General features: G+C 69.8%; 114 protein-coding genes and 6 tRNA genes (2 of these 120 cut by a window edge). 83 read left to right on the plus strand and 37 right to left on the minus strand.

Features of this window, described 5'->3' with window-relative positions; translation table 11 throughout:
• Positions 1–766, minus strand: partial view of a BTAD domain-containing putative transcriptional regulator gene (locus tag R8F63_18565; GenBank protein ID MDW3220615.1) — the beginning only. The gene continues 2,240 nt to the left of window position 1, outside the view; 766 of the gene's 3,006 nt are visible here — the first part of the coding sequence; it begins with the start codon at positions 764–766; the stop codon falls past the left edge of the window.
• 208 nt (positions 767–974) lie between these two features.
• On the opposite strand from R8F63_18565, the gene R8F63_18570 reads away from it, so the two are divergent.
• Entirely contained in the window at positions 975–1,229 is a 255-nt protein-coding gene (locus R8F63_18570; protein ID MDW3220616.1) for a WhiB family transcriptional regulator, read from the plus strand.
• Between the two features lie 3 nt (positions 1,230–1,232).
• Here the strand turns inward: R8F63_18570 and selB are convergent, their stop codons facing one another.
• From selB to R8F63_18585, 3 genes are read right to left on the minus strand one after another with little or no spacing between them, the layout of a single operon-like run.
• Positions 1,233–2,951 carry a selenocysteine-specific translation elongation factor gene (gene selB / locus R8F63_18575; protein ID MDW3220617.1) on the minus strand — a complete coding sequence of 573 codons (1,719 nt, stop codon included), beginning with the start codon at positions 2,949–2,951 and terminating at the stop codon, positions 1,233–1,235.
• Positions 2,952–2,958: 7 nt separating this feature from the next.
• Positions 2,959–4,224, minus strand: coding sequence for an L-seryl-tRNA(Sec) selenium transferase (gene selA, locus R8F63_18580; GenBank protein MDW3220618.1), 1,266 nt, complete (start codon positions 4,222–4,224; stop codon positions 2,959–2,961).
• Between the two features lie 7 nt (positions 4,225–4,231).
• A complete protein-coding gene (locus R8F63_18585; protein ID MDW3220619.1) occupies positions 4,232–5,278 on the minus strand; it encodes a hypothetical protein in 1,047 nt (348 codons plus the stop codon).
• Between the two features lie 23 nt (positions 5,279–5,301).
• Here R8F63_18585 and R8F63_18590 point away from each other — a divergent pair, with 23 nt between their 5' ends.
• A complete protein-coding gene (locus R8F63_18590; GenBank protein ID MDW3220620.1) occupies positions 5,302–5,811 on the plus strand; it encodes an FxsA family protein in 510 nt (169 codons plus the stop codon).
• Here the strand turns inward: R8F63_18590 and R8F63_18595 are convergent, their stop codons facing one another.
• Together R8F63_18595 and R8F63_18600 are read right to left on the minus strand one after the other, a co-directional pair.
• A complete protein-coding gene (locus R8F63_18595) occupies positions 5,812–7,368 on the minus strand; it encodes a bifunctional diguanylate cyclase/phosphodiesterase (protein MDW3220621.1) in 1,557 nt (518 codons plus the stop codon).
• A gap of 69 nt (positions 7,369–7,437) precedes the next feature.
• Positions 7,438–8,625, minus strand: a complete 1,188-nt coding sequence (locus R8F63_18600) for a P-loop NTPase (GenBank protein MDW3220622.1) — start codon at positions 8,623–8,625, stop codon at positions 7,438–7,440.
• Positions 8,626–8,744: 119 nt separating this feature from the next.
• Between R8F63_18600 and erpA the strand changes: the two genes are divergently transcribed.
• A complete protein-coding gene (erpA, locus tag R8F63_18605; protein ID MDW3220623.1) occupies positions 8,745–9,065 on the plus strand; it encodes an iron-sulfur cluster insertion protein ErpA in 321 nt (106 codons plus the stop codon).
• Positions 9,066–9,112: 47 nt separating this feature from the next.
• Positions 9,113–10,069 carry an alpha/beta hydrolase gene (locus R8F63_18610; GenBank protein ID MDW3220624.1) on the plus strand — a complete coding sequence of 319 codons (957 nt, stop codon included), beginning with the start codon at positions 9,113–9,115 and terminating at the stop codon, positions 10,067–10,069.
• A 15-nt stretch (positions 10,070–10,084) separates the two neighbouring features.
• On the opposite strand, the gene R8F63_18615 is transcribed toward R8F63_18610, so the two are convergent.
• A complete protein-coding gene (locus tag R8F63_18615) occupies positions 10,085–11,002 on the minus strand; it encodes a hypothetical protein (GenBank protein ID MDW3220625.1) in 918 nt (305 codons plus the stop codon).
• Between the two features lie 73 nt (positions 11,003–11,075).
• On the opposite strand from R8F63_18615, the gene R8F63_18620 reads away from it, so the two are divergent.
• Complete coding sequence (locus tag R8F63_18620) at positions 11,076–12,611, plus strand: 2Fe-2S iron-sulfur cluster-binding protein (GenBank protein ID MDW3220626.1); 1,536 nt, start codon at positions 11,076–11,078, stop codon at positions 12,609–12,611.
• A gap of 47 nt (positions 12,612–12,658) precedes the next feature.
• On the opposite strand, the gene R8F63_18625 is transcribed toward R8F63_18620, so the two are convergent.
• On the minus strand, positions 12,659–13,111 hold the full coding sequence (locus R8F63_18625; GenBank protein MDW3220627.1) for a DUF664 domain-containing protein: 453 nt from the start codon (positions 13,109–13,111) through the stop codon (positions 12,659–12,661).
• Between the two features lie 48 nt (positions 13,112–13,159).
• On the opposite strand from R8F63_18625, the gene R8F63_18630 reads away from it, so the two are divergent.
• Together R8F63_18630 and R8F63_18635 are read left to right on the plus strand one after the other, a co-directional pair.
• Positions 13,160–13,504, plus strand: a complete 345-nt coding sequence (locus R8F63_18630; GenBank protein ID MDW3220628.1) for a Rid family detoxifying hydrolase — start codon at positions 13,160–13,162, stop codon at positions 13,502–13,504.
• 46 nt (positions 13,505–13,550) lie between these two features.
• Complete coding sequence (locus R8F63_18635) at positions 13,551–13,742, plus strand: hypothetical protein (protein ID MDW3220629.1); 192 nt, start codon at positions 13,551–13,553, stop codon at positions 13,740–13,742.
• 95 nt (positions 13,743–13,837) lie between these two features.
• Here R8F63_18635 and R8F63_18640 read toward each other — a convergent pair whose 3' ends face one another.
• Complete coding sequence (locus R8F63_18640) at positions 13,838–14,266, minus strand: Hsp20/alpha crystallin family protein (GenBank protein ID MDW3220630.1); 429 nt, start codon at positions 14,264–14,266, stop codon at positions 13,838–13,840.
• Positions 14,267–14,379: 113 nt separating this feature from the next.
• On the opposite strand from R8F63_18640, the gene R8F63_18645 reads away from it, so the two are divergent.
• Positions 14,380–14,925 carry a TetR family transcriptional regulator gene (locus R8F63_18645; protein ID MDW3220631.1) on the plus strand — a complete coding sequence of 182 codons (546 nt, stop codon included), beginning with the start codon at positions 14,380–14,382 and terminating at the stop codon, positions 14,923–14,925.
• Between the two features lie 43 nt (positions 14,926–14,968).
• On the opposite strand, the gene R8F63_18650 is transcribed toward R8F63_18645, so the two are convergent.
• Positions 14,969–15,652, minus strand: a complete 684-nt coding sequence (locus R8F63_18650) for a response regulator transcription factor (GenBank protein MDW3220632.1) — start codon at positions 15,650–15,652, stop codon at positions 14,969–14,971.
• Complete coding sequence (locus R8F63_18655) at positions 15,652–16,989, minus strand: glutamine synthetase family protein (GenBank protein ID MDW3220633.1); 1,338 nt, start codon at positions 16,987–16,989, stop codon at positions 15,652–15,654. The genes R8F63_18650 and R8F63_18655 overlap by 1 nt, the downstream gene beginning before the upstream one ends.
• Before the next feature lie 251 nt (positions 16,990–17,240).
• On the opposite strand from R8F63_18655, the gene glnII reads away from it, so the two are divergent.
• Positions 17,241–18,254 (plus strand): glutamine synthetase GlnII, encoded by a 1,014-nt coding sequence (gene glnII / locus R8F63_18660; protein MDW3220634.1) that lies wholly within the window; start codon positions 17,241–17,243, stop codon positions 18,252–18,254.
• Positions 18,255–18,343: 89 nt separating this feature from the next.
• Here the strand turns inward: glnII and R8F63_18665 are convergent, their stop codons facing one another.
• Together R8F63_18665 and R8F63_18670 are read right to left on the minus strand one after the other, a co-directional pair.
• Positions 18,344–19,411, minus strand: a complete 1,068-nt coding sequence (locus R8F63_18665) for an NADP-dependent oxidoreductase (GenBank protein MDW3220635.1) — start codon at positions 19,409–19,411, stop codon at positions 18,344–18,346.
• 33 nt (positions 19,412–19,444) lie between these two features.
• Positions 19,445–20,806 (minus strand): pyridoxal-dependent decarboxylase, encoded by a 1,362-nt coding sequence (locus R8F63_18670; GenBank protein MDW3220636.1) that lies wholly within the window; start codon positions 20,804–20,806, stop codon positions 19,445–19,447.
• Between the two features lie 61 nt (positions 20,807–20,867).
• Between R8F63_18670 and R8F63_18675 the strand changes: the two genes are divergently transcribed.
• The 3 genes from R8F63_18675 to R8F63_18685 all read left to right on the plus strand — a co-directional run bounded on the left by R8F63_18675 (position 20,868) and on the right by R8F63_18685 (position 24,375).
• Complete coding sequence (locus tag R8F63_18675) at positions 20,868–22,658, plus strand: NAD+ synthase (GenBank protein MDW3220637.1); 1,791 nt, start codon at positions 20,868–20,870, stop codon at positions 22,656–22,658.
• Between the two features lie 77 nt (positions 22,659–22,735).
• On the plus strand, positions 22,736–23,275 hold the full coding sequence (locus R8F63_18680) for a hypothetical protein (GenBank protein ID MDW3220638.1): 540 nt from the start codon (positions 22,736–22,738) through the stop codon (positions 23,273–23,275).
• A 161-nt stretch (positions 23,276–23,436) separates the two neighbouring features.
• Positions 23,437–24,375, plus strand: a complete 939-nt coding sequence (locus R8F63_18685; protein ID MDW3220639.1) for a sigma-70 family RNA polymerase sigma factor — start codon at positions 23,437–23,439, stop codon at positions 24,373–24,375.
• A 21-nt stretch (positions 24,376–24,396) separates the two neighbouring features.
• Here the strand turns inward: R8F63_18685 and R8F63_18690 are convergent.
• From R8F63_18690 to R8F63_18700, 3 genes are all read right to left on the minus strand, one after another.
• Positions 24,397–24,492 (minus strand) — tRNA-Sec (locus tag R8F63_18690).
• Between the two features lie 156 nt (positions 24,493–24,648).
• On the minus strand, positions 24,649–25,470 hold the full coding sequence (locus tag R8F63_18695) for an HAD-IB family hydrolase (GenBank protein MDW3220640.1): 822 nt from the start codon (positions 25,468–25,470) through the stop codon (positions 24,649–24,651).
• 26 nt (positions 25,471–25,496) lie between these two features.
• A complete protein-coding gene (locus tag R8F63_18700) occupies positions 25,497–26,378 on the minus strand; it encodes a transglutaminase-like domain-containing protein (protein ID MDW3220641.1) in 882 nt (293 codons plus the stop codon).
• Between the two features lie 117 nt (positions 26,379–26,495).
• Between R8F63_18700 and R8F63_18705 the strand changes: the two genes are divergently transcribed.
• From R8F63_18705 to R8F63_18730, 6 genes are read left to right on the plus strand one after another with little or no spacing between them, the layout of a single operon-like run.
• A complete protein-coding gene (locus R8F63_18705) occupies positions 26,496–27,122 on the plus strand; it encodes a hypothetical protein (protein MDW3220642.1) in 627 nt (208 codons plus the stop codon).
• Positions 27,119–28,168: an ATPase, T2SS/T4P/T4SS family gene (locus R8F63_18710; GenBank protein ID MDW3220643.1), complete on the plus strand. Its 1,050-nt coding sequence runs from the start codon at positions 27,119–27,121 to the stop codon at positions 28,166–28,168. Before R8F63_18705 ends, R8F63_18710 begins: the two co-directional genes overlap by 4 nt.
• Positions 28,162–28,728 carry a type II secretion system F family protein gene (locus R8F63_18715; protein MDW3220644.1) on the plus strand — a complete coding sequence of 189 codons (567 nt, stop codon included), beginning with the start codon at positions 28,162–28,164 and terminating at the stop codon, positions 28,726–28,728. The genes R8F63_18710 and R8F63_18715 overlap by 7 nt, the downstream gene beginning before the upstream one ends.
• Positions 28,725–29,435 (plus strand): type II secretion system F family protein, encoded by a 711-nt coding sequence (locus R8F63_18720; GenBank protein MDW3220645.1) that lies wholly within the window; start codon positions 28,725–28,727, stop codon positions 29,433–29,435. The genes R8F63_18715 and R8F63_18720 overlap by 4 nt, the downstream gene beginning before the upstream one ends.
• A 41-nt stretch (positions 29,436–29,476) precedes the next feature.
• Positions 29,477–29,713, plus strand: coding sequence for a DUF4244 domain-containing protein (locus tag R8F63_18725; protein ID MDW3220646.1), 237 nt, complete (start codon positions 29,477–29,479; stop codon positions 29,711–29,713).
• Entirely contained in the window at positions 29,710–30,075 is a 366-nt protein-coding gene (locus R8F63_18730) for a pilus assembly protein (protein MDW3220647.1), read from the plus strand. Before R8F63_18725 ends, R8F63_18730 begins: the two co-directional genes overlap by 4 nt.
• A 15-nt stretch (positions 30,076–30,090) precedes the next feature.
• On the opposite strand, the gene R8F63_18735 is transcribed toward R8F63_18730, so the two are convergent.
• Both R8F63_18735 and R8F63_18740 read right to left on the minus strand, forming a co-directional pair.
• Entirely contained in the window at positions 30,091–32,001 is a 1,911-nt protein-coding gene (locus R8F63_18735) for an HD-GYP domain-containing protein (GenBank protein ID MDW3220648.1), read from the minus strand.
• Between the two features lie 63 nt (positions 32,002–32,064).
• Positions 32,065–34,428, minus strand: a complete 2,364-nt coding sequence (locus R8F63_18740; protein ID MDW3220649.1) for a DEAD/DEAH box helicase — start codon at positions 34,426–34,428, stop codon at positions 32,065–32,067.
• A 106-nt stretch (positions 34,429–34,534) separates the two neighbouring features.
• Between R8F63_18740 and R8F63_18745 the strand changes: the two genes are divergently transcribed.
• From R8F63_18745 to R8F63_18805, 13 genes are all read left to right on the plus strand, one after another.
• Positions 34,535–34,867, plus strand: a complete 333-nt coding sequence (locus R8F63_18745; GenBank protein ID MDW3220650.1) for an STAS domain-containing protein — start codon at positions 34,535–34,537, stop codon at positions 34,865–34,867.
• Positions 34,864–35,364 (plus strand): ATP-binding protein, encoded by a 501-nt coding sequence (locus R8F63_18750; GenBank protein MDW3220651.1) that lies wholly within the window; start codon positions 34,864–34,866, stop codon positions 35,362–35,364. The genes R8F63_18745 and R8F63_18750 overlap by 4 nt, the downstream gene beginning before the upstream one ends.
• Before the next feature lie 15 nt (positions 35,365–35,379).
• On the plus strand, positions 35,380–36,747 hold the full coding sequence (nhaA, locus tag R8F63_18755) for a Na+/H+ antiporter NhaA (GenBank protein ID MDW3220652.1): 1,368 nt from the start codon (positions 35,380–35,382) through the stop codon (positions 36,745–36,747).
• 37 nt (positions 36,748–36,784) lie between these two features.
• Positions 36,785–39,493 carry a type I DNA topoisomerase gene (gene topA / locus R8F63_18760; GenBank protein MDW3220653.1) on the plus strand — a complete coding sequence of 903 codons (2,709 nt, stop codon included), beginning with the start codon at positions 36,785–36,787 and terminating at the stop codon, positions 39,491–39,493.
• A 46-nt stretch (positions 39,494–39,539) separates the two neighbouring features.
• Positions 39,540–41,054, plus strand: coding sequence for an MFS transporter (locus tag R8F63_18765; protein ID MDW3220654.1), 1,515 nt, complete (start codon positions 39,540–39,542; stop codon positions 41,052–41,054).
• Complete coding sequence (gene tmk / locus R8F63_18770) at positions 41,051–41,659, plus strand: dTMP kinase (GenBank protein ID MDW3220655.1); 609 nt, start codon at positions 41,051–41,053, stop codon at positions 41,657–41,659. The genes R8F63_18765 and tmk overlap by 4 nt, the downstream gene beginning before the upstream one ends.
• Positions 41,656–42,750, plus strand: coding sequence for a hypothetical protein (locus R8F63_18775; protein ID MDW3220656.1), 1,095 nt, complete (start codon positions 41,656–41,658; stop codon positions 42,748–42,750). Before tmk ends, R8F63_18775 begins: the two co-directional genes overlap by 4 nt.
• A 62-nt stretch (positions 42,751–42,812) precedes the next feature.
• Positions 42,813–42,885: transfer RNA gene (locus tag R8F63_18780), tRNA-Thr, on the plus strand.
• A gap of 26 nt (positions 42,886–42,911) precedes the next feature.
• Complete coding sequence (locus tag R8F63_18785; GenBank protein ID MDW3220657.1) at positions 42,912–43,499, plus strand: sigma-70 family RNA polymerase sigma factor; 588 nt, start codon at positions 42,912–42,914, stop codon at positions 43,497–43,499.
• A complete protein-coding gene (gene rsrA, locus R8F63_18790) occupies positions 43,499–43,771 on the plus strand; it encodes a mycothiol system anti-sigma-R factor (protein MDW3220658.1) in 273 nt (90 codons plus the stop codon). Before R8F63_18785 ends, rsrA begins: the two co-directional genes overlap by 1 nt.
• Positions 43,772–43,828: 57 nt before the next feature.
• Positions 43,829–44,011 carry a hypothetical protein gene (locus R8F63_18795; GenBank protein MDW3220659.1) on the plus strand — a complete coding sequence of 61 codons (183 nt, stop codon included), beginning with the start codon at positions 43,829–43,831 and terminating at the stop codon, positions 44,009–44,011.
• A gap of 23 nt (positions 44,012–44,034) precedes the next feature.
• Complete coding sequence (locus R8F63_18800; protein ID MDW3220660.1) at positions 44,035–49,419, plus strand: hypothetical protein; 5,385 nt, start codon at positions 44,035–44,037, stop codon at positions 49,417–49,419.
• Positions 49,420–49,515: 96 nt separating this feature from the next.
• Positions 49,516–50,214, plus strand: coding sequence for a lysophospholipid acyltransferase family protein (locus R8F63_18805; protein ID MDW3220661.1), 699 nt, complete (start codon positions 49,516–49,518; stop codon positions 50,212–50,214).
• On the opposite strand, the gene R8F63_18810 is transcribed toward R8F63_18805, so the two are convergent.
• Together R8F63_18810 and R8F63_18815 are read right to left on the minus strand one after the other, a co-directional pair.
• On the minus strand, positions 50,211–50,831 hold the full coding sequence (locus tag R8F63_18810; protein MDW3220662.1) for a carboxymuconolactone decarboxylase family protein: 621 nt from the start codon (positions 50,829–50,831) through the stop codon (positions 50,211–50,213). The two genes, R8F63_18805 and R8F63_18810, sit on opposite strands and share 4 nt — an antisense overlap.
• Entirely contained in the window at positions 50,831–51,394 is a 564-nt protein-coding gene (locus tag R8F63_18815; protein ID MDW3220663.1) for a VOC family protein, read from the minus strand. Before R8F63_18815 ends, R8F63_18810 begins: the two co-directional genes overlap by 1 nt.
• A gap of 94 nt (positions 51,395–51,488) precedes the next feature.
• On the opposite strand from R8F63_18815, the gene R8F63_18820 reads away from it, so the two are divergent.
• From R8F63_18820 to lysS, 13 genes are all read left to right on the plus strand, one after another.
• Positions 51,489–51,614, plus strand: a complete 126-nt coding sequence (locus tag R8F63_18820) for a hypothetical protein (GenBank protein ID MDW3220664.1) — start codon at positions 51,489–51,491, stop codon at positions 51,612–51,614.
• 7 nt (positions 51,615–51,621) lie between these two features.
• Positions 51,622–52,710 carry a zinc-dependent metalloprotease gene (locus R8F63_18825; GenBank protein ID MDW3220665.1) on the plus strand — a complete coding sequence of 363 codons (1,089 nt, stop codon included), beginning with the start codon at positions 51,622–51,624 and terminating at the stop codon, positions 52,708–52,710.
• 3 nt (positions 52,711–52,713) lie between these two features.
• Positions 52,714–53,580 carry a tRNA lysidine(34) synthetase TilS gene (gene tilS, locus R8F63_18830; protein MDW3220666.1) on the plus strand — a complete coding sequence of 289 codons (867 nt, stop codon included), beginning with the start codon at positions 52,714–52,716 and terminating at the stop codon, positions 53,578–53,580.
• Positions 53,581–53,697: 117 nt separating this feature from the next.
• A complete protein-coding gene (gene hpt / locus R8F63_18835; GenBank protein ID MDW3220667.1) occupies positions 53,698–54,231 on the plus strand; it encodes a hypoxanthine phosphoribosyltransferase in 534 nt (177 codons plus the stop codon).
• A gap of 30 nt (positions 54,232–54,261) precedes the next feature.
• Positions 54,262–54,894 carry a GTP cyclohydrolase I FolE gene (folE, locus tag R8F63_18840; protein MDW3220668.1) on the plus strand — a complete coding sequence of 211 codons (633 nt, stop codon included), beginning with the start codon at positions 54,262–54,264 and terminating at the stop codon, positions 54,892–54,894.
• 10 nt (positions 54,895–54,904) lie between these two features.
• Positions 54,905–55,696, plus strand: a complete 792-nt coding sequence (gene folP, locus R8F63_18845; GenBank protein MDW3220669.1) for a dihydropteroate synthase — start codon at positions 54,905–54,907, stop codon at positions 55,694–55,696.
• Positions 55,693–56,316, plus strand: a complete 624-nt coding sequence (locus tag R8F63_18850; GenBank protein ID MDW3220670.1) for a hypothetical protein — start codon at positions 55,693–55,695, stop codon at positions 56,314–56,316. Before folP ends, R8F63_18850 begins: the two co-directional genes overlap by 4 nt.
• Before the next feature lie 8 nt (positions 56,317–56,324).
• Positions 56,325–56,687 carry a dihydroneopterin aldolase gene (gene folB / locus R8F63_18855; GenBank protein MDW3220671.1) on the plus strand — a complete coding sequence of 121 codons (363 nt, stop codon included), beginning with the start codon at positions 56,325–56,327 and terminating at the stop codon, positions 56,685–56,687.
• Positions 56,684–57,910 carry a 2-amino-4-hydroxy-6-hydroxymethyldihydropteridine diphosphokinase gene (gene folK / locus R8F63_18860; GenBank protein ID MDW3220672.1) on the plus strand — a complete coding sequence of 409 codons (1,227 nt, stop codon included), beginning with the start codon at positions 56,684–56,686 and terminating at the stop codon, positions 57,908–57,910. The genes folB and folK overlap by 4 nt, the downstream gene beginning before the upstream one ends.
• Positions 57,907–58,755, plus strand: coding sequence for a pantoate--beta-alanine ligase (gene panC, locus R8F63_18865; GenBank protein ID MDW3220673.1), 849 nt, complete (start codon positions 57,907–57,909; stop codon positions 58,753–58,755). The genes folK and panC overlap by 4 nt, the downstream gene beginning before the upstream one ends.
• Before the next feature lie 50 nt (positions 58,756–58,805).
• Entirely contained in the window at positions 58,806–59,630 is an 825-nt protein-coding gene (locus R8F63_18870) for a phospholipid scramblase-related protein (protein ID MDW3220674.1), read from the plus strand.
• Between the two features lie 17 nt (positions 59,631–59,647).
• On the plus strand, positions 59,648–60,442 hold the full coding sequence (locus R8F63_18875; protein MDW3220675.1) for a type III pantothenate kinase: 795 nt from the start codon (positions 59,648–59,650) through the stop codon (positions 60,440–60,442).
• A gap of 7 nt (positions 60,443–60,449) precedes the next feature.
• Complete coding sequence (gene lysS / locus R8F63_18880) at positions 60,450–61,910, plus strand: lysine--tRNA ligase (protein ID MDW3220676.1); 1,461 nt, start codon at positions 60,450–60,452, stop codon at positions 61,908–61,910.
• On the opposite strand, the gene R8F63_18885 is transcribed toward lysS, so the two are convergent.
• The 3 genes from R8F63_18885 to R8F63_18895 are packed head-to-tail and all read right to left on the minus strand — an operon-like array spanning position 61,855 to position 64,848.
• Positions 61,855–62,694, minus strand: coding sequence for a sulfotransferase (locus R8F63_18885; protein ID MDW3220677.1), 840 nt, complete (start codon positions 62,692–62,694; stop codon positions 61,855–61,857). The genes lysS and R8F63_18885 overlap by 56 nt on opposite strands.
• Entirely contained in the window at positions 62,691–63,803 is a 1,113-nt protein-coding gene (locus R8F63_18890; protein ID MDW3220678.1) for an alcohol dehydrogenase family protein, read from the minus strand. The genes R8F63_18885 and R8F63_18890 overlap by 4 nt, the downstream gene beginning before the upstream one ends.
• Positions 63,804–63,828: 25 nt before the next feature.
• Positions 63,829–64,848, minus strand: coding sequence for a polyprenyl synthetase family protein (locus R8F63_18895; GenBank protein ID MDW3220679.1), 1,020 nt, complete (start codon positions 64,846–64,848; stop codon positions 63,829–63,831).
• A 175-nt stretch (positions 64,849–65,023) separates the two neighbouring features.
• Here R8F63_18895 and R8F63_18900 point away from each other — a divergent pair, with 175 nt between their 5' ends.
• The 3 genes from R8F63_18900 (at position 65,024) to radA (ending at position 70,615) form a co-directional block, all read left to right on the plus strand.
• Complete coding sequence (locus tag R8F63_18900) at positions 65,024–67,585, plus strand: ATP-dependent Clp protease ATP-binding subunit (protein ID MDW3220680.1); 2,562 nt, start codon at positions 65,024–65,026, stop codon at positions 67,583–67,585.
• A 148-nt stretch (positions 67,586–67,733) separates the two neighbouring features.
• Entirely contained in the window at positions 67,734–69,209 is a 1,476-nt protein-coding gene (locus R8F63_18905; GenBank protein ID MDW3220681.1) for a hypothetical protein, read from the plus strand.
• Between the two features lie 50 nt (positions 69,210–69,259).
• Positions 69,260–70,615 carry a DNA repair protein RadA gene (radA, locus tag R8F63_18910; protein ID MDW3220682.1) on the plus strand — a complete coding sequence of 452 codons (1,356 nt, stop codon included), beginning with the start codon at positions 69,260–69,262 and terminating at the stop codon, positions 70,613–70,615.
• Between the two features lie 6 nt (positions 70,616–70,621).
• On the opposite strand, the gene R8F63_18915 is transcribed toward radA, so the two are convergent.
• Positions 70,622–71,281, minus strand: a complete 660-nt coding sequence (locus tag R8F63_18915) for a Crp/Fnr family transcriptional regulator (GenBank protein MDW3220683.1) — start codon at positions 71,279–71,281, stop codon at positions 70,622–70,624.
• Positions 71,282–71,335: 54 nt separating this feature from the next.
• Here R8F63_18915 and R8F63_18920 point away from each other — a divergent pair, with 54 nt between their 5' ends.
• Genes R8F63_18920 through rlmB form a run of 3 tightly spaced genes read left to right on the plus strand, consistent with a single transcriptional unit; the run spans position 71,336 to position 73,442 of the window.
• Entirely contained in the window at positions 71,336–72,019 is a 684-nt protein-coding gene (locus tag R8F63_18920; GenBank protein ID MDW3220684.1) for an IspD/TarI family cytidylyltransferase, read from the plus strand.
• The gene (gene ispF, locus R8F63_18925; protein MDW3220685.1) at positions 72,016–72,501 is read left to right on the plus strand and encodes a 2-C-methyl-D-erythritol 2,4-cyclodiphosphate synthase; all 486 of its coding nucleotides are present in this window, start codon (positions 72,016–72,018) and stop codon (positions 72,499–72,501) included. Before R8F63_18920 ends, ispF begins: the two co-directional genes overlap by 4 nt.
• A complete protein-coding gene (gene rlmB / locus R8F63_18930; protein MDW3220686.1) occupies positions 72,498–73,442 on the plus strand; it encodes a 23S rRNA (guanosine(2251)-2'-O)-methyltransferase RlmB in 945 nt (314 codons plus the stop codon). The genes ispF and rlmB overlap by 4 nt, the downstream gene beginning before the upstream one ends.
• A gap of 18 nt (positions 73,443–73,460) precedes the next feature.
• On the opposite strand, the gene R8F63_18935 is transcribed toward rlmB, so the two are convergent.
• Positions 73,461–73,533 (minus strand) — tRNA-Thr (locus R8F63_18935).
• Positions 73,534–73,596: 63 nt separating this feature from the next.
• Between R8F63_18935 and R8F63_18940 the strand changes: the two genes are divergently transcribed.
• From R8F63_18940 to otsB, 3 genes are read left to right on the plus strand one after another with little or no spacing between them, the layout of a single operon-like run.
• A complete protein-coding gene (locus tag R8F63_18940; GenBank protein MDW3220687.1) occupies positions 73,597–73,857 on the plus strand; it encodes a DUF3263 domain-containing protein in 261 nt (86 codons plus the stop codon).
• Positions 73,857–74,549, plus strand: a complete 693-nt coding sequence (locus R8F63_18945) for a LytR C-terminal domain-containing protein (protein ID MDW3220688.1) — start codon at positions 73,857–73,859, stop codon at positions 74,547–74,549. Before R8F63_18940 ends, R8F63_18945 begins: the two co-directional genes overlap by 1 nt.
• A 33-nt stretch (positions 74,550–74,582) precedes the next feature.
• A complete protein-coding gene (gene otsB, locus R8F63_18950) occupies positions 74,583–75,362 on the plus strand; it encodes a trehalose-phosphatase (protein MDW3220689.1) in 780 nt (259 codons plus the stop codon).
• 23 nt (positions 75,363–75,385) lie between these two features.
• On the opposite strand, the gene R8F63_18955 is transcribed toward otsB, so the two are convergent.
• Complete coding sequence (locus R8F63_18955) at positions 75,386–76,768, minus strand: trehalose-6-phosphate synthase (protein MDW3220690.1); 1,383 nt, start codon at positions 76,766–76,768, stop codon at positions 75,386–75,388.
• 72 nt (positions 76,769–76,840) lie between these two features.
• On the opposite strand from R8F63_18955, the gene R8F63_18960 reads away from it, so the two are divergent.
• Positions 76,841–77,821: a glycerate kinase gene (locus tag R8F63_18960; protein MDW3220691.1), complete on the plus strand. Its 981-nt coding sequence runs from the start codon at positions 76,841–76,843 to the stop codon at positions 77,819–77,821.
• Here the strand turns inward: R8F63_18960 and R8F63_18965 are convergent.
• Together R8F63_18965 and R8F63_18970 are read right to left on the minus strand one after the other, a co-directional pair.
• Positions 77,799–78,008 carry a hypothetical protein gene (locus R8F63_18965; protein ID MDW3220692.1) on the minus strand — a complete coding sequence of 70 codons (210 nt, stop codon included), beginning with the start codon at positions 78,006–78,008 and terminating at the stop codon, positions 77,799–77,801. The genes R8F63_18960 and R8F63_18965 overlap by 23 nt on opposite strands.
• Positions 78,009–78,022: 14 nt before the next feature.
• Positions 78,023–78,226, minus strand: a complete 204-nt coding sequence (locus tag R8F63_18970; GenBank protein ID MDW3220693.1) for a hypothetical protein — start codon at positions 78,224–78,226, stop codon at positions 78,023–78,025.
• A 143-nt stretch (positions 78,227–78,369) separates the two neighbouring features.
• Between R8F63_18970 and R8F63_18975 the strand changes: the two genes are divergently transcribed.
• Together R8F63_18975 and groL are read left to right on the plus strand one after the other, a co-directional pair.
• Positions 78,370–78,645 (plus strand): ubiquitin-like small modifier protein 1, encoded by a 276-nt coding sequence (locus R8F63_18975; GenBank protein ID MDW3220694.1) that lies wholly within the window; start codon positions 78,370–78,372, stop codon positions 78,643–78,645.
• Between the two features lie 122 nt (positions 78,646–78,767).
• Positions 78,768–80,390 carry a chaperonin GroEL gene (gene groL, locus R8F63_18980; GenBank protein ID MDW3220695.1) on the plus strand — a complete coding sequence of 541 codons (1,623 nt, stop codon included), beginning with the start codon at positions 78,768–78,770 and terminating at the stop codon, positions 80,388–80,390.
• Between the two features lie 169 nt (positions 80,391–80,559).
• On the opposite strand, the gene R8F63_18985 is transcribed toward groL, so the two are convergent.
• Entirely contained in the window at positions 80,560–80,955 is a 396-nt protein-coding gene (locus R8F63_18985; GenBank protein MDW3220696.1) for a nuclear transport factor 2 family protein, read from the minus strand.
• Positions 80,956–81,027: 72 nt separating this feature from the next.
• On the opposite strand from R8F63_18985, the gene R8F63_18990 reads away from it, so the two are divergent.
• On the plus strand, positions 81,028–81,516 hold the full coding sequence (locus R8F63_18990) for an FABP family protein (GenBank protein MDW3220697.1): 489 nt from the start codon (positions 81,028–81,030) through the stop codon (positions 81,514–81,516).
• A 1-nt stretch (position 81,517) separates the two neighbouring features.
• Here the strand turns inward: R8F63_18990 and R8F63_18995 are convergent, their stop codons facing one another.
• From R8F63_18995 to R8F63_19010, 4 genes are all read right to left on the minus strand, one after another.
• Entirely contained in the window at positions 81,518–82,621 is a 1,104-nt protein-coding gene (locus R8F63_18995; GenBank protein MDW3220698.1) for an acyl-CoA dehydrogenase family protein, read from the minus strand.
• A 13-nt stretch (positions 82,622–82,634) separates the two neighbouring features.
• A complete protein-coding gene (locus R8F63_19000; protein ID MDW3220699.1) occupies positions 82,635–83,819 on the minus strand; it encodes an acyl-CoA dehydrogenase family protein in 1,185 nt (394 codons plus the stop codon).
• A 68-nt stretch (positions 83,820–83,887) separates the two neighbouring features.
• On the minus strand, positions 83,888–84,733 hold the full coding sequence (gene aztB, locus R8F63_19005) for a zinc ABC transporter permease AztB (protein ID MDW3220700.1): 846 nt from the start codon (positions 84,731–84,733) through the stop codon (positions 83,888–83,890).
• A 10-nt stretch (positions 84,734–84,743) separates the two neighbouring features.
• Positions 84,744–85,709, minus strand: coding sequence for a metal ABC transporter substrate-binding protein (locus tag R8F63_19010; GenBank protein MDW3220701.1), 966 nt, complete (start codon positions 85,707–85,709; stop codon positions 84,744–84,746).
• A gap of 110 nt (positions 85,710–85,819) precedes the next feature.
• On the opposite strand from R8F63_19010, the gene R8F63_19015 reads away from it, so the two are divergent.
• From R8F63_19015 to R8F63_19035, 5 genes are read left to right on the plus strand one after another with little or no spacing between them, the layout of a single operon-like run.
• Positions 85,820–86,563 (plus strand): metal ABC transporter ATP-binding protein, encoded by a 744-nt coding sequence (locus R8F63_19015; GenBank protein MDW3220702.1) that lies wholly within the window; start codon positions 85,820–85,822, stop codon positions 86,561–86,563.
• Positions 86,564–86,582: 19 nt separating this feature from the next.
• Positions 86,583–87,020, plus strand: a complete 438-nt coding sequence (locus tag R8F63_19020; protein MDW3220703.1) for a Fur family transcriptional regulator — start codon at positions 86,583–86,585, stop codon at positions 87,018–87,020.
• Complete coding sequence (mftE, locus tag R8F63_19025; protein MDW3220704.1) at positions 87,021–87,686, plus strand: mycofactocin biosynthesis peptidyl-dipeptidase MftE; 666 nt, start codon at positions 87,021–87,023, stop codon at positions 87,684–87,686.
• A 36-nt stretch (positions 87,687–87,722) separates the two neighbouring features.
• Positions 87,723–88,514 (plus strand): mycofactocin-coupled SDR family oxidoreductase, encoded by a 792-nt coding sequence (locus R8F63_19030; protein MDW3220705.1) that lies wholly within the window; start codon positions 87,723–87,725, stop codon positions 88,512–88,514.
• A 44-nt stretch (positions 88,515–88,558) separates the two neighbouring features.
• Positions 88,559–89,692 (plus strand): NDMA-dependent alcohol dehydrogenase, encoded by a 1,134-nt coding sequence (locus tag R8F63_19035; protein MDW3220706.1) that lies wholly within the window; start codon positions 88,559–88,561, stop codon positions 89,690–89,692.
• A gap of 15 nt (positions 89,693–89,707) precedes the next feature.
• Here the strand turns inward: R8F63_19035 and R8F63_19040 are convergent, their stop codons facing one another.
• Positions 89,708–90,556 carry a thioesterase family protein gene (locus R8F63_19040; GenBank protein ID MDW3220707.1) on the minus strand — a complete coding sequence of 283 codons (849 nt, stop codon included), beginning with the start codon at positions 90,554–90,556 and terminating at the stop codon, positions 89,708–89,710.
• Positions 90,557–90,579: 23 nt separating this feature from the next.
• Here R8F63_19040 and R8F63_19045 point away from each other — a divergent pair, with 23 nt between their 5' ends.
• From R8F63_19045 to R8F63_19070, 6 genes are all read left to right on the plus strand, one after another.
• On the plus strand, positions 90,580–91,512 hold the full coding sequence (locus R8F63_19045) for an asparaginase (GenBank protein MDW3220708.1): 933 nt from the start codon (positions 90,580–90,582) through the stop codon (positions 91,510–91,512).
• A gap of 82 nt (positions 91,513–91,594) precedes the next feature.
• A complete protein-coding gene (locus tag R8F63_19050; GenBank protein ID MDW3220709.1) occupies positions 91,595–92,707 on the plus strand; it encodes an NDMA-dependent alcohol dehydrogenase in 1,113 nt (370 codons plus the stop codon).
• Between the two features lie 16 nt (positions 92,708–92,723).
• A complete protein-coding gene (locus R8F63_19055; protein MDW3220710.1) occupies positions 92,724–93,635 on the plus strand; it encodes a MoxR family ATPase in 912 nt (303 codons plus the stop codon).
• 119 nt (positions 93,636–93,754) lie between these two features.
• Positions 93,755–94,576, plus strand: coding sequence for a vWA domain-containing protein (locus R8F63_19060; GenBank protein ID MDW3220711.1), 822 nt, complete (start codon positions 93,755–93,757; stop codon positions 94,574–94,576).
• 91 nt (positions 94,577–94,667) lie between these two features.
• On the plus strand, positions 94,668–97,139 hold the full coding sequence (locus R8F63_19065; GenBank protein MDW3220712.1) for an acyltransferase family protein: 2,472 nt from the start codon (positions 94,668–94,670) through the stop codon (positions 97,137–97,139).
• On the plus strand, positions 97,136–98,140 hold the full coding sequence (locus tag R8F63_19070; GenBank protein MDW3220713.1) for a phytanoyl-CoA dioxygenase family protein: 1,005 nt from the start codon (positions 97,136–97,138) through the stop codon (positions 98,138–98,140). Before R8F63_19065 ends, R8F63_19070 begins: the two co-directional genes overlap by 4 nt.
• Positions 98,141–98,146: 6 nt before the next feature.
• Here R8F63_19070 and R8F63_19075 read toward each other — a convergent pair whose 3' ends face one another.
• Positions 98,147–99,856 (minus strand): amidohydrolase family protein, encoded by a 1,710-nt coding sequence (locus tag R8F63_19075; GenBank protein MDW3220714.1) that lies wholly within the window; start codon positions 99,854–99,856, stop codon positions 98,147–98,149.
• A gap of 40 nt (positions 99,857–99,896) precedes the next feature.
• Between R8F63_19075 and mftF the strand changes: the two genes are divergently transcribed.
• Positions 99,897–101,336, plus strand: coding sequence for a mycofactocin biosynthesis glycosyltransferase MftF (gene mftF, locus R8F63_19080; GenBank protein ID MDW3220715.1), 1,440 nt, complete (start codon positions 99,897–99,899; stop codon positions 101,334–101,336).
• Complete coding sequence (locus tag R8F63_19085; protein MDW3220716.1) at positions 101,333–102,454, plus strand: serine hydrolase domain-containing protein; 1,122 nt, start codon at positions 101,333–101,335, stop codon at positions 102,452–102,454. Before mftF ends, R8F63_19085 begins: the two co-directional genes overlap by 4 nt.
• A 41-nt stretch (positions 102,455–102,495) precedes the next feature.
• On the opposite strand, the gene R8F63_19090 is transcribed toward R8F63_19085, so the two are convergent.
• Entirely contained in the window at positions 102,496–103,263 is a 768-nt protein-coding gene (locus tag R8F63_19090) for an enoyl-CoA hydratase/isomerase family protein (GenBank protein ID MDW3220717.1), read from the minus strand.
• 112 nt (positions 103,264–103,375) lie between these two features.
• Positions 103,376–104,725 (minus strand): hypothetical protein, encoded by a 1,350-nt coding sequence (locus tag R8F63_19095; protein ID MDW3220718.1) that lies wholly within the window; start codon positions 104,723–104,725, stop codon positions 103,376–103,378.
• Positions 104,726–104,889: 164 nt separating this feature from the next.
• On the opposite strand from R8F63_19095, the gene R8F63_19100 reads away from it, so the two are divergent.
• The 13 genes from R8F63_19100 to R8F63_19160 all read left to right on the plus strand — a co-directional run.
• A tRNA-Thr gene (locus tag R8F63_19100) sits at positions 104,890–104,965 on the plus strand.
• A gap of 25 nt (positions 104,966–104,990) precedes the next feature.
• A tRNA-Met gene (locus tag R8F63_19105) sits at positions 104,991–105,064 on the plus strand.
• Between the two features lie 198 nt (positions 105,065–105,262).
• Positions 105,263–105,907 (plus strand): sigma-70 family RNA polymerase sigma factor, encoded by a 645-nt coding sequence (locus R8F63_19110; protein MDW3220719.1) that lies wholly within the window; start codon positions 105,263–105,265, stop codon positions 105,905–105,907.
• Positions 105,897–106,253 carry a hypothetical protein gene (locus tag R8F63_19115; GenBank protein MDW3220720.1) on the plus strand — a complete coding sequence of 119 codons (357 nt, stop codon included), beginning with the start codon at positions 105,897–105,899 and terminating at the stop codon, positions 106,251–106,253. The genes R8F63_19110 and R8F63_19115 overlap by 11 nt, the downstream gene beginning before the upstream one ends.
• Before the next feature lie 59 nt (positions 106,254–106,312).
• Positions 106,313–106,385: transfer RNA gene (locus R8F63_19120), tRNA-Trp, on the plus strand.
• A gap of 24 nt (positions 106,386–106,409) precedes the next feature.
• Complete coding sequence (secE, locus tag R8F63_19125) at positions 106,410–106,706, plus strand: preprotein translocase subunit SecE (protein MDW3220721.1); 297 nt, start codon at positions 106,410–106,412, stop codon at positions 106,704–106,706.
• A gap of 6 nt (positions 106,707–106,712) precedes the next feature.
• Positions 106,713–107,549, plus strand: coding sequence for a transcription termination/antitermination protein NusG (gene nusG, locus R8F63_19130; GenBank protein ID MDW3220722.1), 837 nt, complete (start codon positions 106,713–106,715; stop codon positions 107,547–107,549).
• Between the two features lie 70 nt (positions 107,550–107,619).
• Positions 107,620–108,045, plus strand: a complete 426-nt coding sequence (gene rplK, locus R8F63_19135; protein ID MDW3220723.1) for a 50S ribosomal protein L11 — start codon at positions 107,620–107,622, stop codon at positions 108,043–108,045.
• A gap of 119 nt (positions 108,046–108,164) precedes the next feature.
• Positions 108,165–108,866 (plus strand): 50S ribosomal protein L1, encoded by a 702-nt coding sequence (rplA, locus tag R8F63_19140; GenBank protein MDW3220724.1) that lies wholly within the window; start codon positions 108,165–108,167, stop codon positions 108,864–108,866.
• A gap of 221 nt (positions 108,867–109,087) precedes the next feature.
• Entirely contained in the window at positions 109,088–109,846 is a 759-nt protein-coding gene (rplJ, locus tag R8F63_19145) for a 50S ribosomal protein L10 (GenBank protein MDW3220725.1), read from the plus strand.
• Positions 109,846–110,229, plus strand: coding sequence for a 50S ribosomal protein L7/L12 (gene rplL, locus R8F63_19150; GenBank protein MDW3220726.1), 384 nt, complete (start codon positions 109,846–109,848; stop codon positions 110,227–110,229). The genes rplJ and rplL overlap by 1 nt, the downstream gene beginning before the upstream one ends.
• Positions 110,230–110,330: 101 nt before the next feature.
• A complete protein-coding gene (locus tag R8F63_19155) occupies positions 110,331–111,317 on the plus strand; it encodes a tyrosine-protein phosphatase (protein MDW3220727.1) in 987 nt (328 codons plus the stop codon).
• Positions 111,318–111,621: 304 nt separating this feature from the next.
• Positions 111,622–112,849, plus strand: partial view of a DNA-directed RNA polymerase subunit beta gene (locus R8F63_19160; GenBank protein MDW3220728.1) — the start only. 2,363 nt of this gene lie beyond the right edge of the window; the window shows 1,228 of its 3,591 coding nt (coding positions 1–1,228); its start codon is at positions 111,622–111,624; its stop codon lies beyond the right edge, outside the window.

Raw genomic sequence — 112,849 nt, forward strand, 5'->3', positions numbered from 1 at the left:
CCCGGCCCGCGTCGATTCCCGTGAGGGTCGTGAGCAGCGTGTCGTCCGCACCGCCGAGCGCGACGACGAGGGCCAGGACTTCGCGCTGATCGGCGGTGAGCGTGGCGATGACCTCCTCGTTGAGGAACCGGTTGACGGCTCCCGATCGAAGGGCGAGGGCGACCAGGGCCGGCCAGCCACCGAGATCGTCGATCTCCTCGATTGCTCGTCCGCCGCGGCTGGCGAGCTCGACGAGCTCGCTGCGATCGAGGGTGAGGTCCTCCTCACCGAGGCGTTCGACCCGTCCCTGGGCGTCGAGGCGGGCGAGGCTGAGGGGCGGCTCGTGGCGGCCGGCGAGCAGCACGTGTCCGTTCGCCGGCAGGTCCGCGACGATCGCGGTGAGCACGTCGGCCCCACTCGACGCCTCCGGGATCTCGTGGACGTCGTCGAACACGAGACAGATCTGGGCGGGGCTCGCGGCGGCGACGGCTTCGGCGACGTCCTCGACGTCGCTGTCGGGCGGGAGGTCGAGCGACGCGGCCACCCCGCGCAACAGATGGGAGCCGTCCGCGTCGCCGGGCTCGCAGCCGATCCAGGCGTCGCGGCCGCGGGGGGCGAGGCGGTTCTGGTCGACGGCCTGGGCGAGGGCGGTCGTCTTGCCGAATCCGGCGCTCGCCCGCACGACCAGGACCCGCGCCTCGAAACGGGCGAGGAGCCGACGCAGCACGGCCGGCCGCAGAAGGGCGTCGGTGAGTTCCGGTGGTTGGGCGCGAAATGGCCGACTCATCCCGACATCCATGGGAGGGCGACGGTACCGCGCATGGGAGCGATGCTGCAGCGGTGCTGTCATCCGCGCGTCACCGATCACCCCTGTTCAGGGCGCCGATCAGCGTTCAGATCACGCGCGGTGGTCGGTTTTCGGAAACGACCGCGAAGAGCGGTTGTGACATCCGTCTCAGGGCTGGTAAGCCAAGGCCAGGAGAACGGGAGAGCGTATGACAGTGCGGAATGTCGAGGCCGAATGGCAGCTGAAGGCTGCCTGTCGGGGCCCTCAGGCGGCGGTGTTTTTCCCACCCGCCGCGCCGGAACGGCGAGACGAGAAACGGTTCCGCGAACGCAACGCCAAAGCGATCTGCGAGACCTGTTCGGTGCGCGAGCACTGTCTGTCCTACGCCCTCACGATCCGGGAGCAGCACGGGATCTGGGGCGGGCTCTCGGAGAGCGAGCGCCGCGAGTTGCTCACGGTCTGATCCTCAGACCTCTGGCAGACGGGGCCCGGCGATGCGCAGGTCGTCGCGCCGGCGGGTGATGCCGTTGTCGTCCAGCACCGTCACGAGCGGGATCGCGAACTTGCGTGAGGTCCCCCAGGCGTCGCGCATCTCCGCCACGGTCACGCCGTCGGGCGCCGCGGCGAGCAGGCCGGCGACCACCCGGGCGGCGGCGTCGATCGCCGAGCGGGCGAAGTAGACGCCGTCCTCCTCGACCACATCGCCGCGCCGCACCAGCTCGCGGAGCTCGGCTCGGTCGACCCCCGCCGGATCCGGTGGGTTGAACGGCGCCGCCTCGAGCTCGGCGAGGAACGAGTGGTCGGCGAGGGGGTCGGCGGCGTCGGCCACGCGCGCATGTCCGCCGTCGGTCTGCACACCGTCGAGGGTGTCGAGCACGGCCCGTTCGAACTCGTCGAGCGTCGCGATGTCGAGGCCCAACGGACCGGCGTCGTCCACCCGGGTGCGCAGGTCCGCCTGCGTCGTCGCGAGGCGGTCGGGGTCGACCGCCCAGCGGCCGATGTCGGGCTCGCGACGTTCGCCGGTGAGGCGGAAGAGATGGTCCACCTCGACGAGGCCCCGCTCGGCGATCACCCGGTCGACGGACCGATCGGGTACCGCCGACGCCGCGGCGACGAGCGGGTCGACGTCCAGGATCTCGCCGCCGCCGAGGGTCTCCCCCCGGCCGGACTCGCGGAGGATGAAGCGATCGCCGGGGAGCAGCGGAAGCCCGACGGGGAGGTGGATGCGCACGGCCCCGGTGGCCCCGGGCGCGATCTCGCGGGGGCCGAGCACCCGCACGCGCGCCGGATGTTCGCCCGAGCCGATGTAGGCCACGTGGGCGCCCCGCCGGGTGACGGCGTGGTCCAGCGCGTCGAGCACCTGGAGCCGACCATCCACGCGGGAGGTGACGTGCCACTCGCCGTCGCGCACGAGCACGTCGCCCCGCCCGAGCTGATCGTGGCTCACGCCGGTGAGGTTCACGGCGACCCGGTTGCCGGGCCCGACCTTCGTCCGTTCGGCATGAAGACTCTGGAGGGCGCGGACCCGCACCCCGTGACGTTGGGGCAGCACGAGCAGTTCGTCGTCGACGCGGATCATGCCGCCGGTGAGCGTGCCGGTGACCACCGTGCCGGAACCCTTGGCGGCGAAGACACGATCGATCCAGAGCCGGGGACGCTTGTGGTCGGCTGCGGTCGGCGTGGTGTCGAGCAGGGCGTCGAGCGCGGCGCGGAGGTCGTCCACCCCGGTGCCGTCGAGGGCGTCGACCTCGACGATCGGCGCGTCCTCGAGGAAGGTGCCCGCCACGCGATCCGCGATCTCGAGCGCAGCCAGCTCACGGAGTTCGTCGTCCGCCAGACCCACCTTGGTGAGGGCGATGAGTCCGTGCTCGATCCCGAGCAACGACAGGATGCGGAGGTGTTCCTCGGATTGCGGCTTCCAGCCTTCGGTCGCCGCGACGACGAAGGCACAGGCGTCGACGCTGCCGACGCCGGCGAGCATGTTCTTCAGGAAGCGGACATGGCCGGGTACGTCGATGAACGCCACGCCCCGGCCGCTCGGGAGCTTGGCGGACGCGAAGCCGAGGTCGATCGTGAGCCCGCGTTCCTTCTCCTCGGCGAGGCGGTCGGGGTCGGTGCCGGTGAGGGCCTTGACGAGGGTGGACTTGCCGTGGTCGACGTGTCCGGCGGTGGCGACGACGTGCATCGGTGGCTCAGAGACCGCCGAGTGCCGCGCCGACCTCGTCGTCGTCGGCCGGGTCGACCGTGCGCAGGTCGACGATGGTGCGTCCGTCGGCCACCCGGGCGACGAGCGGTCGCTCCCGCTGACGCAGCGTCTCGCGATGGTCGCCCTCGACGGCGATGCCCGCCGACGGGAAACCGACTTCCGGCAGGGTGCCGCCTCCGGGCGTCGCCTCGGTGTCGACCACCGTGCCCACGCCGATCGCGGCGGCCCGGTCACGCAGCTCGCCGACCGGGATCGCGACCATGCGCCAGAAGGGGATCGCGTCGCCGTCGCCGGCGAGGTAGGCGAGCGCGGTCGCCTGCAACGCGCCGAGGACCAGGCTGCCGGGGCGCAGCGCCCGGGCGAGCGGGTGGCGCGAGATCGTGTCGATGAGGTCCGCCCGGCCGGCGATGATCCCCGCCTGCGGGCCGCCGAAGAGCTTGTCGCCCGAGAAGGTGATCAGATCGGCGCCCGCTTCGAGCGTCTGGCGGGCGGCCGGCTCCTCCGCGAGCCATCCCGGGGGCCCGCCCGACAGCCAGCCGCACCGCGAATCGAGCAGGCCCGAACCGATGTCGACCACCAGCGGGCGATCGAGGGTGGCCAACTCCGCGGTGCGGGGCGCTTCGGTGAATCCGACGATCCGGTAGTTCGACTGGTGGACCTGGAGGATGACGCCCGCCCCGTCGCCGTGCTCCTCCACCGCTCGCCGGAAGTCCGCGAGCCGGGTGCGGTTGGTCGTGCCGACCTCGATCAGGCGAGCACCGGATCGCGCCATCACGTCGGGGATGCGGAAGCCGCCGCCGATCTCGACCAGCTCGCTGCGCGACACCACGACGCCACGGCCGTCGGCGAGCCCGGCGAGCACCAGCATCACCGCGGCCGCGCAATTGTTCACGACGATCGCCGCTTCGGCACCACAGGCGCGGGCGATGAGCGCAGGGGCGGTGGCCATGCGTGACCCGCGCTCGCCGGTGGTGAGGTCGAGCTCCAGGTTCGAGTAGGTGGCGGCTTGTTCCCAGGCGAGCGGGGCGCGGCCGAGGTTGGTGTGCAGCAGGGTGCCGGTGCCGTTGATGACCGGGGTGAGCATCCGCCGGCTCGCCTCGAGCGCGAGATCGCGGGCACGGTCCGGCTCGCCGCCGTCGATCGCGGCGCGGGCGGCGTCGACGAGGAGGGGGTGGGGAAGATCGACGTCGGCGATCGAGCGCGCCAGCTTGTCGACGGAGGGCGGGCGCTCGGACGGTGTCGAATCGGTCACGGTGCGCTCAGCCTAGGAGTCCGACATGGTCTGCCACCGCAGCGAGACCCCGCGTGGCGTTGCGGCGGAGGAACTCCGCGCCGCGCTCGTCCGCCGGCGTGACGACCGCGATGGCGCTCACCGGATTCGGCAGGTTGAGCATGTGGCCGAGGCGGTAGTCACGCCACAACTCGTCCTCGTCCACCGTGATCCCGTGGCTCGCCAGGGTGACCCGGTACTCCCGCACGAGGTCGGGTTCGAGCCGGCGTCGGCTCTCGGTGGCGAGTGAACCCGCGCAGAAGAACGCGAGGTCGTAGACGCCCCGCCCGTGGGCTGCGAGCTGGAAGTCGAGCGCGACGGCCCCGGTCGGACCGAACCGGAAGTTGTCGAGCCGGGCGTCCCCGTGGACGACCGTGCGATCGCCTCGCGAGAACTCGTCGACGGCGACGTCGAACCAGGTGCGACCGGCGTGCGCCGCATCGGCGAGTCCGGGGGCGAGATCCCCGAGCTTGTCGACACACATCGACCAGGTGAGGTCGAAGATCTGGCCGTAGCCCGCGACCACGGCGTCGGTCGACGCCGGGAGCCACGCCCGGCCGTCGAGGGTCGGGTCGTTCCAGAAGGCTGCGTGCCAGCGCGCCAGCGTTCGCGCCACCGCGGTCGCCTCCTCGTCGGTCGCGCCGGCGATCGAGTCGCCGGCGCGATGGTCGCCGAGGTCCTCGAGCAGGAGCCAGCCGCGACCGGTGGCGTCGTCCCAGTGCTGCGCGAGGACCTCCGGCGCCGGCGCCCGTTCCGAGGGCCGGAGCTCGCGATAGACCCCGGCCTCGCGTCGGTCGTAGCCGAACCGGTCCACGATCTCCTGGTTCGCGGGGATCGACGCGGGGAGCTTGGCGACCACCGACGACGGTCCTTCGCCGTCCCACACGAGGTGTACGCGAGCCAGCGTGCTCAGGAATCCGGCGCCCTCCTCGACCGGTTCCACCCGGGCCTCGACGACGGTCCCGGCGGCGGCACCGGCGCCGACGAGCGCGGCCTCGATCGCCTCGGCGCGAAGATCGGCGAGGTCGCGGAACATGGCGCCAAGCCTAAGCTGACTCCGTGTTCGGCTTCCTCCTGTTGCTCTTCGGCATCGTGACGCTCACCGAGATCTGGCTCATCGTCCAGGTCAACTCGGTGCTGGGTGGCTGGCAGACCTTTGGTCTCCTCGTGCTGGACAGCGCCATCGGCGCGTGGCTCGTCCGCCGCGAGGGGATGTCTATCCTCCGCAAACTCCAGGCGCAGCTCAGCCGGGGCGAGCTCCCCACGAATCCGCTGATCGACGGCATGCTCGTGCTCCTCGCGGGCGCCCTCATGCTGACGCCCGGTTTCCTGACGGACGGCCTCGGGCTGCTGCTCCTGTTGCCGCCCACCCGCGTCCTGGTACGGGAGATCCTCAAGAAGCGGTTCGCCGGACGGATCACCGTCGGGGGCACGGCCTTCGGTCCGGGTTTCGCCCCCGGCCGAGGGTTCGGCGGTTACACCGACGCCGACGCGACCGACGTCACCCCCACGGATCCGAACGGTGACGAACCGCCCGGCGCGATCGAACTCGGTCCGATCTCCGACTGATCAGCGCTGATCGCGGATGAGGTTGCGCAGCTGCTGCGCGTCGACCGGCGGCGAGATCAGATAGCCCTGGGCGTACCGGCAACCGAGCTCCTCGATGACGCGCAGGTCGTCGTCCGTCTCGACGCCCACCGCGCAGGCGTCCAGTCCCCGTTCCAGGATTCCCCCGATGACGAGCTCGGCCCGGGCCCGGCCGCGCTCACCGTGCACCCCGTGCACGAGTCGCTTGTCGAGCTTGACCAGATCGACGCCGTCCGGCACCACGAGCTCGGCTTCGCTCGTGCCGATGAACTCGTCGATGGCGACGACGACGCCGAGGGCGCGCAGTTGAGTGACGAGGCGGACGGCGGCGCCCTTGCGTTCGAGGATCGCACGGTTGATCTCGAGATGGAGCTGCTCGGCGGCGAGCCCGGCGGTGTTGAGCGTGCGGGCGAGGGCGAGCGGGAAGCGGCTGTCGGCGAGCTGCCGATCGGACACGTTCACGGACAGGAACAACGGCTCGTCGGTCTCGGGCAGGTCGAGCATGGTCGCGGCGCCCCGCTGGAGCACCGTCTCCTCGATCCGGCGGATGAGCCCGCCGTCCTCCGCGGCGCCCACCAGCTCGCGGGGGTTGAGGTGTTCGCCGTCCGGGCCGACGATGCGGAGCAGGGCCTCGACGCCGACGATGCGGCGGGTCCCGGTGTCGACGATGGGCTGGTAGTGGACCTGGATCCCGTCGCCGTCGAGCGCCCCGCGCAACTGCTGGTCCACGGTGATGCGACGCTCGGCCTTGGTGCGGAGTTCGTCGTCGAACACCTCGCAACGGTCCCGGCCGAGTCCCTTCGCCTGGTACAGCGCCGTCTCGGCGTCGCGCATCATCGCCTCGGCGTTGCGGTCGGCGCGGCCGAGGCTCACGCCGATGGACACGGTCAGGGCGGCCAGCGGGCTGTCGATCGGCGCCTCCGTGCAGCACGCCCGGAAGCGCTCGGCCACGGTCATCGCCTCGGCGACCCCGAAGATCTCCGGACAGATGATCGCGAACTCGTCGCCGCCGACCCGGGTGAGTGTGTCGTCGGGTCGCAGCTGCTGCGCCAACGCCCGAGCGAGGGCGACCAGCGCCTCGTCACCCTCGCGAAAGCCCCGGCTGTCGTTGACGGTCTTGAACCGGTCGATGTCGATCGAGAACACCGCAACGCTCGCCTCGCCCGTGAGCGAGGCCTGGAGCGCTCGGTCGATCGCCGCCATCGCGTACTCGCGGCGGGGGAGCCCCGTGAGTTCGTCGACGTGGATCTCGGCGACGGCGTTGCCGCACAGCGTCGTGGCACCGCCCTCGTTGCCGAGGACGACGATCTTGAGCTCGCGGGTCGATCCGTCCGCGTCGGCGACGCGAGCGAGCAGCGTGGTGCCGAAGCCCGTGCCGCGCGATTCAGCGATCCGCAGGAGCGTCGCGACGGCGACGATGTCGTCCGGGTGCATGCCGGTGGGGAGACCCAGCGAGCGCAGACGGTCCTCGAGCGCGTCGGGGTCGCCCACCTCCCGGACCCGCGTGGCAGCCGCGACCCGGCGGTTCCACGCCGTCATGTCGCCGGACCAGCCTGCATTCCCACAGTGTTCAATCGGCATTGGCGGGTGCCGAATTGAGGGTGCGGGTCAGGCCACGTTGTCGTCGTCGACGGCGTCCATCTCGTCGAGGGCGGCCATCGCCGCGTCGAGCATGCGGGCGCTGCACCCGGCCATCTCGACCGGAGGGATGTGCTCCTCGGCGATGGCGGTGGCAATCGCCCGCAACGCCTCGGCGGCCGCTCCGTCACCGAGCACGGCGGGTTCGCCGATGTCGCCGCCTTCGCTGACCACCGGCTCGATCGGGATCCGCCCGAGCAGGGGGACGCCCACGTCAGTCGCCAGGGCTTCGCCACCGCCGGCACCGAACAAGGCGTGGCGGCTGCCGTCGGGCGCCACGAACTCGCTCATGTTCTCGATCACTCCAACGATGCGGAGATAGTTCTTCCGGCCCATGTCGGCCACCCGCGCCGCGACCTTCTGGGCGTTGCCGGCCGGTGTGGTGACGATGATCATCTCGGCCCGGGGCAGCATCCTGGCGAGGCCCATCTGGACGTCGCCGGTGCCCGGCGGCATGTCGATGAGCAGGTAGTCGAGGTCGTCGGACCAGGCCACGTCCTCGCAGAAGTGCTGGACGGCACGGTTCAGCATCAACCCGCGCCACATGAGCGCGGAGTCCTGCTGGTCGACGAGAAAGCCCATCGACACGACCTCGAGCCGACCGGCCCCGATCTCCCGCACGAGCGGGCGGATCTTGCCTTCCATCGCGAGCAGGTCGCCCTCGACGCCGAGCATGCGAGGGACCGAGAATCCCCAGATGTCGGCGTCCATCACGCCGACCGCGTAGCCCTTCTCGGCGAGCGCGGCGGCGAGGTTGGTGGTGATCGAGGATTTGCCCACGCCGCCCTTGCCCGAGGCGATCATGATCACCTTGGTGGTCGGCGGCACGGCGGTGTCCGGCGCGATCTGGCTCACGTTGAAACGGGCCTTCGACATCGCCTCGGACCGTTCGTCCTGGGTGAGCTCGCCCCACGAGATGGTGACGCGGGTGACGCCGGGAAGGCTGGTCAGTCGGGTGCGGATGTCCTTCTGGATCTGGGCCCGGAGCGGGCATCCGCTGGTGGTCAGCGCGATGTCGAGGGCGATGTGCCCGTCGTCGCTCACGGTCGCGCCCTTGGCCATGCCGAGCTCGACGATGTCGCTGCCGAGCTCGGGATCGATCACCCCGCGCAGCAGCCCCATGACGTCGTCGGGGGTCGGGAGTGCGGGATCGGCCACGTCTCCAGGGTACCGGTGGCCCGCCCCGTCGGCCGCCCGTCGTCCTTCAGATGCATGTCGGGAATACCGACGGGTACACTGATGTTCGAACGACCAGACCCCTCTGAGGAGACGTACGCATGATCACCCTCACCGACAACGCCGTGAACAAGGTCGACGAGCTCATCACCGCCGAAGGTGAAGAGGGCCTCGCCCTTCGTGTTGCCGTGCGTCCCGGCGGGTGCTCCGGCTTCTCGTACGAGATGTACTTCGACACCGACCGTGCCGCGGACGACATGACGAAGTCGTTCGGCTCGATCGAGGTCGTCGTGGACCCGTCGTCCGCCCAGCTGCTCGAGGGCGCGACCCTCGACTACAAGGACGGCCTCCAGGACGCGGGGTTCGCGATCGACAACCCCAACGCCCAGCGCACCTGCGGCTGCGGCCAGTCCTTCAGCTGAGCCGGCTTCTGGCCCGACTGCGGGCTGCCTGACTACCGTCGCGCGCCATGACCGAGCGCGCCTTCGACCCTGACTTCGCGGAGATGCTTCCGCTGTTGCCGACGTCCATCGACTGGCCGGGTGCCGAGGAGATGGCAGCGCTTCGGGCCGAGGGTGCGTCCTGGAGCGTCGCCGTCGCGCCGCGCGGCGACGTCGTCCGCGAGGACCGCCACATTCCGGGCTGCGCCGGCGATCCGGACGTGCTCGTGCGGATCTACCGTCCGGTCGAGGAGCCGGAGGCCGCCCTGCCGGGCCTGCTCCAGATCCACGGGGGCGGGTTCATCATCGGCTCGCTCGACATGACGGACGCCCTCTGCGACCAGATCGCCGCGGAGTTCCCGGCGGTCGTGGTGTCCGTCGACTACCGGCTCGCGCCGGAGGACCCGTACCCCGCGGGCGTCGAGGACTGCTACGCCGCGCTGGTGTGGCTGGCGGACAACGCGGCCGATCTGGGGGTCGACGCGGACCGGATCGCGATCTCCGGCCAGAGCGCGGGCGGAGGCCTCGCCGCCGCGACCGCCCTGCTGGCCCGCGATCGGGGCGGGCCGTCCCTGTGCTTCCAACTGCTCGAGATCCCGGAGCTGGACGACCGGCTCGACACGCCGTCGATGGTCGAGTTCACCGACACGCCGCTGTGGAACCGCCCCAACGCCGAGCGCAGCTGGAGCTGGTATCTCGGCGGCGACGATCTCCCCGGCTCGCCGGACGTCTCGCCCTATGCCGCGCCGGCCCGCGCCGAAGATCTCGCCGGCCTCCCGCCGGCGTTCGTCTCGGTCATGGAGTTCGATCCGCTGCGCGACGAGGGACTGATCTACGCGACCCGGCTCCTCCAGGCGGGGGTGTCGACCGAGCTCCACGCCTACCCCGGCACGTTCCACGGATCCGCGCTGGTCAGGGAGGCGGCGGTCAGCAAGCGCGCCGCCCGGGACATGCTCGGCGCGCTGCGGCGGGCGCTCGTCGACTGACGGACCGGACGCGGCTCAGAGCAGGGCGAGCGTCTCGTCGAGCTCGGAGCGGTCGTAGGTCGCGTCGAGGCGGCGCACGATCGTGCCGTCCGCGCGCGCCGCGATCAGCACCGGCTCGAAGGGCAACTGCCACTCGTTCACGATGTCCACCGTGGGGCCGGGGAATGTCCCGTCGTTGACCGCGGCCTGGGCGTCCACATAGACCTCGGCGTGGATGACGTGGAGGTCGTCCCGCTCGGCCGCGACCTCGATCAGCAGCTCGATCACCGGCCCGCAGATCTCGGTCTGACAGAACCCCGGCGTCGAGATGCTCAGCACGATCGGCTTGTCGCCCGCGGCGACGGCGGCGGCGAGATCGGTGCCGTGGAACGGGCAGTCGTCGCCCCGGGTGCACAGGTCGGCGATGCCGCGGAGGTCGTCCGTGGTCGCGGTGTGGATCTCGGGCAGGCGGTCGCCGGGCTGGGGGACGGCCGTCTCGCCCGCGGTCAGGACGGCGAACTGGCGGCCGGTCTCGTCGCCGCCGTCGAGCCATCGGGCCTGGTAGACGCCGGGGACCGACGGCGTGAAGAGCACCGGATAGTACGACGCCATCTCGAACTGGGGGAGCGACGCCGGGCCGGTGTTGCGTCGCTCGATGACACCGCCGGCGACCTGTTCGCCGTCCTGGAAGATGCCGATCTCGGCGGTGGCGGGGGCATCGCCGCGAAGGACTTGCTCGCCGTCGTGGAGCACGTAGGCGATGCGCTGTTCCACGCCCGCCACGATCACGGAGGGTCCGACGAAACCGTCGGGTGAGGTGGGCACCAGGAAGCCGGTGGTGATCTCCGGCGGGCCGCCGTCATCGCCACACGCGGCGAGGAGCGAGCCGGCGCCCACGAGGCCGGCGGCCCCGGCGGCTCCGACGAGGAACGTGCGACGATCGAGTGCGGCCATGGGTGAAACGGTAATCGGCTCGGCCCGTCGACCACCCCTCGGGTCGGCGGGACCGCCCGGTAGCGTGCGGCCGATGACCGACGGATTCACGCTACGGGTCGACGGCCGTGAGGTCGGGGTCGCCGACGAGCACGCGACGTTGCTCGACGTCCTGCGTGATGTCGCGGGCGTCCGATCGGTGAAGGACGGCTGTTCGCCCCAGGGCCAGTGCGGATGCTGCACCGTGCTCGTGGACGGGCAGCCGCGGGTGTCGTGCGTGACGCCGGTACGGCGGGTGCGGGACCGCGAGATCACCACGGTCGATGGTCTGCCCGCCGGCGTTTCCGCCGCCTGGGGCGATGCCTTCGCGGCGACGGGAGGAAGCCAGTGCGGCTTCTGCACGCCGGGCATCATCTGTCGCTACGAAGGCCTTCGGGCCAAGGGCGTCGACCACGAGGACCGGGCGGCAGCCGAGAAGTCGCTGCAGGCCCACCTCTGTCGATGCACCGGATGGCAACCGGTCGTGGACGCCTGGGTCGCCTTCCCGACGGCGGCCGCAGGCGAGCCGACGGACGCGGCCCGGGCACGAGCCGAGCTCGAAGGCGGCGTCCCTCAGTCCGTCGGCCCGCTCGTGGCGCTCGGTCAGGGTGGGTTCGCGGATGACATGGCGCCGGCGGGGGCGCTCGTCGCCGTGCCGATGGCCGAAGGCGACGGCTGGGCGGTTGCCGACACCCGAGCCGAGGCGCTGGCCGCAGCCGGCAAGATCCAGGGACGACGGACGACGGCGGAGTCGCCCCCGCCGATCGAGCTCCCGGCCGGCGACTGGGACCGCACGCTGCGCACCTCGTGGGTGGAGCCCGCCTATCTGGAGACCGACGCCGCCTGGTGCGAGCCGGGCGGCGAGGCGGCCTCGCCCCTGGCGAACGGCGGCGCGTTCGGGGCGAAGGCGGCGAGCGAGGTCGGCGCCGTCGCCCGTCGGCTGGCGGACGAGCACGGCCGCGCCGTGCGGGTCCTGTACTCCCGCGAGGACGCGGTTCGTCGGGGAGCCAAGCGGCCGCCCATCGCGGCCGGGGTGGCGGCCGACGGTCGCGGCGTCGTGCGGGTCGCCCGCACCGACGGGGTCGCCGACGCGATCCGCTCGGTGGCACCGGACTTCGAGGTCGAGGAGGTCGACGTGCCCGGTCCGCCCACCAGCGTCGACATCCGCGGGGCGGGCTGGGTCGAGGCCGCGGTCCTGCTCGACTCGCTGCGCGACGGAGGCGGCTGGATCCAGGCGCCCGGCGGAGGAGCCGCGATGGCCGCGGTCGGCGACGACGGCGCGATCACGGTGACGGTGCGGCCGGGTGCGGTGCTCGACGAGACGGTGCTGCGCTCGTACTGCACGGGTGCCGCGCACATGGCGCTGGGCTGGGTCACCAGCGAACGGCTCACGGTCGATGAGGCGGGCGAGATCCACGATCTGACGATCCGCAGCTTCGGCGTCCTGCGCGCGATCGACACGCCGAGGATCGACGTGGTCATCGAGGAGACGGACGCCCCCGCCGTCGCCGTCAGCGACGCCGCCTTCGCCGCCGTCGCGTCCGCCGTCTGGCGCTCCCTCGACTTCCCCCCCACCTGGCCCGCTCCCTGAGTTGGGACGCGGGGTCAGGACGCGGGGTCAGAGTCCCGTCCCACCTTTCAGCACACGAGATCGACCGTGATCTCGAGGTGGCCGAGGTGCTGGGCGAGCTCCTCGTAGGCGTGAACGAGGGCCGTGCCGACCGTCCACTCGGCCTCGAGCGGGATCGAGGTGCGGGCGGTCGCGGCGAGTTCGGTCGCGGACTCGATCTCCGGGATCAGTTGGCGGAGCCGGGCGACCGTGTCGTCCGCCTGCCGACGGAGGTCGGCCACGGTGCCGGTCGACGTGAACTCGGCGTCGCGATGCCGGTCGCTCGGATGCCCACAGATGACGTGATCGCACCACCAGACGCTCGCCGACAGCGCGTGGTTGACGAGCTGATACGGCGAGTTCGGTTCCGGCAGCGGAGGCTGGGCGTTGACGGTCGCATCGTCCAGGCGGTCGATCGAAGCGCGCATGCCGTCGATGGTCCGCTCGCAGAAGAGGATCATGTCGGCCACGGAGACGTCCATGGATGGAGCGTAGGTCCGGTTGCCGTGGGGCGACCTAGTGTGGCCGCCATGAGCACGCCCGTTGGTCCCTACTCGCCCGTCGTCCGCGGCGGCGATCTCCTCTTCACGGCCGGACAGGTCGGCATCAGCGGGGGAGCGCTGGTCGAGGGCGGTCTCGAGCCCGAGATGCGCCAGGTCTTCATCAACCTGCGATCGGTGCTGAACACCGCCGGGGCGACGCTGAGCGATGTGGTGAAGACGACGGTCTTCCTCGCCGACATGAACGACTACGCGGCGATGAACGAGATCTACATGGAGGAGTTCGGCGACCATCGCCCGGCCCGCTCCGCCGTCGCCGTGAAGGAACTGCCGATCGGCGCCCGCATCGAGATCGAGGCGATCGCCACGGTCTGAGCCGCGGTGTGGGTCTGCCGCCGACCGGTCTGGCAGACTGGCCCTCATGGACGTCGGAGCGATCGTCATCGTCGTTGCACTCGTCATCGTGATGCCGGTGGGTGTCCTGATGAGCATGGTCGGACTCGCCGGCGCGCTCGGCGGTCTCGTCGGCCGTGATCGCGACCTCGACAACGTGACCGAGGACGGCGAACCCAACGAGTACCTCGCGCTCAGCGACTCGAACCCATACACCTGAGCGCAGAAAGTACGGGGGTCTGACCCCAGAAAGTACGGGGGACGCGACGAGGGCGACCCCGAAGGGCCGCCCTCGCCGGATTCCCGATCGAAGGATCAGGCCGGAGTCGACTCCGCCTCGATCGCCGTCTGGCCGCCCACGCCGATCGAGATCTTGCGGGGCTTGGCCTTCTCGGCCACGGGGATGCGCAGGGAGAGCACGCCGTCCGTCAGGTCGGCTTCGATGCCTTCGGCGTCGAGGCCTTCACCGAGGTGGACCTGGCGGCGGAAGCTGCCTCGTGCGCGTTCGTTGAGGTAGTGACGATCGCCCTCCTCCGGGGCCCAGTCGCGTTCCGCGGCGATGGTGAGGACGTTGCGCTCGACATTGATGTCGAGGCTGTCCTCCGGCACGCCGGGCAGGTCGACGTGGACCCAAACGTCCTCGCCCCGGCGATAGGCGTCCATCGGCATCGGGTGACTCGAGCCCGTGCCCAGCCGGCGGAAGACGGTGTCGAACTCACGGAAGGGGTCGTTGTTGAAGAGCATCCTCGTCTCCTTTCGATGAATCTTCGGGATGTTCCACTGGCCTTCAACGAATGAAAGCCTTTCTGTATTTCAGAAAGCTAGCAAAACATGGAGAAAGTGTCTACAGTTTCTCCATGCCCCGCGTGACCATCGATTTCGACCAGATCATCGAGACCGCCCTGCGGGTCGTGGACGACGCAGGCCCCGATGGGTTGAGCCTCTCCAGCGTCGCTCGCGAGCTCGGCGTCGGCCCGTCCGCCCTCTACACCCACGTCGACGGCCTGCGCGGGCTGCAGGAAGCGGCCGCGATCGCCTCGACCCGGGAGTTGGCCTCCGAACTGCGTGACGCCGCGATCGGGCGGGCCGGCGACGAAGCGGTGCGCAGTGTCGCCACGGCCTACCGCTCGTACGCGACCGCGTATCCGGGACGCGTGTCCTCGGCGTTGCGGGTCGACGAGGCACCGGGGCTCGACGACGCCGTCGGCGAACTCGACGGCGTGTTCGCGCTGTTGGGCGTGGCCCGCGGGCTCGATCGGGAACCGGCGGCGCAGGCCGGGCGAAACGTGCGCCGGGCCCTCCACGGGTTCGTCGTGTCGGAGCGGGCCGACACCGCGGCGGGGCAGACCGACGGTGACTACGACTCGTTCGTCGCCGTGCTCTGTCGCATGCTCGCGCCCTGACGCCCCGAGGTGAAGCGGGGGTCAGACCCCAGGTGAAGCGGGGTCAGAGCCAGCGGGAGCGGCCGAAGGAATAGCCGACCGAGCGGATGGTCTGGATGAGGTTGGCGTGTTCCTCGCCGAGCTTGGCCCGGAGACGACGCACGTGGACGTCCACGGTGCGGGCACCTCCGTAGTAGTCGTAGCCCCACACGCGGTTGAGCAGGGTCTCGCGGGTGAAGACCTTGCCGGGGTGAGCGGCAAGGAACTTCAACAGCTCGTACTCCATGTAGGTCAGGTCGAGCGGCTTGCCCTCGATGATCGCCTGGTACGTCTCGAGGTTCATGGCCAGCGGGCCGTACTCGATGAGGTCGACGTCGTCGCTCGTGCCCGACTTTCGGAAGACGTGCTTGAGACGCGTCTCGAACTCGATGGGGTGGAAGGGGTGGACGCAGAAGTCGTCGAACAGGTCCTCGCGGGGATCGAGCTCCATCAGCTGGCCACCGTTGACGAGCAACAGCAGGGCGTCCACGTTGACGTCGCCGTTGCGGATCGCGCGGCAGAAGCGCAGCGCCGTCTCCAGGTCGGACCCGGCGGTCGCCGACACGATCGCCCCGACCCATCCGTCGTTCGGCTCGTCGCGACGGGCGGCGTCGATGTCGGCCGCGGCTTTCCACGTCCAGCCGCCGATGTCGAGGGCCTGGGCGAGCTCCGGCGGGACCGGCTCGGGGAAGACGAGAAGCGGTTCCATCACGTGCTCGGGAGGTAGCGCTCCAGCTCGAACGGCGTGACCTGCGACTGGTACTCGGCCCACTCGGTGCGCTTGTTGCGCAGGAACCACTCGAAGATGTGGTCGCCGAGGGTCTTGCGGACGAGGTCCGACCCCTCCATCACGTCGAGTGCCTCGTCGAGCGAGCGGGGCAGCGGCTCGATACCGATGTCCTTGCGCTCACGGTCGCTCAGATCGAAGAGGTTGACGTTCGTCTCCTCGGGGAGCTCGTAGCGCTCGGTGATGCCCCGCATGCCGGCGGCCAGCAGCAACGAGAACGCGAGGTAGGGGTTGCACGCCGGATCCGGGGCCCGGTACTCGATGCGGGCGGACTCCGGCTTGCCCTTCTTGCGGACCGGCACCCGCACCAGCGCCGATCGGTTGTTGCGGGCCCAGGCGACGTAGGGCGGCGCTTCGGAGGTCTCGGCGATGCGTTTGTAGCTGTTGACGAGCTGGTTGGTGACCGCAGTGATCTCGCGGGCGTGGTGCAGCACGCCGGCGGTGAACATGCGGGCGGTCTCGGACCAGCCGTAGGGGTGGTCGCCGTCGTGGAAGGCGTTCTCGCCGTCCTTGAACAGGGAGAGGTGGGTGTGCATGCCCGAGCCCTGGACACCGTTGAGCGGCTTCGGCATGAACGTCGCGTAGCAGTCCCGTTCCAGTGCGATCTTCTTGACGACGAGGCGCATCGTCATGAGGTTGTCGGCGACGTCGAGCGCCTCCGTGTAGCGGAGGTCGATCTCGTGCTGGCTCGGCGAGTCCTCGTGGAACGAGTACTCGATCGGGATGCCCATGGCCTCGAGCATGTGGATCGTGCGCTTGCGCAGATCGCTCGACACGTCCGACGTGGTCAGGTCGAAGTACGACGCCTTGTCGAGCGGGACCGGCTTGCCGAGGGCCGGGTCGCCCGAGGCGAAGTAGAAGAACTCGACCTCCGGCGCGGCGAAGAACGAATAGCCCTGGGTGCGGGCCTCGTCGAGATTGCGGCGCAGGACCTGGCGGGGGTCGCCGGCGAACGGGGTCTCGTCCAGGTTCTGGATGTCGCAGAACATGCGGGCGGACGGCTCGTCCTCCTTCGCCCACGGCAGCAGCTCGAACGTGGTCGCGTCGGGACGGGCGAGCACGTCGGATTCGTGGACACGGCTGAAGCCGTTGATCGCCGTGCCGTCGAACTGCACGCCCTCGTCGAATGCGGTGTCGAGTTCGGCCGGTGTGATCGCCACCGACTTGAGCTGGCCCAGGACGTCGGTGAACCACAGCCGGATCAGCCGGACACCGCGTTCTTCGACCGTGCGCAGGACGTATTCCTGTTGGCGCTCCATGTTGCCTCCCGGGGTGGCACCTACAAGCTTGCCCTGATGACTGTGGCAGACCCAACGGCGAGCGTCGCCCACGCGAAGGGTTCGTTCACACGCCGTTCACAAACGGGTAATTGCCGGGAAACCCCGCCTTGGAATCCTGGCGTCCGGTTCGGGAGACCGAGTCGTAGTGCCGTGCCTGGGCGTGATCGGATGATCGCGAGTAGAAACGGCGAGTCCTCAATCAACCACCGATACCTCAAGAGAGGCGACCAATGGCCTATCAGGCTGAATACCTGTGGATCGACGGCAGCGAGCCGACCCGAGAGATCCGCGGCAAGACCCGAATTCTCGCCGACGGCAAGGAGCCCGGCATCTGGGGGTACGACGGCTCCAGCACCAACCAGGCGACCGGCGACAACTCCGACGTCGTCCTCCAGCCGGTTTTCCAGTGCCCGGACCCGATCCGGGGCGGCGACAACATCCTCGTCCTCTGCGAGACGGCCCTGACGGCCGACCTGTCGCCGCACCCGACCAACACCCGTGCCGCGGCCCGCGAGGCGCTCGAGAAGTACGGCGACCAGGAGCCCTGGTTCGGTCTCGAGCAGGAGTACACCCTCATCAACCCGAAGACCGGGTGGCCGGCCGGTTTCCCGCCGAACGGTTTCCCCGCGCCCCAGGGCCCCTACTACTGCGGTGTCGGCGCCCTCAAGATCCACGGTCGTGACCTGATCGAGCAGCACACCCAGGCGTGCATCGATGCCGGTCTGGCGATCTCGGGCACCAACGCCGAGGTCATGCCCGGCCAGTGGGAGTTCCAGATCGGCCCGGCCGACACCGTCACGGTCGGCGACCACCTCTGGATCGCCCGCTACCTCCTCTACCGTCTCGCCGAGAACTACGAGGTCGAGGTGAGCATCGAGGCCAAGCCGATGAAGGGCGACTGGAACGGCGCCGGTATGCACACCAACTTCAGCACGAAGGCGATGCGCGAGTCGTACGACCCGATCATCGCCGCCTGCGAGGCCATGGGAGCCGACGGCGCCGTCGAGCGCCATCTCGCCGGCTACGGCCCCGGCATCGAGGATCGCCTCACCGGCGATCACGAGACCCAGCGCTACGACCAGTTCAGCTATGGCGTGTCGGACCGCGGTGCGTCCATCCGCATCCCGTGGCAGGTCGCCCAGGACGGCAAGGGCTACATCGAGGACCGTCGCCCGAACGCCAACGCCGACCCGTACGTGGTGTCGACGCTGTTGACGAACACCATCTGCAGCGCGTTGGCGTAAGCCAGAGCGCCGAAGAGAGCGCGTTGGCGTAAGCCAGAGCGAGTGTGGGGGAAGCGGCGCCTTCGGGCGCCGCTTCTCCGCGTCCGGGGTCAGTACGGACCGGGGCCGGGGTCCTCGGCGATCTGGACCATCGCCTTGCCGGTGTTCGCGCCGGTGAAGAGCGCATTCAGTTGGTCGACACAGTTCTCGAGGCCGTACCGGAGGTCGATCTCGAAATCCATCTTCCCCTCGCGGCGCCACTCCCACATGCGGTCCCAGGCTTCGGGATAGCGCTGCACGTAGGCCATGCCCTGGAAGCCGACCATCTTCGCCTGCTTGTTGATGAGGTTGAGGTAGTTCGACGGGCCGGGCGGGCGCCCCTTCTCGTTGTACATCGAGATGGCGCCGATGATGACCACGCGGGCGCCGATGGCGAGGCGGCGCAGGGCGAGGTCGAGGATGTCGCCGCCGACGTTGTCGAAGTAGATGTCGAAGCCCTTCGGGCGGATCTCCTTCAGGCGGGCGGCGAGGTCCTCCGTGCGGCGGTTGAGGCAGACTTCGGCGCCGATCGACTCGACCCACCGGCACTTCTCGTCGCTGCCCGCGATCCCCACGACGGTGGCCCCGAGGTTGCGAGCGGTCTGCACCGCGACGGACCCGGTGGATCCGGCCGCGGCCGAGATGAGGACGCTGTCGCCCTCCTCGATCTCACCGAGGTCGGTGAGGCCGAAGTAAGCGGTCGCTGCGGCCGATGCGATGACGGCGATCTGGAACACGGCGTCGTGGTCCGCCGGGAACGCGTTGACGAACGGGTCGTCGCCGTCGGCGACCACCCAGTCCTGCCAGCCCGGCAGCCCGCCGCCGCACCACATGCCCGGGGTGTAGTCGGGATGGCGGCTCTCGATGATCCGCCCCATGCCGCCGCCACGAACGGGAGCGCCGATCTCGACAGCCGGGAGGTAGCCCTCGCCCTCGTCGAGCCAGGAGCGCACGGCGGCGTCCATCTGGAGGTACACCATCCGGATCAGCACCTGTCCGTCACCGAGCTCGGGCATCGGCCCGTCGACGACCTCGACGTCGTCGTGCTTCAGCATCCCGTCGGGGCGGTGGCGCAGCACGACCTGGCGGTTGGATCGCACCAGGGGGTCGGGCATGTCGGCCAGGGTGAGGTCGGTCATGGCGGCGAGTTTCGCGCAACGGCGCGCGGACCGTCAGCGGAGCGAGTCGAAGATCGCCTCGAGATCGTTCGCGGTCGTGGTGGGGTTGACGACGCAGTAGCGCAGGACCGTCTCGCCCTCCCAGGTGGTCGGTACGACGAACGACGAGCCGGCCGCGAGCTGTGCGTCGCTCCAGGTTCGGTACTGCTCCGGGGTCCAGCCGATCCGGCGGAACACCACGATGGAGAGCTCGGGCTCGACCACGAGTTCGAGGTGGGGAAGCTCGCGGATCCGCCCCGCGCCGGCGTGGGCCACGGCGAGCCCGGTCTCGATCGCGTCGCGGTACGCATCCGTGCCGTGGGTCGCAAGGCTGAACCAGAGGGGGAGCCCCCGGACCCGGCGGGAGAGGTGGTGGGCGTAGTCGCTCGCGTTCCAGTCGTCGGCCTCGTGGAGCACGTCGAGGTACGCCGCCTTCTGGGCGTGGGCGGCCCGGGCGAAGCGGGGCGTGCGGTAGAGGAGGGCGCACGAGTCGAACGGGGCGAACAGCCATTTGTGCGGATCGACGATGAAGCTGTCGGCGCGTTCGATCCCCACGAACCGGTCCCGCACCGAGGGCGCGGCCAGCGCGGCGCCGCCGTAGGCGCCGTCGACGTGGAACCACGCGCCGCTCGCCTCGCAGGCGTCGGCGATGCCGGCGAGATCGTCGATCAGGCCGCCGTTCGTCGTGCCCGACGTCGCGACGATCGCGAAGAGGCGATCTCGATCCTCGTCGTCCATCGCGTCGATCGCTGCGGCGACGTCCGCGCCCTGGAGTCGTCCGTCGACGGTGGGGACCAGCCGGACATCGGCGTCCATCGCCTGCGCGGCCTGGTCGATCGAGGAGTGGGCCCGGGCCGACGCGAGGATCAGCCCCCGGGTGCGGTCGTGGGTGCCGTCCGCCTCGTGGCGCCAGCGCCAGCGCGCCACGAGGAGCGCGCTGAGGTTGCCCGCCGTGCCGCCGCTGACGAAGACGCCGCCCGCGTCCGCCGGCATGCCCGCGAGGTCGGCGATCCAGCGCAGCGCCTCGTTCTCGGCGTGGATCGCGCCGGCGCCCTCCATCCACGAGCCGCCATAGATGCTCGAGGCGCCGACGACGAGGTCGAAGAGGACCGCGGCGCGCGTCGGCGCCGCGGGCACGAACGAGAGCATGCGCGGGTGATCCGACGAGATGCACGCCGGCGCGAGGACCTCCGCGAAGATGCGCATCGCCTCGATGCCGCCGATGCCGGTCGGGGTGATCGTCGTCCCGGCGTCGGCGGTCAGTTCGGCCGCGGGGCGCGGGCCGTCGAGCGGCGGTGGCGCCAGCGCGATCCGCTCGGCGGCGTAGGCCAACACGGCCGCCGCGACGTCGTCGGAGGTGGAGCCGTCCCCGTGCATGGGGCAAGTCTCGTCGCGATCCGCTGCAGGTCCGTCGATCCCCGGGTCGTACGATGGGGGGATGGACTCCGGCCTGCACGAGGGCGTGCCGACGCATCTGCGGGTGGCGATCTGTCAGGTCAACCCCACGGTCGGGGACCTCGACGGCAATGTCGGTCTCGCGCTGGCCGCCCTGGCCGAGGCCGAGGACGCCGGCGCTGATGTCGCCGTGCTCCCGGAGATGATGATCACCGGCTATCCGCCGGAGGACCTCGTCCTCAAGCCCGGGTTCGTGGCGGACTGTCGGGCGTCGCTCGAGAAGTTCGCCGCGCAGACCCGCCGGTGCGCCGTGGTGATCGGCTTCGCGGACGGCGATCCCGGCACCGGGCGGGCCATCCCGGATGTCGCCGGTGTCGAGCACTTCAACGGCGTGTGGAACGCGGTGGCGGTCTGCGCCGAGGGCCGGGTCTTCGGCACCTACCACAAGCGCCATCTGCCGAACTACGACGTGTTCGACGAGCTGCGGCACTTCCGGCCGGGCGACGAGTCGCTCGCCCTCTTCGAGATCGCGGGCGTGCCGGTGGGCGTCACGCTGTGCGAGGACTCGTGGATTCCCGACGGTCCCGTCACGCAGCTCGCCCGCGGCGGCGCCCGGCTCGTCCTCAACGTGAACGGGTCACCGTTCCGCACCGGCAAGCAGGCGGTGCGCGAAGGGGTGATCTCGGAGCGCGTCCTGGAGTCCGGCGTCCCGGTCGTCTACGCCAACCTCGTCGGCGGACAGGACGAGCTGATCTTCGACGGTGGGTCCTTCGTCGTCGCCGAGAACACCGACGGCGCCGCGGTCGTGGCCCGCTGCGCGTCGTTCTCGGAGGGCGTCGATGTCTTCGATGTCGAGCTGCCGCCCGTGCGCGCCACGATGGACCGGTACCGCACGATCACCGTGTCGCCCACGCCGCGGGCGGCTCGTACCGTGCTCCCGTCGCCGATGGTGCCCCGGCTCGATCCGCTGGCCGAGCAGTGGGAAGCCCTGGTGATGGCCACCCGCGACTATGTCCGCAAGGCCGGGTTCACGTCCGTGTGCCTCGGCATCTCCGGGGGCGTCGACTCGTCGCTGACCGCGGCGATCGCCGTCGACGCGCTCGGCCCGAGCAACGTCCACGGCATCCTGCTGCCTTCGCGCTACTCGAGCGACCACTCGCTCGACGATGCCCACCAGCTCGCCGCGAACCTCGGGATCGCGACGCATGTCGTGCCGATCGAGCCGGCCCATGCTGCGCTCACCGAGATGCTGTTGCCCCATGTCGCCGACGGCGCGATCGAGGTCGGCGACCTCACCGACCAGAACCTCCAGGCCCGCATCCGGGGCGTCGTGTGGATGGCGATGGCCAACGAGCACGACTGGCTCGCGCTCACGGCCGGCAACAAGTCCGAGGCCGCCGTCGGCTACTCGACGCTCTACGGCGACACCGCCGGGGCGTACGCGGTGATCAAGGACGTGTGGAAGCTCGGCGTCTACGAACTCGGCCGGTGGCGCAACGAAGTGGCGATCGCCGAGAACGGCTCACCGCTCATTCCCCTCAACGTGTTGGCCAAGGCGCCCTCCGCCGAGCTGCGCCCGGGTCAGACCGACGACCAGTCGCTTCCGCCCTACGAGGTGCTCGATCCGATCCTCCAGGCCTATGTGGAGGACGACCGCACGGTGGCGGAGATCATTGCGCTGGAGATCGCCGATCGGGCGGTCGTGGAGCGGGTGTGCCGGCTCGTCGACCTCGCCGAGTTCAAGCGCCGTCAGACCCCGCTCGGCGCCCGGATCTCGAAGAAGGCGTTCGGTCGCGATCGACGCATGCCCATCATCAACCGGTACCGCGGCTAATTTCGCCACGGAGCGTCACGGGTGGTGACGCCGACCGAACCCCCTCGGGAGGATGGGTGACGCACGGTTTGACGACAGTGCAATCCGCTCGCGTCGTCGGCGAGCTGCACTGGGCCGCGTCCCGCCTCTTCGAGGTGCTGGGCCTCTGGGCCGCGGAAGCGGACCGGGCGGACATCGCCGTCTCGATGGCCACGTCGTCGCGCCATCTCGGCTGGCACGCGGCCGACCTCGCCGACCTCCTGCCCGATTCGGTGCTCCTCGAGGACGAGGTGCGCACCGAACCCCACGCCCCCGAGGTCGACGCCGCCGTCGAGGCGATCCGGGCGATCCCCGGCTCGGTCGAGCGGCTCGCCGTCACCCATCGTGTCTTGCTCTCCCGCGTCGCGGCGCGCTGTGTCGCGATCGAACGGGTCTCGGCCCCCCACAACGACGCCGCCCTGGCCCGGGTGCTGGCCTTCTTCCTCCAGGATCTCCGCCGCGATCGTGACGACGGTGAAGCGCTTCTGGGCCGCTTGCTGAGCGACGTGGACAGCGTCGAGCGGGCGAACGCCCGGGTGCTCGAAGCCGAGCGTCGTCTCGTCGAGGCCGGCGGGCTCCTTCCCGTCCACATCGAGTGACCGGGGCCTGGGCCCTACGACTCAACTCCGTCCGAGAAAGCAGCTGGTCCTCATGCTCGATGGGGATTGCGCCGAACACAATACGCGGACCTGCCGGTGGTGGAATCACGATCGGTGGGTATCGTGCATCAATTAGCCGGTAGCGACGAGAGGGCAACTCTGTGGCGAAGGAACGTGTCGAACGGGACGAAGAGGATCTTGTTCGGCTCTACCTCACCGATATCGGCCAGTACCCACTCCTGACGAAGGAGGACGAGGTCCGCCTCGCCCAGGAGATCGAGGGTGGCACCGAAGCCCGCACGGAGATGGACGCCGCCGACGGCGAGCTCACTCCGGCCAAGAAGCGCGAACTGCGGCGCGCGATCCAGAAGGGCGAGGCTGCCGAACGCACCTTCGTGCAGTCCAACCTGCGCCTCGTCGTGTCGATCGCCAAGAAGTACCAGGCCTCCGGTCTGCCGCTGCTGGATCTCATCCAGGAGGGCAACCTCGGCCTCATGCACGCCGTCGAGAAGTTCGACTGGCGCAAGGGCTTCAAGTTCTCCACCTACGCCACCTGGTGGATCCGCCAGGCGATCACCCGCGGCATCGCCAACACCGGCCGCACGATCCGCCTCCCGGTCCACGCCGGCGACACGCTCGCCCGGCTCCAGAAGGCCCGCGCCCGCCTCGAGCTGAAGTACGGCCGTCCGGCCACGCTCGCCGAGCTGGCCATCGAAGTCGAGATGCCCGAGGAGAAGGTCACCGAAGCCCTGCGCTTCGCGGCCGAACCGCTGTCGCTCTCCGAGCCGTTGCGTGAGGACGGCGATGCCGAACTCGGCGACGTCGTCGAGGATCGCGGCGCCGACTCGCCGTTCGAGGTCGCCGCCACCGCGCTGCTGCCCGACGAGATCTCCCGACTGCTGGCCCCGCTCGACGAACGTGAACGCGAGATCCTCAAGCTGCGCTTCGGTCTCGACCGGGGCGAGCCCCGCACCCTCGAAGAGGTCGGCGAGCACTTCAACCTCACCCGTGAGCGGATCCGTCAGATCGAAGCTCGCGCGATGTCGAAGCTGCGCCACCCGTCGAGCGACACCGGCGCCCGCGACCTCCTGAGCGTCTGAGGTCTCCGCCTCCGGCCGTGATGGCGGAGGTGGACGGGAATCGAACCCGCCGGACAGGGATCACCCATCCCACCCGCTTTGAAGGCGGGGGAGCCCACCAGGCGCTCGGACACCTCCGCTCGGCAACCTATCGGGGCCGCGGGGACATCTCGCAGTCGGCTCGCTACGGTCACGGCCATGTCGAAGAACCGTCTCGTCCTCGTCGCCGTCCTCGTCGTGCTGGTGGCGATCCTCGCTCGCAAGGTCAAGAACTGAGCTGAGGGCTGCCCGCCGTCACCACGGCCAGCGCGACTTCGGGCGGGCCCGGCGTGTCCTCCACAGCAGCGCCGCGCCGGCGGCCAGCCCCACGCCCACGGCGCTCGCACCGATGGTGCGCGGCCGCGGCGCGGCGATCGACCCCTCCCGCAGCGGGCGGGGGTGCTCGAAGGTGCGGATCTCCCACCCCCGGGCCTCGGCTTCCTTGAGCAGACCGCGGTCTGGGTTCACCGCGACGGGGTGTCCGACGCACTCCAGCATCGGGAGATCGGTGATCGAGTCCGAGTAGGCGAACGACTGCTCGAGATCGAGCGCGTGGCGGTCCGCTTCGCGCTCGATGGCCTCCACCTTGTGGATGCCGGCGGAGTAGAACTCGACCTCGCCGGTGTAGCGACCGTCGGCGTCGACGCGGGCCCGGGTGGCGATGGCGTCGTCGACCCCGAGGTGACGGGCCATCGGCAGGACGATCTCCTCGGGTGACGCCGACACGAGGTAGACCCGTCGGCCGGCCTCACGATGTGACTCGATCAGCTCGAGCGCTTCGGCGTAGACGAGGGGGTCGATCACCTCGGTGAGGGCATTGTCGACGAGGGCGGAGATCGTGTCCTTCTCCCAGCCGACGGCGATGCGCAACGCGGTCTCGCGCATCTTCTGCATGCGTCCCTCGTCGGCCCCGAGGTAGCGGAAGACGATCTGGCCCCACAGGGCGCGCACGACGAGCCATCGGTTCAGCAGACCCTCCTGCTGGAGCCGCGGCCCGAACGCGAGCATGGCCGCCTTCGCGATGACGGTCTTGTCGAGATCGAAGAACGCCGCTTCGGTGCGCGGCTGGTCGGCCATGGCGCCAGCCTACGAAGGCGCGGGCCTCAGGCGAGTTCGAGGACGGTGCTCGGCCCCCACTCGCCCGTCTCGGTGAGCGACATGACCTCCGGCCCGACCCGGAGCCGGGCGGTCGACTCGTAGCGGGAGCGGATCGCCGCGGTGTCCTCGGTGAGCAGGAGCGCGCTGATCTCGTCGACGAGCGTGTCGGGGGCGGCGGTGTTCTCGTCGCCGGCGAGGGCGCCCCAGTCGTCCCATGGCAGCATCTCGATCTTGTTGAGCGACGCGAGGTCGCGCCCCACGTTGCCGGCGATGAACCAGGCGCCCCACATGTCGAGAATGCCGAACGTGTCGGGATCGAGTTCGCCCGCACGCGTGCGTTGCCAGGCGTCGCCGGCCGAGAGGAAGTGGTCCTCGGGGAGATCCGTCGGGTCGGCGACGCCGGTCACCTCGGACTGGAGGGCGTCGAGTTGGGCGTCGAGTTGCACCCAGCGGACGCCGTCCCAGTGTTCGACGATCCAGTGGTCGACCCACTTGCCCGGCTCGAAGTAGCCGCCGAACCCGCAGCGGGCCCGCGCCGGCGTGCCGGCCCGGCGCAGCAGTGCGACGGACAGCGTCGAGAAGTCGCGGCAGTTCCCGAGGAACCGCCCCTGTGGCGTGCGGGCTTCGGTCAAGGGTCGGTCGTCGCGGGTGAGCACGCCGGTCAGAAGTGCCGTCGCGCCGCGGGCCTGGAGCTCCGCCTGGCGCTCGGTGACGTCGAGCACGTCGTAGGCCGCGGCCCAGTGGGGGTGGACGAGCAGCCCCTGCACCATCGACGCGATGCCCGCGGGGTCGGTCGGGGCGTCGCGGAGTGCGCCGGCGTGAGGGGTCAGGTCGGTCATCGGTCCCGGAGACGCGTAGAAGTCGAGCGCGTCACGGGAGGGGATCATGGCGACAACGTAGGTCGACGGGTTGGGGCTGTCACTCGGTCGGTCTAGGGTCGGCTCCACACGACTTCCCCCGTTGAGCCCGCTCGCCGTCGGCGAGCAGTTCCGGGAGTCGATGTGTTGTCCATCTGCTGGTCGCCCAAGGGCGGCACCGGTGTCACGATCACCGCCGCGGCCCTGGCGCGGCACCGCGCCCCGCGTGGCGACACCATCCTCGTCGACCTCGCCGGGGATCTCGCCGCCGCGCTCGGGAGCGCGACCGACACGCCCGGGGTGAGCGACTGGCTCGCCCATCCCGATGCGCCGCCGGATGCGCTGCGGGCGCTCGAGCTCGAGGTGGTGGCGGGGCTCCGGCTGCTGCCGGCGGGTGCCGCTCCCGGGGTGGCGTTCGATCCCGAGCGGTCGGCGATGCTGCTCGACCTCTGCGACCGCTCGGCCGATCACGTCGTGGTGGACGCGGGGCGGCTCGCGGTGGAGTCCGAGTGGTGGCCGGCGTCGGCCGAGTCCGTCGTCGTGGTGCGCAACTGCTACCTCGCGCTTCGGCGCCTCTCCGCGCTGCCGGAGCGGCGCCGCACCGTCGTACTCATCGAGGAGGCGGGCCGGGCGCTGAGCCGGCGCGATGTCGCCGGTGTCGCGCCCGGCCCCGTCGTCGCGGTGCCGTGGGATCCCGGTGTCGCTCGGGCAGTCGACGCCGGCCTGCTCGCCTCGCGACTCCCGCGGTCGCTGCGCAACCTGGAGCGGGTGTGAGCGACCTCGTCGATCGGGTCCACGCCCAGTTGGTCGACGCGGCCGGCGGACCGGACGACATCGAACGAGTGCTGCGCGAGCACGCACCCCTGCTCGGGGCGGCCGAGCACGCGGCCCTCCGCGAGACGATCGCGTCGCGGCTCCGAGGCTTGGGCGCGCTGGACCCGTTGCTGGCCGACCCGCTCGTCACCGACGTGATGATCAACGGCCCGGGTGTCGTGTGGGTCGAACGCGACGGGGTCGTCGCGCCGTCGTCGGTGGAGGTCGACCGGGCCGAGCTCGACATGATCATCGAGCGGATCGTCGCGCCGATCGGGCGTCGCATCGATCCCCTCCAGCCGTGGGTCGACGGGCGTCTGGCGGATGGCAGTCGGGTCAATGTCGTGGGTCGACCGGTGGCGATCGACGGCCCCTATGTCACGATCCGTCGCTTTCCCGGCGACCGGCCGCGGCTTGCGGCCTTCGTCGACGAGGGCGACCAGGCCACGGTGGACACACTCCGCCGGCGCGCCCGGGCGGGCGAGACCATCGTCGTCAGTGGCGGCACGGGCACGGGCAAGACATCGCTGCTCAACGCCCTCGCCGCCGAGCTGGACCCGACCACGCGGATCATCACCGTCGAGGACGCGGCCGAACTCGCCCTCGGCCTCCCCCACGTCATCCGGCTCGAATCGCGCCCCGCCGGCACCGAGGGTGACGGTGCGGTCGACTTCCGTGATCTGGTTCGCACCGGCCTGCGGATGCGGCCCGACCGGCTCGTGATCGGCGAGATCCGGGGGCCGGAGGCGTTCGATCTGATGCAGGCGTTCAACACCGGTCACCGCGGCGGGATGGCGACCGTCCACGCCAACTCGCCGGCCGACGCCCTCCGGCGTCTGCTCACCCTCGTTCTGTCGGCGGACACCGGCGTGCCGGCCGGCGTCGTCGCCGATCAACTCGCCGCCGCGATCGACGTGGTGGTGCATCTGACGCGCGGGGCCGGCGCGGTCCGTCGCATCGCCGACATCGTGACCGTCCACGAATCACTGGAGATCCGGCCGTGCTGATCGGACGACGTCGGACGGGCACGGCGTGGCAGATCGAGCGCCTCTCGCCGCTGCTCTACGCCCTGAGCCGCGAGCTGCGGGCCGGGGCCACCGTGCATGCAGCGGTCGACGCCGTGGCCCACGACGCGGCCGTCGCCGGACCGGAGTTCGTCGAGATGGCCCGCCGGGTGGCGGCCGGCGCGCCGGTGATCGACCAGTTGGACCGTTGGGCGACGCGGCTGGACCATCCGGACGCAGAGCTCGTCCGGGCGGTCCTTGCGCTCGGGGTCACGACCGGCAGCGCGCTGGCCGCAACGCTCGACCGGGCCGCCGGTCGTCTCGCCGATCGGGTCGAGCTGCACCGCGAGATCCGCACACTTGGTGCTCCGGCCCGGGCCTCGGCCCTCGTCCTCACCGTCGCCCCGGTCGGTTTCCTCGCCCTGCTCGCGTCGGTCGACGACCGGATCGTCGAGACCGTGCTCACCCATCCGGTCGCCGGTGGGTGTGTGGTGGCGGGCCTCGTGCTGAACGTCCTCGGCTGGCTGTGGATGCGGCACCTCGCCGCGGGGGTCGAGGCATGACCGCGACGGTCGTGGCCACCGCGTTGGCCCTCGTGGTCGTTCGGCCGTGGCGCGCGCCGGCCCGTTCGCTGCGCGCCGCGGAGAACCACGATGTGGTGGCCCGCTGGCGCTCGATCGTCGTCGTCGGCGGTCCGCTGTGGGGTGCGGCCGTGGGCATCGCCGCTCTGACCGCCCCGCCCCTCGCGGTGCTGGTGCTGGCGTGGCCGACCGTCCGGCAGTGGCGGGCAACGCGGCGATCTCGGGTCGACCAGGACCGCGCCGTGGTGCAGGCCCTCCCCGACGTGGTCGATCTGCTCGTGCTCGGCGTGGGCTCCGGTGCCACCCCCCGGGCGGCGATCGAGATCGCGGCGCCCTGGCTTCCCGAGCCGTTCGGCTCGGCACTACGGCGAGCGGTGAGTCGCAGCGAGCGCGGGGAGCCCTTCGGCGTCGCCCTCGCCGCGGCCTGTAGGCCGTTGGGCGACCTCACCCTCCCGCTGGTCAGCCTCTTCGCCGACGTCGAGCTCGGCAGCGGAGCGGTGCTCCCCGGGCTCGTCCGGATCGGCGACGATGCCCGCCGCCGGCGCCGGGCCGACGCCCACGAGCGCGCTCGTCGGCTCCCCGTCACGTTGCTGCTCCCACTCGTCCTCTGTGTGCTCCCGGCCGTCGCCCTGATCGGCATCGTGCCGCTGCTGTTCGCGTCGCTCGGCGAGTTCCGGTTCGCCCCGTGATCGAGCTTCCCCCCGTCCCACGAATCCAAGGAGAAGAAGCCATGCCCGATCACCCCCAGGAACGCACCACGCCGGGTCACCCCGTGTTGTGGCTGTGGTGTCGGATCCAGAGCCGGATCGCGACCGGCGAGCGCGGTCAGACGACGGCCGAGTACGCACTCGTCGTGCTCGGCGCGGCCACCGTGGCGATGCTGCTCATCGCGTGGGCGACGGACACCGGCAAGGTGGCCACGTTGCTCAACAAGGTCGTGGCCTCGGTGAGCGACCGGATCGCGTGACCGTGCGGGAGCGGGGACAGTCCACGGTGGAGCTCGCCCTCGTGCTGCCGCTCGTGGCTGTCCTCGCGCTCGCGATCGCCCAGGTCGCGCTGGTCTCTCGCGAGCGGGTCCTCGTCACCCACGCGGCGCGGGTCGGGGCCCGCTCAGCGTCGGTCGGTGCGGCGGACGCCGACGTGCGCCGCGACGTGTTGGCCGCGGTCGACCTGGACCCGGCTCGTGTCGCCGTCGAGGTCGCCCGCTCGGCCGGACAGGTCGAGGTCGTCGTGCGCTACCGCTCGGCCACCGACCTGCCGCTGGTCGGCGCGCTCCTCGACGACGTCGAGCTGCTCGGCCGGGCCCGGATGCCCCGCGAGCCGCCATGACGGTCGGCCGCGGGGCTAGGTGAGTCGGAAGCGGGACGGGTAGTCGTCGGTCCCGAAGGCGATCCAGGTGTCGTTCGCCATGCTCTGGGGCACGGTCATGCTCACCAGGAGCGTGTGGCCGGCCGCGAGGGTGTGGTCGACCGCACCGAGGTTCACCGTGACGACACCGAAGTCGTCGCCGAAGGCGCTCTGGGAGAAGAGGGCCGATCCGGTCGCGATGGTCGTGCAGTCGGTCGACTGGTTCGTGCAGTCGACCAGGCCGGCCTGCAGCGCGCCGGAGAGGTCCTGGTCGAAGTCGGGGGCGGCCACGTAGAGCCGGAGGGTCGCGTTGCCCGTGATGGAGGTCTCGTCGGCGAGGGTGATCGCCCAGGCGGTCACGTTGTCGGCGTCGATCTCGATCAGGCCGGTCGGGCCGGACGTGAGGGTGTGGCCGGGATCAGCGTTGGCTGCGCTGTCCCAGTTCGTCGCGCCGGTTCCGCTCGTTCCCGACACCAGACCGTAGAGCGATCCGCCCGAGCCCGGGCCGAGATAGCCGCCCGCGAAGGCCGACGGTGGCAGGGTCGTGGTGGTGGTCGTGGTCGTCGTGGTGGTCGGCACCTCGAAGACCTCGGCGAGCGTGGTCGTGGTGGTCGGCGCGGCCGTGGTCGTGGTGGCGGGTGCCGCGGTGGCGGGCGGCGACACCGTCGTGGCCGGCGACGTCGTCGTCGTGGTGGTCGTCGTCGTGCTGGTCGTGGTGGTTGCGGGCGCCCGCGTCGTGGTGGGTGGTGCGGTGGTGGCCGTCATCTCGACGACGATCTCCTGCACGACCCGTTCGGCGGCCAACTCCGGATCCGGCTGGTTCATGGCCGGCGCCACCACCGTGATGGCCGCGAGGGCGGCGGCGATCGTGGAGGTCGCGGCCGCCGGGATCTGGGCGACCGACGTCGCCTGCATCGCCATCGGCGAGTTCGCGAGCCAGGCGCCGACCTTGCCGCGCTGGTTGGGGGCCAGGACGACATTCAGGAACGCCCGCACGACGTCGGGATCGAACTGGGTGCCGGCACAGCGGGCGAGCTCGGCCTGGGCGTCCTCGTGGGAGTACGCGGGCTTGTACGCCCGCACGGACGTCATGACGTCGTAGGCGTCCACCACGCTGATGATCCGACCCGCGCGCGAGATCTCGGTGCCCTTCAGGCCCCGGGGATAGCCGCTTCCGTCCCAGTTCTCGTGGTGGTCACGCGTGGCGCGGGCCCATTCACCGAGCCAGCCCCGCATCGGGCGGATGAGCTTCCATCCCTCGTTGGGGTGGGTCTTGAGCCGGGACCATTCGCGATCGGAGAGCTTGGTCTGCTTGTTCAGGACGTCGGCGGGAACGGTGAGCTTGCCGACGTCATGGATCAGTCCGGCCCACTGGAGCTTCATCCGCTCGTCGGCCGTGAGTCCCATCTCGACCGCGACGAGATCGGCGTAGGCCCGCACCCGTTCGGTGTGGCCCCGGGTGAGGCGGTCGTGGGCGGTGAGCTTGCCGACGATGCGCAGGAGGTACTCGGCCGCTTCCTGGGCGCTCGCGTTCTCGAGGGCGGCGACCTCCTGGGCGAGATGCTTCGCGGTGCCCCGGCGCAGCGCCAGCTTCATACGGGACGGCGCCTGGTCGGGGAACACGATGGAGAGCTGCAACAGGGCGGGCAATGGCACCAGTTGGCGGGCGACGCGGTCGATGCCGACGAGCGCGATCGTGGAGACGACCGAGAGGGCGGACCAGCGGGCGACCGCTTCGATCACGCTCCCGGCCGGGCCGAGGAGACTGTTCAGCTCCCATGCGCCGGCCACGACCGCGAGGAAGGGCACACCGAGCATGGCGAGGCGCGCCAGACGGGCGAGGGCCGGTCGGCTGCGCCATTCGGCGGCGCGTTGCTCCAGGGGAGGGGTCCCCACCTCGTTGGACATACCGCTTCCCATCGGTTCGGAAGTCCATGGCTGCATGGGCCGAACGGCCCAACGAAGCGGAACTCAGGCCGAGGTGACCGTTGCCAGCACCGCCCGCAGCAGCCGGGACGCGCCCGATTTGTCGAGCGGCTCGTTGCCGTTTCCACACTTGGGTGACTGCACGCAGGACGGGCAGCCGTCGACGCAGGCGCACGCGTCGATCACGTCGGCGGTCGCGGCGAGGTGGCGTTCGCCCGCCTCCCAGCCGAGCTCGGCGATGCCGGCCCCGCCCGGGTAGCCGTCGTAGACGAAGATCGTGGGGGCGCCGGTGTCGGCATGGTTGGCGGTGGACACGCCGCCGACATCCCACCGGTCGCAGATGGTGAAGAGGGGAAGAAGCCCGATCGCGGCATGTTCGGCCGCATGGAGCGTGCCGCCCACGTCGGCGCCGGCCTGAGCAACGGTGTCGTGATCGACCGTGTACCAGAACGCCCGGGTGACGAGCCGCTGCTCGGGGAGATCGAGGGTCTCGTTGCTCAGGATCTTGCGGCTGCGCGACTCCCGGAGCTGGTAGCCGGTGACCTGGGTGATCACCTCGACGGACCCGAGATGCAGCGTGGCCGCACCGACCGGGCGGGTGCGCTCCACCTCGAGCACCCGGATGTCGGTGTTGCTGCGGGCCTGGGTGTACTCGCCCCCGTCGGCCTCCACGACGCGGGCCTCCCGCTCGACGAGGTCGAGGGTCAGCACCTCGAAGGACTGTCCGCGGTGGAGGTAGATCGCCCCGGTGTGGACGGCGCTGTGGGCCCGGGCCTCGTCCACGGTGCCGATCAGACGGTCGGTGTGGTGGTCGACGATGCGCACCTCGCCCGACGATCCCGAGCGGAGGCTGATGCCGCGCGACGGATAGCCCGTGCCGCACCAGTGGGCGAAGGGTTCCTCCGTGCCGTTGCGCCACCGCCGGCGCATGCGTAGATCGTCGAGCGCGACGAGATCGCGCACGCCGTCGTGCAGTTCCTCGTCCGTCCAGAACCGCAGGTCGTCGTAGCTGATCGGGAGCTCGTAGGCCGCGCAGGCGAGATGCGGGTTGCGGATGTAGGGATTCGCGGTGTTCACCACGCAGGGCTCGGGCGGGCGGGAGAAGACCTCCTCCGGATGCGCCATCAGGTAGCGGTCGAGCTGATCCTCACCGCCGACGAGCACGGTGACCGACGCGGCGCTGCTGCGCCCGGCCCGACCGGCCTGCTGCCACATCGAGGCGATCGTGCCGGGGAACCCGTTCATCACGCACGCGTCGAGCCCACCGATGTCGACGCCGAGCTCGAGCGCCGACGTGGACACCACGCCGCGGAGGTTGCCGCCGAACAACTCGTGTTCGATGGCCCGTCGCTCCTCCGCGAGATAGCCCGCCCGGTAGGGCACCACCGACTCCTCCAGCTCGCTCGGCAGCCGGCGGGCGATGTCGGCCGCGACCAGCTCGGTGCCCTTGCGGGACCGGCAGAAGGTGATGGTGCGATGGCCCGACTCCACGAGCGCGGCGGCGACCGACGCGCACTCGGAGTTGGCCGACGAGCGCGCCCCGGTGGCTTCGTCCACCACGGGCGGATCGAGGAGCGCGAACCGACGGGGTCCGGCCGGGGAGTCGTCGTCGGTGATCGCCGTGACCGGGGCGCCGCACAGGGCCGACGCCAGCCGGGCCGGTTCGCCGATGGTCGCCGAGCAGAAGATGAAGGTGGGATCGCTGCCGTAGTGACGGCAGATCCGCCGGAGCCGGCGGAGGATGTGGGCCACGTGGGTGCCGAAGATGCCCCGCAACACGTGGAGCTCGTCGATCACGACATAGCGGAGCCGCATGAGGAGGGCGTCCCACTTCTGGTGGCGAGGGAGCAGGCCGCCGTGGAGCATCTCCGGATTCGTGAGCAGCACGTTGGCGTTGTCGCGGACCCAGGCCTTCTCCTCCCGGGTGGCGTCGCCGTCGTAGGCGCCGGCGACGAGGTTCGGGAAGTCCAGGGCGGTCAGCGCCCGGAGCTGGTCGTGGGCGAGTGCTTTGGTGGGGTAGAGGACGAGCGCGGTGCCGGGCTTGATCGGGTCGTTGACCGCCTCGGCGATCGGCAGCTGGAAGCAGCGACTCTTGCCGGAGGCGGTGCCGGTCGCGACGACGACATTCGTGCCCTCGCGGGCGAGGTCGATCGCCGAGGCCTGGTGGGCCCACAGGGGGGCGTCGTCGATCGAGCCGGCGATCAGGTCGGGGAGCGGACGGCTCAGCCCCGCGAACCGTTCGCCGCGGGCGGGCACGTCCTCGACGTGGACGAGCCGGCCGTCGTCGGCGAGCTCGGCAAGGAGGTCGTCGAACGCGGCGGTGCGTCGGAGCGGCGGTGGCGCGAGGCGAAGGTCGGGCGCGTCGAGGCCGGGCGAGTCGAGGGACTGCGGCTCGGGGGCGAGCGCCATTCCCCGATCGTACGAGACGGGTGTGACCAAATCACATGGATGTGGTCCGCGGGGGCCGGACACGGCGCGGCACGGACGGGGTCCCGGCGCGTATTAGCGTCGTTCTGTGCAGATCGTGACCGCCACCCACCATGTCGGGGACTGGACCGTCGTCACGGTGGCGGGGGAACTCGACGTCGTCGGAGGCCCCGATCTGCGCCACGCCGTCATGCGCGAGGTGCAGGCCGGACACAACCGGCTCGTGCTCGACCTCACCGGGGTCGACTTCCTGGACTCGTTCGGACTGGGTGTGATCGTCGGGGCGCTCAAGCGGGTCCGTCTGCTGGACGGCGACCTCCGACTGGTCGTGCCCGAGCCGCGCCTCCGACGCGTTTTCGAGGTCTGTGATCTCGACCGGGTGTTCGAGATGTATCCCGACGCCGAGGCGGCGAGCGCATGAGCGGCCCGGAGCAGACACCGGGCGACGAGATGGCGGTCGCGGACTTCCGCCCCGGTGAGATCGTCCTCGAGATCCCGGCCCGCACCGAATACGTCTCCTTCGTCCGCGTGGTCGTCGCCGCAGCCGCGGAGATCGAGCCGGACATGGATGTCGACCGGATCGACGACCTCCGCGTGGCGGTGTCCGAGGCGACCACGAACGCGATCGAGGCCCACGGTCTGCGCGGTGTCGACGACCGGATCCGGATCCAGTGCAACCTCGCGGACGACGAGGTCGCGGTCGTCGTCCACGATCAGGGAATGGGGTTCGAACCCGAGGAGGTGCCGGCCCTGCCCGAGCCGGACACACCCGAGCGGCTGCTCCACGAGGACGGCCTCGGCGTGCACCTCATGGAGCTGCTGGCCGACGAGGCGGAGATCTCGTCGACCGATTCGGGCACGGACGTCCGACTGGTCGTGTATTCCTCGAGGCGTCGCCGCGAACAATCTGACGGATAGCGTTTCTCTCCGTCTATGGCATCCCACGATGATCTCCCCCTCTCGCCACTGACCTGGATCGGTGGCGATCGCCGCCTCGCTCGCCGGGTCGGACGCCCGGTCCGCAACTTCCTGCGCATCGAGGCGGCCGGCGGCATCCTGCTGCTGATCGCCACGATCGCGGCCCTCGTGTGGGCCAACTCACCGTGGAGCGACAGCTACCACGAGATCCTCGACACCCACATCAGCATCCACATCGGCGATCTCGTCCACCTCGACGAGTCCGTCCTGCACTGGATCAACGACGGCCTGATGGTGATCTTCTTCTTCGTCGTCGGGCTCGAGATCAAACGCGAACTCGTCGTCGGTGAGTTGCGAGACCCGCGGGCGGCGGCCTTGCCGGCCATCGCCGCGATCGGCGGCATGGTCGTGCCTGCGGCGATCTTCATCGCCTTCAACAGCTCCGGCCCGGAGTTCGACGGCTGGGGTATCCCGATGGCCACCGACATCGCGTTCGCCATCGGCGTCGTGTCGCTGCTCGGCAATCGGGTGCCGAGCGCGATGAAGGTCTTCCTGCTGACCCTCGCGATCGTCGACGACATCGGCGCGATCGCGGTGATCGCCATCTTCTACACGGACGACTTCTCGTCGGGCTGGTTCCTCGTGGGCATGGCCGCGATCCTGGTCGTGCTGGTCATGCGGGTCGTGAAGATCTGGTGGATCCCGGCCTACGTCCTCGTGGGCGCGTTCGTGTGGTTCGCCGTCTTCGAGTCCGGCATCCACGCGACGATCGCCGGTGTGATCCTGGGCCTGATCACCCCGGCGAAGCCGCTCCTTCCGGAGGCCGAGGAAGAGGACCTCGACGACGTGATCCGCGCCGCCGTGCGCGGCGATGCCAGTGCCCCGGTCGTGCGCCGGGCGAACTTCGAGCTGAAGGAGAAGGTGTCGGTCGTCGAGCGGCTCGAGGACGTGCTCCACCCGTTCTCCAGCTATCTCATCATCCCGGTCTTCGCCCTCGCGAACGCGGGCGTCGAGCTGTCGAGCGACACCCTGCGCGAGGCGGCCACCGCACCCCTGACCCTCGGTGTGGTGTTCGGCCTCGTGGTCGGCAAGATCGTCGGCGTCTCGCTCGCGACCGGGATCGCCGTCAAGACCGGGATCGCCCGCCTGCCGAGGGCGGCCACCTGGACCCACGTGTTCGGTCTCGCCGCCATCGCCGGCATCGGTTTCACGGTCTCACTTTTCATCACCGGGCTGGCCTTCGACGATCAACTGCTCGTCGACGAGGCCCGAATCGGTATCCTCGCCGCGTCGTTCATCGCGGCGATGGTCGGCGTGCTCATCCTGCTGCGGGCCAAATCGGTCGTCGAGGTGGACGTCGACGACACCGCAGCAGCGAAGTAGTTGACAAGACCCCTCCCCATCAGTTTGGTTGCGCCTCGTGGCAAATGCCCTCGTCATCGTCGAGTCTCCGACGAAAGCAAAGAAGATCGCCGAGTACCTCGGCGCCGGATTCACCGTGGAGTCGTCCATCGGTCACGTCCGTGACCTCCCGCGCAACGCCGCCGACGTGCCGAAGGCGTACAAGGGCGAGAAGTGGGCCCGCACCGGCATCGACGTCGACAACGGGTTCAAGCCGCTCTATGTCGAGAACGCGGACAAGAAGGACCACATCAAGCTCCTGAAGTCGCTCCTGAAGGACGCCGACGAGCTGTATCTCGCGACGGATGAGGATCGTGAGGGCGAGGCGATCGCCTGGCACCTGATCGAGGTGTTGAACCCGCAGGTCCCGGTCAAGCGGATGGTGTTCCACGAGATCACCGAACGGGCGATCCAGGAGGCGATCGAGTCACCCCGCGAGCTCGACCGCAAGATGGTCGACGCCCAGGAGGCCCGCCGCATTCTCGATCGTCTCTACGGCTACGAGGTCAGCCCCGTCCTCTGGAAGAAGGTCATGCCGGCGCTGTCGGCCGGCCGCGTCCAGTCCGTCGGCACCCGCCTCGTCGTCGAGCGCGAACGCGAGCGCATGGCGTTCATCGCCGCGAGCTACTGGGACATCAAGGGCATGTTCGCCGCCGTCGAGGGCGACACGCGGGAGTTCTCCGCCGCCCTGGCCCAGATCGACGGTGTCCGGCTCGCGTCGGGCCGTGACTTCAACGACGACGGCACCCTTTCTCGCGACGACGTGGTCGTCCTCGACGAGGCTGCCGCCACGAGCCTGGTCGACGACCTCGAGGGCGTGCCCTACGAGGTGCGGTCGCGTGAGTCGAAGCCGTACCGGCGCCGTCCGGCTGCGCCCTTCATCACGTCCACGTTCCAGCAGGAGGCCGGCCGCAAGCTCGGTCTGTCGTCCGCCATGGCGATGCGGGCCGCGCAGGGACTCTACGAGAAGGGCTACATCACCTACATGCGAACGGACAGCACGACGCTGTCCGCCACCGCACTCGAGGCGGCCAAGTCCACCATCCTCGAACGCTACGGCAACGACTTCTACCCGGCCGACGGCCCCCGCCTCTACACGAAGAAGTCCAAGAACGCCCAGGAGGCGCACGAGGCCATCCGCCCGGCCGGCGACACGTTCAAGACGCCCGATCAGGTCGCCGGCGAGGTGCCGATCAGCGAGGCCCGCGTCTACGAACTGATCTGGAAGCGCACCGTCGCCTCCCAGATGACCGACTGCACCGGCGAGACCGTGCAGCTCCGCCTCGGCGCGACCAGTGCCGGGGGCAAGGACGTCGAGTTCAACGCGACGGGCACGGTCATCCAGCACCGCGGTTTCCGCGAGGTCTACGAGGAGTCCGTGGAAGCAGCCCGCAACGGCGACGAGTCCGAGGGTGACGACGACGAGCGGCGCCTGCCGCCGCTGCAGCAGGGCGACAGCGCCCGGGCCGCCGGCCCGCTGGAGTTCGCCGGGCACGAGACCCAACCGCCCTCGCGCTTCACGGAGGCGTCGCTCGTGAAGCGCCTGGAGGAGCTCGGGGTCGGCCGTCCCTCCACCTACGCGTCGATCATCGGCACGATCCAGGATCGTGGCTATGTCTGGAAGAAGGGGTCGGCCCTCGTGCCGTCGTTCACCGCCTTTTCCGTCGTGAACGTGATGGAGGGCCACTTCCCGAACCTCGTCGACTACGCCTTCACCGCGAAGATGGAGGACGACCTCGACAAGATCGCCGGCGGCAGCGAGTTCGCCGAGCCGTGGCTCACCCGCTTCTACTTCGGTGAGGGTGGTGACGGTGAGCCGGGTCTGAAGGAGAAGGTTTCGACGCGGCTCCCCGACATCGACGCCCGCGCCGTCAACACCATCCCGCTCGGCATGAGCGAGGACGGCAAGCCGGTCGTGGCGCGCGTGGGTCGCTACGGGCCCTACGTCCAGCTGGGTGACAGCGAGAACGCCGACGACAACTCGACCGCGTCGATTCCCGACGACATCCCGCCCGACGAGCTCTCGCTCGAGAAGGCGATGGAGTACCTGTCGCAGCCGAAGGAGGGTCGGATCCTCGGGCAGGACCCCGAGACCGGCATGGACATCTACGCGAAGGCCGGACGCTTCGGCCCCTACGTGCAGGTCGGCACGTTCGAGGAGTTCGACGGCACCGACGAGAAGCCGAAGACCGCCTCGTTGTTCTCGACGATGACGCTCGAGGACGTCACCCTCGAAGACGCACTGAAGCTGTTGTCCCTGCCCCGCACCGTCGGCGTCGATCCTGCCGATGGCGAGGACATCACCGTGCAGAACGGGCGCTACGGCCCCTACCTCAAGAAGGGCAAGGACAGCCGCAGCCTCCAGACCGAGGAACAGCTCCTCACCATCACCCTGGACGAGTGCCTGAAGATCCTCGCGGAGCCCAAGCGGGGCCGGGGCCAGGTCGCCAAGCCGCCGCTGCGCGAGATGGGGCCGGACCCGGAGACGGGCAAGGACATGATCGTCAAGGACGGCCGTTTCGGCCCCTACGTCACCGACGGCGAGTACAACGCGTCGCTGCGCAAGGGTGACACGGTCGAAGAACTGACCGTCGACCGGGCCGCCGAACTGCTCGCCGACCGCCGGGCCAAGGGGCCGGCGAAGAAGGCCAAGAAGAAGGCGGCCAAGAAGAAGAAGTCGGCCAAGAAGAAGGCGACCAAGAAAAAGGCCGCGAAGAAGAAAGCGTGACGGATCCAGGCGGACGGTCCTGCTCCGACCGCCTAGGGTGAACTCGGTGGGAGACAGTCAGTCGAGCAGCGCGTCCCGCATGGGCGAAGCCATGTCGCAGACGCGCCAGGCGGGTCGGATCGAGTCGATGTTCGGCTCCCGCGAGTTCTTCCGCCTGTGGATCGCGCAGGTCATCTCGGCCACCGGCGACTGGCTCGGCCTGCTCGCCACGATCTCCCTCGCCGCCAAGCTGAGCCCGGGCGGCAACGAGGGCACGGCCATCGCGATCGTGCTGGCGACGCGCATCGCGCCGGGCTTCTTCCTGGCCACCGCCGCCGGCATCATCGTCGACCGGTTCAACCGCAAGCGCCTGCTCCTGGTCTGCGACATCGGCCGGGCGATGGTGATGTTCTCGCTGCCCTTCGTGGACAGCCTGTTCGGGCTGATCATCGCCTCGTTCCTGCTCGAGATCTTCACGATGCTGTGGTCGCCGGCCAAGGAGGCGATCGTCCCGAACATCGTCCCCACCGAGAAGCTCACCACGGCGAACTCCCTCAACGTCGCGGCCGCCTACGGCATGTTCCCGGTCGCCGCGGGCATCGCAGCCCTGCTCGCCAAGGTCGCGGAGTCGCTGGCGGACGAGGGCTGGGTCGACACCTGGCGGCTCAACGAGGAGGGACTGGCGTTCTATGTCGACGGGATCTCGTTCCTCCTGACCGCGCTGATCATCTACACGATCGCGTTCCCCGTCCGTCCGCGGGACGAGCGGGGGAAGGAGGGCCGCGAAGGATGGGACCTCGGCGGTGCCTGGCGTGAGTTGCGCGAGGGCTGGCGCGTCATCGCGGTCAACCCGATCGTGCGAGCGGTGAACGTCGGCCTCGGGGTCGGCGTGATCGGCGGCGGCATGCTCGTCCCGCTGGGGGCGATCTATGTCGACGAGCTGATCGTCGGGGACGACGCGGACTTCAACCTCGTCCTCTTCGCGCTCGGGCTCGGGATGGCGCTCGGCGTCATCACCGCGTCCGTGCTGCAGAACCGCATCAACCGCTCGGCGGTCTTCCCGGTGGCCCTCATCGTCGCGGGCGGCGCGCTCTTCGTCGTCTCGTCCTCGCCGTTCCTGTCCGTCGTTGTGCCGGTCATCGGCATCGTCGGCTTCGCGGCCGGGCCCATCTACGTGCTCGGATTCACGCTCCTGCACGAGAACGTCGACGACGAACTCCGGGGCCGCATCTTCAGTGCGCTGCTCGTGCTCGTCCGGTTCTGCATGCTCTTCGCGCTGGCGATCGCCCCGCTCGTCTCCGAGGGGCTCGACACGCTCTCCAACCGCTGGTGGGACGGGGATCTCAACCTGTTCGGACTCACGATCCTGGCGCCGGGCGTCCGTCTCACTCTGTGGCTCGCGTCGTCCACCATCATCGGCGCCGGCCTGTTGGCGTCATGGAGCCTGCGCGCCGGGAGCGGTGCCTATCTCGCCCACGACGAGCCCGGGGGGATCGACCTAGCGGCGGCCGCGAGCGTCCTTGCCCCACGGGACGCGGAGTCGGACGACGACGATCCGGCGCTCTCGGAGGAGCGGTGTTGACCGGACTCCTGATCGCGTTCGAAGGCGCGGACGCGTCCGGTAAATCCACCCAGGCCCGTCGACTCGGCGAGCGGTTGGGCCTGCCCGTCACGTTCCAGTTCGGCGCCACCGACATCGGTGGCGCGATCCGGTCCATCGTGTTGGACCCCACGAACGACAACCTCGACGACCGCGCCGAGGCGTTGCTGATCATCGCCGACAAGGCCCAGCATGTCGCCGAGATCGTCGGTCCGGCGCTGGCGATCGGTGACACGATCATCAGCGACCGGTTCACGGCCTCGACGATCGCGTACCAGGGCTTCGGCCGGGGCCTCGACCTCGACCTTCTGGCGGCGATGATGGACTTCGCGACCCACGGACTCGAACCGGATCTGACGGTGCTGTTGGACGTCGACCTCGAGGTGGCCCGGGAGCGGCTCGGTGACCAGTTCGACCGGATCGAGGGCGCCGGCGCCCAGTTCCACCGGCGGGTGCGGGACGGCTACCTCACCCTCGCGGAGGCCGACCCCGACCGCTGGGTCGTCGTCGACGCCGGCGGAACGGTGGAGGAGGTCGGCGCCCGGGTCGACGCCGCCGTCGACGCCTGGTTTGATCGGCATCGATGACCGACACCGCCGCTCCGACCACTGCGGACACGGACCCGTGGCGCGCGGTGGTCGGCCAGCCCGATGCCGTGCGTCGCCTCGCGGCCGCCGCGGCCAACCCGGTGCACGCCTACCTCTTCGTCGGGCCGACCGGAGCCGGGAAGCGACGGGCGGCCGCGATCTTCGGTGGAGAGGTCCTGGCCGCGGTCGACCCGGACCGCGCCGAGCGCCACCGTCGCCTCGCCGCGGACGACAAGCATCCCGACGTCGTCGTGATCGCCCCGCGCGGCACCATGCTGCGCAAGGGCACCGACGCCGACCCGGGCGAGGTGAGCGAGATCATCAAGGAGGCGACCCGCTCACCGATCGAGGGGTCGCGCAAGGTGGTCGTCGTGGACCAGTTCCACACCGCCGAAGCCGTGCCGTCCAACATGCTGCTGAAGCTCGTCGAGGAGCCGCCGGCCAGCACGATCTTCGTGCTCCTCGCGACCGACGTCCCGCCTCACCAGATCACCATCGAGTCGCGCTGCACCCGCGTCGACTTCGGGGCGCTGTCGGCCGATGACATCGCGGCCGCGCTCGTCGCCGAGGGGCTGGCCGACGCCGAACGTGCCGTCGTCGTCGCCGGGGCGGCCAACGGTGATCTCGCCCGGGCGCGGGTGCTCGTCCTCGACGAACGACTGGCCGGACGTCGTGACGCCTGGTGGTCGGTGCCCGACCGGCTCGACGGCACGGGCGCGGCGGTGGGCGCCCTCGTGGAGGAGCTGCGCACGCTGATCGATGACGCGTCGGCGGCGCGCGTCGCCCGCCACGCCGAGGAGATCGCGGCGCTCGAGGAACGCGAGGAACAGCTGGGCACCCGCGGCTCCGGCCGCCGCGAGATGGAGGCCCGCCACAAGCGTGAGCTGCGACAGTTCCGCACCGACGAGGTGCGGTTCGGACTGGCGACGCTCGCTCGCCGCTATCGGGAAACCGTGGCGTCGGGTGACCCGCGCCAGGGGCCGCTTGACGCCGTCGACCGGATCCGCGCGGCGGCCGACGCGCTGGTCCGCAACCCCAACGAGGCGCTGTTGCTCCAGGCCCTCTTCGTCCGTCTCCCACCCCTCGGCTGAGCCGCGATCCCGCCGGAACCAGGGAGGATCGGCCGGGCCGGTTTGGTACGTTTTCTGCTCTCGCCCGAGTAGCTCAGTTGGTAGAGCGACGCTCTCGTAAAGCGTAGGTCAGGAGTTCAATTCTCCTCTCGGGCTCGCTCACGACTCCCGCGGAGGAGTTCATGGCTGATCCGGCCGCCTTTGCTGACGATGCGATGCCCCTCATGTCCTCGCTCTACAGCGCGGCCCTGCGCATGACGCGAAACCCCGCCGACGCGGAGGATCTCGTCCAGGAGACGTATCTCAAGGCGTACCGCGCCTACGAGCGTTTCGAGGCCGGCACGAACCTGAAGGCCTGGATGTACCGCATCCTGACCAACACCTACATCAACGCCTATCGCAAGAAGCAGCGGCGGCCCGACGAGCAGGATCTCGACGACGTCGAGGACCTCTACCTGTACCGCCGCATCGGTGGTCTCGAGGGCGCGACGCTCGGACGCAGCGCCGAGGACGAGCTCATGGACCTCTTCGGCGAGGCCGAGGTGAAGGAAGCGGTCGAGGACCTCCCGGAGCACTACCGACTCCCCATCCTGCTGGCCGACGTGGAGGGCTTCGCCTACAAGGAGATCGCCGAGATCCTCGACGTGCCGATCGGCACCGTGATGAGTCGGCTCCATCGGGGAAGAAAGCAGCTGCAGAAGCGGTTGTACGACTTTGCCGAGAAACGACGGCTCCTCCCGGACCCCACGACATCGGAAGCGACAGCCTGATGCAGACTCCCGACCCCGACGACCTCTGTGCCGGTGATCCCGACTGTCAGGCCGCCCTCGCCGAGATCTACTCGTACCTGGACGACGAGCTCACCATCGAGCGGCGCACCATCATCCGTACCCATCTCGACGCGTGCTCGCCCTGCGGCGATCGCTACACGTTCGAGACCGAGCTGCGCCAGGTCATCTCGATGCGTTGCCAGGAATCCGTGCCCGAGGCGCTGAAGCATCGCATCGCCGAGGCGATCCGCCAGGAGATGCAGGGTCGCTAGCGCGACGTTTCCGCCGCGAACGGGAACGAATCGACCCCTGTCGTCGTTGCCATAGGCATGCGGGTCCAAGGTGAACGATTCACGAGCATCGAGCGCAACCTCCCCACTGCGGCGGACGGCCGGGTCTGTGGCGAGGCGGGCTGTGAGGTCAAGCTGAGCATCTACAACGACCAGGAGTTCTGTGCGCTCCACGCGCCGATGGTCGTTCCTCGCATGCGGGGCAAAGTCCTGGACGACTAGCCTCCGCGCAAGGGGGTGGGGCGATGCGCACACGCATCCACCGAGCTGCGTGGTGTCCGGCCGGCACTGTCGCGGCAGCACTGTTCATCGCCGTCATCGGGGTGGGCCTCGCCCCGGGAGCCGGCGCCCAGGACGCCGATCTGCCCGAGAGCGCGGAGCTCGTCCAGCTTCGGTCCGATCTCGAGGTCCTCGCCTGTCCCGAGTTGGACCTCCCGGATGTCACGCTCAACGAACGTCCGCTGAACATCCGCGGTGAGCCCGGCGACGGCGTCCTCCTCCCGCCCCGCAGTGTCGTGCTCAAGTGCGACTACGGATCCGACGTCGTCGATCTCGCCGACCGACCGTTCATGAACGTGCAGATCCAGGTGGCCACCCGCAGCGACGGGGTCCCGTTCGAGTGCCAGGCGGAACCGACCGAGGATCGCACCAACCCCGACTTCCAGCGGTACGGGTTGGGCCAACCCGTCGACAGTGCGGCCATCGTCGTCCAGTACACGGCCGGTCAGGCGTTCCTGGACGCGCATCCGGGCCTGGACGGCGCGATCGATGCGGCCTTCACCGCGCTTGCCGAGCAGGTGGCGCCGTTCGCGCTCCTGTGCCAGTACGAGCCGGTCGCGGTCGTCTGCCCGCCGATCGCTGGGTACGGCGCGGCGAGTGGATCCGAGGCCCGGCTCGAGGACCGGTTGACCACCGGATGCACGTATCAGCACGAGGATCAGGTCAGCTCGGTCGAGATCGTCGTCACCTGGGCCACCGACCGCAGCTCGGACGACGCGATTCGCCGAGCGTGCGAGGACTTCGGTGAATCGCCCCGCCTGCGGGTCGGTTTCGTCGGCGGCGACGGCGTGGCGTCGCAGGCGACCTGGCGTTTCATCGGGCCGGAGACGTCGCTCGATTCCGACGCGGTGACCGCGACCGCGAGCGCCATGCGCGCGGAGGTCGCGCCCCAGGCGACGTCGTGCACCGACACCGGGGTCGAGCCGGTCTGGACCGCGCTTCCGCCCTATCTCGAGGATGCCTTCGCGCCGGATCGGATCGACGCACCACTGCTCGACGGGGCGGTCGTCAGCCTGTTCGCCGGGGGCGGGGCGGATCTGACCGTTGTCGGCCCGCCGGCCACGACGGATGGGGCGCCCGACAACGACGCCGCGCCGGTCGCCGGGGACGCCGATGCGGACGCCGCTGCGCCGAGCGCTTCGCCGTCGGCTGCTTCGCGTTGGACACCCATCCTGCGGATCGTCGCCATCGTCGCGCTGGTTCTCTCGGTGCTCTCGTTGCTGCTGAGCCTGCTGCTCAGCCGGCGGGAGACGCGACTGCGGCCCCGCATGGACGTGTTCCGCATCGGCATGGTCGGCGTGGTGGCCGTCGTGTCCATCGTCGTCTTCTCGAGGGGCGCCCCGATCTGGGCCGTCGTGGCCGCGATCGTGATCGGTGGCGGCCTGGGGTGGCTCCAGGGCCGGAATCTGGAGGTGCGGGTCGCCCGTGGACGCCTGATGGCGACGCGGCCGCCGATCGCCGTCGTCGCGTTCGCGGCCGGTCTCGTGCTCACCCAGGTGGCCGGGCTGGCGAACCGCCGCGGCGTGATCGCCCTCGGGATCGCGCTGTCCTTCCTGTCGGCGGCGACGACCGCAGGACTGCTGATCGGACGGCGGGAGAAGGTGCGGATGGCGCGGGCCAGTGCCACCACGATGGTCCTTCTCGTCCTCGGCACGGTGGCGGTGGTCCCCCTCGTCACGGCCGAACCGGCCCCCGCCCAGGAGTCCACGGAGGACGTGCCGTGCGGGTCCGACGTACCGGGCGAGCGCTGCGCCGCCCACGAGCATCTGATCGATCTTGTTCCGTGGGAGGAGATCCGGCTCAACGGCGGATTGCTCTGGACGGAGGGCAAGCCGTGGATCGACATCGCCGTGCCCCGCGCCCTCGACGCCCCGCCCGACCCCGTCGAGCGCGAGGTCGAGTGGACCTGGGACGGCGTCGACTACGAGGTGACGGAGCGCTTCGCCTTCGGGCCCCGTGACGACGGTCGCTGCTGTTCGGTCGACTACGCCGGCTCGGGCTCGCGGACGACGGGCGGCGTCGCCACGACGTACGTCGCCGAGGGTCGCCTCGACGACATCGGGGTGCTCGGCGGGTCCGGTGGCGGGGGGAGCTTCGCGGTCGACAACCAACCCGGCGTCCCGTTCGACGAAGTCGGCGCGTTCGCGGGCGAACCCGAGGGCGCGTGCGGTCGCCTGGTGGCCGGCACCGTCGGCCAGAGCGAGCGGGGCCAGGCCTCGTTCGCGACCTACACGATCGACGGAGAACCGTTCGACGCAGGATTCAGCGACACCGCCACCGTCCTGACGGCCCCCTGCGAGATCGAGGGATTCGACCTCGCCGGCGCCCTCGCCCTCGCACCCGAGCTGCCGTCGCGGGAGCAGCGCTCGTCGCCCTGCCCGGCGCGCAGCGAGCTGGTGCCGGCCCTCGCCGAGGCCTCGAGTGAGCCGGAGGCGGTCAACACGCTCGGGCGGATGTACACCTCCCCGGCCGAGGCCCTGTGCAACGAGGGCGGCGAGTTCCGTCCGATGCAGTTCGGCACGCCGGGCCCCGGCGGGACCCGATCGGAGTTCGCCTTCCAGTTCACGACACCCGAGACCGACACCGGACTCGGGTTGACGGGTTTCGCCGACGACTCGACCCTCGCCGGCGTCGCCCGGCCGGCCGATGTCCCGCTCGCGGAGCGGTGCGACGTCAACGAGGTCGGTCAGGCAGAGCCGATCGAACCCGGTGAGCGCTGCCGGCTGATCACGATGCACAAGGTCGACAACACGGGAAGCTGGATCTGGGTGTTCACCGACAACCAGACCTTCGACGGGCCCAATGTCACGATCCGGGCCAGCATCGAGTGGGCGACCTACTGGTACACGTGCCACCACTGCTCACCCGAGTCGCCCGAGATCCAGGGCTTTCTCTCGCGGTTCCACGACGTCGGCGTCAGCTGGATCGACGGGCAACCGGCCGGGACCGGTGGCGCTCCGACGGGCGTGGACGATCCCGATGAACTCCAGCGCCAGGCCGAGGCGCTGGGGGTCGATGCGGACCTCCTCGACGCGGTAGTGGACCCCGATGCGGACGACGAGACCCGAGCCGCCGCGATCGCCGCGATCGTCGGACTGCTCGCCAGCACGGGCATGTTGGGCGCCGCGCTGGCCGAGTCGGGGTTGAGTGCGACCCGGATCGCGGAAGCCTTCCGGCGTGGGGGCATCGGCGCCCTGAACGACCTGCTCAACCCGACCCCGGAGAACATCCCGCCCGATGGCCTCCTCGACGAGTACGGCGCGCTCCTGCTGCCCAACGACGAGGGCCTGTATCCGTGGGTGACCGGCGAGGGCACCGAGTGGCTCGAACGAGCAGAGGTGGAGGAGCGCATCGCCGCGGAGCGGGCGGCGATCGCGGCGCGAGAGGGCCGATCGGACGCAATCGCCGACGAGATGGACCGCCGCCACGACACGCTCGGCGACGACGACCTGTTCGGCGACATCCGGTCCCGCATCACCGCCGAGAACGACGAGATGATGGCGGAGATCCGCCAGGGATGGCACGAGGTCGACGAGATCCAGCAGAACCTCGACGCCCGACCCGAGGCGTTGGCCCGTCTCGAAGCGGCCCAGGCAGCCCAGGATCTCGCCAACGAGATGACCGGGTGGGAGGACATCGCGGTCGCGACGTTCGACGGCAGCGTGGAGGATCTCGAGGAGCTCGGCGAGGACGTCACCGACATGACCCGTGCGGTGGTCACGGCGGCCGCGGATCCGGAGAACTGGCGGGTGGTCGGTGAGACGTTCGCCGAGAGCGTCTATGACGTCACCGGCCTTCTTGCCGGCGGGCAGTTCGGCGACGGCGCGCAGAGCATCGTCGCTGGTGTGGAAGTGAGCGCCGATGTTGCCGCGGCCCTGGGTGTCGCCTTCGCGCGCGACCCGCTCGGCACCGTCGCGATGTTGACGCCCATCCAGGACTTCAAGAACGCCGTCGACGGCGACCTGCGCCTCAGCGAGCGGCTCGGTTCGCTCAGCGTCGGACTGTTGGACGTCGCCGGCACGCTCTCCGGCATGGGCCTGGCGACCGCAGCCGACGACATGGTGGCGGCGGCACGCGCCGCCGAGGTGGCCGCGCAGACCGCCCGCGACGCCGCCCGGGCGGCCGAAGCAGCAGCCGAAGCGCGCCGCGTTGCCGACGGGCTCACCGACGCCGGCTTCGGGGTCGCCCGCGTCGGTGACGAGGCGCTGGACGCGGCGTTGCTGCCGAAGCGCGACGAGATCGTCGACGCGATCAGCGCGGCCCAGGCGCGCGCGGCCCGCGACGGATCCGCCATCGACGAGCTCGATCTGCGGGAGATGCCCGAGGTCCGGGCCATCTTCCAGGGCGGCGGCATGAACGACATGGGTCGCTTGGAGGCGACTGGCGGCCTGAGCGAGGAGATGGCACAGGCGGTCGTGCGGATGCACGACAACCTGACCGACGCGGCGGTGCGGACCGGGACGGGCGACGCGATCGCGGACATGGAGCGACTGACCGGGTACAAGCCCCGGCAGGTTCTCGTCGGCGACAGTGGCTCGGTGGGTACGGCTCGGTCGGTCATGACCGACGCCGACCGCACCGTCGTCACCGTCTTCGACGATGCCGACATCGACCTCTACATCAGCCGCAACGGCGGCAGCCGCGCCGAAGCGGCGGAGGCCCTCCAGGAGCAGTTCAAGGTCTTCCATGAACGCAACGTCGAGCTGGCCCTGAACGACCCGACCGATCCGGCGGTCGTCCTGGCTCGTGAGAACGGCATGACCCTCGGCGAGGCCGTCGACCACCTCGACGCCCTCGGGCAGGACGATCCGGTGGCCGCGGCCGCGCGTCTGACCGCCGAGCAGATGGACACCGCCTCGTACGCGGGCTTCGGTTCGATGACCCAGAGCGACGCGTACCCCGCGGGTTTCACCCGGTCCCGCATGGAGGTCCAGGGTTCGTCGACCGTGTACACGGTCGACGCCGGAGGTGGGGTCACGAGCTACGACACGTCCGGCCAGGCGATCATCGACCAGCACGAGCTGGAGCGCCTGCGTCACACCGGCGAGCTCCTCGACATCGACCCGACGCGGATCCCGGCGAGCGAGCTGCAACCGCTCCTGCAACAGCAGGTCGACGCGATCGGGCGGTACGACGACGCCAAGTCGGTCGCCAAGGCACTCGACCGGGTGCAGTACATCGCCGGACGGGTCGACAATCCGATGCCCGATTCGGCCGTCGTCGACGCCGCCATCGCCATCCGCGCAAACCCGCGGGCCACGGTCGATGTCCTCGCCGAGTTGGGGATGTCGGAGGCGGAGTTCGTCGCGGAGGCGAAGAACGTGGTCGCGGGGTACGGAAGCGGCCTCTGAACCCGGCCTCGTCCTGAGCGCAGATGTAAGCCGGCCGAAACCGATCGTTCACGATCCGGCGATCCGGCCGAGACATGCGTTCTCTACGTTCGCTCCATGGACGATGAGATCGGACGTTGGTATTGGACCGTTCGCCGGATGACGAGCCCGCTGCACCGCGGTTGGCTCCGGACCGAGCTCCGGGGGATGGAGAACATCCCTGCGCACGGCGGCGTGATCCTCGCGGCGAACCATCTCTCGTTCATCGATTCGGTTCTGCTGATGTACGCCCCGCCTCGACGCGTGTCGTTCCTCGGCAAACAGGAGTACGTGACGGCGCGTTCCACACGGCGGCTGTTCCCCGCTGCCGGGATGATTCCCGTGGACCGCAGCGGCCGAGGTGTTGCCCGCAGCCTCGGTCTTGCCATCGAACGTCTCCGAGCGGGCGAAATCGTCGGCATATTCCCGGAGGGGACCCGGAGCCGGGATGGGTTGCTGCATCCCGGCCACGCCGGGGTCGCTCACCTGGCCCTGCGATCGGGCGCCCCGATCATCCCGGTGGGCATCGTCGGCAGCGACCGGGCAATGGCGCCCGGTCGCCTGCTGCCGACCCGTGACCCGATCACCGTGACCGTGGGCGAGCCGATCGACATCGGTCCCTGGGCCGGCCGGCCCTCGTCGGCCACGGTCAAGGCGGAGATCACCGAAGAGGTCATGGCGTCCATCGCAGCGATCTCTGGTCAGGAAAGGGTCGTCGCCGGCGCCGATCTCGGGGCCGCAGAGCGAATCTCTGGTGACGAAAGGGTCGCGGCCTAGGAGGTGGCGCGGCCGTCGCCGAGCAGGCCGCCGTCGATCTCGCGGATGTCGTCGTCCACATTGTCGAACTCGAGCTTCAACGCCTTGCTCATCCGGGCGTACATGTCGTAGGTGAGCGTGATGTAGGTGAACTCGAGGATCTCCTCCTCGCTGAGGTGCGCCTTCAGGGCGTCCATCAGCTGCTCGTCGACCCGGCCGCCTTCGAGCACGAGGGCGTCGGTGTACGCGAGAAGGGCCCGTTCCACCGGCTCGAACAGGTCCGACGTCTGCCAGGCCCGAGCCGCCTGGATCTTCCCGTCGCTCCATCCCATCTCGCGGCACGCCTTGCAGTGCTGGGACCAGACGAACCGGCTCATCGTGATGTAGCCGACGCGCAGCTGGCCGAGTTCACGCAGGTGGGGCGAGATGATCCGGTCCGGGCTGCGGTAGAAGCCGATGCCGCCGAGGATGTGGTCGAACGCGTCGGGGACGAGGGCGGTGACGGTCCACCAGTCGCCCGGGCTGCCGGTGGACGTGCCCGGATCGGTGACCGGGTCTCGATCGCCGAAGAGGAAGTCGTACATGGCGATGGCGGCCGGGTGCGCTTCGGCGCGCCCGACCTCGCGGAGGCGGGGCATCAGCTGTCCGCCCCCATCAGCACCAGGGGCTCCTCGACGCCGGGCTGATGCAGGGTGGCGAGGATCTTCTCGGTGCTGGGCGTGGGCTCCTCGGCGAAGAGGAGGGCCGCGGCCTCGGTCCGGTCCGCGTCGGTGAACGGGCGGGTGACGACGGCGAACTCCACGGCGATCTTGTCGGGATCCTCGGTGTAGATCGAGTGCACCCAGCCGTGGTCGATCTCGAGGACGGTGTGGCCGTGGTCGAGCCAGTGCTTCTTCTTGGCCATGAGGTCGTCCACGTCGTCCGCCTGGAACGCGATGTGGTTCGTCAGCGGCTCGAGCCCGAGATCGCGGCTGATGTCGGTCTTGAAATCGGTGCCCGCGCCGACGTCGTTGGCCAGATCCCAGAACGCGATCAGCTGATCCTCGGCCGATCCCGTCGAGTAGAAGGCGTGGCGGGCGAACCCGCCGGTCTCCTTCGGGACGATCTCGGTCTTCACGAGCTCGAATCCCATGGACTCGGTGTAGAACGCGTGCGTCGCCGCCATGTCCTTCACCGCGAATGCCAGATGGTTGATCCCCATGGGCCGACCCTATGCGGCTCGCTCGCGCCGGTCGATCGCGGTGGCGCCGGACCCGGCTGCGGACACGGGGGCGTGACCATCTACACTCGTCGCCATGACTGCTGTTGTCTGGCACTTCTGGATCGCCGTCCCTCTCGCTGCGAGCGCGGTGCTCGTCACCGTTGGTCTGATCGCCGGCTACGTCGGCACGGTCAGCCGGGCCCGCTACCCGCGGGACTGAGGGCGTTTTGGCGGCTGATCCCGTCGACTGGGAGATCGCCCGGAAGGTGGCGCGCCGCGTCGCGGGCAAGGAGCCCTTCACGGGCGCCCAGCATCGCGACGGACTCGAAGAGGACTTCGATCGCTACACGGCGATGGCGGAGGATCTCGTCGCCGCCGAAACGGGCCTGCGGTCGCTGAGCGGCAACGCGCGCGGTCGGGTCACCGACCGCAACGGCTGGATCGAAGCCAACCTCGCGTCGTTCCAGCGACTGCTCCGGCCGATCACGACGAAGCTCGGCGAGAAGCTCGACGAGGGGTCGGGCCCGAACCTCGGCGGCAAGATCGCGGGCGCCGAGCTGGGCGCCATGCTCGGCTGGATGTCCACCCGGGTGCTGGGGCAGTACGACCTGCTCGTGATCGAGGACGAGAGTCCCGACGACCAGGACATCGTCTACTACGTCGCCCCCAACGTGCTCGCGCTCGAGCGGCGCTACGCGTTCCCCAAGCAGGAGTTCCGGTTGTGGCTGGCGCTCCACGAGGTCACCCACCGGGCCCAGTTCACGGGTGTGCCGTGGATGCGCGAGCACTTCCTCGGGCTCGTGAACTCCACGATGGAGTCGGTCGACCCGGACCCGCAGCGTTTCCTCGCGGCGATCCAGCGCCTGATGGAAGCCCGCAAGCGGGGTGAGGACCCGATGGACCAGGGCGGGATGATGGCGCTGTTCGCCTCGGAGGAACAGCTCGCCGTCATCAACGAGGTGGCCGGCTTGATGAGCCTCCTCGAAGGACATGGCGACGTCACGATGGACCGCGCCGGCAAGGGGCTCGTGCCGTCCCAGGAGCGCTTCGCCCGGGTCCTGCGTCAGCGGCGCCAGAACTCGAGTGGGTTCACGAAGGTGTTCCAGCGGCTCGCCGGGCTCGAGGCGAAGATCAAGCAGTACGCGGAGGGCGAGCACTTCATCTCGGTCGTGGAGGATCACGGCGGATCGTCGTTGCTCGATCGGGCGTGGGCGGAGCCGGCCAACGTGCCGTCGATCGGCGAGATCCGCGAGCCCGAACTCTGGATCGCCCGAGTCGGCAGCGACGACTCCGACTCCGACGACGCCGCGGCCTGATCGGTGGATCCGGTCGACCTGCTCGACCGGTGCGAGTTCCCCGCGGGGCATCTGCATCTCGGCGTGAGCGGGGGTGCGGACAGCGTCGCCATGGCACTGCTGGCCCACGCGGCGCAGCGACCGTTCACGATCTGGCACGTCCACCACGGCCTGCAGGCGGGGGCGGACGACGACGCCGAGGCGGTCGCGAGACTCGCCGCGGACCTCGGTGCGGCGTGCGAGATTCGGCGGGTGGAGATCGACGCCGGTGGGGACCTCGAAGCCCGGGCGCGGGCCGCCCGCTATGCGGCTCTGCCCGACGACGTGTGCGTGGGTCACACGGCCGACGACCGGGCCGAGACGGTGCTGCTCAACCTCTTCCGCGGGGCGGGGCTCGCCGGCGTGGCGGCGCGCATGGATCGGGTCCACCGGCCGATCCTGGGTCTGCGCAGAGCCGAGACGGAGGCCGTCTGCGCGATCGCCGGATACCGGCCGGTGGCCGATCCGATGAACGACGACCCGACCTTTCGGCGGGTCGCGGTGCGGCGCTCGGTGCTGCCGGCGGCGGCCGAGGCGTTCGACCGCGATGTCGTCCCGCTGCTCAACCGGCATGCCGATCTGGTCGCCGATGCGCTGGAGGTGATCGGCGCGGCCGCTGACGACGTGGACGCGACGAACGTCGTCGCGCTGCGAGGGGTCCCCCGGGCGGTCGCCACCGAGGTGCTGCGGCGCTGGATCGCGGCCGAACTCGGCTCGGCCGCCGGCATCGACCTGGCGGCCATCGACCGGGCGATGCTCGTCGTGGACGGCACCCACAAGGCCACCGAGCTCCCGGGCGGCCACCGACTGGCCCGGACCGACGGAGTCCTGCGCATCGAGCAGCGACCGTGAACGAGATGAGACAGCGGGGTCAGAGTCCCGTCCCACCTTTCCGCTGGAGGTTGGAGATGGGACGGGACTCTGACCCCGGCGTCTCAACATCCCACGGTCCAAAGTAGGGTCGCGGCGATGGGCGTACCCGCGGGCTCTCTCGGCAGGACGGTGATCGGGGCGGACGAGCTCGCGGCGCGGGTGCAGGACCTCGGCCGGCAGATCACCGAGGACTACCACGACCGCCAGCCTCTGCTCGTCGGGGTGCTGAAGGGCGCGTTCATCTTCATGAGCGACCTCGGTCGGGCGATCAACCGACCAGTCGAGTTCGACTTCATGGCGGTCTCCTCGTACGGCGACTCGACCGCGTCCTCCGGCGTGGTCCGCATCGTCAAGGACCTGGAGACGGACATCCGGGACCGAGACGTCATCCTCGTCGAGGACATCGTCGACTCCGGGCTCACCCTGCGTTACCTCCGCCAGTTGCTGGAGGACCGTGGTCCCGCGAGCCTCGAGGTGTGCGCTCTGCTCGTTCGCGAGGGCGCCCGTTCGGATGACGTGAAGTACGTCGGCTTCCCCATTCAGCCCGACTTCGTCGTCGGCTACGGGCTCGATGTCGCCCAGCACTACCGGGAACTCGACTCCATCCGGGTGTTCGAGCCGGCCGAGTGAAGCCCGACGCCGCTCGCTAGGTTGCGAACCGTGAGCCATGACCACGACGACGATTTCGACACCGACCGGCCACTGATCAACGGCATCCATGCGCCGGAGGTCGATCAGCCCCGGATCGCCGCCGCGGTGCGGGAGATCCTGGAGGCGATCGGCGAGGATCCCACCCGCGACGGCCTGCTCGACACGCCCGATCGCGTCGCCCGCATGTACGCCGAGGTGTGCGCCGGGCTCCACCAGGATCCGGCCGAGCACCTGATGAAGACGTTCGAGGCGGGTCACGACGAGATGGTGATGGTGCGGGACATTCCGCTCTACTCGCTGTGCGAACACCACCTGATCCCCTTCCTCGGCAAGGCCCACGTCGCCTACATCCCGAACGAGACCGGGCGGGTCACCGGCCTCTCGAAGCTGGCTCGTCTCGTCGACGGCTACGCCAAGCGCCCGCAGGTGCAGGAGCGGCTCACCCGTCAGGTCGCGGATGCCATCGAGCACCAGCTCGCCCCCAGCGGCGTCCTCGTGGTCATCGAAGCGGAGCACCTCTGCATGTCGATGCGGGGCGTCCGCAAGCCGGGCTCGAGCACGGTCACGTCGAGCGTCACCGGCATCTTCCGCGACAACGTCGCCACCCGTGCGGAGGCGATGCGGTTCCTGGAGCGGCGCTGAGGTCACGGCGATGACCCGGGTCATGGGCGTCGTCAACGTCACACCGGATTCGTTCTCGGACGGCGGCGAGTTCGCCGATCCGGCCACCGCGGTCGCCCACGCCCGTCGGCTGCTCGCCGAGGGCGCCGAGCTGATCGACATCGGCGGCGAGAGCACCCGGCCAGGGTCCGAACCGGTGCCCGAGCAGGTCGAACTCGACCGGGTCGTACCCGTGATCGAGGCACTCGCGGGAACCATCGGCGACGCGGCGATCTCGGTCGACACGACCAAACCGGCGGTGGCGATCGCCGCGGTCGGTGCCGGCGCGACGATCATCAACGACGTGTCGGCGTCGTTGGAGACCGTGGCCGCCGATCTGGGTGTCGGCTGGGTGGCGATGCACTCGCTCGGCCCGTCGGCGACCATGCAGGACGACCCCCGCTATGACGACGTGGTCGAGGAGATCGCGACGTTTCTCGACGATGCGGCCGCCCGGGGCCGGCGGGCCGGCGTGGAGCGGATGTGGGTGGATCCCGGCATCGGCTTCGGGAAGACGTCCGTGCACAATCTCGAGCTCGTCGCGAACCTCGACCGGTTCGTCCCGATCGCGCCGGTGCTCGTGGGGGTCAGCCGCAAGCGTTTCGTCGGCGAGCTCCACGCCGTTTCCGATGGCATTGCAGGGGAAACCCCGGCGACACCGGTCGACGACCGCTACGAGGGATCCGTCGCGATGGCCACGTGGAGCGCGCATATGGGCGCGGACATCGTCCGCGTGCACGATGTCCGCGGTACGGTCCACGCCGTGCGAGTGGTGAACTCATGAGGGGGAAATGGGCGCAGGGCATCGAGCCGCGCCATTTCCGTTGGATCGTCAAGGATCGCGTGGCCGTGTGCGAGCGGCCCGGCGGCTACGGCGACAGTCATCGCAAGGTGCGCCGGCAGGAAGAGATCATCTGGCTGCGCCAGCACGAGTTCGACTTCGTCGTGTCGCTGATCGGATCCACGCACAACCTGCACAACTACGAGGAACTGGGCGTCCCGTTCCACCATGTGCCCTTCTCCGGTCCGGCCGATGGCCCCCTCGGGCTCACCCGGGCGATGGCCTCGATCCGCGACCATGTCGACGCCGGCCACAAGATCGTCGTGCACCGCGAGGAGCTCGGGGAGCGGGTTGCGGGCCTGATGGCGGCCTACCTGCTCTGGATGGAGCTCGTGCCCGACGGGCCCCGGGCGATCATGGTCACCGAGCAGCTCTTCGAACGCGAGCTCGGCCCGCTCGCCCGTGAGCTCGTGGCCATGGTCGAGAAGTGCACGCCGTCGGCCGAGCTCGGCCCGGATGCCTTCGCGCCCGAACCCGAGCCGGAGCCGGAGGACGGCGAGGGCGACGAGGGCGGCGAGGACGACGAGTCGGCGGCCGAGGCGGCCGACGGGGACGACGACTGAGGGTCGGCATGGCCACCGACACCATCCAGCTCCGCGACCTGCGCCTCATGTGCCTCTGTGGCGCGTTGCCCGAGGAGCAGGACCGACAGCAGCCCTACGCGTTCGACATCGATCTCGTCGCCGAACTTCCGGCGACGATGTCGGACCGGCTGGAGGAGACCGTCGACTACGGCGCTGTGCTCGATCGGATCGAGGCCGTGACGTCCAGTGAGGCATTCCAGCTGTTCGAGCGCATGGCGGAGCGCATCGCCGAGGAGATGCTGCGCTTCGACCGGGTCGTCGAGGTGACCGTCGAGGTGCGCAAACTCCGCCCACCGGTTGCCCAGGATCTCGGGTCGAGCGGTATCCGGCTGACCCGCCGGCGGGGATGAGCGAGCGACACCGGGCGTTCCTCGCGCTCGGGTCCAACATCGGGGATCGGGTCGGCCACCTGCGGCGGGCGATCGCCTCGATCCCGGACGTGGACGGTGAGTCCGCCGTCTACGAGACCCCGCCGATCAGCGAGATCGCACAGGACGCGTTCCTCAACATGGTCGTGCGGCTCGACACGGAGCTCGACGCCCGCGCCCTGCTCGACGTCTGCCGCGCCTGTGAGGCCGAAGCCCAACGGGTGCGCATCGATCACTGGGGACCGCGCACGCTCGACGTCGACGTGCTCTGGGTGGACGGGGAGACGGTCGACGACCCGCCGGACCTGCTGGTGCCCCATCCCCGGATGTTCGAGCGCTCCTTCGTGCTCGTGCCGCTCGCCGACCTCGGCGCGGACCTGCTGCCGGACGGCTACGACGTCGAGGCCACCGCCGCAGCGGACGGGATCGTGCGGGTCGGCCGACTCGACGAGCTCGAGGCCGAACCCACCGTGCTGCGGACCCACATCGTGGGTGGCGGGCGCGCCGGTGGCGCGTTGGCGGCGGCGCTCACGAGGGCCGGGTGGCCCGAGCCGACGATCTTCGGGCGCGACGCGGACCGCTCGACGGTGGGAGCCGACGCGGATCTCGTCGTCATCGCCACGCCGGACGATGCGATCGCCGATGTCGCCGCCGCGTTGCCCCGGCGCGCGGACGTGGCCGTCGCCCATCTGGCCGGGTCCCTCGGCCTCGACGTCCTGGGTGACCACCCCCGGGTGGCGGCGATCCATCCGCTGGTCTCCATGCCGGACGCCGAGACGGGCGCGGCCCGCCTCCCGGGCGCGTGGTTCGCGATCGCCGGCGACCCACGCGTGCAGCAGATCGTGGCCGCGCTCGAGGGGCAGGCGTTCCACGTGGCCGACGCCGACCGGGCGGCCTACCACGCCGCCGCGGTGGTGGCCTCGAACCATCTGGTCGCCCTGCTCGGCCATGCCGAGCGCATCGCGGCGACGGCGGGTGTGCCCTTCGACGCCTTCCTGCAACTGATCCGCGGCTCGGTCGAGAACGTGGCCGCGCTCGGCCCCGCCGCCGCGCTGACCGGCCCCGCCGCCCGCGGCGACGAGGCGACGATCGAACGTCACCTCGCCGCGTTGCCGGAGGACGAACGGGCGTCCTACGAGGCGATGGCGCGCGAGGCCCGCCGCCTCGCCGGGCGGTCCGCGTCCGACGCGGAGGGAGCATCGTGATCATCTTCACGACGATCGCGGACGTGCGGGCACAGCTCGACGCCGACCGGGCTGCCGGCCGGCGTGTCGGCTTCGTCCCGACGATGGGCTACCTCCACGACGGCCATGTCTCGCTGATCGACGCCGCCGTCGCCGCGAACGACCGGACGGTCGTGTCGATCTTCGTCAACCCGCTCCAGTTCGCCGAGGGCGAGGACCTCGAGGACTACCCCCGAGACCTCGACGCGGACACCGCCCGCTGCGACGCGGCCGGTGCGGACTACGTGTTCGCGCCGTCCGTCGAGGAGATGTACCCGCGCCCGGTCGACACGGTGGTCACCGTGCCCGGTGTCAGTGCGCCGCTCGAGGGCGTGCACCGGCCGACCCACTTCGCCGGCGTCGCCACGGTCGTCACCAAGCTCTTCGCGATCGTTGGGCCGTGCCGCGCCTACTTCGGGGCGAAGGACTGGCAGCAGGTCGCCGTGGTGACCCGTATGGCGAGCGACCTCAGCATCCCGGCCGAGGTCGTGCCGTGCCCGATCGTGCGGGAGCCGGACGGCCTGGCCATGTCGAGCCGCAACGTCTACCTGACGCCGACCGAACGGGCACAGGCCCCGGCCCTGCGCCGGGCGCTCGACGCCGGGCTCGCCGCCCTGCGCGCCGGAGAGCGCGATGGCGCGTCGGTCGCGGCGGCCATGCGCGCCGTGCTCGCCGCCGATGCTCCCGACGGCTCGGTCGACTATGCGGCTGCCGTGTCGGCCGAATCGCTCACCGCCGACGGGCCGCTGCGAGGCGACGTGCGACTGCTGCTCGCGGTGAAGTTCAGCAAGGCCCGCCTCATCGACAACGACGGCACGACCGTCTGACGCGTCGGCATGGCATCCCCCGGCCGTGGTCCGCGCCTACGCTCGCTTCCATGACTGCGTACACGGCGGACTGGTATCCGGACCCCGGTGGCGTGCACGAGCTGCGCTACCACGACGGCACGAAGTGGACCGAGCACGTCTCGAACCACGGGCGCCAGAGCGTCGCTCCGCTCACCGATGCGGGCGCTGTGCCCACCACGGGCATGAGCGCCGAGAAGATCCAGCAGCAGGTCTCCGCCAAGGCCGGCGTCCAGCCCGGCGCGGCGCCCGGTGGCGGCACCATCTTCACCGAGCCGGTCCTGGTGGTGAACCAGAAGGCCAAGCTGCTCGAGATGAACACGGAATACGCCGTGTACGACCAGAACGGCACCCAGATCGGGGCGATCCGGCAGGTCGGCCAGTCCACCCTGAAGAAGGTCGCTCGCTTCGTCAGCAGCCTCGACCAGTTCATGACCCACACGCTCCAGCTCGTGGACACCAACGGCGCCGTGCAGCTCTCGGTCACCCGGCCGGCCAAGTTCGCGAAGTCGAAGGTCCATGTCTCGGACGCCGCGGGCAACCAGATCGGGTCGATCGTCCAGAAGAACATGATCGGCAAGATCCGTTTCTCGCTCGAAGGCATGAACGGCGAGATCGGGTCCCTCAACGGCGAGAACTGGCGGGCCTGGAACTTCAACCTGCAGGACGCCGCCGGCAACGAGGTCGCCCGCATCACCAAGACGTGGGAGGGCCTCGCGAAGACGATGTTCACCACCGCCGACAACTATGTGCTCCAGATCCACCGTCCGCTGGAGGAGCCCATGCGCAGCCTCGTGGTCGCGTCCGCCGTCTCGGTCGATCTCGCCCTGAAACAGGATTCACGAGGTCTGGGCTGAACCGATAGCGTTTCGGGGTGCTCCTCACGATCGACGTCGGCAACACCCAGAACGTCCTCGGGCTGTACGACCTCGACAGTGACCGGGGCGAAGGCGCGGCGGTCGGCCTCGTCGACCACTGGCGGCTGTCCACCGATCGGGAGCGCACCTCGGACGAGTACGCGATCGCGATCCGGTCCCTGCTCGACACCGCGGACGTGGAGCTCGAGTCCGACCTGCGGGGCGTGGCGATCTGCTCCGGTGTGCCGCGGATCCTCGCGAACCTGCGCGAGATGGTGAGCCGGTACCTCTCGTTCGATCCGATCGTGATCGAGCCCGGCGTGAAGACCGGCATGCCGATCCTCTACGACAATCCGAAGGAGGTCGGCGCCGACCGCATCGCCAACGCCATCGCGGCCCACGATCTCTACGGCGGGCCGACCGTGGTCGTCGACTTCGGAACGGGTAACAACTTCGACGTCATCTCCGCCGACGGTGAGTTCCTCGGTGGCGCCATCGCGCCGGGCATCGAGATCAGCCTCGACGCGCTGTTCGGCCGGGCCGCCCAGCTGCGGGCCATCGAGCTGGTCGAGCCCCGTAGCGTCATCGGCAAGTCCACCGTCGAGTCGATCCAGTCCGGTGCCGTCTACGGCTTCGCCGCGATGATCGACGGCATGGTGGAGCGATTCGCCGCGGAGCTCGGGGACATCAACGTCGTCGCAACCGGCGGCCTCGCCCACCTCATCTCACCGGTGGCCGAGTCGATCGAACACGTCGAGCCCTTCCTCACCCTCCACGGGCTGCGGATCGTCCACCATCGAAACCAGCGGTGACCCGCCCATGACCGAACCCGTCCCGTACCGCGCCGACGTGACCCACACGGTCGCTGACGTCCTGCCGTTCGACGAGAAGCTCGAGGACGGTCAGGAGACGGACGAATCGGTCACGCTCGCCGGGCGGATCATGCTCCGGCGCGACCAGGGCAAGCTCGCGTTCCTCGTGCTCCAGGACTCGACCGGGCGGATCCAACTGTTCGCCCGCGAGGCGTCGACCCCGGACTTCGCGGCGCTCACGAACACCTCCATCGGTGACTGGCTCTGCGTCACCGGCACCATCATCAAGACCCGCCGCGGTGAGCTGTCGATCACGGTCGACGAGTGGACGGTGCTCGCTCACGCGCAGCGGCCGTTCCCCGACAAGTTCCACGGGATCAGTGACCAGGATCTCCGCTACCGCCAGCGCTATGTCGACCTGTGGGTCACCGAGGAGGCTCGCACGGCGTTCCGCCGGCGCTCCCAGATCGTCGCCGCGATGCGGCGTTGGCTCGGCGAGCGCGACTTCATCGAGGTCGAGACCCCGATGCTGCACCCCATCCCCGGCGGCGCGCTGGCGAAGCCGTTCGCCACCCATCACAACGCGCTCGACACCGAGCTGTTCCTGCGGATCGCGCCGGAGCTGTACCTGAAGCGGCTGGTCGTCGGCGGCATGGAGAAGGTGTTCGAGATCGGCCGCGTCTTCCGCAACGAGGGGATGTCGACCCGGCACAACCCCGAGTTCACGATGCTCGAGCTCTACTGGGCCTACGCGGACCACAACGACATGATGACGCTCACCGAGGAGCTCGTGGCGGCCGCGGCGACGGACGTGCTCGGCACGACCACGATCGACTACGACGGCCGCGAGGTGGACCTCTCCACGCCGTGGCGCCGCGCCACGATGGAGGAGCTCATCCTCGAACACGCCGGCGTGGAGGTCAGCCTCGACACCCCGATCGACGAGCTCCGCGCCCTGTGCGACAAGTTCGGCGTCGAGACGAAGGCCCACTACGGGCCGGGCAAGCTGATCCTCGAGATCTACGAGAAGACCACCGAGTCCGAGCTCTGGGGCCCGGTGTTCGTGACGGACTACCCGATCGAGGTGTCGCCCCTCTCCCGTGAGCACCGGGATCGGCCGGGCTACACCGAGCGCTTCGAGGCGATCGTCGCGGGCCGCGAGCTGTGCAACGGCTTCTCCGAGCTCCAGGACCCCGCCGTGCAGCGGGCGCGGTTCGAGTCGCAGGAAGCCGAGCGCGATGCCGGCGACGACGAGGCGATGGTGGTCGACGAGGACTACATCCGCGCCCTCGAGTACGGACTGCCCGCGACCGCCGGCCTCGGTATCGGGGTGGACCGGCTCGTGATGCTGCTCACCGGTACCACGACGATCCGCGACGTCGTGCTGTTTCCCACGCTGCGGCCCGAACAGGTCAGCGACGGGACGGACGCAGCCGGCGACGAACCCCCCGAATCACCCGCCGACTGAACCGGCCCGCCCGCCGGGCCGCGTCGACCGACCGCACGCCGACGGCTCGCGCCGACCGGGCCACGGTCGGCTCCTCGCGGTCGTAGCCCCAGAACGCCATCGCGTCGTGGTGCTCGTCGAGCACGGTGTTGATCGCGCGGAGGGAACGACCCGACAGGCGCCGGATCTTCCTCGCGTTGAGATTCACGACGCCCCGCGCGACGGTGCCGTCCACCGAGTGGATGGCGAACTCGCCGGTCGCGTCCATGTCGTCCAGCACGGGAAGCAGCTCGCGCACCCGGCCCAGCACGCCGGCGGGATCAGCGGCCAGGTCTTCGTAGGTGAAATGCACGGCATCGGGGAGCGTGCGGGCGTTGTCCGTCTGCACGTCGAGCGTCATGGCGGCGAACGCCGCGGCTCTCGTGGCCCGCCAACCGTTGCGCCGCATCAACCCCTCCACGTGGGCGTAGGGGTTGCGCACCATGACCAGGAACGCGACGGGGTCGAAGTGCTCGACGATCTCGCGCGCCCGAGCCGCGTTCGGCGGGCTCTTCTCCACCAGGACGGGCATCGCCTGGTCCCAGTAGTCGTCCCACACCGCCTTGACGCGGGGCCAACCCACGTCGCGGTCCGGCTCCCAGGCCGCGGCGCGCATCTCGTCGCGGACCTCGGGCAGGAACTGACCCTCCGCGGGCAGGATCGAGGCGTGGGAGGAGGTCGCGACGAGTCGCCACAGCAGGGTCGACCCGGAGTAGGGCGGACACAGGATGAACAGGTAGGTCGGTGTGGTCGCCGGTTCGGTCACGTCCCTGAGTCTGGGTCGAGGGTGATCACGAGGTTGCCGATGTGGGCCTTGCGGCCGAATGCCTCCTGCGCCTCGTGGATCCGTTCGAGCGGATAGGTGCCGCCGAGCACCGGGCGCACCTCGCCCCGCTCGATGTAGCCGACGAGGTCGGCGAAGATCTGCGGCTCGAAAACCGTCGCCCCGTAGAGCTCGAGGTCGTTGAGGTAGAGCGTGCGGAGGTCCAACGCCACGATCGGGCCGGCGATGGCGCCCGAGGTCACGTAGCGACCGCCCCGGCGGAGGGCATCGAGCCAGGGCGCGAAGTCATCCCCACCGACGATGTCGGCCACGACGTCGAACGGACCACGGTTGGCCTCGACGACCGCGGGCACGAGGCCATCGTTCTCGCGGGCGACCACGGCGTCGGCGCCGAGCGCGCTGACCTGGTCGAGCTTCGCCTGCCCGGCGATCGCCACCACCCGGGCGCCGCGTCGCTTCGCGAGCTGGACCAGGGCGCTGCCGACTCCTCCGGACGCGCCCGGAACGGCGATCGACTGGCCGGCCCGCAGGCCGACGCGATGGAGCATGTGTTCCGCGGTCGACCACGAGCAGGCGAACGTGGCGAGTTCCGCGTCGCTGAGATCGCAGTCGATCGGATGGACGTTGGGCGCCTGGACCTTCGCGTACTCGGCGAAGCCCCCGTCCTGTTCGCTGCCCAGGTAGCCCGCGAGCTCACGGTTGGAGGGCTCGGCCAGATCGCGGATCCACGGGTCGACCATGACCCGCCGGCCGACGAGTCCGGCTTCGACACCGTCACCGACCGCGACGACGGTGCCGGCGATGTCGGCGCCCTGGATGCGGGGGAACTCGAGCCCGCCGCGCCCCCAGGTCGCGTCGTCGGTCTTCGACTCCTCGAACCCGCCATCCGTGGTCGCACCCGTCACCGATCGGCTGTACCAGCCGACCCGCGTGTTGATGTCGGTGTTGTTCATGCCGCAGGCATGCACCTTGATCAGCACATCACCGGGCCCTGGCGTCGGCACGGCCACGTCGTCGCGGACCTCGAGCGTCTCGGGCCCGCCGTTACCGAGCAGCAGGGCGGCCCGCATGGTGTCGGGGCGTGGTGTCATCGACGCTCGGGTCGGCCGCGATCGCTCAGCGGGGCTTGCGGCTGAAACGCTTGCGGCCCAACGGGGCGGCAGCGCGCTCGATCAGGTGATCGGCGGCGGCTCGCAGGGCCCGGGCGCCGGGCGTGTCCGGCAGATCCGTGAGTGTCGCGGCGGCCTTGTCGGCCCAGGACTGGGCGACGTCGAGCGCGATGCGCACCCCGTCGCTCCCCCGCACGATCTCGCGGGCCCGGTCCCGTTGGTCGGACGTGATGTCCTCGGTGAGCAGGGGACGCAGATCCGGACCGAGGATCGGATCCGCCAGGGCGTGGATCACGGGGAGCGTGTAGATGCCCTCGACGAGATCGTTGCCGGCCGGCTTCCCGAGCTGCTGATCGGTGGCGATGATGTCGAGGATGTCGTCGACCACCTGGAAGGCCATGCCGTAGGCCGTGCCGAACTCGGTCATCGCCTCGACGACCGGGCGGGGCAGATCCCCGACGATCGCGCCGACGCGACAGGCCGTGGCGAGCAGGGACGAGGTCTTGCCGGCGATCGAACGCTCGTAGGCGTCGAGCGACCGATCGGGGTCGTAGGCCGACTCGAGCTCGAGGATCTGGCCCTCGCAGAGCTCGGTGATCGTGGTGGCGAGGATGCCGGCGACCTCGGTGCCGAGCGCCGAGGCGAGCTCCGACGAGCGACCCAGCAGATAGTCACCGGCGAGGATGGCCCGCAGGTTGCCCCACTCGGCGTTGACGCTCTTCACACTGCGGCGGGTGGTGGCGTCGTCCATCACGTCGTCGTGGTAGAGCGAACCGATGTGGACGAGCTCGACCGCGCACCCGCCCCGGATCACGTCGAGCGAGGCCGGATGGCCCTCGGGATCCAGCACGGAGGACGCCGCAATGGCGAAGCCCGGGCGGACCCGCTTTCCCCCGGCCAGGATCAGATGACTGGCGATCTCGGTCAGGAAGTCGCCCTCGGCGGAGACGACCCGGAGCAGTTCGTCCTCGACGCGCTTCAGGTCGTCTTCCATGCTCGGCAGGATCGAGAGGGGGGACGAAGCCACGGGGACACGCTAGGTGAAAATGCCGGTTTCGGCCCATATGAGTTTCCGTGTCGGTGTTCACACCGGCAACGGTTGTGCCGATGGGCAGGACAGGAGTTCGCCGGATTCGACCGTTTCAGGCCGGGTCACCCCGGTACACTCCTTGCAACGACCCAGACCTGGGAGGGATAACCCGATGTTCGAGCGGTTCACCGACAGGGCTCGACGTGTTGTGGTGTTGGCGCAGGAGGAAGCGCGCCTGCTCAACCACAACTACATCGGCACCGAACACATCCTTCTCGGCCTCATCCACGAGGGCGAGGGTGTCGCCGCCAAGGCGCTCGAGTCCCTGGGCATCTCCCTGGAAGCCGTGCGCAACCAGGTCGAGGAGATCATCGGTCAGGGCGGTTCGTCGCCCAGCGGGCACATCCCGTTCACCCCGCGGGCCAAGAAGGTCCTCGAGCTGAGCCTGCGCGAAGCGCTCCAGCTCGGTCACAACTACATCGGCACCGAACACATCCTGCTCGGCCTGATCCGTGAGGGCGAGGGTGTCGCCGCCCAGGTCCTCGTGAAGCTCGGCGCGGATCTGTCCCGCGTCCGTCAGCAGGTCATCCAGCTGCTCTCCGGCTACTCCGGGTCGGGCGGCGGTGGCAGCGATTCGTCCGGCAGCTCCGGCGGAAGCGAGAAGGCCGGCGCCACGGCCGGCGGTTCCGGGGGCGACAGTGCCTCGGGTTCGCTCGTGCTCGACCAGTTCGGCCGCAATCTCACCCAGCTCGCCCGCGAGAAGGGCCTCGATCCGGTGATCGGTCGGAGCCGTGAGGCCGAGCGGGTCATGCAGATCCTGTCGCGGCGCACGAAGAACAACCCGGTGCTCGTCGGCGAGCCCGGCGTCGGCAAGACCGCCATCGTCGAGGGCCTCGCCCAGTCGATCGCGGCGGACGACGTGCCCGAGACACTGCACAACAAGCAGCTCTACACGCTCGATCTCGGCGCCCTCGTCGCCGGCTCGCGCTACCGCGGTGACTTCGAGGAGCGCCTCAAGAAGGTGCTCAAGGAGATCAAGACCCGCGGCGACATCATCCTGTTCATCGACGAGATCCACACCCTCGTCGGTGCCGGTGCGGCCGAGGGCGCGATCGACGCTGCGTCGATCCTCAAGCCGATGCTCGCCCGCGGTGAGCTCCAGACCATCGGTGCCACCACGCTTGACGAGTACCGCAAGCACCTCGAGAAGGACGCCGCGCTCGAGCGTCGCTTCCAGAAGGTGGTCGTGGACGAGCCGACCGTGCCCCACACGATCGAGATCCTGAAGGGTCTGCGCGACCGCTACGAGACCCACCACCGGGTCACCATCACCGATCAGGCGCTCGTGGCCGCGGCCAACCTGGCCGATCGCTACATCTCGGACCGCCACCTGCCGGACAAGGCCATCGACCTGATCGACGAGGCCGGCTCCCGTCTGCGCATCAAGCGCATGGAGACGCCGCCGGAATACAAGGAGCTCGAAGCCGAGCTCGCGGACGTCGTCCGTTCGAAGAAGGACGCCGTCGAGAGCCAGCAGTTCGAGGAAGCCGGCCGTCTCCGTGACAAGGAGAAGGAACTCCTCGCCCGCCGTGAATCCCTCGAGGGCGAAGCCAAGGCGTCCGGCGTCGACCTGTTCGACGAGGTCGACGAAGAGGCCATCGCCGAGGTGCTGTCCCTTTGGACCGGCATCCCGGTCTACAAGCTCACCGAAGAGGAGACCGAGAAGCTCCTGCGCATGGAGGAAGAGCTCCACAAGCGGGTCATCGGTCAAGAAGACGCGATCAAGGCCGTGTCCCAGGCGATCCGCCGGACGCGGGCCGGTCTCAAGGACCCCAAGCGACCCAGCGGGTCGTTCATCTTCCTGGGCCCCTCGGGCGTGGGCAAGACCGAACTCGCCAAGACCCTCGCCGAGTTCCTCTTCGGCGACGAGTCGTCACTCATCAGCCTCGACATGTCGGAATACATGGAGAAGCACACCGTGAGTCGCCTGGTCGGCTCGCCCCCCGGCTACGTCGGCTACGAAGAGGGCGGTCAGCTCACCGAGAAGGTGCGGCGCAAGCCGTTCTCCGTCGTGCTCTTCGACGAGGTCGAGAAGGCCCACCCCGATGTCTTCAACACGCTGCTGCAGATCCTCGAAGAGGGCCGACTCACCGACTCGCAGGGTCGCTCGGTCGACTTCCGCAACACCGTGCTGATCATGACCTCCAACCTCGGCACCGCCGATCTCCGCAAGGCACAGATCGGCTTCGGCTCAGGCGACGAGGCCGTCAGCTACGAGAAGATGAAGGAGAAGGTCAACGACGCGCTGAAGCAGCACTTCCGCCCGGAGTTCCTGAACCGCATCGACGACACGATCGTGTTCCACGAGCTGAGCCAGCCCGAGGTCCGCCAGATCGTCGACCTCATGGTCAGCCGCACCGCGGTGCAGCTCGGCGGGCAGGGGATGGGCCTCGAGCTCACCGACGCCGCCAAGGACCATCTCGCGGCGAAGGGCTACGACCCGACCCTCGGTGCCCGTCCGCTGCGCCGGGCGCTCCAGCGCCTCGTCGAGGATCCGCTGTCGGAGAAGCTCCTCTACAAGGAGTTCCGCGCCGGTGAGATCATCATCGTCGACGTCGAGCCCGATCCCGAGACGGACAACGAGCTGATGGTCGTCTTCCGGGCCATCGAGGGCTTCGAGCCCCCCGAGCCCGAACTCGAGGACATCCTCGAAGGCGGCAGCGAAACCGTCTAGTCGCGTCCCGTTGAGACGCCGGGGTCAGAGTCCCGTCCCACCTTTGCGCGCTGTCGATTCGTCGTGTCGTCGTCCGTCGAGGGTCGGAGGCGGGCCGGATTTGTGCCGTGGCCTCCGCGCTCGCGTTCTGGCGTCTAGCGTCGGACCGATGCGTCGGGTTCGTGTGCTGCTCCTCGGGATGCTCGTCCTCCTGGCCGGTGCCTGCAAGGTCGACACCACCATCGACATCCATGTCGAGCCGGATGGGTCGGGCACCGTCACGGTCACCGTCGTTGCCGATCCGGCCGCCGTCGCCGCGCTGGCCGACGACCCCACCGAGCTCGTGTTCGACGATCTCACGGACGCGGGCTGGACCATCGAGGGCCCGACGGTCGACGCCACCGGTGCGATGGACTTCAGCGCCGCGAAGCGGTTCGAGAACGCCGAGGACCTGCACGGCGTGCTCAGCGAGTTCATACGCGCCGACCGCGACGACATCACCTTCGTCGACATCGTCCTCGAGAAGACCCACAACTTCGATCGCATCGGGCTCGCGCCGGCCAAGACGCACTACGACGTCGAGGGGACGCTCAACCCGAACCCCTCACCCGACGCGTTCGTGGACGACTTCCTGCCGGCCGATCTCGACCTGAGCAATCGCGGCGCGGAGCTCGCCGAGGAACGCGGCGACGACAGCACGATCACGGTGCGGGTGCGACTGCCCGGCAGCGAGTCCACCGAGTCCGGCGAGGTCGACGGCGAGGCCGTGGTCTGGGAGGCGACGTTCGGAACCGCCGAGCTCGTGCCGATCGACGCGTCGTCGACGGTCGAGGACATCCTTCCCCGCGTCTGGGCCCTCGTGGCGCTGCTCGCCGGTCTGTTCCTGATCGGGATCCTGCTCGCCCGGCTCGGCGCCTTCGCCCTGGCCACGATCCGCACGCCCAAGGGCCGGCGTCGTCGTGACGTGCGCCGCCGCCAGCACCGGGCCGAGACGCGAGCCGAGGAGGCGAACCGGCCCCGCCGGCGCATGCTGCGGCTCCTCATCGTGGACGTCCACGGCGTGCTCGTCCGCCCCACCGACCCGGTCGAAGGATTGCTGATCCCGCTGATCACAGGGGAGCAGCCCGACGCGGACGCCGATCAGGTGCGGGAGCTGCACCGGAAGCTGATCCTCGGCCGGATCTCGGTGGAGGAGTTCTGGGCCGACGTCGGGCTCGGGCCGGTCGCGGAGGAGTTGGAGACGCGCTACCTGTCGTCGTTCCGGCTGGTTCCGGGGCTGCACCCGTTCCTCGACCGCATGCGTTCGAGCCGGCTACCGGTGGCCGCCATCGGCAACCAGCCGCGCGCCTGGGGTGACCGGCTGCGCCGCATGGCCGCGCTCGACGACGCCGTTGCGTCCTGGATGGTCAGCGGTGAGATCGGTTCCGCCCTGCCCGAGCCGGCGCTGTTCGAGGCCACGCGACGACGCATGTCCGTCGATCTGTTCGACTGCTTCTACCTGTCGAACGTGCCGGCCCATCTCGATGCGGCGAACGAGCTCGGCATGGCGACCGGCCTGTTCGTGGCCGGAACCGAGCCGGCGCCGGAGAGCGAGCACACGCTGGTTCGCGGGTTCGAGGACCTGCTGCGGAGCCGCGGCAGTTGATCGTCGGGTTCGGGCGGCTGACTGTCACACCCGGGTCGTAGGGTCCTCCCATGGCCCGCACCCGCACCGTCCACCGCTGCACGTCGTGTGGCACCGCCGCGCCGAAGTGGGCCGGCCGCTGCGATGGGTGCGGCGAGTGGAACACGCTGGTCGAGGAACTCGACGTACGCGAGGCGCCGCTGGCGGTGACCGGGCCGTCCGCCCTCGCACAACCGATCGCGGAGGTGGCGGACGAGTCTTCCCACATCCGCTCCACCGGTTTGGCGGAGGTCGACCGCGTCCTCGGAGGCGGTCTCGTGCCCGGATCGGTGACTCTGGTGGGCGGCGAGCCCGGCATCGGGAAGTCCACCCTGCTCCTCCAACTCGCCGGTGCGGTGGCGGAATCGGGCCAGCGGGCGCTCTACGTGTCCGGCGAGGAGTCGGCATCGCAGGTGCGGGGGCGGGCCGATCGGCTGGGCGCGCTCCACGACGAGCTGTGGCTGGTGGGCGAGACCGTGCTTCCCCATGTGCTCGCTCAGCTCGACGAGGTGAAGCCGGAGATCGTCGTCATCGACTCGGTGCAGACCCTCGTGAACCCCGAGCTCTCGTCGGCGCCGGGCTCGGTCGCCCAGGTGCGCGAGTGCGCCCACCAGCTGGTGCAGGAGGCGAAGCGGCGCGGCATCGCGATGCTGCTCGTCGGACACGTCACGAAGGAGGGCACGCTCGCCGGCCCCCGCGTGCTGGAGCACGTCGTCGACACGGTCCTCGAGTTCGATGGTGATCGCCAACACGGTCTCCGGCTGCTGCGGGCGTCGAAACACCGCTTCGGTCCCACGAGCGAGGTCGGCTTGCTCCAGATGGACGAAATGGGGCTTGCCCCGGTCGATGATCCGAGCGGCCTGTTCCTCGCCGATCGGGTCACCGGTGTGTCGGGTTCCGCCGTCGTGCCCACGGTCGACGGCAACCGACCGCTGCTCGTCGAGGTGCAGGCCCTGGTGGCGCCGTCACAGCTCGCGACACCACGACGCAGCGCGCAGGGGCTCGATCCGGGCCGCCTCGCGATGCTGCTCGCCGTACTCGAACGGCGGGTCGGCCTGCCGGTCTCGAGCGCGGAGGTCTATGCCCTCGCCGTGGGCGGTGCCCGCATTCTCGACCCGGGCGCCGACGCGGGCGTCGCGCTGGCGGTTGCGTCGTCGCTCACGGGCAACGCGCTCGATGATGATCTGGTCGTCGTCGGCGAGGTCGGCCTCGGTGGCGAGTTGCGCCACGTGAGCCACATCAACCGGCGCCTCGGCGAGGCCGCACGCATGGGGTTCCGGCGAGCGATCGTGCCCCACGCCACCGGCGAGGCGCCGGAGGGGCTCACCGTGCTGCGGGCACCGACGCTTTCGGCCGCTGTGCAACTCGCCGACGTCGGTCCGAGCTGACGGACCTCAGCGGGAGCGGATCGAGAGCTGTTCGCGGTTCGTGATGGTGTAGCGGCGGTCGCTCTGTTCGAGCCAACCGAGCTTGACGAACGAGGCGATGGCCTTGTTCACCCGTTCACGGCTGGCGCCGACCATGCCGGCCAACTCCTCCTGCGTGATCGGCAGGATGAACTCGTCGTCCTCGCCGGCCAGCTCGAGCAGTCGCTTGGCGGTCCGGCCGGTGACGTCGAGAAAGACGCTGTCGGCGAGTGTCTCGTCCATCGAGCGGAGCCGCATGGCGAGGAGCTTCACGACGCTCCAGAGTTCGGCCGGCTCCTGTTCGTACAGGTCGCGGACCGGCCCGTAGGGGATCGAGATCACCGACGAGGGTTCCAGCGCCCGGGCCTCCGCCGATCGCCCGAGTCCGTCGAAGAGGGGCATCTCACCGAAAAGGTCACCCGCCTCCATGAGCGCGACGACCGACTCGCGACCGTCGATCGACTTGTTCGCGATCGCGATGCGACCCGAGGTGACGATGTAGATCTGATCGGGTTCCTGGCCCTCGGTGAACAGCACGTCGCCGCGGCGAAGGACCTGCTCGTCGGCGGTAGCGGCGATCTCGGACAGTTGCGCCTCACCGACCTCGGCGAAGAGCAGGGTGGCGCGAAGTGTGCTGGTGTCAGGCATGGGCGGCCACCAGACTAGGCAGGTGAACTCACCCCGTGCAGCCTGGCGACTCCGATGAGTGACGAAGAGACGGGTTCCGTGTGGACGATCGTCGTCGCGGCCGGATCGGCCAGCCGCTTCGGCGCGCCGAAGCAGTTCCTCGACCTCGCCGGGTCCCGCGTGGTCGATCGGTCGGTGCGGACCGCATCCCGTCACAGTGACGGCGTGGTGGTGGTGACGCCGGCCGAGCCCGTCCCGGGTGTCGCGCCCGTGGTCGTACCGGACGGTCATGTCGTGCGGGAGGTGCTGGGCGCCGCGTCGCGGGCGGGCTCCGTGCGACGCGGTCTGGCCGCCGTGCCGGCCGACGCCGCCGTCATCCTCGTCCACGACGCGGCCCGACCGCTGGCAACGGATCGTCTCTACGAGCAGGTGATCGCGGCCGTGCGCAACGGCGCCGACGCCGTGACCCCGGCGGTGCCGATCACCGACACGCTCCGGCGCCGCAGCGGCGGCACGGTCGACCGCGACGACCTGGTGGCCGTCCAGACCCCGCAGGGATTTCGGGCCGCGGTGCTGCGGGCGGCCCACGACGATGGCGTCGAAGCGACGGACGATGTGACCGTGGTGGAGGCTGCAGGGGGTACCGTCGCTCTGGTCGACGGCGACACCCGCAACATCAAACTCACCACGCCGCTGGATCTCGACGTGGCGACCCGATTCCTCGAGCAGGACGATCCTGCACGAGAGGAGCACGAGTGAGCGACGAGATTCCCTTCCGGGTCGGTCAGGCGTTCGACGTCCACGCGTACAGCGACGACCCCGAGCGCACCCTGGTGCTCGGCGGTGTGCGCTTCGACGATGAACGCGGTCTCGTCGGCCACAGCGACGCCGATGTGGTCGCCCACGCGTGCACCGACGCGCTGCTGGGGGCGGCCGGACTCGGGGACATCGGCCAGATGTTCCCCGACACCGACCCCGCACTGGCCGGAGCTGACAGCATCGAGCTGCTGCGCCGGGCGGCCGACGCGGTGCGGGCCGGCGGCTGGCGGCCCGGCAATGTCGACTGTTCCGTGGTGCTCGACCGACCGAAGCTCGCACCGGTCAAGGCGGAGATGGAGGCGAACCTCTCCGCCGCCGTGGGTGCCCCGGTCTCGGTGACGGGACGCCGGAGCGAGGGTGTCGGGGCACTCGGTCGCGGCGAGGGAATCGTCGCGTGGGCCGTGGCGCTGGTGGCGCGATGAGCCGCGGTTCGGGCAAGACACCCAAGGGCGGCCCTCGCGGACCGAAAGGCGGCGGAGGTCGGGGGAAGGGGCAACCCCGCAACCCCCGTCAGAAGAGTGGTGGTCGCGGCGGTCCGCCCCGAGGCCGTGGGCGTGACGGCCAGCGGGGGACGACGCCACTGCGTGAAGGCGATGGCGGTCGCAGCAAGGGCGGGTCGCTCGGTGGAGACCAGGTCGAGGGGCGTCATGCCGTGCGTGAGCTTCTGCTCGCGGGGACCCGCCGCACCCGTGAAGTCGTGCTCGCCGGCGACCTCGACCCCGCGCCGATTCTCGACGAGATCATCGACTTGGCAGACGAGGCGAAGGTCACGATCACGGAGATGAGCCGGGCGAAGTTCGAGTCGATGACCCGCACGGAGGGAAGCCAGGGTGTGATGGCGGTGGCGCAGCCGCTGCGTCCGACGGAACTGGAGGACCTGCTCCGCCCGGACTTCGACGGCACGCCCCCGTTCCTGCTGCTGCTCGACAGCATCACGGACCCCGGCAACCTCGGTGCCATCCTCCGCACCGCCGAATGCGCGGGCGTGACCGGGATCGTCCTGCCCCGCCATCGGGCGGCGCACATCACGCCGACCGTCGCCAAGGCGGCCGCGGGAGCGATCGAGCATCTCCGCATGGCGCTCGTGGGCGGCCTGCCGGCCGCGATGACCACGATGCGCAAGCACGGGATCTGGACGGTCGGGCTCGACGCCGGCGGCGAACGGTCGATCCACGATCTTCCCGTCGCCTCGGAGCCGGTCGGACTCGTGCTCGGCGCCGAGGGCCCCGGCCTGTCCCGCCTCGTGCGGGAGCGCTGCGACACCGTGGTGTCCATCCCGATGGCGGGTGTCCTCGACAGCCTGAACGTCAGCGCAGCGGCTGCCGTCGCCTGCTACGAGGTCGCCCGGCTGCGTTCGGCCTGACCGGCGAAGCGGCTCGAGAGCCCGCGACAGGAGTCGAACCTGCGACCTGCTGTTTACAAGACAGCTGCTCTACCAACTGAGCTACACGGGCGTCGCTGACAGCGTAGGGCGCGCCCGGCGCCACCGAGGGCCTCGTTTCTGCAAGGCTGGGGGAATGCAGCTCACGGAGGCCGAACAGGCGATCCTCGATTTCGAACGTTCGTGGTGGACCGAGCCGGGTCCGAAGGATGAAGCCATCCACGAGCAGCTCGAGATCTCGGCGACGCGGTACTACGAGTTGCTGAACGAGCTCATCGATCGGCCCGAAGCCGAGTCGCACGATCCGTTGGTCGTGCGCCGGTTGCGGCGTATGCGGGACCGGCGCCGCCGATCCCGTGCTGAACAGGTCGGCGCAAGCAGCGAGGAGCACAGCTGATGACTGCACCAGGGCGCTATGCCGCCTCAGACGGATCGTTCGCGAAGTCGGCTGGTGGCGCTGCCGCTCGCGGTGGCGTGTTGATCGTGATCGCACTCGTGATCGGGTTCGCGCTGCTCCAGTGGGGCTTCGACGGCGGCGATTCCGATGCCGCGCTGCCGGGCGGGGACGGCGACGGGTCGGCCGATGACGGCGGCACGGACGACGGTTCGACCGACGACGGCACTGCCGATGACGGCACCACGGACGACGGGTCGACCGACGAGGCGACCGACGACGGAGGCACCGACGGCACGGGCACCGATGACGGCACCACGGACGACGGCACGACCGACGACACCGCCTCCGATGACGCGGTGTCCATCGATCCGCCCTCGGATGTGATCGTGGCCGTCCTGAACGGCAGCGGTGTCGGCGGGTTGGCCGCCGAGCGTGGCGGTGTGCTCGGCGTGGTCGGCTATGTGTGGACCGCCGGCAACGCAGCGACGTTCGAGGTCTCGGACAGCCGCGTCTACTTCACCGAGGGTTACGCAGACGAGGCCAAGCAGGTCGCCGAGGCGTTGTCGGGTACCGCAGCGGTGCTCGAGCAGGCCCCGGCCGACCCTACGACGCTCGCCAGCGAGAGCAGCGCGGCCGACGTCGCCGCGGCCGACATCATCGTCGTGCTCGGCACCGACGAGCAGCTCCGCTGACCCTCCTCCATCCCCTTGAAGGCAACCGACGCGATGGATGAGTCGCTCGATCCGTTCGGGTGGGCGCCCGCCCGCGCCGGCCTGTTCCTGGACTTCGACGGGGTGTTGGCCGACATCGCCGCCGAACCCGAGGCGGCCGTCATCCGGCCCGGCGTCGCTGATCTGCTGGTCGAGCTGAGCGATCGGCTGGGTCGCGTGGCCGTGATCTCGGGCCGCCCGGTCGCCTACCTGGCGCCGATGGTGCCGACCGAGATCGACGTCGTCGGTCTGTACGGTCTCGAGTGGCGCCGCGCCGGCGTGCCCGGCACGCTCCCCGAGGCCGAGCCCTATCGTGCCGCGGTGCAGGAACTCGTCGACGCGGCCTCGGCGTCGTTCGGCGCCGAGGTGGTCGAGCCGAAAGGCCTGTCGCTCACCATCCACTACCGCAGCGACCCCGCCGTGGCGCCGCGGATGCGGGACTGGGTGGTCGAACAGGGCGAACGCACCGGCATGGAGCACCGTCCGGCCAAGCAGTCCTTCGAGCTGCACCCGCCGGTCGAGCGGGACAAGGGCACGGCGCTCGTCGAGCTCGCGGCGGGTCTCGATCCGGTGGCGTACGTCGGCGACGACCTCGGGGATCTGCCGGCGTTCGACGGTCTCGACGAGCTCGCGGCCAAGGATGTGACGACGCTGCGGGTGGCCGTCGACTCGGCCGAGGCCCCGCCGATCCTGCGCCGTCGCGCCGATCTCGTGGTCGACGGTCCGGCGGGAGCGGAGGCGTTCCTCCGCCGGCTCCTCGCGGTGGCGGCGGACGGGGCCGATCGTTCGAGATGAGACGGGGCTCTGACCCCGGCGTCTCAACTCGGGCGGGACGAGTCGGCGGCCGCGAGTTGTTCGGCGAGCCAGTCGGCGGGGGTTCGGGCTTCGGCGCGGCGTAGCAACTCGGTGGCCCGCGCCGCGCGAGTGGATGCGTCGAGATCGAGCGCGTCGGCCAGCGCGGCCGCCTGATCGGCGATGTCGAAGGGATTCACCGTACGAACCGCGCCGTCGAGCTGGTCGTGGACCCCGGCCTCGCGGCTGAGCACGACCGTGCCGTCGCGCTCGTTGACGAGCGGGCCCTCCATCGCCACGAGGTTCAACCCGTCACGGATCGGGTTCACGAGGAGCACGTCGTAGCGACGGAGATGAGCCACGGACTTCGGGAAGTCATCGCTGAGGTCGAGCTCGATCGGGGTCCAGCCATCGGTCTGCCAGCGCCGGTTGATCACGTCGGCGAGCGCCTCGACCTCGGATCGATACGCGAGGTACTCGGGAAGCCCCTCCCGGCTCGGATAGCCGAGGGCTCGGAAGACGACGGTCTCGCGGAGGTCCGGACGGTCGACCAACATCTGGTCGAAGGCGCGAAAGCCCCGCAGCATGTTCTTGGAGAGCTCGATGCGATCGACGCGCACGATCAGCCGGCGCTCGCCGATCGCTTCGTCGAGGCTCGCGAACTCGGCCTCACATCGCTCGCTCGAGGCTGCGGCCCGGATGTCGTCCGGATCCGGCGCGAGGGGAGAGACGAACGTGGTCGGTTCCCGGCCGATGGTCGCGAGGCAGCAGGCGCGGAAGTCCGCCGCCCAGCGCTCCGAGTGGAAGCCGCAGGCGTCGTGGGCGGCCATGCCGTCGAGCAACTCGGACGCGAGATCGTCGGGAAGCATCCGCATCTGGAGCGGCGGTGCGAACGGCGTGTGGGAGAAGTGGACGAGGCGGAGGTCGGGGCGGCGCGACTTCACGAGCGGCGCCAGCAGGGCGAGGTGGTAGTCCTGCACGAGCACGACGGCTCCCTGCGGTGTCTCGTCCACCACAACGTCGGCGAACTCGGCGTTGTAGCGCCGATAGGCGTCCCACGCCTCGCGGAAGCCGGCGTCCACGATGGGCCGGCGGCTGGCGTCGTGCAGTGCGTGGTAGAGGAACCAGAGCATCGCGTTGCACACGACGTCGTAGGACAGCGCCATCACGTCGGGATCGATGGCGAGCGTGCGCACCCGGAGCCCGTCGGCTTCGATCACGCCCTCGGCCGCAGCCGCCCGGTCGGCATCGCTGAGCGCCGCCGCGATCCAGATCGCGTCCGTGCCGGCGACGAGGGGCGCGAGTCCGGACACGAGGCCACCGCCGCCGCGGGTGGCGACGAGCCGACCGCCGTCGTCCTGGAACGACAACGGCCCGCGGTTCGAGACGAGCACAACCGGAGCGGGCACGAGTCCGACGCTAGTGACCGAGAAAGTATTGGGGTCTGACCCCAGAAAGTATTGGGGTGGTACACCCGGGTGGTGCGCGTGCTCGTGTGTGCCGACAAGTTCCGCGGAACGGTGACGGCCCGCGAGGTCGGGGATGCAGTCGCGGTCGGTGCCCCAGAGCTCGATGTCGTGGTGCAACCGCTCGCCGACGGCGGGGAAGGCACCCTCGAGGCGTTCGGGGGAGCGAACCGGACCACCACGGTGACCGGACCGCTGGGAACTCCGGTCGATGCGGACTGGTCCCTGCGGGGCGGACGGGCGGTCATCGAGATGGCCCGGGCCTCGGGCCTGCTGCTCGCCGGGGGCCCGGAGGCGAACGATCCGATGGAGGCGTCGACGATCGGCACCGGGCAGCTGATCGCCTCCGCCGCGGAGGCGGGCGCGGAGGAGATCCTCGTCGGCCTCGGCGGGAGCGCGACGACCGACGGCGGGCTCGGCGCGCTGCGGGCCATGGCGCCGTTGGCGCGCTATCGCGGGATCCGCCTCGAGGTCGCGTGCGACGTGCGGACGACCTTCGTCGACGCGGCCGCGGTCTTCGGCCCACAGAAGGGAGCCACGCCGAGTCAGGTGAAGCTCCTCGGCCGACGGCTCGAGCGGCTCGCCCAGGTCTACGCCGACGAGCACGGCGTGGACGTCCGCGAGCTCGAACGGGCGGGTGCCGCCGGTGGTCTCGCCGGCGGACTCGCGGCGGCGGGTGCGACCCTGCACGACGGGTTCTCGTTGATCGCGGACGCGGTGGAGCTCTACGACCAGATCGAGTCGGCCGACCTCGTCGTCACCGGTGAAGGCAGGCTCGACGAGAGCTCGTTCGCCGGGAAGGTCGTCGGCGGTGTCGCCTCGCTGGCGGCCGCGGCCGGCGTGCCCGTGATCGCGGTGGTCGGGCAGTCGGCCCTGACCGATCCGCCCATTCCGGTCATCGATCTGACCGAGCGTTTCGGCGAGCGGGCGATGGCCGACACCGCGGCGACGATCGCCGAGGCGGCCGCGTCGTTCAGCGACGGCCCTTGGCGCTGAGCACCCAGCCCACGACGCCGACGACGATCACGATCATCAGGCCGAATTTCACGATGCCGATCAGTGAGGTCAGGACCCATTGCACCAGCGAGATGGCGCCGAACAGGGCCAGACCGCCGATGACGAGCCGCGCCGGCATGGACAGGCCTCGTTGGCTCGGCGTGTTCTGCTGTCGTTCGAGCTCCACGTCCCCAGCGTAGGTCAGTCGCCGGGGGCGATCTCGGCGGGACCGTTGCGCAGGGTGATGATGGCGTCCGCGATGTTCAGGAGTTGATCGCCGGTGTCGCCGTTGCGGGCCAGTGCGGCGTCGACCGCCTCACGCGCGGCCGGGGCCGTCGCACCGCTCAGGGATACGACCAATTCGGCCAGACGGGCATGCGCAGCGGCGCGGGATTCGACGGACATCCATGACCTCGGAGACGGATCGGCGGGGAAGGACCCGCCACGGGCGACACCGCGATGTCATCGGATCCCGACGCATCGATCTGTACCTGGTTGGTGAATTCCTTTATATCCGATAAGTTTGGTCGGGATTTAAGGAGCCGCACATGAGTGTCACCGTTCGAGTCCCCACCACCCTTCGCACCCTGACCGCCGGCGAGGCCGAGATCTCCGTCAAGGGCGACACCGTCGCCGAGGTGCTCGAGAGCCTCGAAGGCGCACACCCGGGCTTCAAGGAGCGCATCCTCGACGACGACGGCTCCCTGCGTCGTTTCGTGAACGTGTTCGTCAGCGACGACGACGTCCGTTTCCTGGACGGTCTCGGCACCACCGTGCCCGCCGGGGAGACGCTCAGCATCGTTCCGGCGGTCGCCGGCGGCTGATCCCGCGATTTCCCGAACGGGTTCGGTCCGTTCGGTTGCGAAATCCGCGCTCTCCGGGTTGAATTAGCAGTCGCGGCACGAGAGTGCCAGCGCTGTTCTGCACCGATCTTTCCGGAGGAATGATGGCCAAGACGATTCAGTTCGACGAGCAGGCCCGCCGTGGCCTCGAGGCGGGCATGAACCAGCTCGCCGACGCCGTACGCGTCACGCTCGGTCCGAAGGGCCGCAACGTGGTGCTCGAGAAGAAGTGGGGCGCCCCCACGATCACCAACGATGGTGTGTCCATCGCGAAGGAGATCGAGCTCGAGGACCCCTACGAGCGCATCGGTGCCGAGCTCGTGAAGGAGGTCGCCAAGAAGACCGACGACGTCGCCGGTGACGGCACCACGACCGCCACCGTGCTCGCGTGGTCGATGGTCCGCGAGGGCCTGCGCAACGTGGCTGCCGGTGCCAACCCGATGTCCGTCAAGCGGGGCATCGAGACGGCGGTCGAGATCGCGGTCCAGTCGATCCGCGACAGCGCGCAGGACGTGTCCGAGAACAAGGACCAGATCGCCAACGTGGCGTCCATCTCGTCGGCCGATCCGGAGATCGGCGCGACGATTGCCGAGGCGATCGACAAGGTCGGCAAGGACGGCGTGATCACCGTCGAAGAGGGCCAGACCTTCGGCCTCGACCTCGACTTCGTCGAGGGCATGCGCTTCGACAAGGGCTACATCTCGCCCTACTCGGTCACTGACGCCGAGCGCATGGAAGCCGTCCTGGAGAACCCCTACATCCTCCTCGTCGGTTCGAAGATCACGGCCGTGCGCGATCTCGTGCCGGTGCTCGAGAAGGTCATGCAGTCGAGCCGACCGCTCCTCATCGTCGCCGAGGACGTCGAGGGCGAGGCCCTCGCGACGCTCGTCGTCAACAAGATCCGCGGCACCTTCACGTCCGTCTCGGTCAAGGCGCCGGGGTTCGGTGAACGCCGCAAGGCCATGCTCCAGGACATCGCCATCCTCACCGGCGGCCAGGTCGTCAGCGAAGAGGTCGGCCTGAAGCTCGAGGGCGTCACCCTCGACATGCTGGGCGAAGCCCGCAAGGTGGTCGTCACCAAGGACGAGACCACGGTCATCGAGGGCGCGGGCGACCAGTCCGACGTCGCCGGCCGGATCAACCAGATCAAGGCCGAGATCGAGAACACCGACTCTGACTACGACCGCGAGAAGCTCCAGGAGCGCCTCGCCAAGCTGTCGGGCGGCGTGGCCGTCCTCAAGGTCGGCGCCGCCACCGAGGTGGAGCTCAAGGAGAAGAAGCACCGCATCGAAGATGCCGTGTCGACCACCAAGGCTGCGATCGAGGAAGGCGTCGTCGCCGGCGGCGGCACCACCCTGATCCGAGCCCAGGCCGCGGTCAACGCCGCACTCGACGGCATCGAGGACGCCGACGAGAAGGTCGGCGCTCGCATCGTCGCCAAGTCGCTCGAGGGTCCGCTCACGCAGATCGCCGTGAACGCCGGGCTCGAGGGAGGCGTGATCGTCGACAAGGTGCGCAACCTCTCCGGCAACGAAGGCCTCAACGCTGCGACCGGCGAGTACATGGACCTCGTCGAGGCCGGCATCATCGACGCCGCCAAGGTGACCCGATCGGCGCTGCAGAACGCCGGTTCGATCGCCGCGCTGTTCCTCACCACCGAGGCGGTCATCGCCGACGCCCCCGAAGAGGGTGGCGGCATGCCCGGCATGCCGGACATGGACTTCTGACCCCCCACCCCCAACCCCAACCCCGAGAATCTCTGGTCACCAAAGGGTCGCTCCGTCGACCCTTTCCTGACCAGAGATTGCAGTGGGAGTGAGAGAATTTCAGGCGAGTGAGAGGTTTCCAGGATTGAGAGAACGGGCCCGCTTCGGCGGGTCCGTTCCGCGTTCGCGCTCAGCGCCAGAGGTGGTCGACGAGGGGCTGGTCCTCGTCGTAGAGCCAGCATTCGGCGAAGCGCTCGCCCTCGATCCGGTAGCGCAGGACGCGGGTGAGCACATGGGACTCGTCGTCGCGGGTGAACCGTTCGGTCACGACGACGGTCGACGTGTCGTCGCCGACCATGATGTCGTCCACGGACAACAGTTCGCGGGTCGTGATCGTCGCGCCGGCCACGAGCGCGGCCACCGCGGCGTCCTTGCCGACATGGTCCCCGGAGAGCTGGTTCGCGCCGAAGTAGTGCAGGACGATGTCGTCGGCGTAGCTGTCGAGCAGGGACTCGAAATCGCCGCCGACCCAGGCGGCGCAGTAGCGCTCGGTGACGGCGCGGGCATCGGTCGAAGGCTCGGCCATGGTGCCGACCCTAGGGACCCACGTCCGGCCGAGTCGATGACGTCGCACGTAACTCGGTAGCGTGGCGACCCGATGCGCACCGGTCCCGAACTCCATGCCGCCTGCGAGGCACTCGCCCCGCTGTTGGGCACCTGGCGAGGCCCGGGAGAAGGCCACTACCCGACCATTCCCGACTTCTCGTACCTCGAGGAGCTGACGTTCGGGCATGTCGGCAAGCCGTTCCTCGCGATGACCCAGCGCACCCGGGATCCACAGTCCGACGCGCCGCTCCACACCGAGGTCGGCTACCTGCGCCCGCAGGCGAACCGCGTGATCGAGATGGTCCTGACCCAACCGACGGGCGTCGTCGAGATCCACACGGGATCGCTCGAGGAGACGGGCGCCGGCGTGGTCGTCGAGCTGCGCACCGAGCGGGTCGAGGGCACGCGCACCGCGAAGCCGATCAGTGAGGTCCGGCGCCGGATCGAGGTGGCCGGCCAGGAGCTGGTCACGGAGATGTGGATGGCAGCCATGGGCCAGCCGCTCACCCATCACCTGCGGGCGGAACTCACCCGCGACTGATTCAGTCGATCGCGGTCGGCTGCTCGGCGGCCAGCGCCGCGCCGATCGTGCGTAGCTGCTGGTTCGCGGCACCGAGGGTGACCTCGAGGTGCTTGTTCCACAGGGTGAACCGGTGCAGCGGATAGTCGACGTCCACGCCGATGCCACCGTGCATGTGCTGGGCGCCGTGGGCGACGAAGTGGGCACCCTCGGAGCCGAACCACTTGGCGATTCGCAGGTCCTCCCACGGGTCCTGCTCGTTGGCGATGCGCCACAGGGCCGACTGGGTCTGGAGCCGAAGCCCCTCGACCTGGATGAAGCAGTCGGCGAGTCGCTGGGTGACCGCCTGGAACGTGGCGATCGGCCGCCCGAACTGCTCGCGCTCGCTCGCGTAGCCGGCGGTCAGCCGGAGCTGACCCTCGACGACGCCGAGTTGGGTCGCGCAGACGAGCGCCAGATAGCGCGCCTCGAACCAGCGGACGGCCGATTCCCCTGTCGCCAGCAGGGTCGCCGGCGCACCGGCGAACGTCAGCTCGTGCACCGGCTCCTTGCGCGTCGACGTGCCCGTCTCGGCGGTGATGCCCGGCGCGGCCAGGTCGACGAGATAGAGCCCGACGCCGTCCGGACCGATCGCGTTCGCGACGGCGTGGGACGCGTGGGCCGCGAACTCGACCACGGACTTCGTGCCGGTGAGGTTCGCGTCGGCGTCGGCGGTGAGCCCCGGTTTGGCGAGGTCCTCACGGAGATGTTCGGCGACCGCGACGGTGAGCACGCGGGATCCGTCGCACACGCCCGGCAGCAGTTCTCCGGCGAGGGCGTCGTCGCCGAACTCGGCCACCGCCATCGCGGCGAGCGTCGTCGGCAGCATCGGCACCGGCGCGACATGGCGGCCGACCGCCTCGCACACGAGCCCGGCCTCGATGATGCCGAGCCCGCCACCCCCGTGGGCTTCCGGCAGGGCGATACCGGTCAGCCCGGCGTCGGCCAGCAGCGACCACTCTGCGGTGGCGAACCATTCGTCGCCACCTTCGATCTCCTTGAGTCGGTCGTGGTCGACCTTGTCGCCGAGGATCTGGTGGGCCAGATCGCTGACGGCCTGCTCTTGTTCGTCGAGATTGAAGTCCATCGTTCGCTCCTCGCTACTTCCGGCGCTTCTCGCGGGGGAGGGCCATCCCGGCCCAGCCGATGATGTCTCTCTGGAGTTCGTTCGTGCCGCCGCCGAAGGTGAGGATCCAGACGCCCCGGTAGAGCTCGTCGATCCGGCCGGCGAGGACCGCGCCCGGGGAGCCGGGACGGAGGGCACCGAGGGCCCCGAACAGCTCGGTGGCCTCCTTGTAGATGATGTGCATCGACTCCGAGCCCCAGACCTTGACGGACGAGGCCACCGCCGGGTTGAGGGCGCCCGTCTGCTGGTTGTAGGCGACCTTCCAATTCAGCAGGTCGAGGAACCGGACGCGCGCCCGCATCTCCGCAAGCTTCACCTGGACCCATTGCTGGTCGATCACCCGCCCGCCTTCGGGGTGCACCGTTTCGCTGCACCAGTCGATGATCTGGTTGACGGTGTTGGTGATGCCGCCCGCCGCGCAGAGCGACACGCGCTCCTGGTTGAGCTGGTTCGTGATCAGATTCCAGCCGCCGTTGACCTCGCCGACGACGGCCGTCTCCGGGACCCGCACGTCGTCGTAGAACGTCGCTGTCGTGTTCGTCGTGCCCATCGTGATGAAGGGCGTGATGGAGAACCCCGGATCGTCGGTCGGCACGAGGAAGATCGTGATGCCCTTGTGCGACGGCGCGTCCGGATCGGTGCGGGCCGCGAGCCAGATGTAGTCGGCGTCCCAGGCCAGCGAGGTGTAGAGCTTCTGCCCGTTGATCACCCACTCGTCGCCGTCCTTGACCGCCTTGGTCTGGAGCGAGGCCAGGTCCGACCCGGCACCCGGCTCCGAGTAGCCGATCGAGAAGAACATGTCGCCGGTGAGGATCTTCGGGAGGAACTCGTTCTTCTGTTCCTCGGTGCCGAAGTTGCGCAGCGTCGGCCCGACCGTGTTGGTCGTCAGGAAGGGAATCGGACAGCCGGCCTTCTGGGCCTCGTTGAAGAAGATGTAGTTCTCGACGGGGGAGTAGCCCTTGCCGCCGTACTCCTCCGGCCAGGCCACGCCGAGCCACCCGTCGGCGCCGATCTTGCGGATCAGTTCGCGATACGGCTCGTTCGCGCTCAGCTCGTCGTTGCGGATCGACGCCTTGACCTCGTCGGTCATCAGCGTCGTGAAGTAGTCGCGGAGTTCGGCTTGGAGCGCCTTCTGGTCCGTCGTCAGGTCGACATGCATGTCGAGACTGTCTCAGACCGCCCCGCGCCGGCGCCAGACGACGGCTCGGTCGGGTGCACCGCGGGGCGCTATGCCGTGACAGCGGCCGGTCGGCGCAGCGACGCGCCGACCTCGCGAACGGCGAAGACGACGAAGAACTGGAGCACCGAGAATCCGGCGATCGTCGCGCCGCCGGCGGTGTCGTGGTGGAAGCTGACGACGAGTCCGGTGACCACGGCGAGCGAGCCGAACGCGATCGAGGTGACCATGATCGCCGGCACCCGGCGGACCAGCAGTGACGCGGTGGCGGGTGGACCCACCAGGAGGCCGAAGACGAGGAGCGTGCCGATCGCCTGGAAGCTGGCGACGATGCTCAGCGCGAGGAGGGCGAGCAGCGCCGTCTGGGCGAGGGCGGGATGCATCCCCAGGGTCTGCGCCTTCGCCCGGTTGAAGGTGAGGGCGAGGAAGGGGCGGTGCAGGACCACCGACACCACGACGACGATGGCCGTTGCGATCGCCTGACCACGGATGTCCTCGTTGGTCACGCCGAGCACATCGCCGAACAACAGGGCGGTGACCTCGGTCGTGAACGAACGGGCCCGCGAGACGATCACGATGCCGAGGGCGAGCATCCCGACGAAGAGCAGCCCGATCGCCGTGTCCTCCCGTACGGTCGAGCGAGCGGAGACCACACTCACGAGGCCGCTCATGACGATCGCGGCGACGAACGCACCGATGATCGGGCTGAAGCCCCACAACACCGCGAGCGCGATCCCGGGTATGACGCCGTGGGCGAGCGCGTCGCCCAGGAACGCCAGTCCGCGCAACACGACCCACGTGCCGACGAGCGACGTGGCGACGACCGCGACGAGCCCACCGATCAGCGCCCGCTGCATGAAGGCGGGCTCGAAGGCGTCGGTGAAGAACTCGAGCATGTCGTGGAGGTCAGCTCCCGAGGGCGGCGGTGATGCGTTCCGCGTTGGTGCGGATCATTGCAACATAGGTCGCACCGTCGGAGTCGGCGTCGCCGAGCGACTCGGAGAAGAGCTCGACGACCTCGATGTCGCCCACCTCGTCGGCGAGCGTCTCGACGAGTTCGTTCGATGACGACGTGTCGGCGAAGATCGCGTCGACACCCTCGTGTTCGATGGTCTCGGCGAGCTCCGCGAGGGCACCGGCGCTGGCCCCGTCGGTGGTGGAACCGGCGGGGATGACGGTGCCGACGATTTCGAAGCCGTAGCGATCGGCGAAGTACCCGAACACCTCGTGGTTGGTCACCAGGATGCGGTCGCCGGCGGGAACGCCCTCGATCATCCCCTCGACCTCGGCGTCGAGTGCTTCGAGCTCGGCCACGTAGGCGGCCGCGCTGGCCTCGACGGCCTCGACGTCGAGCCCGTCGACGTTCTCGATCAGGAAGTCGGCAATGGCATCGGCGGCGAGGGCCATGCGCGCCGGGTCGGTGAAGAGGTGCGGGTCGACGCCCTCATGGTCGTGGTCGTCGTGGTCGTCGTGGTCGTCCTCGTCCTTGTGGTCGTCGTGGTCGCCGAACTCGATGGTCGGCACCGCGCTGATCGCGGCGAAGACGGCGACGCCGTCGGACTCGGCGCCGTCGATCACGTCGAGGAGTCCCTCCTCGAAGCCCGCGCCGTTGACGATCAACACGTTGGCCGAGCGGATCGTGTCGACCTGGCGCGCCGATGCCTGGAAGTCGTGGGGGTCGGCGCCCACCGGCATGATCGTGACGACATCGGCCGCGTCGCCCACGATTCGGGTGACGACGTCGCCGAGGATGTTGGTCGTGACGACGACGGTCGGCTGCCCGGTGGCGCCGGTGTCGGCGTCGTCGCCGCACGCAGCCCCCAGGAGGACGCACACGAGGAACGGGATGATGACGTGGGAAAAGCGGCGCACGAAGTCTCCAAGAATGGGAATGACTATCAGTTCGTCCGGCACCCTATCCGGGGGTGTCCGGGATCCCCAGTCAGAATGAGAATTGTTTTCATCAGATAAGGTTGCCCATCATGTCGGCTGCACTCGAGATCCGGGGCCTGGAGGTCCGCTACGGCGACATGGTTGCGTTGACCGACGTCGATGTGGATCTCCCGGCGGGCACATCGCTCGCCGTGATCGGGCCCAACGGATCGGGCAAGTCGACTCTGCTCAACGCGATCGCCGGGCTCGTCGCGCCCACGGCCGGCACGATCCGCTACGCGGGCACCGCACCGGCGCTCGTGCTCCAGGCGACCGAGGTCGACCGCAGTCTGCCGATCACGGTCGCCGACACGATCGGGCTCGCCCGCTATCCGGCGCTGGGCCTGCTTCGCCGCTTCCGCTCCGCCGACCGCGATGCGCTGGCCGATGCGATGCGCCGGCTCGCGATCGGGGACCTCGCGGCCCGCCAGCTCCACGACCTCTCCGGCGGTCAGCGTCAGCGGGTACTCGTCGCCCAGGGCATCGCTCAGCAATCCGACCTGCTGTTGCTCGACGAGCCGGTCACCGGCCTCGACGTCGTCTCCCGGGGGCTGATCCTCGACGTGATCCGCGATGAACTCGCCGAGCAACGGTCGGTCGTCGTCACCACCCACGACCTCGACGACGCCCGGATCTGCGATCAGGTGCTGCTCGTCGACAAGCACGCGATCGCGATCGGTTCGCCCGACGAGGTCCTCACCGAGGACAATCTCGTCCACGCGTTCGGCGGGCGGTTCATCCGGGTCGGCGATCGCTTGATCCTCGACGATCCGCACCATCATCATCAGCACTAGCACCAGCGACACGAGCACCATGTCCGACGACGACCTCGACAAGGAGATCACCGCTCTGCTCAAACGGGCGGAGCAGCGCTACACACGAGGCCGCCGCGCGCTCGTGGCGGCGTTGCGCGACGCGGGCCAGCCGGTGACGATCCACCAGATCCTGGACAAGGACGACGGCCTCGCCCAGTCGAGCGCCTACCGCAACCTCGTCGTTCTCGAGGAGGCCGGCGTCGTCACCCGCATCGTCACCAACGACGAGTTCGCCCGGTACGAGCTCGCCGAGCGTCTCACCGAGCACCACCATCACCTGATCTGCTCGTCGTGCGGCGACGTGATCGACTTCTCCCTCGCGGCGCGCACCGAGGCCAGCCTCGACCGGGCCCTGCACCGCGTCGCCGACGATGCCGGGTTCACCGTCGAGTCGCACCGCCTCGATCTCGTCGGTACCTGCGCCGGCTGCGACTGAATGCGGCTCGGCGCGGCCAGGACCGTCGAGCTCGAAGGCGCGTCGCACACGCTGCTGGTGCCGCTCGGGGCGACCGAGCAGCACGGCCCCCACCTGCCGCTCGACACCGACACCCGCATCGCGACGGCGATTGCCGAGGCCGTGGCCGAGCAACTCGACGGTGCGCTGGTCGGACCGGCGATCGCCATCGGCGCGTCGGGCGAGCACGCGGGGTTCGCCGGAACGCTGTCGGTCGGGACGCGGGTGCTCTCCGAGATGCTCATCGAGATCGTGCGGACGGCGGGCCCGGAGTTCGCCCGGATCGTGGTGATCAACGGCCATGGCGGCAACGCGTACGCGCTGCGGGCCGCGGCGGCGACGTGCGAGGCGGAGGGACGAAGCCTCGACGTGTGGTCGGTCCGCCTGCCCGGCGCCGACGCGCACGCCGGCCGCACCGAGACGTCGCTGCTGTTGCACCTCGCGCCGGAGCTCGTCCGCCTCGATGCCGCCGAAGCGGGCAACCCGGCGCCGCTGGCGGAGATCCTCCCGACGATGATGGACGGCGGTGTGAAAGAGGTGTCGCCCAACGGCGTGCTCGGCGATCCGACCGGGGCGTCGGCGGAGGACGGTGCCCGGCTCTTCGCGTCGCTGGTCGCCGACGCGGTCGCCCAAATCCGCGGTGGGTAGTCGCACCGGGGCGCGGATGATGCGACGCTTGCGTTCGTGAGCCGACCCGTTGCCCTCGTCACCGGCGCTGCCCGCGGCATGGGTGCCGCCACGGTGGACCGCCTCGTCGCTGATGGTTGGAGCGTCGTGGCCACCGACATCTGTGCCGACGTCGATGCGATCCCGTACGCGATGGGGAGTCGGGCCGAGCTCGAGGCGGTCGCGGCCGCCGGCGGTGACCACGTCACCGCCGTGGTTGCCGACGTGCGCGATCAGCAGGCGATGCGCGACGCGGTGCAGACCGCCGTCGATCTGCACGGGCGCCTCGACGCCGCCGTTGCCATAGCAGGTGTCTTCGCCGCCGGTCGACGCCTGTGGGAGGTGGAGGACGCCGAGTGGGACGCGATCGTCGACATCGACCTTCGCGGTGTCTTCCACACGGCCCGGGCCGCCGTCCCGGCGATCCTCGAGTCGCCGGAACCGTGGCGGGGACGCTTCGTCGGCGTGGCGTCCACCGCGGCGATGGTCGGTCTCCAGAACATGGCGCCCTACGTCGCCGCGAAGCACGGCGTCGTCGGGCTGGTCCGCTCGCTCGCGATCGACCTGGCCGGCACGGGCGTCACGGCGAATGCGGTGGCGCCGGGATCCACCCGGACCGCGATCCTCGAGGCGTCGGCGACCGCGTACGACACCGACATCGACGAGTTCGCCCAGCATCAGCGGCCGATCGAACGGCTCGTCGAGCCCGAGGAGATCGCCGGCGCCATCGCCTATCTCGTCTCCGAGTCGGCCGCCGCCGTGACCGGCGTCGTCCTGCCCGTCGACGGCGGTATGACGAGCACGATCTGAGCCGAGTACGTTCTGGCTTCACGCGAGGCACAGGGGAACGGACGATGAAGACGCGCGCTGCAGTGCTCTACGGGGTCGGCGAGGAATGGCAGGTCAAGGAGGTCGAACTCGACGGTCCGAAGACCGGGGAGGTGCTCGTCAAGAGCCACGCGGCCGGCCTGTGTCATTCCGACGAGCACCTGCTCACCGGCGACATGTTCTCGTCGGATCCGGAGAACTCGATCTTTCCCTGCATCGGCGGCCATGAGGGTTCCGGTGTCGTCATCGAGGTCGGCGACGGTGTCACGGACTTCGAGGTCGGCGACCATGTTGCCGTCTCGTTCGTGCCGGCCTGCGGCAAGTGCCGCTGGTGCGCGTCGGGCATGCAGAACCTCTGCGACCAGGGGATGGGGACGCTCGGCCGCGGCATGATCACCGACGGTCGCAGCGCCCACCACGACCCCGACGGCGAGGCGATCTACTGCATGGCGAAGCTCGGCACGTTCGCCGAGCACATGCTCCTGGGGCAGGACTCCCTGGTGAAGGTCGACAAGGACCTCGATCTCGTTCCCGTCGCGCTCGTCAGCTGCGGCGTCGCGACCGGCTACGGCTCGGCGGTCAACCGGGCCGAGGTGACGGCCGGCGACACGGTCGTGGTCGTGGGCTGTGGCGGCATCGGCAGCAACGCACTCCAGGGGGCGAAGCTGGCCGGCGCCAAGAACGTGGTCGCCGTGGACCCCGCCGAGTTCAAGCGGGAGAAGGCCAGCGAGTTCGGCGCCACCCACACCGCGTCGTCGATGGAGGAGGCGATGGAGCTCGTCGGCGGGCTGACCGCGGGGGTGATGGCCGACAAGGTGATCCTCTCACCCGGCGTCGTGACCGGCGACATGATCGCTCCGGCCCAGTTCCTCACCCGCAAGGGCGGCACGATCGTGGTCACCGGTCTTGCCCCGATGGCGCAGATGGACGTGCAGCTCAACCTCTTCGAGTTCGCCATGATGAACAAGGAGATCAAGGGGACCATCTACGGGTCGGACTCGCCCCGCCACGCGGTGCCGCGGCTGCTGTCGATGTATCAGGCCGGTCAGCTCAAACTCGACGAGTTGGTCACCCAGACTTACACCCTCGACCAGATCAACGAGGGCTATCAGGACATGCGCGACGACAAGAACATCCGCGGGGTCATCGTCTTCGACTGACCCGGGGAAGGCCGGTCAGCCCGGCCGGTCCGGCGCGGGACGACACAGCAGCGTGCTGCCCCCGATTGCCAGCAGCCGATCGTCGTCGGACCACACTTCGGACTGGACGCCGATCAGCCCGTCGTGGGCGACCGGGGCCGACCCCCAGCTGAGCAGCCACTCGGACGCGGGCTGGAGGAAGCGGCAGGACAGCTCGATCGTCGGGGCGAACCAGTCGAGCTCGCCGGTGTGTGGATAGCACGCGGGTCCCCATGCATCGAGGTCCGTGGCGATGAGCAGCCGACAGTCGTCGAGCCACCGGTCCGCGGTGGGCGTGTGATCCAGGAACCGATACCACGAGGCGGCCTCCGGTTCGCGCGGCTCGCGGTTCTCCCAGTCCTCGATCCATGTGGTCGGCCGGTAGTCGAGCCGGTGCCAGAACTCGTATGGCGACGGTTCCCCCGCTCGCCGGAGCAGCTCGATGAAGGTGTCGAGCCCGTCGGGCCCGGGCACCGCGGGCCGGGCGCGGGCGGCGTGGTGCGCCAAGCCGTCCTCGGTGTCCGTCCCCCACACCGTCGCCTCGAGCACGGCCCGGTCACCCTGGGTCAGCTCCACCCGCATGCACGTGGCGACGCGGGTCGTCCGCAGCGTGGTGACGGTCACCGTCAGCTCGTCGTCGCCGGCGACGGCGAGGAAGTTGGCGTTGATCGACGCGGGCCGGGCCCGGCCGCAGTGGGCCCCGGCGGCCCGGAGCGCGATCGACGCGATGTAGCCCCCCATCGGCCCCCAGATCGCCCACTCGGACGACGCGGTGGCGGCGTAGGTCGTGACCCCGTCGGCCGCGCGGCGATGATCGACGCGGGTGTCCTGGTCGAGATCGGCCATCACGGGAACGTAGCCTCACGGTGATGGCCGGCCCGCTCATTATCGACGTGACCCGTGGGGAACACATCGAGAGCCGCCACCGAGTCGACGTCGTCGCCGTGGATGCCGATGGCTCGATCGTGTGGTGGCGCGGCGACGGCCGCCGTCCGACGTTGCCGCGCTCCGCGATCAAGCCGGTGCAGGCCCTCCCGGTGGCTCGTGTGGAGGATGATCCCGTCCGGCTCGCGCTGGCGGCATCGAGCCACAACGGCGAGCCCGAGCACGTCGCGCCCCTCCGGGCGTGGCTCGCGGCGCTCGGGCTCGACGAGTCTGCCCTCCTCTGTGGCCCTCACCCGCCGATGCATCGCGCCAGCGCGGACCGCCTCGCGGCCGCAGGGGACACGCCGGGCCCGATCCACAGCGACTGCTCCGGCAAGCATGTCGGCTTCCTGGCGGTGTGCCTGGCCCACGGTCTCGACATCGCCGGCTACCTGGCCCCGGACCATCCCCTCCAACGGGACCATGTGTCTCCGGCGATTACCGCTCAGTGCGGTGTGGATCTCGGCGACCAGACCCCCGGGGTCGACGGCTGCGGCATCCCCGTCTGGACGATGCCGCTCGATCGGCTCGCCGCGGGCTGGGCGTCGCTTCCCGGCCACCCGGACGGGGCGAAGGTCATCGCGGCGATGGCGGCCCACCCCCATCTCGTCGCCGGGACGGATCGCCCCGGCACCCGGATGATCGAGACGGGCGGCGGACGAGTGGTCGCGAAGAGCGGCGCCGAGGGCGTCTACTGCGGGATCGACCGCGACAGCGGTGTTGCGATCGCGGTCAAGGCGCAGGACGGGGCCGGGCGCGCCGCGGCGATTGCCGGCGAATGGGCGCTGGCCGAGCTCGGCGCGCTCCCGGCTCCGGCGCCGACCCCGGTGACGAACTGGGCGGGCACCCACGTCGGCGAGATCCGGGTGGTGGCTTGACTGTCGCCGGGCGGCGGTCCACTGGTACGTTCTGGCCCGTTCACGCGCGTCACCTCCCCCGCAAAACCCCGAAGGGATCGTCATGAAGACCAGGGCAGCCATTCTCCGCGAAGTCGGCCAGGACTGGAGCGTCGAGGAGATCGAGCTCGATGATCCCAAGGAAGGCGAAATCCTCGTCAAGACCATGGCCGCGGGCATGTGCCACTCCGACGAGCACGCGCACGACGGCACCATGCCGGTGCCGCTGCCGATCGTCGGCGGCCACGAGGGAGCCGGTGAGGTCATCGCCCTCGGCCCCGGTGTGACCGAGTTCGAAGTCGGTGACCACATCTCCTGTTCGTTCATCCCGTCGTGTGGCAAGTGCACCTGGTGCGCCCAGGGCATGCAGAACCTCTGTGACCTCGGCATGCATCTGATGGAGCCGGGGATGATCGACGGCACCGTCCGCCACCACGACAAGGATGGCAACGACCTCACGCCTCTGCTCAAGCTCGGCACGTTCTCCGAACACATGGTCCTGAGCGTCGACTCGGCGATCAAGGTCCAAAAGGACGTCCCGCCCGGGCCCGCCGCCCTCGTGAGCTGTGGTGTCACGACCGGCTACGGCTCGGCCGTCAACCGGGCCGAGGTGGGAGCGGGCGACACCGTGGTCATCGTCGGCTGCGGTGGCCTCGGCCACGCGGCCATCCAGGGCGCGAAGGTCGCCGGCGCGAAGAACGTCGTCGCCGTCGACCCGTCCGAGTTCAAGCGCGAGTCCGCCGAGAGCTTCGGCGCCACCCACTCCGCCGCCTCGATGGAGGAGGCCATGGAGCTCGTGGGAGGCATGACCCTCGGCGTCATGGCCGACAGCGTGATCCTCACCCCGGGCGTGCTGACCGGCGACATGATCGCCCCGGCCCAGTTCCTCACCCGCAAGGGCGGCACGATCGTGGCCACCGCCGTCGCCAACGCGATGGACATGGACGTGCAGCTCAACCTCTTCGAGTTCGCCATGATGAACAAGGAGCTCAAGGGCTGCCTGTTCGGCTCCACGGCGCCGCGCAAGGAGATCCCGCACCTGCTGTCGATGTACCAGGCCGGTCAGCTCAAGCTCGACGAGATGATCACCAACACCTACACGCTCGATCAGGTCAACGAGGGTTACGCCGACATGCTCGCGAACAAGAACGTTCGCGGCGTGATCATGTTCGACTGACGGTCGACCGCTGCCGATGACTGCTCTCGACGATCCCGCGGTTCTCGACGCGCTCGATGCCGCGCTCGTCGGGCGGCGACGGGAGATCGAACTCCTGGTGGCCGCGCTCGCCGCGGATCGCCACGTCCTGTTGGAAGGGCCGCCCGGCACCGGCAAGTCGACGATGCTGCGCGAGGTCGCCGAAGCCTCGGGCACCGGATTCGTCTTCGTCGAGGGCAACGCGGAGCTCACACCGGCCCGGCTCGCGGGCCAGTTCGACCCGTCGCGGGTGCTCGAGGAGGGCTACGCGACGGACGTGTTCGTCGACGGACCCCTCGTCGAAGCGCTGCGAGCCGGTTCGCTGCTCTATGTCGAGGAGCTCAACCGCGTGCCCGAGGAGACGGTGAACCTCCTCATCTCGGTGATGTCCGAAGGCGAGCTCCATCTGCCGCGGATCGGCCGAATCCCGGCCGCGCCGGGCTTCCGCCTCGTCGCCGCGATGAACCCGTTCGACAATGTCGGCACCGCACGGGTGTCCAGCGCGGTGTACGACCGGATGTGTCGGATCGCGATGGGCTACCAGGCCCGCGACGACGAGTCCGGCATCGTCGAACGGCGCACGGATGCGACGGACGAGCGGCTTCGGCGCCGGGCCGTGCTCATCACGCGGGCCACCCGCAACCACGGCGATGTGCGCGTCGGCTCGTCGGTCCGCGGCGCGATCGATCTCGTCGAGGTGGCCGTCCGGCTGGCTCGGATCCGCGATCTCCCGGTGACCGATGCCGAACTGGGCCTGGACGCCGCGCTCGTCGCCCTGTCCGGTCGTATCCGCCTCCACGAGGGGGGCGACACCCAGGCCGAGGACGTCATCCGCGAGCTGTGGGCTCAGGTGCTTGCGACCGAAGTCCAACATGATCCCGACGACGAGGGAAAAGCCCCCGCCCCGTAGGGGGCGACTCGGGTGCACCACTCACGCTCGAAGGCGACGACGCCCAGCAGGCGCTCGCCGACGAGACCCGGCGCACGACGCCCCGGGAACAACTCCGACGCGACGAGGCGTTCGACGACGTGTCGCCTGAGGTCGGACAGATCGACGAGGGCGCGTTCGCCGACCTGATGGAGGACGACGCCGATCATGCGCTCGCCCTTCTGGCCCAGATGACCGGTGCGAGCGATCCGGTGCTCGCGGCCCTTGCCCGCCGGCTCGCCGGTCGGCTGTTGATCGACCTGGCGCGAACCGGCCCGCGTGACAGCCGCGGCATCGGGCGCATCGTCACGTCGTCGGCGGAGCGTGCGGATGGCGATGTCGATCTCGATGCGAGCCTCGACGCGCTCGTCCTCGCCCGCGCCGGATCGTCGGCCGTTCCCGCTGACGAGATGCGGGTGCGTCACTGGACGAAGCCGGCGATGGCGCTGTCGCTGCTCGTGGATCGAAGCGGCTCGATGAGCGGTGATCGTCTCGCCGTGGCTGCCGTTGCCGCGGCCGCCTGCTCGTGGCGGGCCCCGGCCGACTGGTCGGTCCTCGCCTTCGCCGACCGGCAGTTGGCGCTGAAGTCGCAGGATGACGGCCGGTCGGCGCCGTCCGTCGTCGGCGATCTGCTGCGCCTGCGGGGCCAGGGGACGACCGACCTCGACGCCGCCCTGCGCGCGTCGTCGCGCCAATTGGAACGATCTCGGGCCAAGCGCCGCGTCACCGTCCTGCTGTCGGACTGTCGAGCGACCGCGGGTGTGGACCCGGCGGCGGTCGCCCGTCGTCTCGACGAGCTCTGCATCGTCGCGCCGGCCGACGACGCCGACGATGCCGAGGCCTTCGCGCGCCAAGTCGGCGCGCGGTTCACGACGGTCACGGGAGCCTCCGAGATTCCCGCCGCGCTCGCTCGCGTGCTGTGACGCGCGAGCGCGATCGCGCGTATGGGGCGTTCGACTCATCGCGGTCGGGACCGCTTTCGGCGGTGGAGCGGGCTTGGGTACCCTCGGGCAGATGAGCAAAGCGGCCGAGCGGCGCATTCGGGCGTTCGGCGGCTATCAGCCCGGGCTCGACGGCATCCGCGGACTCGGCATGTTCGCGATGCTCGGCTACCACGCGGAGATGTCGTGGGCGGACGGCGCCTTCCTGTCGCTCTCCCAGTTCTTCACCCTCTCCGGCTTCCTCATCACGGCGATCCTTCTGGACAGCCGTCGGCGAACCGGCACGATCGATCTGCCGGACTTCTGGGCCCGGCGGTTTCGCCGCTTGGCCCCGGCCGCGTTCGTCGGGCTCGCCGGTGTGGCGGTCTTCGGCGCGACCGTCGCGACCCGCGACCAGGTCGAGGGTCTGGCGGGCGAGGTCCTCGGCGTCGTGGGCTATGTCGTCAACTGGGTCTTCGTGCGGACGGATCAGTCCTACACCGACCTGTTCGCGTCACCGTCGCCCGTCAACCACTATTGGTCGCTGGCCGTCGAGGAGCAGTTCTACCTCTTCATCCCGCTCGTTCTCTTCGGCCTCTTCCGCATCCGGGCCCACCCGCGAACCATCGGCCTGGTCGTCGCCGCCGCCGGAGTGCTCTCCACGGCGTGGATGTTTCGCCTGTACGACAACGGCATCGACCTGGACCGCCTCTACTACGGCACCGACACGCGGCTGGCCGAGGTCATGGTCGGTGCGCTGCTGGCCGTGATCCTCGACACCATCGGCATCGACTTCGCGGCGCAGTGGCGGCGAGTCGCCCAGGCCGCCGGCGTAGCGGCGTTCGGCGTGCTCGCCTGGCTCTGGGTCGACCTCCAGCTCACCGACTCGTTCACCTGGCAGGGCGCGTTCCAGCTCAATGCCGTCCTCACCGCGGTGATGATCGTCGCGATCGTCTCGAGCGACGGACCGCTCAGTCGCTTCTACGCGATCGCGCCCCTCGCGTGGCTCGGTCGCCTCAGCTACGGGGTCTACATCTTCCACTTCCCGATCTACCTGTGGCTCACCGAGGAACGCACGGGACTGTCGGACTGGCCCCTCTTCGCGCTCCGGGTCGTCGTGTCGATCAGTATTGCGGTCGTCTCCAAACGCTTCATCGAGGATCCGATCCGGCGCGGGGCGACCTTCGGACTGCCGACGTGGGCCCGGGTGGCCGCGTACCCCGTGATCGGGGCGGCCCTCGTCGGGATCGTCGCCCTCACCGCGAACACCGATGGCGAGGATCCGCTCGCGACCCTGCGCGACGACGGCGGGACCACGGTGGCGGTCGGCACGGAGGACGGCGTACTCGACATGCTCGTGATCCACGGCGACGAAGCGGCGGGCGAACTGACCCGGTTGGCGTCGACGGTCGACGACGATCCCGCCCTGCGGCTCACGGCCGTGCCGTTCACCTGCGTCCCCGCCGCGACCGACGCGTCGTGTACCGACTGGGTCGACACCTGGCCGACGGTCATCGAGGACGCGGATCCCGATGTGGTGATCTGGCTGGCCGACCGTTGGCCGGACGAGGTCGCAGCCGCGGTCCCGGCGGAGGCCGACGCAGCCGCCTGGATGGCTGCGGCGATCGACGAAGGGGTCGACGTGCTCGCCGCCGAGGGCGCCGCGGTCGTCCATGTCGCGCCGGGTGCCACGGTCGGCGAGCAGTTCGCGCGGGCAGTCCGTCCGTTCATGCAGGCGATGGATGATGTGCTCGCCTCGAACGACCATGCGTTCTCCGTGCTCAGCGGGGCGATGCCCGACCCGTCAGTCGTCACCGACGAGGACGCGTTCCTCGACGCCTCGGTCGATGCCATCCTCGACGCCGCCGCGCTGTACCAGCGTGCCGACCGGGCCGGGCAGGCTCGTGTCCTCGTCGTCGGCGACTCGCAGGCCCGATCGTTCGGTTACGGCCTCGAGCGCTGGGGCAACGAGGAGGACCTCTGGGTGTGGAACGTCGCGGTCAATGGGTGTGGCCTCGCCGACGAGGGCGTCGTGTACGGAAGCGGCTCGCCGCAACCATTGCGTGACGAGTGCCTCGCGGTGATCGGCGACCTCGAGCGCAGGATCGCGTCGTTCGAACCCGAGGTCGTGGTCGTCTTGAGCAGCGTCTGGGATCTCGGCGAACGCCGGCTCGACGAGTGGGCCGAGCCGCTGACGATCGGGTCCGCGGACTTCGATTCCTACCTCCTGCGTGAGTATCGACGGGCCGCAGAGGTCCTCGGCGCCGGCGGCGCGGAGGTGGTATGGATGCGCCCGCCGTGTCCCGGGGAGCGCGCCGGCGTCGGAAGCCTCGACGACGATTCGATCGACCTGCTCGACAGCAACGTGCTGACGCCGCTCGGGGAGGCGATGCCCGAGGTCCGCTTCTTCGATCTCGACGCCGTGCTGTGCCCCGACGGGGAATCGCTCGAAGAGGTCGAGGGCGTCGGGCTCCTGCGCGCGGACGGATTCCACTTCGGCGTCGAGAGTTCGATCTGGTTCGCAGAGAACTACGGTGACGTCATCCTGGGGTTGGAGGGATCGTGACGGACATCCTGACCGCAGCTCGTGAACGGGAGGCTGCGGGAGACGTCTCCGGAGCCATCGAGCTGCTCGTGGATGCACTCGCCGACGGCCCCGACCAGGCCCTCGAATCCGCACTCCTGGCACTTCGCCATCGCGCCTTCGCCTCCGTGGAGGATGGTCGCTCCGACCATGCGACATGGCCACCGCCGGTCGAGGACCACTTCCCGGGCGGCGGCGTGCCGGAGGTGGCCGCTGCGGATCTCGACGCCGAGCTGGTTCGTTCCGCCCTCCTGCACCACGGGTCGCTGTTGGTGAGAGGCCTCGTCGACGAGGCACGCGCCGCGTCCTTGCGGCGGGCGATCGACGCGGCGTTCGCCGGTGCTGCGATCCATCGCGACGACCCGCACGCCGAGGTCGGCGACGGTTTCGTCCCCTTCGAGCCCGAGCCGCGCTACCCCTTCGGCGTCTACGAGCGGGCGTTCGCGAACTTCGGAAGCGGGGTCCTCGGGGTCGATTCGCCCCGCGCCATGCACGAGATGATCGCGGCGCTGGAGGCGGCGGGCGTCCGTGGGTTGCTCCGCGACTATTTCGGCGAGCCGGCGGCGTTCTCGGTCAAGAAGACCACGCTGCGCCGCACGGAGCCGGACTCCCTCGCCGGTTGGCATCAGGACGGCGCCTTCCTGGGAACGCAGACGCGGGCGCTCAACATCTGGACGGCGCTGAGCCCGTGTGGCGTCGACGCGCCCGGTTTGGACGTGTTCCCAGATCGATTCGAGGAGCTCGTGCCGACCGGCGGCGACGAGATCTACGACTGGTCCGTCAGCAACGAGACCGCGAGTCGCTACGACCTGTCTCGCGTCGTTCGGCCGGCCTTCGACACGGGCGACGCCCTCCTGTTCGACCACATGACGCTGCATCGCACGGGTGTGGACCCGGCGATGACGCGGACGAGATACGCGATCGAGATGTGGTTCTTCGCGCCGTCGACCTACCCGACGGACCAGATCCCGATCCTCTTCTGAGGCGGGTCAGGCCCGGTCGGCCTGCGGCCCGCGGACCAGGCGGCCCGGGTACTCGCCCGTGAACTCGTCATCGACCACGGTGACCGCGCCGCGGCACACGGTGGCGCCGTAGCCCTCGGCCCGCTGGACGTAGCGCTTCGCGCCCGTCGGGAGATCGCCGACCAGGTGCGGGAGCTCGACGCCGAGCGCATCCATGTCGATGACGTTCACGTCGGCGCGGTACCCGGCCCGGAGCAGTCCGCGATCGCGCAATCCGTAGAGCTCGGCGGTCTGACGGGTCTGGCGATGGACGACCCACTCGAGCGGCATGTGTTCGCCCCGGATGCGGTCGCGCGCCCAGAACTGGAGCATGAAGGTCGGCATGCCGCCGTCGGCGATCGTGCCGCAGTGGGCACCCGCGTCGGCCAGGCCCATCCGGGTGTGGGGATGCTGGTGCAGCTCCCAGAGATGGTCGAGGTTGTGGTTCGAGTAGTTGAAGAGCGGGAAGTAGAGCAGGCCCCGCCCGTCGGCGGACATCAGCTGGTCGTAGGCGATCTCTTCGGGGGTCCGGGTGTCGGCGGCGGCGAGGGCCGCACAGGTGGCGGCGGGATCCGGCTCGTAGTCGGCCTCACCGGCGAACGGGTAGAGCTTGTCCCACGTGCGGGTGATGCTGGTGATGAAATCGCTCCAGACGGCCGGCGCCTCGGTGGTGAGAGCCGCCCGCACGTCGTCGCGGCGGAGCTCCTCCAGCCGCTCGGCTTCGGGGAGCTGCCCGATGAGTCCCCAGGTCGGGCAGAGCATGAACGGGTTCACCGTGGCCGACCAGGACTCGAGGATGCCGACCGGCCGGCCCGACACCTGGGCGAGCACGTTGAGACCGTCGGCCTGGGCCTCGTCGAGGAGACGGAGGTCCTCCTTCCAGAGGTCGGGTGCGTAGTCGGGTTGGTTGAGGTTGAACACCACCGGTTGGCCCGTGGTGTCCGCGACCGCGCGCATCCAGTCGAACGACTCGGGGACGTCCGCATGGTGGGTTGCCGTCTGGAACACGCCGTGACCGACCGCACGGATCGACCCGGCGATCGCCAGGAGCTCCTCGGGCGTCGCGAACGTGCCCGGGACGAGTTCGCCGTCGACCGACTTGTGCAGCGGCGTGCGCGACGTGGAGAACCCGAGGGCGCCCACCCGCAACGCTTCCTCGACGAGGCCCGCCATCCGCGCGATGTCGTCGGTGTTCGCGTCCTGCAACGCTCGCTCGCCCATCACGTAGGCGCGGAGCGCGCCATGCGGGATCTGGGCGCCGAGGTCCAGCACCCAGGACCGTGTCTGCAGATCGTCGAGGTATTCGGGGAACGTCTCCCATCCCCACTCGATGCCGTCCGTGAGGGCGGCGCCGGGGATGTCCTCGACGCCCTCCATCAGCTCGATCAGCCAGTCACGGCGATCGGGTTCGACCGGGGCGAATCCCACGCCACAGTTGCCCATCACGACGGACGTGACGCCGTGCCAGCCCGAGGGGGTGAGTTCGGGATCCCACGTGGCTTGGGCGTCGTAGTGGGTGTGGGTGTCGACGAAGCCCGGGGTCACGACGCGTCCATCGGCGTCGATCTCCCGGTGACCGCGGCCGACGTCGGAACCGACGTCGACGATCGTCTCGTCGTCGATGGCGATGTCGCCGGTCGTCGCGGGCGCGCCGGACCCGTCGATGATGCGGCCGTTTCGGATCACGAGATCGTGCATACGGAGAGCGTAGATCGAGCACACGGCTACCGTCCTGGCCATGGCCACGAACGTCGACCGTCTGCCGCCGCCGGGTATCCGGCTCGTGGCCGACCCGGGACTGCGCCGGGTGGGCGCCGGGCGGGTGCTGATCGGCGGGTCGCCGCTGCGGATCACCCGGTTGTCGGCCGCCGGCGCCGCCGTGGTCGACGCATGGCTCGAGGGAACCCCGCTGGCCGACGTGAAGTCGGCGCGCGGTCTGGCCCGCCGGTTGCTCGACGCGGGGATGCTCCACCCCGTCGTGGCTCCGGCACCGTCGCCGCCACCGGTGACCGTGGTCGTGCCGAGCTTCGAAGACGCCGATCAGCTCGACGCCTTGCTCGCCACGCTGACCGTCCCCGTCGTGGTGGTCGACGACGCGTCGAGCGACGCCGCCGCGATCGCCGCCGTGGCGGAGCGGCACGGCGCCACCCTCGTGCGCCGAACGGCAAACGGTGGGCCGGGTGCCGCCCGCATGAGCGGACTGGAGGAGGTCGACACGACGCTCGTGGCGTTCGTCGACACCGACGTCACGCTTCCTGACGACTGGTGGTCACGGCTCGCGCCCCATTTCGACGACCCCGCCGTGGTCGCCGTCGCGCCCCGGGTGCGAAGCCGCGACGGGACGACGCTGCGCGAGCGATACGAGCGGGCCCAGTCGCCCCTCGACATCGGCCCCACGCCCGCCGCGGTCGGACCGCGCCGGCGCCTCGCCTACGTGCCGACGGCCGTGTTCGCGGCGCGGGTCGATGCCGTGATCGACGTCGGTGGCTTCGATCCCGGGTTGCGGGTGGGGGAGGACGTCGACCTGGTGTGGCGTCTCGTGGCGCGCGGCGGCACCGTGCGGTACGACCCGGGGGTCGAGGTGGAGCACCGCCCGCGACCGTCCTGGCTCGCGATGGCCCGCCAACGGATGCACTACGGCTCGTCGGCGGTCGGGCTCACGAAGCGCCACGGTGCCGTTGTCGCCCCGGCCCGCTGCTCGAAGTGGAGCCTCATGGCGTGGCTCGCGGCGGTGTCGGGTCGGCCCGGCCTCGGCCTCGGTGTGGCCGCCGGGTCGTCGGCCGCGCTCGTCCGCAAGTTCGACGGCGTGCCCGACGCGCCGCGTGAGGCCACCCGGATCGCGGCGTGGGGCCACCTGCACTCGGGTCTCGGCCTCGGCCGTGCCGTCTCGCGTGTCTGGTGGCCGGTGCTGCTGCCCGTGGCGGCGTTGTCGCGACGCCGCCGAATCGGCGTGCTCACGGCGATGCTCGCCCCAGCGGTCGCCGACTGGATCGCCGGCGAACGCGCCGTCGACCCGGTCCGCGGCGTGGCCCTCAGAGTTGCGGACGACATGGCCTACGGGGTCGGTGTCTGGCGCGCCGGCCTGCAGGCGCACGACCTCCGGGCGCTGGTGCCCGAGCTGACCGAGTGGCCCGGCAGGCGGCCGGCGATCGAGAGCGATACGGTCGCCGGACCATGAGCACTCTCGTACCCGAACGTCTCCGGAAGCTCGTCGATCGCTGTCGCCGCGAGGTCGACGAGGGGCGCATTCCCGGCTGCCAGTTGGCGCTCGGGTTCGACGGCGAAATCGTCCTGTTCGAGGCGTTCGGCGATCTGACGACCGACCACCGCCTGTTGACGTATTCGGCCATCAAGCCGACCGTGAGCCTCACCGTGCTCGAACTCGCCGCCGAGGGGCTGCTCGACCTCGACGCGCCGGTCTCCGCCGTGCTCCCCAGCTTCGGCACGAACGGCAAGGAAGCCATCACGCTGTCCCAGGTGCTCCTCCATGCGGGCGGGTTCCCCCACGGCCCGATGGGCCCCGCGGAGTTCGCCGATCGTGCCGCCCGGCTCGCCCGTTACGGGCAGTGGCGTACGACGTGGGAACCGGGCACCCGGTTCGAATACCACGCGTCGGCCGCCCACTGGGTGCTCGCCGACTGCATCACCGAGGTCACGGGCCGCCACCACGCCGATGTCGTGACGGACCGGGTGATGACCCCGGCCGGATGTTCGCGGTGGCTCGCCATTCCCGCCGAGGACCAGGCGGACATCGTCGAGGTCGTGAGCGTCGGTGAGGCGCCGGACCTTGCCGATCTCGCTCGTCAGTTCGGCATCGAGGAGCTGCCGGTGACCGAGGTGACGGACGACGCCCTGCTGGCGTTCAACGACCCCGAGCTGCGCGCCGCGGGCCATCCCGGTGGCGGAGGTGTCACCTCGGCGGCGGAGATGGCGCAGTGGTACCAGGCGATCCTGCACGACGACGGCGAGATCCTCCGGCCCGAGGTGAAGGTCGACGCGCTGGAGACCATCCGCCAGACCCATGTCGACTGGATGGGCGTGTCGGCGAACCGCACCCACGCGTTCACGATCGCCGGTGACGACGGCCAGGCCCTCATGCGTGGGTACGGCCACGGCACCGGGCCGACCGCGTTCGGCCACGGCGGTGCGAAGGGCCAGCGCGGCTACGCCGACCCGTCGACCGGCATCTCGCTCGGCTTCATGACCCACGGCCTCGACCGCAACGACCTCGTCACCGCCAAGCGGTGCGCCGGGATCGTCTCGGCGGCGGGGATGGTCACCGTTCCCGTCGACTGACCCTTCGTGCCCCGGTTGCCCGGCGAGTCCGGACGCCTTGGTCAGATGCCTCGTGCTTCGAGGTACCTCGCGGCGACGGCGCGGCTCTCCGCGTCGTGCATCGCGGTGACGAGCTGGTCGGCGTCGCTCCAGGCGCCACCGGTCGGTACGAGCGCCTCGGCGGCGGCGTCCACCGCATCGAGCGTGGCGCGCAGGGTGTAGGCGGACTTCTCGGCGAGCAGGGCCGCGAGTTCCGCCACCTCGGTGTCGAGGTCGGCGTCGGCGACCATGCGATTCGCGATCCCTCGCACGTGGGCTTCCATCGCGGTGAACGGCCGGCAGGACAGGACGAGGTCCCGCGTCGCCGCGGGCCCGATCTCCCGGACGAGACGCGGGATGCCGCCCCACGTCAACGGAATGCCGAGGTCGACCTCGGGGATCACGAAGTTCGTCGACTCCGCCGCGACCCGGAGGTCACACGCCATGGCGAGCAGGACGGCGCCGCCGATGCAGTGGCCGTGGACGGATGCGATCGTGACCGCGCCCATCCGCTCGATCGCCTCCACCATCCTCCGGCCCGCCTCGGCGCCCTCGCGGGCGGGTCGGTCTCCGGCGTCGCCGAACCCGGCGAGATCGGCGCCTGCCGAGAACGCCCGTCCGGCCCCCGACACGATGACGACCCGCACGTCCGGACGATCGTCGAACCATCGCGCTGCGGCGGCGAGCTCGTCGAGACAGTGGGTGGACAGGGGATTGAGCTTGGCCGGCCGGTCGAGGGTCAACCGGCCGATCCGCCCGTCGGCGGAGGTGGTGAGCGTGTCGAAAGTCATGCGCGACGATGCCACGCTCATCGGAGGAGCGTGGCACCGAAGCATGCGACTGGCGAGTCGCGGCTCGCCACCACTGACCGTGGACCGGTCAGAGAACGGGGCCGCCCGTCGGTCAGGCGACCTGGATGGTGTTGGCGGCGGCGTGGTCGGCGTCGACGTCCACGTCGGCCGTCGTCGGCTCGAGGATCGAGAGGTCGCCGGTGATCGCTTCGACGCGGGCCCAGTCGGTCACGTCGGCGTCCTCGGTGAGGAACACGATCTGCTGTCCTTCGCTCGCTCGGACGAGCATCTCCAGCAGGGGCGCCTTGAGGTCGGCATCGAGACCGTTGAGCGAGTCGTCCAGCACGAGCGGCATGTTCTCGCCGGCCGGACCGATGCCGCGGACCTCTTCGAGGCGCAGCATGAGCGCATGGGCGAGGGCCGCGACCTCGTCGTTCTCCGGGTCGATCGGCAGGGGCCCGGCGCTCAGGGCGTCGACGTCCTTCAACCGGCGGGCCGCCTCGTCGATCTCGTCGCGATGCTCTTCGGCCCACTCGACGACGACGTCACCGGCCGTTTCGAACCAGGCAGCCATCGCCGTCTCGTGCTCGGTGTTGACCTCCATGAGGCGCTGCCGGGACGCCTGGCTGTCGAGCAGGCCGTTGACCCGCTGGAGGTGGAAGCCGAGATAGGACTGGGCGCCCGCCTCGGCCAGCGCGGCCTCCTCGGCCCGGCGGGCCCGTTCGCCTCGCTGGTTCTGCACGAACGAGAGCGCGGTGACCATGGCGGCGAGGATGACGAAGGCCATCGCCGCGGTCTGGCTGATCCACATGACCGAGGGCACGGCGAGGATCGCCGCGGCCACACCGCCGAAGAACGAGATGCGCCGGAACTTCTCGGCTCGAGCCTGCGCTTCCTCGAAGCGAGCGTGGCGTTCCTCGATGCGGGCGACCACGGCGGCGTCCTCGGGAGCCGAGCCGCTGGCGTCGGCTTCCTCGTCGAGCGCCGCCTGGGCGGCCTTCACGCGGTTGGCGAGACCCCAGAGTTCTTCGGGGTCGGCCGACGCGAGTCGGCGGATGATCTGGTCGTGGTGCGTGCTCGTCGTCAGGTCCGACGAGGTCAACCGCAGCTGACGCTTGGCCGCTCGGGTGTCGAGGCCCGCGACCGAGAGGAGATCGATCTGACCCTCGGCATCGGCGAACCGTGCGCTCACGTCGGCCGAGGCCTCCACGTCGATCACCCGGGCCCGGGCCCCGAAGGGCCGGAAGACCGCGAAGCGGTTGCCGTTGTCCGCCACGATCTCGGCGTGCACGCCGGCGCGGCTCGAGCTCAGCGAACCGATGAGCTCGGTGATGAGCCCCTCGCGCTCGAGCCGTCCCACACCGCCGATGACGGTGAGACGGGGGTGGAACTCCAACGAGAAGGTGTTCTCGTCGGCCTCAATGACAAGCCGGTCGAATCGCATGTGGTCCTTACGGCTCACTTCGGGCCCCACTTGAGCCGGAGGACCCAAATCCATAGGGCGAAGTGACCATGGTCCGCGAGTGCCCCGTGCGCCGCGCGCTCGGGGCTTCTCTGGGGGAACCAGGTTGGTGACGCCGTTGGGGCGTGGCATCATTGCCGACGCCTCACGCGTGCGTGAGCGTTGCTCCCTTAGCTCAGTCGGCAGAGCGTCTCCATGGTAAGGAGAAGGTCGTCAGTTCAATTCTGACAGGGAGCTCCACGGAACGGCCCGCCGCTCCGAGGGCGGCGACGTAGCTCAGTTGGTGAGAGCGCTCGACTCATAATCGAGAGGTCGACAGTTCGAATCTGTCCGTCGCTACGCGTTGTCTTCGCCGCCATGCGGCGGAACCCTGAAACCGTGTCTTCGCCGCCATGCGGCGGAACCCTGAAACCGTGTCTTCGCCGCCATGCGGCGGAACCCTGAAACCGTGTCTTCGCCGCCATGCGGCGGAACCCTGAAACCGTGTCTTCGCCGCCGCAGGGGCGAAACGACCAGCGTTCGACCAGAATGGAACCCATGTCGGCATCGTCACGCCTCCGGATCGTCACCGATCCGTCACGTAACGCCGACGGTGCCGGCGGGTCCAAACCCTCAGACGCCTCGATGGACGACCTCGTCCAGCGGGCGGTCGACGGCGAACGCGAGGCGTTCGACGAGATGGTGCGCCGAACCCATCGCGATGCGTACGGGTTGGCGCTCCGGCTCACGAGTGACGAGGAGGATGCGAGGGACGTGGTGCAGGACGCCTACCTCCGTGCCTATCGCGGCCTCGACCGCTTCCGGGGCGACGCCCAGTTCAGCACCTGGCTCTACCGCATCGTCGCGAACTGCGCCTCCACCGCCACCGGCAAGCGGGCCCGGCACCGCCACGAGGAGCTTCCCGACGAATCGTCCGTGGCCGAACTCCGACCCGACTTCGACCCGGCCATCCAGGCCGACGTCGCCGGGCTGCGCGACGAGCTGGACCAGGCGATCGGCGATCTGCCGCCCCGGCTGCGCGCCGTCGTCGTGTTGCGCGACGTCTACGACATGCCCCACGAGGACATCGCCGACGAACTCGGCATCTCCGTGAGCGCCGCCAAGGTGCGGTTGCACCGAGCCCGCCGTCGGCTGCGTGAACGGGTGTTCCCGCTCCCGGGAGAGGAACTCCATGCGATCTGATCATCCGTTCCCGCAGTGTCTCGAGCTGACCGAGGATCTCGCCGCGGGCGACGACGCCGTGCTGTCCGCGCACGCTCGTACCCACGTGGCCCAGTGCCTGCGCTGCCAGGCCGAGCTCGCCAATTTCCGCCGCCTGCGTCGTTCGATGCGGGCGCTGGCCGACGTTCCCGTGACGGTCGACCCCGCCCTCGAACACGACATCCTCGTCGCGCTCGATGCGATCGACGGGCGTCCGAGCCTGCGGGTGCCGGGATACGCGGCCGCGGCCGTGGGCGGCCTGGCCGCCGCCGCGGGTGTCATCGCCCTCGCGACGCGGGGTCGTCGTGGTGGTCGCCTCGCGGTCTGACGCACGCCGAACCCGGGGGACGGTATTCAGAGGGCCAGTGGTAACCTTGGCGGTCGCCGAGGGGCGTGGCTCAATTGGTAGAGCATCGGTCTCCAAAACCGAAGGTTGCAGGTTCAAGTCCTGTCGCCCCTGCAGAACCAACCAAGGATCTTCCTCATGTCGATGAACCGACAGCAGAAGCGCATGCTGCAGAAGCAGGGCGAGGTCGACGCCGACGGCTCGCCCGTTCGCACCCGTCGACAGCCCCAGCAGGCCGCGCCCCAGGAGCGCACGAGCCCGCTCCAGTTCCTGCGCGAGGTGCGCAACGAGCTGCGCAAGGTCGCCTGGCCGTCTCGTTCGGAGACCGTCAACTACTCGATCGTCGTCCTGGTCACCATCGTGGTGCTCGGTGCGATCATCTACGGCCTCGACTGGGTCTTCTCCACCCTCATCCTCGACCTGTTCGAGAACTGATCAACCATGACTGACGAGAACGAAGACATGAACGACGAGACCACGTCCGAAGACAGCATTTCCGAAGAGGCCGTCGTCGCCGAGGCCGAGGAGATCGTGGCCGAAGCGGCCGAGGATCTCGCCGACGGTGCGGGTGAGGACGAGGCGCCTCCGGCGAACACGCCGATCGGCGCCGGTCTGGCGAACGAGTGGACGGGCGGCACCGCCGACCCCGTCGCGTCCCCGGAAGCCGACGTGCTGCTCGACGAGGACGCCCTTCTCGCCGAGGACGACGTGGAGCCCTACGTCTCCCCCTACGACCGACCCGGCCGCTGGTTCGTGCTCCACACCCAGTCGGGCTACGAGAAGAAGGTCAAGCAGAACCTCGAGGCCCGCATCGCTTCGATGAACATGGAGGAGCGCATCTACGAGGTGGTCATCCCCACCCGTGAGATCCCCGAGTTCAAGAACGGCAAGAAGGTGATGACCGAGAAGAAGCTCTTCCCGGGCTACCTCCTGTGCCGCACCTCGCTCGACGACGACGCCTGGTACGTCATCCGCAACACCCCCGGGGTCACCGGCTTCGTGAACCAGGGCGGCAAGCCCTCGCCGATGCGGCGCAAGGACGTGGAGAGCTTCCTCGGGGTCGAAGCGGACCGCACGCAGGAACAGACCAAGCGCGCCAAGCCGATGTTCGAGTTCGAGATGGGCGAGTCGGTCCGCGTCAAGGAGGGTCCGTTCGCGGACTTCTCCGGCGAGATCATCGAGATCAACGAGGATCAGCTCCGCGTCAAGGTGCTCGTCAACATCTTCGGTCGCGAGACCCCGGTCGAACTCGAATTCGCCCAGGTCGGTCGGATCTAACCCGCGCGGGTTGTCGCTCGGGGCATCCGGCTCCAGACTGATACGTCCGCATTTCTTCGTAGGAACTCTCATGGCCAAGAAGCAGGTCGCTGCTGTCGTCAAGATCCAGATTCCGGCCGGTCAGGCTTCGCCTGCACCGCCCGTGGGCACCGCGCTCGGTCCGCACGGTGTCGCGATCATGGACTTCTGCAAGGACTACAACGCACGCACCGAGGACCAGCGCGGTCAGGTCGTGCCCGCCGAGATCACGATCTACGAGGACCGCTCGTTCTCGTTCATCCTGAAGACCCCGCCGACCGCCTTCCTCATCAAGAAGGCCGCCGGTCTCGATCTCGCCGCCAACCATCCCGGCCGCGAGACCGCCGGCTCGATCTCGGACGCCCAGGTGACCGAGATCGCCGAGATCAAGATGCCCGACCTCAACGCCAACGACCTCGACGCCGCCAAGCTCCAGGTCGCCGGCACCGCCCGTTCCATGGGCATCGAGGTCAACTGACCGAAGGTGAGACGCCGGGGTCAGAGCCCCGTCCCACCTTCACCGAACTCCGCAGCGAACGCCGCTGCCTGCTCGACCCGGATCACCTCGCCGGGCGGCAGTAACCAGAGGGAGCCGACATGGCGCAGAGCAAGCAGTACAAGGACAACGCCCAGAAGTTCGACCGAGATGCCCTGCACTCGGACGAGGAGGCCATCGGCATCCTCAAGACCTTCGGGACCAAGAAGTTCGACGAGACCGTGGACATCGTCATCCGCCTCGGGGTCGACCCCCGCAAGGCCGACCAGATGATCCGCTCGACCGTCGCCCTCCCGGCCGGTACCGGCAAGGACGTGCGCATCGCCGTCTTCGCCCAGGGTGAGGCCGCGCAGGCGGCCCGCGACGCCGGCGCCGACCATGTCGGTGGCGACGATCTCGCCGCCGAGGTCGAGAAGGGCATGACCGACTTCGACCTCGCGATCGCGACGCCGGACATGATGCCCACGGTCGGCAAGCTCGGTCGCGTGCTCGGTCCGCGTGGTCTCATGCCGAACCCGAAGACGGGCACCGTCACCCCCGACGTCGCCAAGGCGATCGGCGAGTTCAAGGGCGGCATGGTCGAGTACCGCACCGACCGCTTCGCCAACGTGCACGTGCCCATCGGCAAGGCGTCGTTCGACGAGGCCGCGCTGCTGCTCAACCTGCGGGCGCTCATGGGCGAGATCGAACGGGCCCGCCCCGCTTCCGCGAAGGGCAACTACGTCCGCAAGGTCGTCGTCAGCACCACGATGGGTCCCGGTGTGCGCATCGACCCGGCCCGCATCCAGCTCCAGCCGGCCTGAGGATTCCGACCGCCGGGCCTCTAGCCTGTCCGACACAACAGATCTTTCGTTCACCGAAGACATCCGGTGCGCTTCGTGGGAAGCACCAATGAGCCAGCCGGCTCGCCGGACGAGGAGAACCTCCTGAGTCCCACGGTCCTGCCGTGCGATGTCCGGGCGTTCACCGATTCGGTGGGCGCCCGATTTCATTTCAGCAAGAACGAATCCAGGAGGTGACGAACATGGGAGACCCGAGACCGGAGAAGGTTGCGGTCGTCGACGAGGTGAAGCAGAAGCTCGCCGAGTCCGACGGCGCGATGCTGACCGAGTACCGCGGCCTCGATGTGCGAGCCATTGCCGAACTACGGCGGGCCCTGCGCGATGCGGGAGGCGAGTACAAGATCTACAAGAACACGCTCGTCCGTCGCGCCGCGCAGGATGCGGGGCTCGAGATCGACGACCTGCTCACCGGCCCGACCGCCATCGCGTTCGTCGGCGAGAAGGCCGACGGGACTGCCGGTGACGTGGCGGCCGTGGCGAAGGCCCTCAAGGAGTTCGCCAAGACCAACGACGCGCTGGTGATCAAGGGCGGCGTGCTCGACGAGCAGCTGCTCAGCCCCGAGGATCTCAAAGCGCTGGCCGAACTGCCCTCGCGCGACGTGCTGCTGGCTCAGCTGGCCGGTGCGTTCCAGGCCCCCATGGCCAAGTTCGCCGGACTGCTCGCGGCCGTCCCGCGGGACTTCGCCTACGGGCTGCAGGCCCTCATCGAGAAGGGCGGCGGCCCCGACGCTGCCGCCGATGAGACGCCGCCGGACGCCGAGGCGTCCACCGAAGAACCTGCCGAGGCCGCCGCGGCCGAGGCACCCGCCGACGTGGAGGAATCCACCGACGCACCCGCAGAGGCCGAGGCCTCTGCCGATGAATCCGGCGAGGCCGATCAGGCCGAAGCCACCGACAACAACACACCGGCCGACGCGGCCGGCGACAACGAGGAGGCCTGATCATGGCAACCAAGGAAGAGATTCTCGACGCGATCGGCGCCATGAGCGTCCTCGAGCTGAGCGAACTGCTGTCGGACTTCGAGGAGAAGTTCGGCGTCACCGCCGCGGCCCCCGTGGCCGTTGCCGCTGCCCCCGGTGGCGGCGGTGGTGATGCTGCCCCGGAGGAGGAGAAGGACTCGTTCGACGTCGTTCTCACCGCCGCCGGCGACAAGAAGATCCAGGTCATCAAGGAGGTGCGCGGTCTGACGTCTCTCGGTCTCAAGGAGGCCAAGGAGCTCGTCGACGGTGCCCCCAAGCCGATCCTGGAAGGCGCTTCCAAGGAAGACGCGGAGAAGGCCAAGGAGGCCCTCGAGGCCGCCGGCGGCTCCGTCGAACTCCAGTAGCGCGCGGCGCTCCGGCGCCTCGAAAGACCACGAACCGCACCGACCACCGGGTCGGTGCGGTTCCGCGTTCCGCGACGAACGTCGTCCGTTAGGGTGCGCCCGTGGCCGACCCGCTCTCCCATGTCAACGTGCTCGCCGCCGACGATCGGTTGATCGTGACCTGGCGGGGCGGTGGTCCGGAGTTGTCGGTCTTCCTGTCCGACTCGCCCGACGACGCCGGCACCGACGTCCGAGCCCCCGACGCGCCGGGTCGGGCGGTGCTGCCCCGCGCCCCGCATCCGCAGTACGTGCACCTCTTCAGCCCCGACGACGGTTTCGTCGTCGCCGCGTCGCGACGCATCGAGCTGGAGGGCCCGGACAACTTCCGCGACATCGGTGGCTATCCCACGGTCGACGGCCGGTGGACCCGCTGGGGCCGCGTGTTCCGCAGCGACGGTCTGCACGGATTGACCGCCACGGATCACGGTGTCCTCGAACGCCTCGGGATCACGACGGTCTTCGACCTCCGTTCCGACGCCGAGGTCGAGCACGCCCCCGATCGACTTCCCGATCATGTCGACCATGTGCACATGCCCATGTCGAGCGATGTCGCCCAGCAGCGGTCGATGCTCGAGCGGATCGTCGACGGTGATCTGACGAAGTTCGACGAGGACGACATGGCTGCGGGCTACCTGCGCATGCTCGAGGGGTTCCCCGACTACATCGCGGCGATGGTGGCCGCGGTCGCGGACGGTCGGCCGATCCTCTTCCACTGCACCGCGGGCAAGGACCGCACCGGGATCACGGCGATGACCATGCTCGGTCTCGCCGGTGTGGCCGAGCCCTACATCCTCGACGACTACGAGATCTCCGCCCACTATCGGGCCCAGTCGTCGGAGGGCACGTCGTGGTTCGCCGACCAGATCCGACAGGCCGGCCTGGACCCGGACGACTTCCACGCCATGTGGGGCTCGCCCCGTCCGGCCATGCGCAAGACCCTCGACGGGCTGCGCGAGAAGTGGGGCGATCACGCGGCGTACGTGCGCAGTATCGGCGTGGACGAGGACGTCGCCGCCCGGGCCCGGGCCGCTCTGCGCAGCGGTGAATGAGCGGACGCGACCCGGCCGAACCAGATCACAGTCGGGTTACGTCCGCGCCGGGTTCCTTGACCTCGCGGCCGCCGTCCTTTACCGTTCGCGGACAAATCCGCCCGGCTCGACCGGCCCGGATCGTGCACCGCCCGAACAGGCCGGTGCCGCTTCTGGTTGCCCGAAAGTTGCTGGAGTAGCGCGGAACCACTAGCGTGCAAGGCAACGTGGTCGTCCTCGCGCCTGTGCCGAATCCCTGGATCTCGGTTCTCCGCGCCCGGACGACCAGTTGTCGTCCTCTTCCACGGCCAATTTTGGAGCCAAGGTGACTACACGCGCCGCTCATCGCGAACGCTATTCGTTCGGCAACCTCCCCGAGGTTCTCGAACTGCCCGATCTCATCGCTGTCCAGCGTGAGTCCTTCACATGGTTGCTCGACGAGGGTCTGGCTCAGACCTTCCGCGACATCAGCCCGATCAAGGACTTCACCGAGACGCTCCAGCTCGAGCTGGAGTTCGATCCCGACGACGAGGACCTGCGTCCGCCGCCGAAGTTCACGGTGGAGGAGTGCAAGGAAAAGGACATGACCTACAGCGCGCCGATCTTCGTGCGCGCTCGCTTCATGAACGCCAACACCGGCGAGATCAAGGAGCAGACGGTCTTCATGGGTGACTTCCCCATGATGACCGACAAGGGCACCTTCATCATCAACGGTACCGAGCGGGTCGTCGTGTCCCAGCTCGTGCGTTCGCCGGGTGTCATCTTCCAGCCGGGTGAGCGGTTCCGTCTGCGGAACCTGAGCAAGCACCAGCTCGTCACGGGCACCGTCCACCCGTACCGCGGTGAGTGGATCGAGTTCGACGTCGAGCAGAAGCCGGGCAAGGACGTCACCGCCGGCGCCCGCGTCGCCCGCAAGCGTCGGATCTCGCTGTTCACGCTCCTGCGCGCCCTCGGCTACGACGAGGAGAACGAGCCGGGCTTCCTCGACAAGTTCGTCGACTACTTCGACTTCCTCGAGGGTCAGTGGGAGAAGGACAAGGAGATCGCCCCGACCCAGGAAGAGGCGCTCCTCGAGATCTACAAGCGGGCCCGTCCGGGTGAGCCGCCCACGGTCGAGTCCGCCCGTGCCTACTTCCGCAACGCCTTCTTCGAGCCGCGGCGTTACGACCTCAGCCGGGTCGGTCGCTACAAGCTCAACCGCAAGCTCGGTCCCGAACTCGACTTTCTCCAGAAGCAGTTCAAGCTCGATCTCGAGCGTCCCGACGAGGACCAGTCGGTGCTGGCCCAGGCCGAGATGCTGGCCGCCACCACCTACCTGCTCAACCTCGCCAAGGGCGAGCCGGGCTATCGCCTCGACGACCAGGACCACTTCGCCAACCGCCGCATCCGCAGCGTCGGCGAGCTGATCCAGAACCAGGTCCGCATCGGTCTCAGCCGCATGGAGCGGGTCGTGCGCGAGCGCATGACCACCCAGGACGTCGAGGCCATCACCCCGCAGACGCTGATCAACATCCGTCCCGTGGTCGCCGCGATCAAGGAGTTCTTCGGAACCT

It is taken from the genome of Acidimicrobiales bacterium, from assembly GCA_033344915.1.
GTDB lineage: Bacteria > Actinomycetota > Acidimicrobiia > Acidimicrobiales > Aldehydirespiratoraceae > JAJRXC01.

Coding starts and splice junctions, on each gene's coding strand:
- rplJ (MDW3220725.1), top strand. CDS start 109,088: ATGGGAGACCCGAGACCGGAGAAGGTTGCGGTCGTCGACGAGGTGAAG.
- R8F63_19020 (MDW3220703.1), top strand. CDS start 86,583: ATGTCCGACGACGACCTCGACAAGGAGATCACCGCTCTGCTCAAACGG.
- R8F63_19015 (MDW3220702.1), top strand. CDS start 85,820: ATGTCGGCTGCACTCGAGATCCGGGGCCTGGAGGTCCGCTACGGCGAC.
- R8F63_18625 (MDW3220627.1), bottom strand. CDS start 13,111: ATGGACGTCTCCGTGGCCGACATGATCCTCTTCTGCGAGCGGACCATC.
- R8F63_18805 (MDW3220661.1), top strand. CDS start 49,516: ATGGACGATGAGATCGGACGTTGGTATTGGACCGTTCGCCGGATGACG.
- R8F63_18985 (MDW3220696.1), bottom strand. CDS start 80,955: ATGGCCGAGCCTTCGACCGATGCCCGCGCCGTCACCGAGCGCTACTGC.
- groL (MDW3220695.1), top strand. CDS start 78,768: ATGGCCAAGACGATTCAGTTCGACGAGCAGGCCCGCCGTGGCCTCGAG.
- radA (MDW3220682.1), top strand. CDS start 69,260: ATGGCCCGCACCCGCACCGTCCACCGCTGCACGTCGTGTGGCACCGCC.
- R8F63_18655 (MDW3220633.1), bottom strand. CDS start 16,989: ATGGAGCGCCAACAGGAATACGTCCTGCGCACGGTCGAAGAACGCGGT.
- R8F63_18645 (MDW3220631.1), top strand. CDS start 14,380: ATGCCCCGCGTGACCATCGATTTCGACCAGATCATCGAGACCGCCCTG.
- R8F63_18795 (MDW3220659.1), top strand. CDS start 43,829: ATGCGGGTCCAAGGTGAACGATTCACGAGCATCGAGCGCAACCTCCCC.
- folP (MDW3220669.1), top strand. CDS start 54,905: ATGACCCGGGTCATGGGCGTCGTCAACGTCACACCGGATTCGTTCTCG.
- R8F63_19090 (MDW3220717.1), bottom strand. CDS start 103,263: ATGACTTTCGACACGCTCACCACCTCCGCCGACGGGCGGATCGGCCGG.
- mftE (MDW3220704.1), top strand. CDS start 87,021: ATGCGGCTCGGCGCGGCCAGGACCGTCGAGCTCGAAGGCGCGTCGCAC.
- R8F63_18595 (MDW3220621.1), bottom strand. CDS start 7,368: ATGACGGCGTGGAACCGCCGGGTCGCGGCTGCCACGCGGGTCCGGGAG.
- R8F63_18695 (MDW3220640.1), bottom strand. CDS start 25,470: ATGGCCGACCAGCCGCGCACCGAAGCGGCGTTCTTCGATCTCGACAAG.
- R8F63_18785 (MDW3220657.1), top strand. CDS start 42,912: ATGGCTGATCCGGCCGCCTTTGCTGACGATGCGATGCCCCTCATGTCC.
- R8F63_19115 (MDW3220720.1), top strand. CDS start 105,897: ATGCGATCTGATCATCCGTTCCCGCAGTGTCTCGAGCTGACCGAGGAT.
- R8F63_18900 (MDW3220680.1), top strand. CDS start 65,024: ATGTTCGAGCGGTTCACCGACAGGGCTCGACGTGTTGTGGTGTTGGCG.
- R8F63_18945 (MDW3220688.1), top strand. CDS start 73,857: ATGACTGCACCAGGGCGCTATGCCGCCTCAGACGGATCGTTCGCGAAG.
- R8F63_18820 (MDW3220664.1), top strand. CDS start 51,489: ATGACTGCTGTTGTCTGGCACTTCTGGATCGCCGTCCCTCTCGCTGCG.
- R8F63_18635 (MDW3220629.1), top strand. CDS start 13,551: ATGGACGTCGGAGCGATCGTCATCGTCGTTGCACTCGTCATCGTGATG.
- rplK (MDW3220723.1), top strand. CDS start 107,620: ATGGCCAAGAAGCAGGTCGCTGCTGTCGTCAAGATCCAGATTCCGGCC.
- R8F63_18640 (MDW3220630.1), bottom strand. CDS start 14,266: ATGCTCTTCAACAACGACCCCTTCCGTGAGTTCGACACCGTCTTCCGC.
- nusG (MDW3220722.1), top strand. CDS start 106,713: ATGACTGACGAGAACGAAGACATGAACGACGAGACCACGTCCGAAGAC.
- otsB (MDW3220689.1), top strand. CDS start 74,583: ATGGATGAGTCGCTCGATCCGTTCGGGTGGGCGCCCGCCCGCGCCGGC.
- R8F63_18675 (MDW3220637.1), top strand. CDS start 20,868: ATGGACTCCGGCCTGCACGAGGGCGTGCCGACGCATCTGCGGGTGGCG.
- secE (MDW3220721.1), top strand. CDS start 106,410: ATGTCGATGAACCGACAGCAGAAGCGCATGCTGCAGAAGCAGGGCGAG.
- R8F63_19045 (MDW3220708.1), top strand. CDS start 90,580: ATGGCCGGCCCGCTCATTATCGACGTGACCCGTGGGGAACACATCGAG.
- aztB (MDW3220700.1), bottom strand. CDS start 84,733: ATGCTCGAGTTCTTCACCGACGCCTTCGAGCCCGCCTTCATGCAGCGG.
- R8F63_18920 (MDW3220684.1), top strand. CDS start 71,336: ATGAGTGACGAAGAGACGGGTTCCGTGTGGACGATCGTCGTCGCGGCC.
- folK (MDW3220672.1), top strand. CDS start 56,684: ATGAGCGAGCGACACCGGGCGTTCCTCGCGCTCGGGTCCAACATCGGG.
- R8F63_18890 (MDW3220678.1), bottom strand. CDS start 63,803: ATGACACCACGCCCCGACACCATGCGGGCCGCCCTGCTGCTCGGTAAC.
- R8F63_18700 (MDW3220641.1), bottom strand. CDS start 26,378: ATGATCCCCTCCCGTGACGCGCTCGACTTCTACGCGTCTCCGGGACCG.
- mftF (MDW3220715.1), top strand. CDS start 99,897: ATGGCCACGAACGTCGACCGTCTGCCGCCGCCGGGTATCCGGCTCGTG.
- R8F63_18650 (MDW3220632.1), bottom strand. CDS start 15,652: ATGGAACCGCTTCTCGTCTTCCCCGAGCCGGTCCCGCCGGAGCTCGCC.
- R8F63_18870 (MDW3220674.1), top strand. CDS start 58,806: ATGACTGCGTACACGGCGGACTGGTATCCGGACCCCGGTGGCGTGCAC.
- R8F63_18915 (MDW3220683.1), bottom strand. CDS start 71,281: ATGCCTGACACCAGCACACTTCGCGCCACCCTGCTCTTCGCCGAGGTC.
- R8F63_18850 (MDW3220670.1), top strand. CDS start 55,693: ATGAGGGGGAAATGGGCGCAGGGCATCGAGCCGCGCCATTTCCGTTGG.
- R8F63_18670 (MDW3220636.1), bottom strand. CDS start 20,806: ATGCACGGGGACGGCTCCACCTCCGACGACGTCGCGGCGGCCGTGTTG.
- R8F63_19065 (MDW3220712.1), top strand. CDS start 94,668: ATGAGCAAAGCGGCCGAGCGGCGCATTCGGGCGTTCGGCGGCTATCAG.
- erpA (MDW3220623.1), top strand. CDS start 8,745: ATGATCACCCTCACCGACAACGCCGTGAACAAGGTCGACGAGCTCATC.
- R8F63_18735 (MDW3220648.1), bottom strand. CDS start 32,001: ATGTCCAACGAGGTGGGGACCCCTCCCCTGGAGCAACGCGCCGCCGAA.
- R8F63_19085 (MDW3220716.1), top strand. CDS start 101,333: ATGAGCACTCTCGTACCCGAACGTCTCCGGAAGCTCGTCGATCGCTGT.
- R8F63_18970 (MDW3220693.1), bottom strand. CDS start 78,226: ATGTCCGTCGAATCCCGCGCCGCTGCGCATGCCCGTCTGGCCGAATTG.
- R8F63_18995 (MDW3220698.1), bottom strand. CDS start 82,621: ATGGACTTCAATCTCGACGAACAAGAGCAGGCCGTCAGCGATCTGGCC.
- R8F63_19040 (MDW3220707.1), bottom strand. CDS start 90,556: ATGGCCGATCTCGACCAGGACACCCGCGTCGATCATCGCCGCGCGGCC.
- glnII (MDW3220634.1), top strand. CDS start 17,241: ATGGCCTATCAGGCTGAATACCTGTGGATCGACGGCAGCGAGCCGACC.
- rplA (MDW3220724.1), top strand. CDS start 108,165: ATGGCGCAGAGCAAGCAGTACAAGGACAACGCCCAGAAGTTCGACCGA.
- hpt (MDW3220667.1), top strand. CDS start 53,698: ATGGGCGTACCCGCGGGCTCTCTCGGCAGGACGGTGATCGGGGCGGAC.
- R8F63_19075 (MDW3220714.1), bottom strand. CDS start 99,856: ATGCACGATCTCGTGATCCGAAACGGCCGCATCATCGACGGGTCCGGC.
- R8F63_18810 (MDW3220662.1), bottom strand. CDS start 50,831: ATGCCCCGCCTCCGCGAGGTCGGGCGCGCCGAAGCGCACCCGGCCGCC.
- R8F63_18740 (MDW3220649.1), bottom strand. CDS start 34,428: ATGGCGCTCGCCCCCGAGCCGCAGTCCCTCGACTCGCCCGGCCTCGAC.
- rlmB (MDW3220686.1), top strand. CDS start 72,498: ATGAGCCGCGGTTCGGGCAAGACACCCAAGGGCGGCCCTCGCGGACCG.
- R8F63_19110 (MDW3220719.1), top strand. CDS start 105,263: ATGTCGGCATCGTCACGCCTCCGGATCGTCACCGATCCGTCACGTAAC.
- R8F63_18620 (MDW3220626.1), top strand. CDS start 11,076: ATGACCGACGGATTCACGCTACGGGTCGACGGCCGTGAGGTCGGGGTC.
- folB (MDW3220671.1), top strand. CDS start 56,325: ATGGCCACCGACACCATCCAGCTCCGCGACCTGCGCCTCATGTGCCTC.
- selB (MDW3220617.1), bottom strand. CDS start 2,951: ATGCACGTCGTCGCCACCGCCGGACACGTCGACCACGGCAAGTCCACC.
- R8F63_19055 (MDW3220710.1), top strand. CDS start 92,724: ATGACTGCTCTCGACGATCCCGCGGTTCTCGACGCGCTCGATGCCGCG.
- R8F63_18940 (MDW3220687.1), top strand. CDS start 73,597: ATGCAGCTCACGGAGGCCGAACAGGCGATCCTCGATTTCGAACGTTCG.
- R8F63_18815 (MDW3220663.1), bottom strand. CDS start 51,394: ATGGGGATCAACCATCTGGCATTCGCGGTGAAGGACATGGCGGCGACG.
- rsrA (MDW3220658.1), top strand. CDS start 43,499: ATGCAGACTCCCGACCCCGACGACCTCTGTGCCGGTGATCCCGACTGT.
- R8F63_19000 (MDW3220699.1), bottom strand. CDS start 83,819: ATGCATGTCGACCTGACGACGGACCAGAAGGCGCTCCAAGCCGAACTC.
- R8F63_18990 (MDW3220697.1), top strand. CDS start 81,028: ATGCGCACCGGTCCCGAACTCCATGCCGCCTGCGAGGCACTCGCCCCG.
- R8F63_18750 (MDW3220651.1), top strand. CDS start 34,864: ATGAGCGGCCCGGAGCAGACACCGGGCGACGAGATGGCGGTCGCGGAC.
- R8F63_18725 (MDW3220646.1), top strand. CDS start 29,477: ATGCCCGATCACCCCCAGGAACGCACCACGCCGGGTCACCCCGTGTTG.
- R8F63_18615 (MDW3220625.1), bottom strand. CDS start 11,002: ATGGCCGCACTCGATCGTCGCACGTTCCTCGTCGGAGCCGCCGGGGCC.
- R8F63_18905 (MDW3220681.1), top strand. CDS start 67,734: ATGCGTCGGGTTCGTGTGCTGCTCCTCGGGATGCTCGTCCTCCTGGCC.
- R8F63_18665 (MDW3220635.1), bottom strand. CDS start 19,411: ATGACCGACCTCACCCTGGCCGACATGCCCGACCCCCTGGTGCGATCC.
- R8F63_18975 (MDW3220694.1), top strand. CDS start 78,370: ATGAGTGTCACCGTTCGAGTCCCCACCACCCTTCGCACCCTGACCGCC.
- R8F63_19050 (MDW3220709.1), top strand. CDS start 91,595: ATGAAGACCAGGGCAGCCATTCTCCGCGAAGTCGGCCAGGACTGGAGC.
- lysS (MDW3220676.1), top strand. CDS start 60,450: ATGACCGAACCCGTCCCGTACCGCGCCGACGTGACCCACACGGTCGCT.
- R8F63_18585 (MDW3220619.1), bottom strand. CDS start 5,278: ATGTTCCGCGACCTCGCCGATCTTCGCGCCGAGGCGATCGAGGCCGCG.
- R8F63_18610 (MDW3220624.1), top strand. CDS start 9,113: ATGACCGAGCGCGCCTTCGACCCTGACTTCGCGGAGATGCTTCCGCTG.
- R8F63_18800 (MDW3220660.1), top strand. CDS start 44,035: ATGCGCACACGCATCCACCGAGCTGCGTGGTGTCCGGCCGGCACTGTC.
- R8F63_18720 (MDW3220645.1), top strand. CDS start 28,725: ATGACCGCGACGGTCGTGGCCACCGCGTTGGCCCTCGTGGTCGTTCGG.
- R8F63_18775 (MDW3220656.1), top strand. CDS start 41,656: ATGACCGACACCGCCGCTCCGACCACTGCGGACACGGACCCGTGGCGC.
- R8F63_18630 (MDW3220628.1), top strand. CDS start 13,160: ATGAGCACGCCCGTTGGTCCCTACTCGCCCGTCGTCCGCGGCGGCGAT.
- R8F63_18570 (MDW3220616.1), top strand. CDS start 975: ATGACAGTGCGGAATGTCGAGGCCGAATGGCAGCTGAAGGCTGCCTGT.
- nhaA (MDW3220652.1), top strand. CDS start 35,380: ATGGCATCCCACGATGATCTCCCCCTCTCGCCACTGACCTGGATCGGT.
- R8F63_19035 (MDW3220706.1), top strand. CDS start 88,559: ATGAAGACGCGCGCTGCAGTGCTCTACGGGGTCGGCGAGGAATGGCAG.